At 71.4% G+C, this 99400-nt stretch carries 94 protein-coding genes; 42 read left to right on the top strand and 52 right to left on the bottom strand.

The features are described from left to right. Positions 1-184 (bottom strand): glycosyltransferase (locus tag VGK78_RS16480; RefSeq protein WP_331528808.1); only part of this gene is annotated, 184 nt, incomplete at its 3' end. Between the two features lie 37 nt (positions 185-221). Continuing rightward, complete coding sequence (locus tag VGK78_RS16475) at positions 222-1316, bottom strand: DNA polymerase domain-containing protein (protein ID WP_331528807.1); 1095 nt, start codon at positions 1314-1316, stop codon at positions 222-224. Positions 1317-1456: 140 nt separating this feature from the next. Between VGK78_RS16475 and msrB the strand changes: the two genes are divergently transcribed. Beyond that, the gene (gene msrB / locus VGK78_RS16470) at positions 1457-1873 is read left to right on the top strand and encodes a peptide-methionine (R)-S-oxide reductase MsrB (protein ID WP_331528806.1); all 417 of its coding nucleotides are present in this window, start codon (positions 1457-1459) and stop codon (positions 1871-1873) included. A gap of 88 nt (positions 1874-1961) precedes the next feature. Here msrB and hemQ read toward each other — a convergent pair whose 3' ends face one another. Next, positions 1962-2690 (bottom strand): hydrogen peroxide-dependent heme synthase, encoded by a 729-nt coding sequence (hemQ, locus tag VGK78_RS16465; protein WP_331528805.1) that lies wholly within the window; start codon positions 2688-2690, stop codon positions 1962-1964. A gap of 4 nt (positions 2691-2694) precedes the next feature. Next, on the bottom strand, positions 2695-4041 hold the full coding sequence (hemG, locus tag VGK78_RS16460) for a protoporphyrinogen oxidase (protein ID WP_331528804.1): 1347 nt from the start codon (positions 4039-4041) through the stop codon (positions 2695-2697). Between the two features lie 61 nt (positions 4042-4102). Here hemG and VGK78_RS16455 point away from each other — a divergent pair, with 61 nt between their 5' ends. After that, complete coding sequence (locus tag VGK78_RS16455; protein WP_331528803.1) at positions 4103-5107, top strand: MauE/DoxX family redox-associated membrane protein; 1005 nt, start codon at positions 4103-4105, stop codon at positions 5105-5107. Here the strand turns inward: VGK78_RS16455 and hemE are convergent. Further along, positions 5101-6123: a uroporphyrinogen decarboxylase gene (gene hemE, locus VGK78_RS16450; RefSeq protein WP_331528802.1), complete on the bottom strand. Its 1023-nt coding sequence runs from the start codon at positions 6121-6123 to the stop codon at positions 5101-5103. The genes VGK78_RS16455 and hemE overlap by 7 nt on opposite strands. A gap of 386 nt (positions 6124-6509) precedes the next feature. On the opposite strand from hemE, the gene VGK78_RS16445 reads away from it, so the two are divergent. Next, positions 6510-7148: a DUF3000 domain-containing protein gene (locus VGK78_RS16445; RefSeq protein ID WP_331528801.1), complete on the top strand. Its 639-nt coding sequence runs from the start codon at positions 6510-6512 to the stop codon at positions 7146-7148. A gap of 10 nt (positions 7149-7158) precedes the next feature. After that, positions 7159-8460, top strand: a complete 1302-nt coding sequence (locus VGK78_RS16440; RefSeq protein WP_331528800.1) for a ribonuclease D — start codon at positions 7159-7161, stop codon at positions 8458-8460. A 21-nt stretch (positions 8461-8481) separates the two neighbouring features. Here VGK78_RS16440 and VGK78_RS16435 read toward each other — a convergent pair whose 3' ends face one another. The 3 genes from VGK78_RS16435 to hrpA form a co-directional block, all read right to left on the bottom strand. After that, on the bottom strand, positions 8482-9918 hold the full coding sequence (locus VGK78_RS16435; protein ID WP_331528799.1) for an extracellular solute-binding protein: 1437 nt from the start codon (positions 9916-9918) through the stop codon (positions 8482-8484). 282 nt (positions 9919-10200) lie between these two features. Continuing rightward, a complete protein-coding gene (locus VGK78_RS16430; protein ID WP_331528798.1) occupies positions 10201-10800 on the bottom strand; it encodes a hypothetical protein in 600 nt (199 codons plus the stop codon). Positions 10801-10834: 34 nt separating this feature from the next. Continuing rightward, entirely contained in the window at positions 10835-14695 is a 3861-nt protein-coding gene (gene hrpA / locus VGK78_RS16425) for an ATP-dependent RNA helicase HrpA (protein ID WP_414690701.1), read from the bottom strand. Positions 14696-14821: 126 nt separating this feature from the next. On the opposite strand from hrpA, the gene VGK78_RS16420 reads away from it, so the two are divergent. From VGK78_RS16420 to VGK78_RS16400, 5 genes are all read left to right on the top strand, one after another. Next, entirely contained in the window at positions 14822-16201 is a 1380-nt protein-coding gene (locus VGK78_RS16420) for a glutamate decarboxylase (protein WP_331528796.1), read from the top strand. 428 nt (positions 16202-16629) lie between these two features. After that, the gene (locus VGK78_RS16415) at positions 16630-17523 is read left to right on the top strand and encodes an FAD:protein FMN transferase (RefSeq protein ID WP_331528795.1); all 894 of its coding nucleotides are present in this window, start codon (positions 16630-16632) and stop codon (positions 17521-17523) included. Continuing rightward, a complete protein-coding gene (locus tag VGK78_RS16410; RefSeq protein ID WP_331528794.1) occupies positions 17520-18095 on the top strand; it encodes a ferric reductase-like transmembrane domain-containing protein in 576 nt (191 codons plus the stop codon). The genes VGK78_RS16415 and VGK78_RS16410 overlap by 4 nt, the downstream gene beginning before the upstream one ends. After that, positions 18092-19282 (top strand): NADH-ubiquinone oxidoreductase-F iron-sulfur binding region domain-containing protein, encoded by a 1191-nt coding sequence (locus tag VGK78_RS16405; RefSeq protein ID WP_331528793.1) that lies wholly within the window; start codon positions 18092-18094, stop codon positions 19280-19282. Before VGK78_RS16410 ends, VGK78_RS16405 begins: the two co-directional genes overlap by 4 nt. After that, complete coding sequence (locus tag VGK78_RS16400; RefSeq protein ID WP_331528792.1) at positions 19279-19497, top strand: ferredoxin; 219 nt, start codon at positions 19279-19281, stop codon at positions 19495-19497. Before VGK78_RS16405 ends, VGK78_RS16400 begins: the two co-directional genes overlap by 4 nt. Before the next feature lie 39 nt (positions 19498-19536). On the opposite strand, the gene VGK78_RS16395 is transcribed toward VGK78_RS16400, so the two are convergent. Next, the gene (locus tag VGK78_RS16395; protein WP_331528791.1) at positions 19537-19929 is read right to left on the bottom strand and encodes a hypothetical protein; all 393 of its coding nucleotides are present in this window, start codon (positions 19927-19929) and stop codon (positions 19537-19539) included. Between the two features lie 117 nt (positions 19930-20046). Between VGK78_RS16395 and VGK78_RS16390 the strand changes: the two genes are divergently transcribed. The 3 genes from VGK78_RS16390 to VGK78_RS16380 all read left to right on the top strand — a co-directional run bounded on the left by VGK78_RS16390 (position 20047) and on the right by VGK78_RS16380 (position 24356). Continuing rightward, on the top strand, positions 20047-20754 hold the full coding sequence (locus VGK78_RS16390; protein WP_331528790.1) for a response regulator transcription factor: 708 nt from the start codon (positions 20047-20049) through the stop codon (positions 20752-20754). Further along, positions 20754-22220, top strand: coding sequence for a sensor histidine kinase (locus tag VGK78_RS16385; RefSeq protein WP_331528789.1), 1467 nt, complete (start codon positions 20754-20756; stop codon positions 22218-22220). Before VGK78_RS16390 ends, VGK78_RS16385 begins: the two co-directional genes overlap by 1 nt. Positions 22221-22343: 123 nt before the next feature. After that, on the top strand, positions 22344-24356 hold the full coding sequence (locus VGK78_RS16380) for a glycosyltransferase family 39 protein (protein ID WP_331528788.1): 2013 nt from the start codon (positions 22344-22346) through the stop codon (positions 24354-24356). Here the strand turns inward: VGK78_RS16380 and VGK78_RS16375 are convergent. Continuing rightward, positions 24332-24961, bottom strand: a complete 630-nt coding sequence (locus VGK78_RS16375; RefSeq protein WP_331528787.1) for a TetR/AcrR family transcriptional regulator — start codon at positions 24959-24961, stop codon at positions 24332-24334. The two genes, VGK78_RS16380 and VGK78_RS16375, sit on opposite strands and share 25 nt — an antisense overlap. Positions 24962-25010: 49 nt before the next feature. On the opposite strand from VGK78_RS16375, the gene VGK78_RS16370 reads away from it, so the two are divergent. Genes VGK78_RS16370 through VGK78_RS16360 form a run of 3 tightly spaced genes read left to right on the top strand, consistent with a single transcriptional unit; the run spans position 25011 to position 27893 of the window. Next, positions 25011-26510, top strand: a complete 1500-nt coding sequence (locus VGK78_RS16370; RefSeq protein WP_331528786.1) for a flavin-containing monooxygenase — start codon at positions 25011-25013, stop codon at positions 26508-26510. Continuing rightward, entirely contained in the window at positions 26507-27343 is an 837-nt protein-coding gene (locus tag VGK78_RS16365) for an SDR family NAD(P)-dependent oxidoreductase (RefSeq protein ID WP_331528785.1), read from the top strand. The genes VGK78_RS16370 and VGK78_RS16365 overlap by 4 nt, the downstream gene beginning before the upstream one ends. Before the next feature lie 16 nt (positions 27344-27359). Continuing rightward, complete coding sequence (locus VGK78_RS16360; RefSeq protein ID WP_331528784.1) at positions 27360-27893, top strand: DUF402 domain-containing protein; 534 nt, start codon at positions 27360-27362, stop codon at positions 27891-27893. 158 nt (positions 27894-28051) lie between these two features. Here the strand turns inward: VGK78_RS16360 and VGK78_RS16355 are convergent, their stop codons facing one another. The 3 genes from VGK78_RS16355 to VGK78_RS16345 are packed head-to-tail and all read right to left on the bottom strand — an operon-like array spanning position 28052 to position 30884. Beyond that, positions 28052-28693 (bottom strand): class I SAM-dependent methyltransferase, encoded by a 642-nt coding sequence (locus tag VGK78_RS16355; RefSeq protein WP_331528783.1) that lies wholly within the window; start codon positions 28691-28693, stop codon positions 28052-28054. After that, complete coding sequence (locus tag VGK78_RS16350; protein ID WP_331528782.1) at positions 28690-29784, bottom strand: DNA polymerase IV; 1095 nt, start codon at positions 29782-29784, stop codon at positions 28690-28692. The genes VGK78_RS16355 and VGK78_RS16350 overlap by 4 nt, the downstream gene beginning before the upstream one ends. Continuing rightward, positions 29784-30884 (bottom strand): FUSC family protein, encoded by a 1101-nt coding sequence (locus VGK78_RS16345; RefSeq protein WP_331528781.1) that lies wholly within the window; start codon positions 30882-30884, stop codon positions 29784-29786. Before VGK78_RS16345 ends, VGK78_RS16350 begins: the two co-directional genes overlap by 1 nt. A gap of 54 nt (positions 30885-30938) precedes the next feature. Between VGK78_RS16345 and VGK78_RS16340 the strand changes: the two genes are divergently transcribed. Further along, entirely contained in the window at positions 30939-32345 is a 1407-nt protein-coding gene (locus VGK78_RS16340; RefSeq protein ID WP_331528780.1) for a WS/DGAT/MGAT family O-acyltransferase, read from the top strand. Positions 32346-32368: 23 nt separating this feature from the next. Here the strand turns inward: VGK78_RS16340 and VGK78_RS16335 are convergent, their stop codons facing one another. Continuing rightward, complete coding sequence (locus VGK78_RS16335) at positions 32369-32995, bottom strand: helix-turn-helix domain-containing protein (protein WP_331528779.1); 627 nt, start codon at positions 32993-32995, stop codon at positions 32369-32371. Positions 32996-33103: 108 nt separating this feature from the next. On the opposite strand from VGK78_RS16335, the gene VGK78_RS16330 reads away from it, so the two are divergent. Then, the gene (locus tag VGK78_RS16330; RefSeq protein WP_331528778.1) at positions 33104-34549 is read left to right on the top strand and encodes an MFS transporter; all 1446 of its coding nucleotides are present in this window, start codon (positions 33104-33106) and stop codon (positions 34547-34549) included. 72 nt (positions 34550-34621) lie between these two features. Here VGK78_RS16330 and VGK78_RS16325 read toward each other — a convergent pair whose 3' ends face one another. Further along, positions 34622-35443: an oxidoreductase gene (locus VGK78_RS16325; RefSeq protein WP_331528777.1), complete on the bottom strand. Its 822-nt coding sequence runs from the start codon at positions 35441-35443 to the stop codon at positions 34622-34624. A gap of 95 nt (positions 35444-35538) precedes the next feature. Between VGK78_RS16325 and VGK78_RS16320 the strand changes: the two genes are divergently transcribed. Further along, the gene (locus tag VGK78_RS16320; protein WP_331528776.1) at positions 35539-35766 is read left to right on the top strand and encodes a hypothetical protein; all 228 of its coding nucleotides are present in this window, start codon (positions 35539-35541) and stop codon (positions 35764-35766) included. Between the two features lie 65 nt (positions 35767-35831). Here the strand turns inward: VGK78_RS16320 and katG are convergent, their stop codons facing one another. The 5 genes from katG to glgC are packed head-to-tail and all read right to left on the bottom strand — an operon-like array spanning position 35832 to position 41565. Then, positions 35832-38030, bottom strand: coding sequence for a catalase/peroxidase HPI (gene katG / locus VGK78_RS16315; protein WP_414690700.1), 2199 nt, complete (start codon positions 38028-38030; stop codon positions 35832-35834). After that, positions 38023-38508, bottom strand: coding sequence for a Fur family transcriptional regulator (locus VGK78_RS16310; protein ID WP_331528775.1), 486 nt, complete (start codon positions 38506-38508; stop codon positions 38023-38025). The genes katG and VGK78_RS16310 overlap by 8 nt, the downstream gene beginning before the upstream one ends. A 54-nt stretch (positions 38509-38562) precedes the next feature. After that, complete coding sequence (locus VGK78_RS16305; protein ID WP_331528774.1) at positions 38563-39732, bottom strand: site-specific DNA-methyltransferase; 1170 nt, start codon at positions 39730-39732, stop codon at positions 38563-38565. Between the two features lie 55 nt (positions 39733-39787). Continuing rightward, positions 39788-40258: a hypothetical protein gene (locus VGK78_RS16300; protein ID WP_331528773.1), complete on the bottom strand. Its 471-nt coding sequence runs from the start codon at positions 40256-40258 to the stop codon at positions 39788-39790. A gap of 56 nt (positions 40259-40314) precedes the next feature. After that, the gene (gene glgC / locus VGK78_RS16295) at positions 40315-41565 is read right to left on the bottom strand and encodes a glucose-1-phosphate adenylyltransferase (RefSeq protein ID WP_331528772.1); all 1251 of its coding nucleotides are present in this window, start codon (positions 41563-41565) and stop codon (positions 40315-40317) included. Between the two features lie 184 nt (positions 41566-41749). Here glgC and glgA point away from each other — a divergent pair, with 184 nt between their 5' ends. Next, positions 41750-42958: a glycogen synthase gene (gene glgA, locus VGK78_RS16290; protein WP_331528771.1), complete on the top strand. Its 1209-nt coding sequence runs from the start codon at positions 41750-41752 to the stop codon at positions 42956-42958. A 3-nt stretch (positions 42959-42961) separates the two neighbouring features. Here the strand turns inward: glgA and VGK78_RS16285 are convergent, their stop codons facing one another. Together VGK78_RS16285 and VGK78_RS16280 are read right to left on the bottom strand one after the other, a co-directional pair. Beyond that, positions 42962-43141 (bottom strand): hypothetical protein, encoded by a 180-nt coding sequence (locus VGK78_RS16285; protein WP_331528770.1) that lies wholly within the window; start codon positions 43139-43141, stop codon positions 42962-42964. 15 nt (positions 43142-43156) lie between these two features. After that, on the bottom strand, positions 43157-43327 hold the full coding sequence (locus VGK78_RS16280; RefSeq protein WP_331528769.1) for a hypothetical protein: 171 nt from the start codon (positions 43325-43327) through the stop codon (positions 43157-43159). 109 nt (positions 43328-43436) lie between these two features. Here VGK78_RS16280 and VGK78_RS16275 point away from each other — a divergent pair, with 109 nt between their 5' ends. Both VGK78_RS16275 and VGK78_RS16270 read left to right on the top strand, forming a co-directional pair. Next, positions 43437-45035 carry an AMP-binding protein gene (locus VGK78_RS16275; protein ID WP_331528768.1) on the top strand — a complete coding sequence of 533 codons (1599 nt, stop codon included), beginning with the start codon at positions 43437-43439 and terminating at the stop codon, positions 45033-45035. Further along, positions 45028-45855, top strand: a complete 828-nt coding sequence (locus VGK78_RS16270) for a PaaX family transcriptional regulator C-terminal domain-containing protein (protein ID WP_331528767.1) — start codon at positions 45028-45030, stop codon at positions 45853-45855. The genes VGK78_RS16275 and VGK78_RS16270 overlap by 8 nt, the downstream gene beginning before the upstream one ends. A 118-nt stretch (positions 45856-45973) precedes the next feature. On the opposite strand, the gene VGK78_RS16265 is transcribed toward VGK78_RS16270, so the two are convergent. The 5 genes from VGK78_RS16265 to VGK78_RS16245 form a co-directional block, all read right to left on the bottom strand. Beyond that, complete coding sequence (locus VGK78_RS16265) at positions 45974-46369, bottom strand: RidA family protein (RefSeq protein ID WP_331528766.1); 396 nt, start codon at positions 46367-46369, stop codon at positions 45974-45976. Beyond that, entirely contained in the window at positions 46369-47115 is a 747-nt protein-coding gene (locus VGK78_RS16260; protein WP_331528765.1) for an SDR family NAD(P)-dependent oxidoreductase, read from the bottom strand. Before VGK78_RS16260 ends, VGK78_RS16265 begins: the two co-directional genes overlap by 1 nt. 151 nt (positions 47116-47266) lie before the next feature. Continuing rightward, positions 47267-48445, bottom strand: coding sequence for an acyl-CoA dehydrogenase family protein (locus tag VGK78_RS16255; protein WP_331528764.1), 1179 nt, complete (start codon positions 48443-48445; stop codon positions 47267-47269). Then, positions 48442-49263: an enoyl-CoA hydratase family protein gene (locus VGK78_RS16250; RefSeq protein WP_331528763.1), complete on the bottom strand. Its 822-nt coding sequence runs from the start codon at positions 49261-49263 to the stop codon at positions 48442-48444. The genes VGK78_RS16255 and VGK78_RS16250 overlap by 4 nt, the downstream gene beginning before the upstream one ends. Further along, on the bottom strand, positions 49260-50417 hold the full coding sequence (locus tag VGK78_RS16245) for an acyl-CoA dehydrogenase family protein (RefSeq protein WP_331528762.1): 1158 nt from the start codon (positions 50415-50417) through the stop codon (positions 49260-49262). The genes VGK78_RS16250 and VGK78_RS16245 overlap by 4 nt, the downstream gene beginning before the upstream one ends. 147 nt (positions 50418-50564) lie before the next feature. Here VGK78_RS16245 and VGK78_RS16240 point away from each other — a divergent pair, with 147 nt between their 5' ends. After that, the gene (locus VGK78_RS16240) at positions 50565-52961 is read left to right on the top strand and encodes a bifunctional salicylyl-CoA 5-hydroxylase/oxidoreductase (RefSeq protein WP_331528760.1); all 2397 of its coding nucleotides are present in this window, start codon (positions 50565-50567) and stop codon (positions 52959-52961) included. On the opposite strand, the gene VGK78_RS16235 is transcribed toward VGK78_RS16240, so the two are convergent. Continuing rightward, entirely contained in the window at positions 52958-53332 is a 375-nt protein-coding gene (locus tag VGK78_RS16235) for a hypothetical protein (protein ID WP_331528758.1), read from the bottom strand. The genes VGK78_RS16240 and VGK78_RS16235 overlap by 4 nt on opposite strands. A gap of 124 nt (positions 53333-53456) precedes the next feature. On the opposite strand from VGK78_RS16235, the gene VGK78_RS16230 reads away from it, so the two are divergent. The 3 genes from VGK78_RS16230 (at position 53457) to VGK78_RS16220 (ending at position 55287) form a co-directional block, all read left to right on the top strand. Further along, positions 53457-53873 (top strand): hypothetical protein, encoded by a 417-nt coding sequence (locus VGK78_RS16230; RefSeq protein ID WP_331528757.1) that lies wholly within the window; start codon positions 53457-53459, stop codon positions 53871-53873. Between the two features lie 49 nt (positions 53874-53922). Next, entirely contained in the window at positions 53923-54483 is a 561-nt protein-coding gene (locus VGK78_RS16225; protein ID WP_331528756.1) for a hypothetical protein, read from the top strand. Between the two features lie 120 nt (positions 54484-54603). Further along, on the top strand, positions 54604-55287 hold the full coding sequence (locus tag VGK78_RS16220) for a hypothetical protein (protein ID WP_331528755.1): 684 nt from the start codon (positions 54604-54606) through the stop codon (positions 55285-55287). A gap of 16 nt (positions 55288-55303) precedes the next feature. Here VGK78_RS16220 and VGK78_RS16215 read toward each other — a convergent pair whose 3' ends face one another. The 3 genes from VGK78_RS16215 to VGK78_RS16205 all read right to left on the bottom strand — a co-directional run bounded on the left by VGK78_RS16215 (position 55304) and on the right by VGK78_RS16205 (position 56867). Beyond that, positions 55304-55444 (bottom strand): hypothetical protein, encoded by a 141-nt coding sequence (locus VGK78_RS16215; RefSeq protein ID WP_331528754.1) that lies wholly within the window; start codon positions 55442-55444, stop codon positions 55304-55306. 11 nt (positions 55445-55455) lie between these two features. Further along, complete coding sequence (locus VGK78_RS16210) at positions 55456-55698, bottom strand: DUF2695 domain-containing protein (protein ID WP_331528753.1); 243 nt, start codon at positions 55696-55698, stop codon at positions 55456-55458. Positions 55699-55793: 95 nt separating this feature from the next. Beyond that, positions 55794-56867 carry a class I SAM-dependent methyltransferase gene (locus tag VGK78_RS16205; RefSeq protein WP_331528751.1) on the bottom strand — a complete coding sequence of 358 codons (1074 nt, stop codon included), beginning with the start codon at positions 56865-56867 and terminating at the stop codon, positions 55794-55796. Between the two features lie 36 nt (positions 56868-56903). Here VGK78_RS16205 and VGK78_RS16200 point away from each other — a divergent pair, with 36 nt between their 5' ends. Further along, positions 56904-57338, top strand: coding sequence for a DUF3054 domain-containing protein (locus tag VGK78_RS16200; RefSeq protein WP_331528750.1), 435 nt, complete (start codon positions 56904-56906; stop codon positions 57336-57338). Between the two features lie 213 nt (positions 57339-57551). On the opposite strand, the gene VGK78_RS16195 is transcribed toward VGK78_RS16200, so the two are convergent. The 4 genes from VGK78_RS16195 to VGK78_RS16180 form a co-directional block, all read right to left on the bottom strand. Then, positions 57552-58067: an Hsp20/alpha crystallin family protein gene (locus VGK78_RS16195; RefSeq protein WP_331528749.1), complete on the bottom strand. Its 516-nt coding sequence runs from the start codon at positions 58065-58067 to the stop codon at positions 57552-57554. A 250-nt stretch (positions 58068-58317) separates the two neighbouring features. Beyond that, positions 58318-59274 (bottom strand): hypothetical protein, encoded by a 957-nt coding sequence (locus VGK78_RS16190; RefSeq protein WP_331528748.1) that lies wholly within the window; start codon positions 59272-59274, stop codon positions 58318-58320. Positions 59275-59510: 236 nt separating this feature from the next. Then, a complete protein-coding gene (locus VGK78_RS16185; RefSeq protein WP_331528810.1) occupies positions 59511-59966 on the bottom strand; it encodes a DUF898 family protein in 456 nt (151 codons plus the stop codon). Positions 59967-60038: 72 nt separating this feature from the next. Further along, a complete protein-coding gene (locus VGK78_RS16180; RefSeq protein ID WP_331528747.1) occupies positions 60039-60539 on the bottom strand; it encodes a GNAT family N-acetyltransferase in 501 nt (166 codons plus the stop codon). Positions 60540-60583: 44 nt separating this feature from the next. Here VGK78_RS16180 and VGK78_RS16175 point away from each other — a divergent pair, with 44 nt between their 5' ends. The 3 genes from VGK78_RS16175 (at position 60584) to VGK78_RS16165 (ending at position 64062) form a co-directional block, all read left to right on the top strand. Then, positions 60584-61147 carry a TetR/AcrR family transcriptional regulator gene (locus VGK78_RS16175; RefSeq protein WP_331528746.1) on the top strand — a complete coding sequence of 188 codons (564 nt, stop codon included), beginning with the start codon at positions 60584-60586 and terminating at the stop codon, positions 61145-61147. Between the two features lie 146 nt (positions 61148-61293). Then, positions 61294-62982 carry an APC family permease gene (locus VGK78_RS16170; protein ID WP_331528745.1) on the top strand — a complete coding sequence of 563 codons (1689 nt, stop codon included), beginning with the start codon at positions 61294-61296 and terminating at the stop codon, positions 62980-62982. Between the two features lie 87 nt (positions 62983-63069). Continuing rightward, positions 63070-64062, top strand: coding sequence for a TrmB family transcriptional regulator (locus tag VGK78_RS16165; RefSeq protein WP_331528744.1), 993 nt, complete (start codon positions 63070-63072; stop codon positions 64060-64062). Here VGK78_RS16165 and VGK78_RS16160 read toward each other — a convergent pair. Together VGK78_RS16160 and VGK78_RS16155 are read right to left on the bottom strand one after the other, a co-directional pair. Next, entirely contained in the window at positions 64018-66360 is a 2343-nt protein-coding gene (locus tag VGK78_RS16160; RefSeq protein WP_331528743.1) for a PA domain-containing protein, read from the bottom strand. The genes VGK78_RS16165 and VGK78_RS16160 overlap by 45 nt on opposite strands. Before the next feature lie 159 nt (positions 66361-66519). Next, positions 66520-69087, bottom strand: coding sequence for an ATP-binding protein (locus VGK78_RS16155; protein WP_331528742.1), 2568 nt, complete (start codon positions 69085-69087; stop codon positions 66520-66522). An 83-nt stretch (positions 69088-69170) separates the two neighbouring features. On the opposite strand from VGK78_RS16155, the gene VGK78_RS16150 reads away from it, so the two are divergent. Next, positions 69171-69572, top strand: a complete 402-nt coding sequence (locus VGK78_RS16150; RefSeq protein WP_331528741.1) for a DUF2237 family protein — start codon at positions 69171-69173, stop codon at positions 69570-69572. Positions 69573-69588: 16 nt separating this feature from the next. Here the strand turns inward: VGK78_RS16150 and VGK78_RS16145 are convergent, their stop codons facing one another. From VGK78_RS16145 to VGK78_RS16135, 3 genes are read right to left on the bottom strand one after another with little or no spacing between them, the layout of a single operon-like run. Further along, positions 69589-70239 (bottom strand): response regulator transcription factor, encoded by a 651-nt coding sequence (locus VGK78_RS16145; protein ID WP_331528740.1) that lies wholly within the window; start codon positions 70237-70239, stop codon positions 69589-69591. Positions 70240-70269: 30 nt separating this feature from the next. Then, entirely contained in the window at positions 70270-72000 is a 1731-nt protein-coding gene (locus tag VGK78_RS16140) for a histidine kinase (RefSeq protein ID WP_331528739.1), read from the bottom strand. Then, a complete protein-coding gene (locus VGK78_RS16135; protein WP_331528737.1) occupies positions 71997-72356 on the bottom strand; it encodes a response regulator in 360 nt (119 codons plus the stop codon). The genes VGK78_RS16140 and VGK78_RS16135 overlap by 4 nt, the downstream gene beginning before the upstream one ends. Positions 72357-72484: 128 nt before the next feature. Between VGK78_RS16135 and VGK78_RS16130 the strand changes: the two genes are divergently transcribed. Both VGK78_RS16130 and VGK78_RS16125 read left to right on the top strand, forming a co-directional pair. Beyond that, complete coding sequence (locus VGK78_RS16130) at positions 72485-73237, top strand: hypothetical protein (RefSeq protein WP_331528736.1); 753 nt, start codon at positions 72485-72487, stop codon at positions 73235-73237. 31 nt (positions 73238-73268) lie between these two features. After that, positions 73269-73541, top strand: a complete 273-nt coding sequence (locus VGK78_RS16125; protein WP_331528735.1) for a hypothetical protein — start codon at positions 73269-73271, stop codon at positions 73539-73541. A 96-nt stretch (positions 73542-73637) separates the two neighbouring features. On the opposite strand, the gene VGK78_RS16120 is transcribed toward VGK78_RS16125, so the two are convergent. Then, positions 73638-73823, bottom strand: a complete 186-nt coding sequence (locus VGK78_RS16120; protein WP_331528734.1) for a DUF1918 domain-containing protein — start codon at positions 73821-73823, stop codon at positions 73638-73640. A 179-nt stretch (positions 73824-74002) separates the two neighbouring features. Between VGK78_RS16120 and VGK78_RS16115 the strand changes: the two genes are divergently transcribed. Both VGK78_RS16115 and VGK78_RS16110 read left to right on the top strand, forming a co-directional pair. After that, positions 74003-75115, top strand: a complete 1113-nt coding sequence (locus tag VGK78_RS16115; protein ID WP_331528733.1) for an LLM class flavin-dependent oxidoreductase — start codon at positions 74003-74005, stop codon at positions 75113-75115. Beyond that, a complete protein-coding gene (locus VGK78_RS16110) occupies positions 75112-75753 on the top strand; it encodes an FMN reductase (protein ID WP_331528731.1) in 642 nt (213 codons plus the stop codon). Before VGK78_RS16115 ends, VGK78_RS16110 begins: the two co-directional genes overlap by 4 nt. 114 nt (positions 75754-75867) lie before the next feature. Here VGK78_RS16110 and VGK78_RS16105 read toward each other — a convergent pair whose 3' ends face one another. Together VGK78_RS16105 and VGK78_RS16100 are read right to left on the bottom strand one after the other, a co-directional pair. Next, complete coding sequence (locus VGK78_RS16105; RefSeq protein ID WP_331528730.1) at positions 75868-76794, bottom strand: hypothetical protein; 927 nt, start codon at positions 76792-76794, stop codon at positions 75868-75870. 196 nt (positions 76795-76990) lie between these two features. Beyond that, entirely contained in the window at positions 76991-77950 is a 960-nt protein-coding gene (locus tag VGK78_RS16100; RefSeq protein ID WP_331528729.1) for a 3-oxoacyl-ACP synthase III family protein, read from the bottom strand. 22 nt (positions 77951-77972) lie between these two features. Here VGK78_RS16100 and VGK78_RS16095 point away from each other — a divergent pair, with 22 nt between their 5' ends. After that, on the top strand, positions 77973-78986 hold the full coding sequence (locus VGK78_RS16095; protein WP_331528728.1) for an NADPH:quinone oxidoreductase family protein: 1014 nt from the start codon (positions 77973-77975) through the stop codon (positions 78984-78986). Positions 78987-79169: 183 nt separating this feature from the next. Here the strand turns inward: VGK78_RS16095 and VGK78_RS16090 are convergent, their stop codons facing one another. Next, positions 79170-80936, bottom strand: coding sequence for an AMP-binding protein (locus VGK78_RS16090; protein WP_331528727.1), 1767 nt, complete (start codon positions 80934-80936; stop codon positions 79170-79172). A gap of 96 nt (positions 80937-81032) precedes the next feature. Continuing rightward, complete coding sequence (locus VGK78_RS16085; protein WP_331528725.1) at positions 81033-81194, bottom strand: hypothetical protein; 162 nt, start codon at positions 81192-81194, stop codon at positions 81033-81035. Between the two features lie 96 nt (positions 81195-81290). Between VGK78_RS16085 and VGK78_RS16080 the strand changes: the two genes are divergently transcribed. Genes VGK78_RS16080 through VGK78_RS16070 form a run of 3 tightly spaced genes read left to right on the top strand, consistent with a single transcriptional unit; the run spans position 81291 to position 82385 of the window. Continuing rightward, a complete protein-coding gene (locus VGK78_RS16080) occupies positions 81291-81716 on the top strand; it encodes a DUF302 domain-containing protein (protein ID WP_331528724.1) in 426 nt (141 codons plus the stop codon). Beyond that, entirely contained in the window at positions 81716-81979 is a 264-nt protein-coding gene (locus VGK78_RS16075) for a metal-sensitive transcriptional regulator (RefSeq protein ID WP_331528723.1), read from the top strand. Before VGK78_RS16080 ends, VGK78_RS16075 begins: the two co-directional genes overlap by 1 nt. 31 nt (positions 81980-82010) lie before the next feature. Further along, complete coding sequence (locus VGK78_RS16070) at positions 82011-82385, top strand: carboxymuconolactone decarboxylase family protein (RefSeq protein ID WP_331528722.1); 375 nt, start codon at positions 82011-82013, stop codon at positions 82383-82385. Between the two features lie 69 nt (positions 82386-82454). On the opposite strand, the gene VGK78_RS16065 is transcribed toward VGK78_RS16070, so the two are convergent. The 3 genes from VGK78_RS16065 to VGK78_RS16055 form a co-directional block, all read right to left on the bottom strand. Then, the gene (locus tag VGK78_RS16065; protein ID WP_331528720.1) at positions 82455-83690 is read right to left on the bottom strand and encodes a DUF222 domain-containing protein; all 1236 of its coding nucleotides are present in this window, start codon (positions 83688-83690) and stop codon (positions 82455-82457) included. A gap of 161 nt (positions 83691-83851) precedes the next feature. Beyond that, positions 83852-84085 carry a hypothetical protein gene (locus VGK78_RS16060; protein ID WP_331528719.1) on the bottom strand — a complete coding sequence of 78 codons (234 nt, stop codon included), beginning with the start codon at positions 84083-84085 and terminating at the stop codon, positions 83852-83854. Positions 84086-84147: 62 nt separating this feature from the next. Further along, entirely contained in the window at positions 84148-87261 is a 3114-nt protein-coding gene (locus VGK78_RS16055) for an SEC-C domain-containing protein (RefSeq protein WP_331528718.1), read from the bottom strand. A gap of 90 nt (positions 87262-87351) precedes the next feature. Between VGK78_RS16055 and VGK78_RS16050 the strand changes: the two genes are divergently transcribed. Next, complete coding sequence (locus VGK78_RS16050) at positions 87352-87831, top strand: hypothetical protein (RefSeq protein WP_331528717.1); 480 nt, start codon at positions 87352-87354, stop codon at positions 87829-87831. A gap of 31 nt (positions 87832-87862) precedes the next feature. Here VGK78_RS16050 and VGK78_RS16045 read toward each other — a convergent pair whose 3' ends face one another. The 3 genes from VGK78_RS16045 to VGK78_RS16035 form a co-directional block, all read right to left on the bottom strand. After that, entirely contained in the window at positions 87863-88054 is a 192-nt protein-coding gene (locus tag VGK78_RS16045) for a DUF2510 domain-containing protein (RefSeq protein WP_331528716.1), read from the bottom strand. 175 nt (positions 88055-88229) lie between these two features. Beyond that, entirely contained in the window at positions 88230-91154 is a 2925-nt protein-coding gene (locus VGK78_RS16040) for a M36 family metallopeptidase (protein ID WP_331528715.1), read from the bottom strand. A 174-nt stretch (positions 91155-91328) separates the two neighbouring features. Beyond that, positions 91329-92291 (bottom strand): PASTA domain-containing protein, encoded by a 963-nt coding sequence (locus VGK78_RS16035; RefSeq protein WP_331528713.1) that lies wholly within the window; start codon positions 92289-92291, stop codon positions 91329-91331. A gap of 273 nt (positions 92292-92564) precedes the next feature. On the opposite strand from VGK78_RS16035, the gene VGK78_RS16030 reads away from it, so the two are divergent. The 3 genes from VGK78_RS16030 to VGK78_RS16020 all read left to right on the top strand — a co-directional run bounded on the left by VGK78_RS16030 (position 92565) and on the right by VGK78_RS16020 (position 96565). Next, positions 92565-93584 (top strand): hypothetical protein, encoded by a 1020-nt coding sequence (locus VGK78_RS16030; RefSeq protein ID WP_331528711.1) that lies wholly within the window; start codon positions 92565-92567, stop codon positions 93582-93584. Between the two features lie 138 nt (positions 93585-93722). After that, the gene (locus VGK78_RS16025; RefSeq protein ID WP_331528709.1) at positions 93723-96239 is read left to right on the top strand and encodes a zinc dependent phospholipase C family protein; all 2517 of its coding nucleotides are present in this window, start codon (positions 93723-93725) and stop codon (positions 96237-96239) included. Next, positions 96236-96565 (top strand): hypothetical protein, encoded by a 330-nt coding sequence (locus VGK78_RS16020; protein ID WP_331528708.1) that lies wholly within the window; start codon positions 96236-96238, stop codon positions 96563-96565. The genes VGK78_RS16025 and VGK78_RS16020 overlap by 4 nt, the downstream gene beginning before the upstream one ends. Positions 96566-96666: 101 nt before the next feature. Here VGK78_RS16020 and VGK78_RS16015 read toward each other — a convergent pair. After that, a partial coding sequence (locus VGK78_RS16015) for a vitamin B12-dependent ribonucleotide reductase (RefSeq protein WP_331528707.1) occupies positions 96667-99400 on the bottom strand: 2734 nt, incomplete at its 5' end.

Here is a 99400-nt window from a genome sequence, read left to right as displayed (position 1 = left end):
ACGCGTGCAGGATCTCGACGGTGTCGTCGTCCGAGTCGTCGTCCCGGACGACCAGCTCGTCGGGCAGCCGCGTCTGCGCGGCCAGGCTGGCGAGCATCTCGGGTAGGAAAGGGGCCCCGTTGTACGTCGCCATCGCCACCGAGATCAACGGTCGCCCCGTGAGCACGGACCGCAGCGACGCCATGTCTCGAGCCTAGTCACCTGGTCGGCTCGTCGAACGATCAGTCGGGGATGCGGTTGCCCTGCTCGTCCCAGTGGGCCGCGACCTTCTTGCTCGGCTGCACCCTTGGCGGCTCGCCGGGCATCTTGGGGTAGTCGGGCGGGTAGTTCAGCTCGACCGAGCCCTGCTCCTCGAACAACCGCAGCAGCGGCTCCAGCGAGTAGTGCTCGTCGTCGATGCTCTGCCACGGGTCGCCGTCGGACAGGCGGTCGGGCACCGTGAAGAGGTTGTAGTCCCGCGGGTCGGTGACGTCCTTCAGCTCGTCCCAGGTCATCGGGGTCGACACGGGGGCGCCCGGGACCGGCCGCAAGGAGTACGCCGAGGCGATCGTGCGGTCGCGGTTGTTCTGGTTGAAGTCGACGAAGATGCGCTCGCCGCGCTCCTCCTTCCACCACGCGGTGGTGACTCCGTCATCGCGCTTCTCGAGCTCGCGGCCGAAGCCGATCGCGGCGTGGCGGACGTCGACGAACTCCCACCGCGGCTCGATCCGCACGTAGACGTGGACGCCGCGGTTGCCGCTGGTCTTGGGATACCCCTTCAGGCCGAGCTCCTCGAGCAGCTCCTTCGCGACCAGCGCCACCCGCACGGCGTCCGCGAACGTCGTACCGGGCTGAGGGTCGAGGTCGATGCGGAGCTCGTCGGGGCGGTCGACGTCGGCGCGGCGTACCGGCCAGGGGTGGAAGGTGAGGGTACCCATGTGCGCGCACCAGACGGGGACCGCGATCTCGGTCGGGCAGATCTCGTCGGCGGTCCGGCCGGACGGGAACGTGACCTGGATCGACTCGAGGTAGCCGGGAGCGCCCTTGGGGACGCGCTTCTGGTAGAAGGCGTCGGCGTCCTTGTCGGTCGTGCTCGTGGCCAGCCGCATGCCGAGACGCACGCCGGCCGTCCACCGCTCCAGCGCGGTCGGCCGGTCGCGGAGCGCCCGCATCAGACCGTCGTCCACGCGTGCGAAGAACTGCGCCACCATCAGCTTGGTGACCTCGGGCGTGCGGTCGGTCTTCTCGTAGATCACCCGGTCGGGGCTGCTGACCCGCACCGCCCGCTCGCCGTCCGGCCCCGGGACGACGACCTCCGCGGCGGGTGTCTTCGGCATGCGGGCCAGGCTAGCCGCACGCTTCTGCCGGGTCGGCGTTGTCGGCCCGCCCGTTTCCGCCGGGTCGGCGCTCGCGTGGCGTCACCGTTTCGTCAGGTGAGGTCGGTGTCGGGGCTGGTGTCGGCGACTACGGTGGAGGCATGGGCTACCAGGTGGAGAAGAGCGACGAGCAGTGGCGCGAGGAGCTGTCGCCCGAGGAGTACGTCGTGCTGCGCGAGGCCGGCACGGAGCGGCCGTTCGTCGGGGAGTACACCGACACCGACACCAAGGGCGTCTACTCGTGCAAGGCCTGCGGGGCGAAGCTGTTCGAGTCCGACACGAAGTTCCACTCCGGCTGCGGCTGGCCGAGCTTCTACCAGCCGATCACCGACACCGTGGAGTACCTCGAGGACACCTCGCACGGGATGAAGCGGGTCGAGGTGCGCTGCTCCAACTGCGGCTCGCACCTCGGCCACGTCTTCCCCGACGGATACGGCACCCCCACCGGCGACCGGTACTGCATCAACTCCGTCAGCCTCACCCTCGAACCCGCCGACTCCGAGGTGTCACAGCAGTAACACGGGGAGGGGCATCTCCACACTTGTTGCGGCAGATCTCGGCCAACCAGCGCAGAATTCCCCGCTCAGGCGGGGAATTCTGCGGCCCTCACGGCAGGCGGGCCAGCAGGTCGGCGACGGAGGTCCGGGCGCCGGTGTAGAAGGGGATCTCGACGCGCACGTGGCGTCGGGTCTCGGAGCCGCGCAGGTGGCGCATCAGGTCCACGATCCGCGACAGGTCGTCGGCCTCGAAGGCCAGGATCCACTCGTAGTCGCCGAGCGCGAAGCTCGAGACCGTGTTGGCCCGCACGTCGGGGTACTCCCGCGCCATCTGCCCGTGCTCGGAAAGAAGGCGCCGGCGCTCGGCGTCCTCGAGCAGGTACCACTCGTAGGACCGCACGAACGGGTAGACGCACACGTGTCCGCGCGCCTCCTCCTCGGCGAGGAACGACGGGAGGTGGCTCTTGTTGAACTCCGCCGGACGGTGCAGGGCCATCTGCGACCAGACCGGCTCGAGCCTCCGGCCGAACGCGGTGCGCCGCAGCCGGTTGTACGCCGACTGGAGCTGCTCGCTGCTCGCGGCGTGCCACCAGACCATGACGTCCGCGTCCGCCTTGATGCCGGACACGTCGTAGGTCCCCCGCACGACGACGTCGTCGGCCGCGAGCTTCTCGAACAGCTCGGACACCTCGGCCGCCTCGGTGGCCCGGTCCGCGTCGCCGAGCGGCGATGCGAGACGGAAGACGGACCACATCGTGTAGCGGACGACCTCGTTCAGCTCGCGTGTGCGAGCGGCGTTCGTCTGCGGGTTCGATGACTCGGTGGGGCTCGCTGCCATGCCCTCATTCTGCCGCGAGCAGGAAATCGGCCGCCCGCCGGGCCGAGCCGATCACCGCCGGGATCCCGACGCCGTCGTACGCCGCCCCGCACAACGCGAGACCCGGGACATCGTCCACGGCGGCACGGATGCGGGCGACCCGGTCGAGGTGGCCGACGGCGTACTGAGGCAGCGCGCCGCCCCACCGCTGCACGTGCGCGTCCACGGGCCGGATCTCCTGGCCGGTCGCCAGGGCGAGGTCGCCGACCACCCTCGCCACCAGCTCGTCGTCCGGCGCCTGCAACGACGCCTCCTCGCGATGGCGCCCGATCGAGGCGCGCAGGATGCGCAGGTCGGAGGCTGCGCCGACCCACGCCCACTTGGAGAACGAGTACGTCGCTGCCTTGATCCGCCGGCCGTCGACAGCCGGGACCAGGAAACCCGACGAGCCGCCGACGTCCAGGTCGGGCAGGGCGAGGGTCACGATGGCCATGGACGCGTACTCCACGGCGGCGAGCTCCCGCGCCGCGCCGGGCACGACGTCCGCGAGCAGCCGGGCGGAGGGTGCGGCCGGCGCCGCCAGCACAACGCGTCCGGTCTCGACCGTCTCCGCGGTGCGGGTGGAGCCGACGGTCAGCCGGAAGCCGGACGGAGTCCGGGCCAGCTCCCGCACCGGCGTCGACGTCCGCACGTCGAGCCCGGCCGCGAGGAGTCGCGGCAGCAGACCGAGCCCGCCCACGATCCCGGCGAACACCGGCTCGTCCGACGCCGGTGGCACGGTGGCGCCCGCGGCCAGCAACGACCCGTGCTCGCGCAGCAGCGAGACGACCTGCGGGACGGCGGCGCGGGCGGAGAGGTTGGAGGCGTGGCCGGCGTACACCCCGCCGAGCAACGGCTCGGCCAGCCGGTCGACGACCTCGGGACCGAGACGCGACCCGATCAGCTCGGCGACGGAGACGTCCTCCTCGCCGAGCGGCGCGACGCTCTCGTGCGTCGCGCGATCCAGGCCCTCGGCCGAGAGCACCCCCGACGCCGCGAGCCCGGTCAGGTCGAGGGGCACACCGAGCAGCGTGCGCGGCAGCGGCCGCAGCGCGTCGCGTGTCCACAGCTGCGACGACTGCGAGGCGGGATGCACCACGTCGACCCCCAGCTCCGCCGCGAGACCGACCGCCTCGGGGCGGCGCGCGAGCATCGACTCCGCCCCGACGTCCACCTCGACGCCTCCCACCGGCGCCAGCCGGAGCTTGCCGCCGATCTCTGGTGACCCCTCGAGCACGAGCACGGACAGGCCGGCCGCGATCAGGTCGCGTGCGGCGGTCAGGCCGGCGACACCACCACCGACCACCACCACGTCGGGTCCGGGGTCAGCCACGCGGACACTCTCCCATCGCTTCCGGGGACCCCGGGCGCCGCCCGGCCCCTATCCTGTGCCGGTGCCCAGCACGCCGTTCCTCGTGCCTCCGCTGCTGCTCGTCGCGATCCTCGTGCTGAGCGCCGCGGCGAAGCTGCGCGACCACGGCGACACGGCGTCGGTCTTCACCAAGCTGCAGCTCCCGAGGTTCCTGAACACGATCAACGCCCCTCGGCTCCTGCCGTACGGCGAGCTGGTCGTGGCGGCGCTGCTCCTGCTGCTCCCCGGTGGCTGGTACGTCGTGGCGGCCTCGCTCACGCTGGTCCTGTTCGCCCTCTACCTGGTCGTCGTGGTCCGCGCCCTGCACTTCGGGTACCCGGTCCGCTGCGGCTGCTTCGGTCGGCTCGGCCTCGGCTGGATCACCCGGCAGACCGCGGTCCGGAACGCCGTGCTCGTGCTGCTGGCGCTGGTGGCCTGGCTCGACTCGTGGCGGGGCGACGGCGTGGTCGAGCGGCTCCAGGACCTGGGCGACGACGGCTGGTGGCTGGCCGCGGTGCTGGTCACCGTCGTGACCACCGGGTTCGTGGTGCGAGAGAGCAAGCTCCCGGCGCCCCACCAGCCCCAGCGGGTCGACGACGATGACGACCGTTACCTCGCGCGACCGATCCCCTACGGCCTGCTGGACGGTCCCGACGGTCCCGACTCGCTCTGGAAGCTGAGCGACGCCGCGGCGCGACTGCTGGTGTTCTGGGACCCCGCTCGGGACTCGGCGCCGGTGATCGCCGAGCGACTGCCGGTCTGGCAGGAGCAGCTGCACCCGGTGCGTGTGCACCTGGTCTCGCTGAGCGAGTGGTCTCAGGTCCGCACCCTGTGGCCGGAGCTCGCCGACGACCTCCTCGGCGACCCCGACGACGAGACCCGGGTGCGTCTGCAGGTGTTCACGCGGCCCGGCGCGGTGCTCCTCGGCACCGACCGGCTGCTGGCCGGCGGTCCCGCCGAGGGCCTCGAGGACATCGAGGAGCTGGTCGCAGCCGCCGCCGAGGAGCTCCAGGCCGCCGCCGCGACCGGCGAGGCTGCTGCTCAGTAGCCCTGCACGAACTCCGTCAGCCGCTTCAGCTGGTCGGGATCGGTCGCCGGCAGCACGCCGTGGCCGAGGTTGAACACGTGTCCCTTCGCCGCCCGGCCGGCCTCGATGATCTCCGCGGCGCGGGCGGTCATCACCTCGGTCGGCGCGAACACCAGCGTGGGGTCGAGGTTGCCCTGCACGGCGCGGTCGCCGACGACCGGGATCGCGGAGGCGAGCGGCGTACGCCAGTCGACTCCGACCACGTCCGCCCCGGCCTCGGCCATCAGCCCGAGCAGGCTGCCCGTACCGACGCCGAAGTGGATGCGCGGCACGCCCAGGTCGCCGACGGCGGCGAGCACCGCAGCCGAGTGCGGCATCACCGAGCGGCGGTAGTCGTCGGTGGTGAGCGCGCCGGCCCACGAGTCGAACAGCTGCACCGCCGAGGCGCCCGCCTCGACCTGCACCCGGAGGTACGCCGCGGCGATGCCGGCGATCTTGCGCAGCAGCGCGTCCCACACGTCCGGCGCGCCGAACATCATCGCCTTGGTCAGCGCGTGGTCCTTCGAGGGACCGCCCTCGACGAGGTAGGACGCGACCGTGAACGGCGCGCCGGCGAAGCCGATCAGCGGTGTGGGGCCGAGCTCGCCGACGAGCGACCTGATCGCGGCCGACGTGAACGGCACGTGCTCCGGCGTCAGGTCGGGGATCGCCGCGACGTCCTCGAGCGCGCGCACCGGCCGGGCGACGACCGGTCCGACCCCGGGCACGATGTCGAGGTCGACGCCGACGGCTTTGAGCGGCAGCACGATGTCGGCGTAGAAGATCGCCGCGTCCACGCCGTACCGCCGCACCGGCTGCAGCGTGATCTCGGTGACCAGGTCGGGGTTCATGCACGACTCGAGCATCCCGACGCCCTCGCGAACCTTCAGGTACTCCGGCAGCGAGCGGCCCGCCTGGCGCATGTACCAGACCGGCGTGTGGGCGACCGGCTCCCCCCGGATCGCGCGCAGGAAGGCGCTGTCGCGCAGGTCGGCCATGGGCAGATGTTCGCAAACCCGGGCCCGCCCGGACGAATCGATGGACCTAGCCGACCTCGCCCACACCCGAAGGTCACCAACGCGCGGGAAATCCGGCGGGATCGGCGGCATCACTGCTGAGGCTCGTGCGCGCACGCAGACCTCCACCTTCTGCGGCGCCGCGCGCGCACGAGACCCAGTGCCGCCGACCTCGCCCACACCCCAGTCACCAACGCGCGCGGGAAATCCGGCGGGATCGGCGGCATCTCTGCTGAGGCTCGTGCGCGCACGCAGACCTCCACCTTCTGCGGCGCCGCGCGCGCACGAGACTCAGTGCTGCCGATCCCGCCCAAATTGACACGGCGTGTTCGCACCTCGACCACCTGGCCCGGTTTTACTGTGACCACATGGTCGTGGGTAGCGAGGCACGCCCGGGTTCGGGTGCGCCGCCGGACCCTCCGGAGTTCCGGGAGGCGGTGCGCGCCATGGGTGAGGCGCGCCTGCGGCCCGAGGTGCTCGCCGAGCCGATGCCCGCGCCGCAGCGGATCGCGCCGTACGCCGCGGCGCTCAGCGCCGACGTCACCGTCGACGGCCACGACGTCAGCACCGGACGGATCATCCTGCTGCACGACCCCGCCGGGAACGACTCCTGGGACGGCACCTTCCGGTGCGTGGCCTACGCACGCGCCGAGATCGACCTCGAGATGATCACCGACCCGGCGCTCGCCGACGTCGGCTGGTCGTGGCTCACCGAGGCCCTCACCTCGCACGGCGCGTCGTACGCCTCGGCATCGGGAACGGTCACCCGGGTGGCGACCGACAGCTTCGGGGCGATGTCCGAGGACTCCGGCAGCGCGCAGATCGAGATCCGCGCATCCTGGACGCCGCAGCTCGTGGACGATCACCTCGACATCACCGGGCACGTCGAGGCGTGGGGAGAACTACTGTGTACGGCGGCAGGCCTGCCGCCGGTCCCCGAGGGCGTGACCGCCATGCCCAACCGCCGTGGGCCCAGCCGTCGTGGCCGGCGTGGAGCCGGTCACTGACGAGCGACTCATGACACCAGACTCGGACGACGCACCACCCGACCCCACCACCGACGCGACCCCGGACTCTCCGACCACCGCAGATCCGAAGGAGGCCGCGCCGGCGCCGCGCGCACCGCTGCTGGAGCTCCGCGAGGGGCTGCCACCGCTGACCGACACCCAGCCGGCGCTGGTGGAGGCGTGTCATGCCCTGGCCGCCGCCGACGGTCCGGTGGCGATCGACGCCGAGCGCGCCTCCGGCTACCGGTACTCCTCCCGCGCCTACCTCATCCAGCTCCGTCGCGAGGGCGCCGGGACATTCCTGATCGACCCGATCGGCTTCGACACACTTGCGCCGCTGCAGGAGGCGCTGGCGGGCACCGAGTGGATCCTGCATGCCGCCACCCAGGACCTGCCCTGCCTGAGCGAGGTCGGACTGGCCCCCGCGGCCCTGTTCGACACCGAGCTGGCCGGCCGGCTCCTCGGCTACCCCCGCGTCGGGCTGGCCACGTTGGTCGAGACGCTGCTGGGCGAGCGGATGAAGAAGGAGCACTCCGCGGCCGACTGGTCGACCAGGCCGCTGCCGACGCCGTGGCTGGAGTACGCCGCGCTCGACGTCGAGGTGCTGATCGAGCTGCGTGAGGTGCTCACCCGCGAGCTGCGCGAGGCCGGCAAGGACGACTGGGCCCGTCAGGAGTTCGAGGCCCTGCGCGGCTTCACACCCGTCGTCCGTAGCGAGCCGTGGCGGCGTACCTCCGGGTTGCACCGGGTGCGCGGCCGGCGGCTGCTGGCGGCGGTCCGCGAGCTCTGGGAGGTCCGGGACGAGCTGGCGCAGGCCCGCGACGTCTCTCCCGGCCGGATCATCGGTGACAACGCGATCGTGGCGGCCGCCCTCGCCGAGCCGACGACGCGCGCCGAGCTGCTGGCGACCAAGGGCTTCCATGGCCGTGGAGCACAGCGGTACGCCGACCGATGGCTCGCCGCCCTCATGCGTGCCCGCGACCTGCCCGAGGACCAGCTCCCGGTACGCGCGCCACGCACCGACGGTCCCCCGGCCCCGCGGGCCTGGGCCGAGCGCGACCCGGTGGCCGCCGGGCGGCTGGTGCTCGCCCGCGAGGGGATGGCGAAGCTCTCCGAGGAGCACCAGGTGCCCGCGGAGAACCTGCTCTCCCCGGACACCGTCCGGCGCGTGATGTGGGAGCCCGCGGGCAGCGATGAGGCGGCCGTGGCCGGTCAGCTCCGCGCCCTCGGCGCCCGGGAGTGGCAGGTCACCCTGACCGCGGCGATGCTCGCCGGCGCGATCACGGGCGCGAAGCCCGCCGCCACCGAGTGACCGACCCCTCTGGCCCCGGGTTCAGCCGGTCGGGCTGGCGCTCGGACCGAGCCTCGGGCCGAGGATGCGGTACGACGCGCGGTCGATCCGGCGCGCGAGCCGCGGGACATCCCCGGGTGAGCCGTCGAGCAGCTTCTGCAGCAGCGGGTCCACCGCCAGGTCGAGCTCGTCGGATCCGCTGACCGCGGGGGGGTAGACCATGCTCTTGACGCTGAACGTGAAGGCGGCCGAGTGCCGGGGCTGCAGCTCGGGCTGCTGGAACGCGTCGGAGAGGGCGACGGACTGGTTGGCCGGCTGCAGGTAGCCGCCGTAGGACACCAGCGCGAGCGCGCCCGGTGAGCTGGCGTAGACCAGGAAGTCGGCCGCGGTGGCGACATCGCTCGCCGTCCGGGAGAGGCACAACCCGGTCAGGTTGCCGACCGTCGCCGACGTGCTGAGGCTGGGCATCGGCATCACGTCGAAGCGGAGACCGTCGGCGGCCCGTAGATCCGGCACCATCCGCCTCGAGCCCTCGATCATCGCCACCCTGCCGCGCATGAACCACTCCAGGGCCGAGTGCTTCTGGAGCTGCTCCGGGGTCAGCCCGGCGCCCGGTGCGCGCAGGGCGCGCAACGTCTGCGTCAGCGTCTGCACGTTGGTGTCGTCGGAGAGTGCCAGCGAGGTCGGTTGGCCCGCGTTGTCGAAGAGGTTGCCGCCGCCGGAGTAGATGAACGGAGCCACTCCGGCGAGGTCCGCGTCGAGGTGAGCACCGGCCACGCCGGGATCGTGGGTCACGGCCCAGCGGACGGCCGCCGCGAACTGGTCGAGCGACCAGCCCTGACCCGGCTTCGGCGGGTCGTTCCTGATCCGGCCGAGCTTGACCAGCTGCTTGTTGTAGAAGATCACCGCCGGCTGCACGCCGTACGGCAGGCACTCGAGCCGGTTGTCGGAGCCGAACGCCGTGAGGCTGCTGCGCGGGTACTCGTCACCGAAGTCGAACCCCCGGTCGTCGAGCAGCTGGTCCACCGGCTGCACCAGCTGGTGCTGCACCAGGTAGTCCAGGTGGCGCCGGTTGGCCAGGAACACGTCCGGCACCTTCTGGCCGTGCTGGAAGGCGTCGAGCATCGCCGCGTCGTTGGGCCACGACTCGACCTTCACCGTGACAGTGCGCGAGAGGGGCGCGTAGGTCTCGGCCATGGTCCGGTACTGCTCGATCTCGCCGGCCGAGCCGATCACGCCGAAGGTGAGGGTCTCCGGTGGCAGCCGGGGCGGCGCCGAGGACGTCGGGGAGGACGGGGCCGTCGCGGTGCTCGTTGTGCTCGTCGGGCTCGACGGGCTCGTCGATGCGCCGGAGTCCGAGGAGGCCGAGGAGGCGCAGCCGGCGAGGAGTGCGGTGCTCAGCAGGGCCGTGCTCAGGAGGGCGGCGGCCAGGGCCCGGGCGGTGGTCCTCTTTCCACCCCGCCCAGATCTCAGCCGCACGGCCGAAACCCTAACGGCTGCCAGACGAGTGAAGTGCGCCGGACCGGGAGCGCCTCACGGCGCGTGGCCGCTCGAAGCGGCTGATGTTGGGACCCGGGGCTGCCGCGGCCCGGCACACTCCGCCCATTGTAACGAGACGGGGTGATCCGACATTCCGAACTCCACAGCCACACGTGGGAATCCCGGATAGTACGGATCAAACGACCGCCCGGAGCGCCTCCGCGAGCGGCAGCGTGATCCGTACTATCGAGCTCCTGGGCGGCGGGAGGTCATCGCCAAGGGCTACGGCAGGCGGCCGGCGAGCTCGAGGCGGGCGGCGCGGTCGAGCTGGTCGGCGACCGACTGGATGCGGGCGGCGGCGAGGGTGTCGCTGTCGGGGAGCTCGGCACGGCCGGTGGCGACCACGCGGGCGAACGCCGCCGCTCTCAGCAGTACGTCGGCGAAGTCGCCGGCGGCGATACCGCGCAGCACCTGGTCGACCATGTCGCGCAGCTCGTCCGGCCCCGGCGGGTCGGCCACGCCGGAGACGACGCTGTCCACGGCGGCCCGCGCGCGGCCGGCCTCGAACTCCCGCGCCACGCCCAGCGGGTCGGCGTACACCCACGAGCGCAGCAGGTAGAGCCGCCACAGGCAGCCGGCGATCGTGTCCGCGGGACGTCCGGCCCAGGCCTCCGCGATCGTCTCGATCCCCTCGGTGTCGGCGAGGTGGAGGACGCGGTCGGCGATCTCGCCGTCGTCGGAGTCGTGGGCGCCACGCACGAGGAGGTACGCCGCGCGGTCGGCCGCCTCGGCGACGCGCAGCGGGTCGGCCCGACCGGACTCGATGCCCTCGAAGAACCGGTCGCCCGGCGTGAGCGGGCGATGGTACGGGCGTTCGGTCACGGTCCCACGGTAGCGACCGGAGACGCCCCACGAGTCAGGACGCGAGCAGCTTTCGGATGCGTTGGTCGCTGACGGGACCGTCCGTGCCGAGCTGCTGGGCGAACAGTGAGACGCGGTACTCCTCGAGCATCCACCTCACCCGCCGCAGCGTCTCGCCCGGCGGCCGCCCCCGCTGGAGCGCGGCCACCTGGTGGAGGTACGCCTCGTCCAGGGGCCGCACCTGGTCCATCAGCTGCCGGTCGCGGGCGACCTGTTCATCCAGCCGCTCGCGCCGGTGGCGGATCGCCAGCAGGTACGTCGGGAACCGGCGCAGCCGGTCGGCCCCGGCCTCGCCGAGGACTCCCCGGTGCACCAGGCGGGCGAGCTGCTCGCGCATGTCCTGCAGCGCGGGCAGGGTGACCAGCTCGGCGCGGCCGCTGAGGACGCGGTCGGTGTCGCGCCAGTCGGCGAGGACGCGGAGCACGTCGAGCACCACGTGGTCGGAGCGCTCGGCCAGCGCGTCGCGGCCGGCCGCGACCAGCGTGGCGTACGCCTCGGGAGTACGGGCGGGTGGGTGCGCGTCGACGACGTCGGTCAGGATCGCGGCGCGCACGTCGTCGAGCAGGTCGCTCACGGAGGGGTACGGCGAGCCGGCCAGGCCGAGGCGCTGGGCGGTGTCGAGCCGCTCGACGGGGTCGGTCGCGAACGGCAGGGCCAGCAGCAGGAGCCGTCGTACGCCGTGCCGGTGACGCGCCGCGGCCTCCTCGGCGGAGCCGAACACCCCGAGCCCCGCCGTGGTGCCTTCGTCGAGCACGGCCGGGTAGGCCAGCACCTCGTGCCCCGCGCGCCGCTGCAGGATCTCGGCCGGCAGCTCGCCGAAGGTCCAGTCCGTCTGGCCGCTCGCGCCGTACCCGCTGTCGCCGGCGACCGCGGCCAGTGCCTCGTCGAACTGCTCCTCCAGCGGCGCCTTGAGTGCGTCCAGGTCCTTGCCGCGGGCCTGCTCGGAGCCCTCGTCGTCGAGGACCCGGTAGGTCGGCTGGAGGTGTGCCGGCACCTTGGACCAGTCCCAGGCGTCGCGCGGGATGACGACTCCGGCCGTGGACCGAGCCCAGCGCTCGAGGGCGTCGAGGAGCGGCTCCTCCCCCGGGGGTGTGGATGCGAGGAACTCGCGCGCCTTGTCGGGCGCGGGGACGAAGGAGACCCGCAGGTTCTTGGGAAGGCTCCGGATCAGGCTGGTGACCAGCTCCTGCCTGACGCCGGGGACGTTCCACGAGAAGTCGTCGGCCGCGACCCGGTTGAGCGTGGCGACCGGCACGTCGATCGTGAGCCCGTCGTCGGCCGCGCCCGGCTCGAAGTGGTAGCTGATCGGGAACGTCAGGTTCTCGCCCTGCTGCCAGGTCTCGGGGTAGTCCGTCTCGCGCACCTGGTCGGCGGTGTCGTGCGTGAGCATCTCCGGGTCGAAGGTGAGCAGGTCGGGCCGCCGTCGCCGCTCCTGCTTCCACCAGGTGTCGAAGTGCACCCCGCTGACCACGTCGGCGCCCACCCGCGTGTCGTAGAAGTCGAACAGCGTGTGCTCGTCGACCACGATGTCGCGTCGTCGCGCGCGGTGCTCGAGCTCCTCGGCCTCCTCGAGCAGCCGCTGGTTCTCCGCGAGGAAGCGGTGCCGGCTGTCCCACTCTCCGTACACGAGCGCGTGCCGGATGAACAGCTCCCGGCTGACCTCGCGGTTGACCCTGCCGAACTGCACCAGCCGGTCGGTGGCCAGCGGCACGCCGTACAAGGTGACGCGCTCGTAGGCCATCACCGCCGCACGCTTCTTCGACCAGTGCGGCTCGCTGTAGGTGCGCTTGACCAGGTGGTCGCCGATCCGCTCGGCCCACTCCGGTCTGATCGCGGCGTTCTGCCGCGCCCAGAGGCGGCCGGTCTCGACGAGCTCGCCGGCCATCAGGTACGCCGGGTTCTTCCCCCGCAGCCCGCTCCCGGGGAAGATCGCGAACCGCGTGCCGCGCGCCCCGAGGTACTCCCGCGGGCCGCGTGGACCGCGCCGTCGATCGCCGGTCGAGCTCGTCGGGACCCGCTCCTCCAGCACGCCGATGTGGGAGAGCAGCCCGGACAGCAGCGCCTGGTGGATGCCGTCGGCGTCGTACGGCGCGCCCTCACCGGACGTCATCCGGTCGGAGCCTTCTACGGCTCCCTCGGTATGACGTCCCGGGCGGCCGAGGTCGATCTCGAGCTCCTTGCAGACCTGGCGGAGCTGGGACTCGAAGTCCTGCCACTCGCGGACCCGGAGGTAGTTGAGGTACTCACGCCTGCACATGCGACGGAAGGCGCTGCTGGAGAGCTCGCGCTGCCGGCCGCGCAGGTGTCGCCACAGGTTGAGCCAGGTCAGGAAGTCGGACGTCGGGTCCTTGAACCGGGCGTGGAGCTGGTCGGCCTGCGCCTGCTCCTCCAACGGCCGCTCTCGCGGGTCCTGCAACGACAGCGCCGCGGCGATGACCAGGATCTCGCGCACGCAGCCCAGGCGCTCGGCCTCGAGGATCATCCGGCCGAGACGGGGGTCGATCGGGAGGCGGGCGAGGCGACGCCCGGTCCGGGTCAGACGGCCCTCGGCCGTGAGGGCTCCGAGCTCCTCCAGCAGCTGCACGCCCGAGGTCACCTGGCGGCGGTCGGGTGGCTCGACGAACGGGAACCGGGCGATGTCGCCGAGTCCGAGCGACGACATCTGCAGGATCACCGAGGCGAGGTTGGTGCGCAGGATCTCGGGGTCGTTGAACTCCGCACGGCTCTCGAAGTCCTCCTCGGAGTACAGCCGGATCGCGACCCCCGCCTCGACGCGGCCGCACCGACCGGAGCGCTGGTCGGCCGAGGCCTGGCTGATCGCCTCGATCGGGAGGCGCTGGACCTTGGTCTTCATCGAGTACCGCGAGATCCGAGCGACGCCGGTGTCGACGACGTACCGGATGCCCGGGACGGTCAGCGACGTCTCGGCGACGTTCGTGGCGAGGACGACGCGGCGCGTGGTCTGCGGGTGCGAGGAGAACACCCGGTGCTGCTCGGCGGCAGACAGCCGGGAGAAGAGTGGGACGACCTCGAGGCCGCGCCCGGGGTCGAACTTCGCGTCGGCCAGGGCGTCGGCGGTGTCGCGGATCTCGCGCTCGCCGGGCAGGAACACCAGGACGTCGCCGGGACCCTCGTGCGCCAGCTCGCGTACGGCGTCCACGATCGCCTCGGTCTGGTCGCGGACGACGACCTCGCCTTCCTCGTCCGTGTCGTGTCCCACCGAGCTCGTCACCACGAGGGGCCGGTACCGGATCTCGACCGGGTAGGTGCGCCCCGAGACCTCGATGATCGGCGCGGGCCGTCCTCGCGCATCGGAGAAGTGCCGGGCGAACCGCTCGGGATCGATGGTCGCCGAGGTGATGATCAGCTTCAGGTCCGGACGGCGGGGCAGCAGCTGCTTCAGGTAGCCGAGCAGGAAGTCGATGTTGAGGCTCCGCTCGTGGGCCTCGTCGAGGATGATCGTGTCGTAGCGGCGCAGCTGCCGGTCGCGCTGGAGCTCGGCGAGCAGGATGCCGTCGGTCATCACCTTGACCCGGGTCTCGCGCGAGGTGCGGTCGGTGAAGCGCACCTGGTAGCCGACCTCGGTGCCGAGCTCGGTCCCCAGCTCCGAGGCGAGCCGCTCCGCGACCGAGCGGGCCGCGATCCGGCGGGGCTGGGTGTGCCCGATCAGCCCGCCCCGGCCGCCGGCGCCTCGGCCCCGGCCGCGACGCAGCGCCAGGCAGATCTTCGGCAGCTGCGTGGTCTTCCCGGATCCGGTCTCGCCCGCGACGACCACCACCTGGTGGTCCCGGATCGCCGCCGCGATGTCGTCGCGCCGACCGCTGATCGGCAGCTCGGCCGGGAAGGAGATGTCCACAACGCCCGAGATTCTCCCCCACGCCCGGGAACCCGCCGCAAACGAGATTCGCGCGGGGGACCGGGCCGGTCGCTCGGGTGCGTCGCTTGTATACCGGGAGGAGCGACGAGGTGCCACAGTGCCCTCATGAGCACCAGGAAACGTCCGGACCTCGCGGTCAACCCGCTGTTCACCCGGCCCGGCGAGGCGACCATGCTGGACCGCTACGCCATCCCGGCCGGCGAGATGCTGCCGGAGACGGCGTACCAGATCATCCACGACGAGGTGATGCTCGACGGCAACGCGCGCCTCAACCTCGCGACCTTCGTCGGCACCTACATGGACGACGCGGCCACCCGGCTGTATGTCGAGACCGTCGACAAGAACATGATCGACAAGGACGAGTACCCGCGCACCGCCGAGATCGAGGACCGCTGCTGGAAGATGCTCGCCCGGCTGTGGAACGCCGAGCACCCGACACGCACGATCGGCACCTCGGCGATCGGCTCCTCCGAGGCCTGCATGCTCGGCGGGCTCGCGCTCAAGCGGCGCTGGCAGCACGCGCGACGTGCGGCCGGCAAGCCGACGGACTCCCCCAACCTGGTGATGAGCTCGGCGGTGCAGGTGGTGTGGGAGAAGTTCTGCACCTACTGGGACGTCGAGCCGCGCTACGTGCCGATCACCGAGGACCACCAGGTGCTCGACGGGCACGACCTCGAGCGGTACGTCGACGAGAACACCATCGGTGTGGTGGCCGTCCTCGGCGTCACCTACACGGGCATGTACGAGCCCGTGGCCGCCGTCGCCGCCGCCCTCGACGAGATCCAGAAGGCGTCCGGGCACGACGTACCGATCCACGTCGACGGCGCGTCGGGCGCCATGGTCGCGCCGTTCCTGCAGCCCGACCTGGTCTGGGACTTCCGGCTGGAGCGGGTCGCCTCGATCTCGACCAGCGGCCACAAGTACGGCCTGGTCTACCCGGGCATCGGCTGGGTGGTGTGGCGCGACCGCGACGCGCTGCCAGACGACCTGGTCTTCTCGGTCAGCTACCTGGGCGGCGACATGCCGACGCTGGCGCTGAACTTCTCGCGTCCGGGTGCGCAGGTGCTGCTGCAGTACTACAACTTCCTCCGGCTCGGGATGGACGGCTACCGACGCGTCCAGCAGGCGTGCCAGGACGTCGCGCGCCATCTCGCCGACGGGATCGCGGAGCTGGACGCGTTCGACCTGTGGAGCGACGGCTCGGACATCCCGGTCTTCGCCTGGCGGCAGCGGGCCGGGCACAGCGAGCACTGGGACCTCTACCACCTCCAGGACCGGCTGCGGACCAAGGGCTGGCTGGTGCCGGCGTACCCGATGCCGGACGACCTGTCCGACGTGACGGTGCAGCGGATCGTGGTGCGCAACGGGCTCAGCCACGACCTGGCCGAGGAGCTGCTGGACGACATCCGCGAGCAGGTCGCCTTCCTGGACGACCTCGACGGCCCGATGCCGCGAGAGCGGCGACGGTCGGCGTTCCACCACTGAGAGTGCCTGGCACGACACCGGTGGTCAGGTTCTGGTCAGGCACACGACACCGCGGACCCACCGCCCTCACAGGTTCGGCACAGGAAAGTCCCGCATCGTCGAGGGCATGACCCCCCTCCAGCGCAGCCGACGCCTGCAGGCAGGCCTGGCCGGGCTCGGCATCGTCGGCGCCCTCGGCGCCTCCATCGGCATCGGCGCCGCGACCCACACCGCGTCCGGGACGCCCGCGCCGAGCTCCGGTTCGGCGTCCTCAGGATCGCGCCATCACACGACCGACCGGTCCGGTTCCTCCGAGGACTCGCGGGGCGGATCGGACGACTCAGGGTCGTCCTCGAGTGGTACAACGCACCAGCAGGCTCGCAGCAGCACCCCGAAGGTCAGCCAACCGGCCCCCACCCCGCCGCAGGCGACGACGAGCGGGTCGTGACGTGGAGTCGACGTACCGATTCGACCTGTGGAGCACGAGCGCGTCGGTCTCGGTGACCGAGCCGCCGGCGCTCGCATCCGTCGTGGAGATCGTCCGGGACGGGCTCCACGAGGTCGAGCGCGCCTGCTCGCGCTTCCGTGATGACTCAGAGCTCGCCCGCCTGCGCCCCGGCAGCCAACGGCTCTCGCCGATGCTCGCGGACCTGGTCCGGAACGCCTTGGACGCCGCTGAGGCCAGTGGTGGGCTGGTCGACCCGACCGTCGGCGGCGTCGTGCAGGCTCTCGGCTACGACCGCAGCATCGAGCTGGTCCGGGCGGAGGGAGCGCCGGTGCGGGTCGTCCCTGACGTCCCCGGCTGGCGCCGGGTCCATCTGTACGGCGACCGGCTCGAGCTGCCACGCGCCGTACACCTGGACCTCGGCGCGACCGCCAAGGCGCGGGCCGCGGACCTGACGGCCCGGCGCGCCGCCCGGACGGTGGGGGTCGGCGTCCTCGTGGAGCTCGGCGGTGACCTGGCGACCGCCGGCCCGGCACCGGCCGGCGGCTGGCAGGTGCTGGTGCAGGACACGGAGGAGGACCCCGCGTGCCAGGTGTCGCTCGCCGGAGGTCACGCGCTGGCGACCTCGTCCACCGTCCGGCGCTCCTGGCGGCGCGGGGGCACGCGCGTGCACCACATCGTCGACCCGCGCACGGCTGCGCCGGCGGAGCCGGTGTGGCGCAGCGCCACCGTCGCCGCGGGCACCTGCGTCGAAGCCAACACCGCGTCGACGGCCGCGGTGGTCCTGGGGCGCGACGCCGCGGGCTGGCTGGCCGACCGTGGGTTCACCGCCCGACTCGTGGACGCGCGGCACCGCATCGTCCGGGTGGGCGACTGGCCGGCGGAGGCGGCCGCATGAGCTCCGCGACGATGGACTCGGCTCTCTGGGCGCTCGGGCGCGGGACCGGGGTCGTCGCCCTGGTCATGTTCACCCTGTCGCTCGTCCTCGGCGTCGTGTCCCGCTCCGGACGTCCGCTGCCAGGACTGCACCGCTTCGGTACCAGCGACCTGCATCGCACCGCGGCGCTCACCGGCACCGGGCTCGTGGCGGTCCACCTCGCGAGTCTGCTCTTCGACCCCTTCGCCCAGTTGCGCGTCGTGGACTTCGTGGTGCCCTTCCTCGCGTCGTACCGACCGCTCTGGCTCGGCCTGGGAACCCTCGCCGTCGACACTCTCGCTGTCATCACCGTGGTCTCGCTGCTACGACATCGGCTGGGTCCGCGCGTGTTCCGCGTCGTGCACTGGGCAACGTACGTCCTGTGGCCCGTCGTCCTGCTCCACGCCCTCGAGAGCGGAACCGACGCCGGGACGACCTGGTTCCGAGCGCTCGCGGCGGTATGCGCCACCGCCGTGGTCGTGGCCGTCGGATGGCGGCTCACCCCGTCGTACGCCGAGCGCGGCTGGTCCCGCCACCCGCGGAGAGCGGCATGAGCACGATGACCGACACCACGCGGCGACTGCTGGACGGAACGGGCGCCGACCACGACGCGCACGTCGCGCTCCACGGCGACCTCCCCCGGATCTCCTTGGAGACGGTGCTCGCCGAGATCCGTCGCAGCGGGCTCACCGGCCGCGGCGGGGCGGGCTTCCCGACGGCGGTGAAGGTCCGGGCGGTGGCGGCCTCCCGGCGTCGACCCGTCCTGGTCGGAAACGCGATCGAGGGTGAGCCGCTCAGCCACAAGGATGCCGTGCTCCTGGCCCGCAGCCCACACCTGGTGCTCGACGGGCTGGAGCTGCTCGGCCGGGCGATGCGCGCCCGACGAGTCGTGCTCGCGGTCACCCGTGACCAGGACGCGACGACGGTCGCGGCCGCATGTCTGACACGACGTATCGAGCTGGCCGAGCTCGAGGGCGGCTTCGTCGCCGGTCAGGAGACAGCTCTGGTCAATCAGCTCGACGGTGGCGAGGCGCTGCCACGTGACCCGTTCACGCGGGTCAGCGATTCGGGGGTGGACGGCCGCCCGACGTTGGTGCTGAACGCAGAGACCCTGGCGCAGGTCGGACTGGTGGCCCGGCACGGTGCCACCTGGTTCCGGTCGACCGGCGCCGACGACGACCCCGGGACCTCACTGTTCACGATCGGTGGTGCCGTTCTCCGGGCCGGAGTGGTCGAGGCCGCCCGGGGGTCCCGGCTGGAGGAGGTCCTCGCGCCGGCCCAGCCGAGGGACGCCACTGCGGTGCTGGTCGGTGGCTTCCACGGCGCCTGGGTGCCGGCCACCGAGCTCGGCGTCCGGCTCACCGCCCGCGATCTCGCGCCCTTCCGCGCGTCGGTCGGCGCCGGCGTCCTGCACGTCCTCGACGACCGGACCTGCCCCCTGGTGTTCGCCGCCGACGTCGCCGACTACCTCGCCGGGGAGTCGGCACGGCAGTGCGGCCCGTGCCTGAACGGCCTGCCGCGGATGGCCACAGATCTCGGGCGACTCGCAGCAGGGGCGCGTGACGCCACCCTGCCCGGCGACATCCTGCGGATGTCCCGACTGGTCAACGGGCGTGGTGCGTGCGGCCACCCCGACGGGAGTGCGCGCTTCGTCGCGTCGACGCTCGACGTCTTCCGCGGCCACGTCGCGGCCCATGTCGAGGGCTGGTGCCCGTCCGCACAGCGCAGGATTGCCTCGTGACGACGCGTCTGCACATCGACTGGACCCGATGCGACGGCCACGGCAGCTGCGCGGAGCTCCTGCCCGAACTGCTGGCGGTCGACGAGTTCGGCTTCCCGCTGGTGCGGTTCGCCGATCGGGACCCCGCCGTACCGCGTCGCGACGAGCACGCTGCCCGTCACGCCGTGCGGAACTGCCCGGTGATGGCCCTGCGGATGTTCGACGACGCAGGGTGATCGTCGCCAGTGGAGCCCCGTCGAGGATCCTGAGGTCGGTCAGCGGCCCCCCTGTCCCGGACCGGGGTGCGGGCGGTCGGGAAGCGCGTTCGGCCCGTTCTGGAACGGGCCGCCCTGGAAGTACCCGAAGCCCGGGCCGCGGACCAGTCGGTCCTGGCCGTCGCCCGAGGCCCGTCCGAGGATGAAGCCGCTCAGGCCGCCGATGATCAGGCAGGCGAGCGCCACCGCGACCACCCCGCGCATGCCCATCACCTGGTCGGCGAACCGGGGCCGCTGCTGGGCGGGGTACGCCGGGTAGCCGGGAGGCAGGGGCATCGCGTACGCCGGCTGCCCGCCCAGCTGCGGTGGCGCGGCGTACGCGGGCGGCTTCTCGGTGGCCGGAGGAGGCACCGGCGCATCCGGGTCGATCGGGCGGGTCTCGTCGTCGCTCATGCAGGGCAGTGTGTGCGCGGTTGCTGTGCCCGGGCTGTGGCGCAGGTCAGAGGTGGTGATGACTCGGGGACAGCAACCTCACAGGAAACGCACAGGCACGACTCGCAGACTGGGCGCATGGAGCTCACCCGCCCCGACGGCTCGCCCCTGCGCGTGCTGGTCGTCGACGACGAGGTCAACATCGCCGAGCTGATCGGCATGGCGCTCCGCTACGAGGGGTTCGACGTCTCGATGGCGCACACCGGGGCGAAGGCGGTGTCGTCGGCGAGGTCGTTCGGGCCGGACGCCGTCGTGCTCGACATGATGCTGCCGGACCTCGACGGGCTCGAGGTGCTGCGCCGGATGCGGGCCACCGATCCCGACGTCCCGGTCGTCTTCCTGACCGCGCGCGACGCCGTCGAGGACCGGATCGCCGGACTGACCGCCGGTGGCGACGACTACGTCACCAAGCCCTTCTCGCTCGAGGAGCTGGTCGCCCGGCTGCGGGGGCTGATGCGGCGTACCGGTGCGCGACGCGCCGAGTCGGGCTCGGTGCTCACCGTCGGCGATCTCGAGCTCGACGAGGACAGTCACGAGGTACGCCGCGCGGGCGTCGAGATCATGCTGACCGCGACCGAGTTCGAGCTGCTCCGCTTCCTGATGCGCAACCCGAAGCGGGTCCTGTCCAAGGCCCAGATCCTCGACCGCGTCTGGAACTACGACTTCGGTGGCCAGGCGAACGTCGTCGAGCTCTACGTCTCCTACCTGCGCAAGAAGATCGACGCCGGTCGCGAGCCGATGATCCACACCATGCGCGGCGCCGGGTATGTGCTGAAGCCGGCCTGATGAGAAACGTCTTCGCCTCCCTCACCTCGCGACTGGTCGTTACGGCCGTCGCGCTGGTGGCGGTGGTCGTGCTGCTCATCGGCGCCGCGGCGACGCTGGCTCTCCACTCCTATCTCTCCCACCGTCTCGACGACGACGTCGCATCCTCCCTCGGCCGGTACCGGCCCGGAGCTCGCACGCTCGGTCCTCCGGATGCGGACGACCGGCAGTTCAACGTCATCCGGGAGGGCTCGGTGACCGCGGCGGCCACCAGCAACGGCAGCCTCGGCGAGGTCATGACGGACTACCGCGACCGAGCACTGACCACGGAGCAGGTGGCGGCGCTGACCAGCGTTCCGGCCGACGGGGCGGCCCACGACGTGGCGGTGCCCGGGCTCGGTGAGTACCGGGTCGCCGCGGCCCGCGGCCAGTACTCGCTGGCGGGCGGCCCGGCCGGACCGGGAGTCGTGGCCGTCGGGCTCCCGACGTCGACGGTGGACGGCCCGATCTCGCAGCTGATCGCGTGGGAGGTCGCGTTCGGGCTGCTCGGCGTGGCGGCGGCCGCTGGCGCCGGCACGTACGTCGTACGCCGTCAGCTGCGGCCGCTGCGGGAGGTCGCGTCGACCGCGCACACCGTGGCGCGACTGCCCCTGGCCGAGGAGATCGCGATCGCGCCGCGCGTGCCCGAGCACCTGACCGACGAACGGACCGAGGTCGGGCAGGTGGGATCGGCGCTGAACAGCCTGCTGGTGCACGTCGAGCGCTCGCTGGTGGAGCGGCACCGGAGCGAGCAGCAGGTGCGGCAGTTCGTGGCGGACGCGTCGCACGAGCTGCGGACGCCGCTGACCACGATCGCGGGATACACCGAGCTGGCACGGCGGCGTCCCGACGAGAGCGGCGCCGTGACCACGGCCCTGGCGAAGGTCGAGGAGGAGTCCGCGCGGATGACCTCGATCGTCGAGGACCTGCTTCTGCTGGCCCGGCTCGACGCCGGCCGGCCGCTCGCGCGGGACACCGTCGACCTGTCGCGACTGCTGGTCGAGGCTGTGTCGGACGCGCGGGTCGTCGCGCCCGACCATGCGTGGCGGCTGGACCTGCCCGAGGAGTCGCTGGAGGTCACCGGGGACGCCGACCGGCTGCACCAGGTGGTCACCAACCTGCTCACCAACGCCCGCAAGCACACGCCGGCCGGCACGACGGTGACCGTGACCGGGACGCACACGGGCACCGACTACGCCTTCTCGGTGCACGACGACGGCCCGGGCTTCCCCGGGGACCTGGCCGGCACGGCGTTCGAGCGGTTCGTCCGCGGGGACGCCTCGCGAACGCGAACCGGCGACACCACTGTTGACGGTGCCGCTGCGCCCGAGGGCGGCGCCGGGCTCGGCCTCTCCCTCGTCGAGGCGATCGTGACCGCCCACGGCGGGTCGGTCAGCCTCGACTCCCGCCCCGGCTCCACGACGATCACGGTCTCCCTGCCCGGATAGTCCCTGACATAACGGCCCCACCCACGCGGCCCGGAGGGGCCGTCTTGTCAGGGAGTACCCCTTCACAGACACCCCACAGTCGGGCGACGGGGGCCTGCCAGTGCACCTCGGCACGGTGGGGCCATGACCTCGGAGACCTCCCCCGCCGGCCCGTCGTACGCCGCCCGCGAAGGCGCCCCACCCACAGACCGTCCCCGGCCGACACGGCCGTTCACGCGCCGGGGACACCAAGCACAGCCCGAGATGAACGAAGGGCGGATCCGTCGGCTCCACGTGCCGGCCGATCGCACGGCACTCGCCGTCCTGCTCGTGGCGACCGCACTGCTCTACCTCTGGGGCCTCGGCGCGTCGGGCTGGGCCAACTCGTTCTACGCCGCCGCCGCGCAGGCCGGCTCGGCGTCGTGGAAGGCGTTCCTCTTCGGCTCCTCGGACGCCGCGAACAGCATCACGGTCGACAAGACGCCGCTGGCGATCTGGCCGATGGCGCTGTCGGTGCGGGTCTTCGGGCTGTCGTCGTGGAGCATCCTGGTGCCGCAGGCGCTCGAGGGTGTCGGGGCCGTCTGGCTGCTGCACGCGACGGTCCGGCGAACGACGGGCTCCCCGGTCGCCGCCCTGGTCGCGGGCACGACGATGGCGCTGACCCCCGTGGCGGTGCTGATGTTCCGCTTCGACAACCCCGACGCGATGCTCGCGCTGCTGCTGATCGGGTCGGCGTACGCGACCCTGCGTTCGCTCGAGGTCTCGACACGCTCGACCACCGGGAAAGCCGTCCGCTGGCTCGTGCTCGCCGGCGTCCTCCTCGGGCTCGCGTTCCTGGCGAAGATGCTCCAGGCGTTCCTGGTGCTCCCCGCGCTGGTCGTGGTGTACGCCGTCTTCGCCGCCGTGCCGTGGCGCAGGCGGATCCTGCACCTGTTGGCCGCCGCCGGGGGCCTGGTCGTCGCCGCCGGCTGGTGGCTCGCGGTCGTGATGCTCTGGCCTGCCGCCTCGCGCCCGTACGTCGGCGGCTCGCGGCACGACTCGATCCTCGAGCTGACGCTGGGCTACAACGGCCTCGGCCGGCTCGACGGCTCGGAGACCGGGTCGGTCGGGGGCAATCCGTTCGGCGGCGGTCAGTGGGGGACCACCGGCCTGCTCCGGATGTTCGGCAGCGAGGTCGGAACCCAGGTCGCCTGGCTGCTGCCGGCCGCGCTGGTGCTCGGTGTCGCCGCTCTGGTCCTCGCCCGCGGGCGACGGCTCCTCCGCGCCGGGCTGACCCTGTGGCTGGGCTGGCTGGTGGTGACCGCGCTGACCTTCAGCCTGATGGCCGGGATCTTCCACCCGTACTACACGGTCGCCCTCACTCCGGCGATCGGCGCACTGGTCGGAACCGGCTCGGTCGTGCTCTGGCGACACCGACGGTCACTCGCGGCCTCCGCCGTGCTCGGCTTCACGATGGCGATGACCACCGCGCTCGCGTTCGAGCTCCTCGCCCGCGACGGGTCGTGGCACCCGTGGCTGAAGTACGTCGTGGCCACGGTCGGCTTCGCGGCCGCGCTGATGGTCGTCGGCGCGCGGCACCTGCCCCGGGGGGTGGCCGGCACGGTCGCGGTGGTCGCACTGCTGGCGGCGCTGGCCGGCCCGGCGGCGTACTCCCTGGCGACGGCGGCGACCCCGCACAGCGGCTCGATCCCGAGCGCCGGTCCGGCCGGCGGCACCGGGTTCGGCCCCGGTGGGCAGGCTCCTCCGGGCGGGACGGCCGGCGGAGCGAGCACGGGCGGGCTCCTCGACGGCAGCACCTCGACCTCGGCGATCACCGCGCTGCTCGTGCAGGACGCGTCGTCCTACACCTGGGTCGCCGCCACGGTCGGCTCCAACAGTGCCTCGGGGTACCAGCTCGCGACCCAGCGAGCGGTGATGGCGATCGGTGGTTTCAACGGCAGCGACCCGAGCCCCACCCTCGCGGAGTTCAAGGCCTGGGTGTCCGCCGGGCGGATCCACTGGTTCATCGCCGACGGCACGGGTGCGGGAGCGGGACGCGGCGGTCAGGTCGGACCAGGTGGGAGCACGGCCACCGAGATCACGCAGTGGGTCGAGTCCACGTTCAGCGCGAAGACCGTCGACGGGGTCACCCTCTACGACCTCTCTCCACCGCCCTGACCGAATGGTCCCGTCAGGTCGACCAGGGCGGGCAGGGAGCCGGTGAGCATCTCCAGCAGGTCCTTGCGGGTGACCCCGGCGGGGTCGGCGATCCAGGCCAGCACCAGCTCCTCGGCGTACGCCGCCCAGCCGCGGACGGCGAGTCGGGCTGCGGGCGTGTCCGACACGATCTCGCCCTGCGCGTCGGCGGTGAAGATCCGGTCGGTGAGGGCCGCCCGCGCGTCGTCGTACACCGCTCGCAGCGCGGCGTTCCCACCCGCAGCACCCCGCACCAGGGACAGATAGCCCTGGTGGTTCTCCACGACGTAGTCGAGGTACGCCGCCATCGAGGCCAGCAGCCGCTCGACCGGCTCACCCTCCGCAGGCGGCGCCGTCCGGGCCACCAGGTCGTCGGCGGCCCGCCGGCAGACGGCCTCGCGGAACTCCTGCTTGCCGCCGAAGTAGTGGTAGAGCAGCCCGCGCGAGACGCCCGCCTCCTCGGCCAGGTCGTCGATCGACAGCTCGTCGAGCGAACGCGTCGCCAGCAGCCGGACGCCGAGGACCAGCAGCTGCTCCCGTCGGCTCTCCGGGTCCAGCCGCACCCGCTCCCTCGTGCCCTGGCTCACGCCTCCACCTTATTGACACTCGTTCAACAACCGCAATACGGTCGAGCGCATGAGGCTCCCCGGGCGCGTCGACCACCTGATCGTGGGCTCCGGCTTCGCCGGGATCTGCGCTGCGATCAAGCTCACCGAGGACGGCGAGACCGACTTCGTCGTGATCGAGCGCGGCGACGACGTCGGCGGCACCTGGCGCGACAACACCTATCCCGGCGCGTGCTGCGACATCCCCAGCCAGCTCTACTCGTTCTCGTTCGCACGCAACCCGGAGTGGACCTCGTCGTACTCCCCCCAGCCGGAGATCTGGGACTACCTCCGCCGCGTCGCCCGCGAGCACGCCGTCACCGACAAGACCCTGCTCCGCACCGAGCTCGAGCACGCCGCCTGGGACGAAGGCGACCAGGTCTGGCGCTGCCGTACGACGGCCGGCGAGGTGGTCGCGAGGACGCTGATCACCGGCACCGGCGGCCTGTCCGAGCCGCGGCTGCCCGGCATCGAGGGCATCGACACGTTCCGCGGCCCGCTCTTCCACTCCGCGCGGTGGGACCACTCGGCCGACCTGGCCGGCAAGCGGGTCGCTGTGATCGGCACCGGCGCCTCCGCGATCCAGATCGTGCCCGAGCTGCAGAGGATCGCCGACCATCTCGACGTGTACCAGCGCACTGCGCCCTGGGTGATCCCGCGCAACGACCGCCGCTACCCGAAGCTCGAGCGACTTGCCCTGCGCCACCTTCCCGGCCTGTCCCGGCTCTACCGCACCGGCATCTACTGGGCGCACGAGGGCTACGTGCCGGCGTTCACCTGGCAGCCCCGGCTCGGCGCGCCCGCCATGAAGGCCGCCACGCACAACATGCGGAAGGCGATCCAGGATCCCGGCCTGCGGGCGAAGGTGACGCCGAGCTTCCAGCTGGGCTGCAAGCGGGTGCTCCGCTCGAACACCTACTACCCCGCGCTCGCCGCCGACAACGTCGACCTGGTCACCGACCCGATCGCCCGGGTGACAGCCGACGCGGTCGTCACCGGTGACGGGGTCGCGCACGCGGTCGACGTGATCGTGCTGGCGACGGGGTTCTGGACCACCGAGCAGCCGATCGCGCAGCGCGTGGTTGGACGCGCGGGCCGCACGCTCGCCGAGGAATGGTCGACCGGCGGGATGTCGGCGTACAAGGGCACCACCGTCCACGGCTTCCCCAACCTCTTCATGATCGGCGGCCCGAACACCGCGCAGGGACACACCAGCGTCGTGTTCGTGATCGAGTCGCAGGTGGCCTACATCCGTGACGCGATCCGCACCATGCGGGCACGGGGGTACGGCGCGCTCGAGCCGCGCGCGGACGTGCAGCGGCGCTACAACGCGCGGCTCCAGCGCCGGATGAGGCGCACGGTGTGGAGCCGCGGAGGCTGCATGTCGTGGTACCAGGACGCGCAGGGACGGATCACCACTCTCTGGCCGCGCTCCACGATCACGTTGCGCCGGATCCTGGCGAGGTTCGACGTCGAGGAGTACGACGTCGAGGTCGCCCGGCCGGCGCCGGACCGCGAGGCGGTTGCGTGAAGACGCTCCAGGACAAGGTCGTGGTGATCACCGGTACCGCGTCCGGGATCGGCCGCGCCCTCGCCGTCGAGGTCGCCCGCCGCGGTGCCCTGGTCGCGATCTCCGACATCGACGAGACGGGACTCGTCGGGACCGTCGACCTGGTGAAGGCCGCCGGGGCACCCGAGGTGCGCAGCGACCGGCTCGACGTCGCCGACCGCGCCGCGTTCACGGCGTACGCCGCTGCCGTCGCCGAGCACTTCGGCCGGGTCAACGTCGTCGTCAACAACGCCGGCGTTGCACTCGCCGGTGACGTCGAGGACCTCGAGTACGCCGACATGGACTGGATCCTCGGCATCGACTTCTGGGGCGTCGTCCACGGCAGCAAGGAGTTCCTGCCTCACCTGGTCGCTTCGGGCGACGGTCATCTGGTGAACATGTCCTCGCTCTTCGGCCTCGTCTCGATGCCGGGCCAGTCGATGTACAACGCCGCCAAGTACGCCGTCCGCGGCTTCAGCGAGGCGCTCCGTGAGGAGATCCTGATGGCAGGACAGCCGGTCGGCGTCACCGTCGTGCACCCGGGCGGGATCCGGACCGCGATCGCGCGCAGCGCCCGCACGTCGTACCGCGAGGACCACGACCGCACCGCGCGCTACTTCGACGAGAAGCTGGCCAGGATGGAGCCCGAGGAGGCGGCCCGGATCATCGTCGAGAAGGGGATCCTCGGCGGCAAGGCGCGGCTGCTGGTCGGCCTCGACGCGCACGCCCTCCACCACCTCGCGCGGCTCAGCGGCTCGCGCTACCAGGACCTCGTCGCCGCGGTCGCCAAGCGCACCAAGCCCGGAAAGCGGTGAGAAGTAGGGTCGCCGGGTGGGATTCGAGCTCGGAGATCCGATCCGCATCGAGATGACGAAGTGGGTCGACCTGCCGCACTGGCACATCCCCGGCCGCTGGCTGGGCAGCGACGACCACGGCGACTGGATCGGCATCCCGGCCGGCAGCCGGATGGTCCGCCCGGGCGCCGACGTGCTGTCGGCGTTCGACCAGGTCGGACTGGTTCCCGCGCCGGGCACCGACGTCGAGCGCGCGTTCCTGGCGACGTTCCACGCCGACGGCGCGCCGACCCAGGTGTACGTCGACATGGCCACGCCACCCGTCTGGAACGCCAGCACGATCCGGACCGTCGATCTCGACCTCGACGTGCTGAGGAGGCTGGACGGATCCGTGGTCGTCGACGACGAGGACGAGTTCGCCGAGCACCAGGTCGAGCTCGGCTACCCGGCCGAGATCGTCGCGCTGGCCGAGGCGAGCCGCGACCGGGTGCACGCCGCGATCCTCGCCGGGGACCCGCCGTACGACGGAAGCCACCGGCGCTGGCAGCGCGTCCTCGACGACCTGCGCTGACCCGGCTCGTCGCGACGCCGTACGACGCTCACCCGGCTCGTCGCGACGCCGTACGACGCTGACCCGGCTCGTCGCCACGCCGTACGACGCTGACCCGGCTCATCGCCACGGGCGGGGGTCGCGGCCACCGCCTCGCGCTCCCGTCGAGAAGAGCCGGGTCAGCGGACGAAGGTGAACAGGCGGTCCGGGATAGGCTCGGCCGACGGCTCCGCCAGGCGCGCGACGCCGACGCGGTACGACGCGTCGGCCGGCCTCACGAACGCGACCTCCTCGAAACCCGCGGCCAGGAACACCCGGCGTACCTGCTCCGCAGGGTCGTCGAGGTGGCCGGTCGGGTCGTCGGGCACCCGGTTGCCGCGGGTCCAGATCACCGAGCCGCCTGGAGCCAGCATCGAGCGCGCGGCCGCGACCGTGCCCTTCACGGCGGCGTCCGTGACGTTGCCGAACACGCCGCAGAGCATCAGCACGTCGACGGGGAGCACGTCGCTCCAGGTCGTCGCGACGCCCGCGTCCCCGGTGCGGACGTCGGCGGCGATCCCGGCCGAGGCGGCGCCGACGACGGCCGCCGCGGCGAGCTCCTCGTCGAGCTCCACCAACGTGACCACCACGTCACGCTCGGCACCCGCGACCACCGGGATCGTGTCGCGACCGTCGCCGCTGCAGAGACTGAGCAGTCGCACCGGGCCCGTGCCCCGCTCGAGCACCGCGGCGAGCTGGATCCGCACCTCCTCCAGCCGCCGCGACAATGACGACGCAGGGTCGGCGTACTCCTCGTGCCAGGCGTGCCAGTCCCGGGTCACCGCACGTAGCCCCCGTCGGGCTCGACCATCTCCAGGCGTACGCCGAGCAGCCGCACCGGCCGGTCCTGCTCGACCCGGTCGAGCAGGGAGACGGCGGCGTCAGCCAGCACCGTGGCGTCGTTCGACGGTCCGGGCAGGGTCAGCGACCGGCTGACGGTGATGAACGGCCGGTACCGCACCTTGATCCCGACCCGTGCCGCCGGCCGACCCTCACGGTCGATGTCCTCCACGACCCGCGCGGTCAGCGCCCGCAGCTCGGAGGGCACGACGTCCCAGGTCAGGTCGGTCTGGTAGGTCTCCTCGCGGCCGTGCGCCCGCGGCGTCCAGGGCGTCGCGTCGACCGGGCTGGTGTCGGCGCCGCGGCCGAGCCGGTGGTACCACGGCCCCATCGTCGGCCCGATCGCGTCGGCCAGCACCTGCGTGTCCGACTCGGCCAGCTCGCGGACGGTGTGGATGTCGAGCGCGGCCAGCCGCTTGCCGATCTTCGAGCCGATCCCCCACAGCGCGGTCGTCGGCCGGTCGCCCATCACGTCGTACCACTCGGCGGCGGTCAGGTAGCCGATCCCGGACCCGTCGCCCTCGCCCTTCTTCCCGAACGCCGTCGCGATCTTCGCGCGCAGCTTGTTGTCGCCGATGCCGACCCCGCAGGTGAGGTCGGTGGCCGCGTGCACGGTCTCGCGGATGTGCTGCGCGAAGGCCCGCGGGTCGCCGAGGTCGCCGTGCCCCTCGCCCGGTCCGAGGAACGCCTCGTCCCAGCCGAGCACCTCCAGGACGACGGGTACGCCGCCCCACTCGAGCGCGCGCAGCGTGTCCATGACCCGCGCCGACGCCTCGTCGTACGCCGGCTTGTCGACCGGCAGGAAGATCGCGTCGGCGGGGAGCTTGCGTGCGGCGATCCGCAACGGCATGCCCGACCCGACGCCGTGCTCGCGGGCGGCGTACGACGCGGTCGCGACCACTCCGCGCTCGGTGGGGTCGCCGCGGCCGCCGACGACCACGGGCTTCCCGGCGAGCTCGGGACGCCGCAGGATCTCGACCGCCGCGATGAACTGGTCGAGGTCCACGTGGAGCACCCAGGACTGACCGCTCATCAGTGCCTGGCCGGTGGGAGCGCATCGGTGGCCTCGAGCGGGTCCATCCCGCTGAGCAGCAGCAGGTCGGCGATCACCGACCTGATCTGGGCGAGGATCACCTCGCTGGTCAGGTCGTCGCTGCGCTCGACGTCGCCCGTGGCCGCGCCGACCGCCAGCAGCGCGGGCTGGGCCGCGACCGCCATCCGGTGGGCGTCGAGCTCGGTCGCGACCACCTCGACGGCGGCGGCGAGGTCCGCGGTGATCAGGGCGTAGGCGTGCGGGACGGGCTGACGCCGGTACGCCGCCACCGCGCAGTTGCGGACCAGCACCCGCGTGCTGCGCAGGGCCCGGTCGAGCGGCTCCACCAGCTCGGCCATCTTCCGCAGTCCGGGTGCCTGCCGGATGCGGAACGGCGACGACGCCACCACGTCGAGCCCCTCGTCGGCGGCGTCCTGGAGCTCACGGATCAGATGGTCGGTGGACCGGGCCTCGGCGAGCAGGTCGAGGGCCGGCTCGACGTCGCCGGTCGTCATCACGTCGGCCGCCGCCTGCAGCAGGTCTCGGATCTTGCGCGACACCTTGGCGGCCTGCTCGCGTGGTCGCCGCAGCGGTGCCGCCGGCACCACGGTGGCCGCGACGATCGCCACGCCACCGCCGATCAGGGCGTCCGTCCAGCGGGTGAACGCCGCACCGGGGTCGGGGATCAGCGTCGCCACCACGATCGACTGCACCGCGGCCTGGATGGTGAACACCTGGCCGCCGTACAGCAGCGCCGCGGCCGACATCGCCAGCCCCACGATCAGGGTGATCGACCAGGCGTGCGTGCCGATCAGCCGCACCAGCAGGTCGCCACCGAACACCCCGAGCGCCACCCCGACCGTCACCTCGGCGACCCGCCGCAGGCGCTGGCCGTACGACGTACCCAGCGACACGACCGCCGCCACCGGCGCGAAGAACGGCGTGGGATGGCCGACCAGGTCCTGGGCGATCCACCAGGCGAGCCCGGCCGCGATCGCGCACTGGGCGATCGCCCACCGCCGGGTGCGCCACCGGTCGACGCGGGTTGCCAGCGACATCCGTCCGCGGTGGAGCGCACCGTCGAACGGGGGGCCGTGCATGCGCTCGATCCTCTCAGGTGGACGTCGCTCCCGGCACCGGGGAGGATCACCAGCATGGTGCAACCGCTCGACCCGACGGCCGCTGCCTTCCTGCTGGCGGAGAACCGGCGGATGCCGATGCACGTCGGGGGGCTGCAGCTGTTCAGCAAGCCCGAGGGCGCGGGGCGGAACTTCGTGCACGACCTGTCCGCCTCGCTGCGCGAGTCCGACGACATCGCGCCGCTGTTCCTCAAGCACCCGGTGCGGTCGGTGCGCACCGGCGGGCAGTACGTGTGGCGCGAGGACGACGAGTTCGACATCGAGTACCACGTCAGGCACAGCGCGCTGCCCAAGCCTGGCCGGGTGCGCGAGCTGCTCGAGCTCTGCTCGCGGCTGCACTCGACGCGGCTGGCGATCGAGCGGCCGCTCTGGGAGTGGCACCTGATCGAGGGCCTGCGCGACGGGCGGGTCGCGATGTACGCCAAGCTCCACCACGCCCTGGTGGACGGCGTCGCGGCGATGCGGCTGCTGCAGAGCATCCTCACCACCGACCCCGACCGGACGGACATGCCGGCCCCGTGGGAGAACCGGCCCACGACGGCCAAGCTCCGCGAGGTGCACGAGGACGCCGAGCAGTCGCTGTCCGACGTACCGCTGCGGGCACTGCGTACGGCGCTCGGGATCAGCGCCGAGGCCGCCGGCCTGCCGGGGGCGCTGATCAAGACGCTGCGCAAGTCGCTCCGCAACGAGACGTCGGCGCTGGCCCTGTACGCGCCGCGCACGATCCTCAACCAGCCGATCACGGCGGCCCGCCGCTTCGCCGCCCAGGACTGGCCGCTCGAGCGGCTGCGGAGCATCGGCAGGGCCACCGGCACGACGTTGAACGACGTGGTGCTGGCGATGTGCAGCGGCGCGATGCGCAGCTACCTCCTGGAGCTCGACGCGCTCCCCGACACCACGCTGGTCTCGATGGTGCCGGTCGGGCTGAAGGCCAAGGAGTCGCACCTCGCGTCCGCGACCGGAGGGAACGCGCTCGGCTCGGTGATGGTCAAGCTCGGCACCGACCTGCCCGACCCCGCCGACCGGCTCAAAGCCGTCCACGAGTCGATGGTCGACGGCAAGCGCGCGCTGGCGGAGATGACGCCGGTGCAGATCCTGGCGATGAGCGCGCTCGGTCAGGCCCCGGCGATCCTCGGTCCGATGCTGCGGATGGGCGGGTTCGTGAAGCCGCCGTACAACCTGATCATCAGCAACGTGCCGGGGCCGCGGACCACGCAGTACTTCCGCGGGATGCGGCTGCTCGGCACCTATCCGCTGTCGATCCCGATCGACGGGATGGCCCTGAACATCACCTGCAACTCCTACGCCGACCAGATGGCGTTCGGCCTGACGGGGTGCCGGCGTACCGTCCCGCACCTCCAGCGGCTGCTGATCCACCTCGACAACGAGCTCAACGCACTCGAGAAGGCGACGGGCACCTGAGCCGTCACCTCGGGTCGGGGCCGCTACGCCGAGGCCTGCGCCTCGATGTGCGGTGGGGCGACGTCGAGCAGCGCCTCCAGAAGGGCGCGGTCACCCTCGATGGTGACCCGGTCGAGGCGCCGCTCCACGAACAGGGCGTAGATGTCCTCCGGACAGCCCGACACCGTGACGTCGGGGTCTTCGATCGGACCGTCCACGACCTCGCCGTCGACGAGTGACGCGGCCTCCTCCGGACCGGCGCGGAACTCGAAGCGTCCGGCCGGGGCCACGCGTGCGAGGACGATGTCCATGGCGTTCGCCAACCAGCCGTCGAACAGCTCGTCCTCGGCCGTCGGCGGGCCGAGCGAGCGAGCTCCCCACAGCGCCAACTCGCGCATGGCCGGCTTCAGCTCGCGACCGTAGTCGGTCAGCTCGTAGACCTTCGACGCCGCCGGCGGCGGCAGGATGCGCCGGACGACCACGCCGTGACGCTCGAGGTCACGCAGGCGCGCGGCGAGGATGTTGGTGCCGATGCCGTGGAGGTGCTCGACGAGGTCGGTGTAGCGCTGCGGTCCGTGCATGAGCTCGCGGACGACGAGCAGGGCCCAGCGGTCGCCGACGAGGTCCAGGGCATGGGCCATCGGACAGTACTGCTCGTAGCGCTTGACCATGCCGAAAGCATACCACCTAGTTGAGATTCAGAAGAAACTACTTGTGAAAGTGAAGTAGAGACTGTTACGGTCAACCGCATGACTTCAGAAATGCAAGCAACTCGAGAGGTGTCGGGCGACCGTCGCAAGTGGCTGGCTCTCGCGCTCCTGTGCGTGGTCCAGTTCATGGTGGTCCTCGACATCGCGATCGTGAACGTCGCGCTCCCGTCCATCCAGGTCGACCTGGGGTTCTCCCAGGAGGACCTGCAGTGGGTGATCAGCGCGTACGCGCTCGTGTTCGGCGGCTTCCTCCTGCTGGGTGGGCGCGCCGCCGACATGCTGGGGCGCCGTCGCCTCTTCCTGGGCGGCATCGTCGTCTTCACCGTGGCCTCGCTCTTCGCGGGCCTCGCCTGGTCCGAGCCGTCCCTGATCGGGGCCCGTGCCTTCCAAGGACTCGGAGCCGCGATCATCACGCCGGCCGCCCTGTCCATCCTGTCCACGACGTTCGCCGAAGGGCGCGAGCGCAACATCGCCCTGGGTGCGTGGGGTGCCGTCGGCGGCTTCGGCGCCGTGGCCGGGGTGCTCCTCGGGGGCGTCCTGACCGACGCGCTCAGCTGGGAGTGGATCTTCTTCGTCAACGTCCCGGTCGGTGTCCTCGGGTTCGCCCTGGCTCCCCTGCTCCTCGAGGAGAGCAGGGACGCCCACGTGCGGAGGTTCGACCTGCCCGGCGCCGTCCTGGTGACCGGCGGGCTGTCGTCCGCCGTCTATGCGATCACCCAGGCGGGCCAGAAGGGCTGGCTCTCGGCGGAGACGCTCGGCGTCTTCGGGGGTTCGCTGGTCCTGCTCGCCGCCTTCGTGGCCTGGGAGCTCCGGCACCCGGAGCCTCTGATGCGCTTCGGCATCCTCCAGACCCGGACCGTGAGCGGGGCGAACGTCGCCGGGTTCATCATGGGGACCGCGCTGTTCTCGATGTTCCTGATGCTGACGCTCTACATGCAGCAGGTCCTGGGCTACTCCGCGATGAAGACGGGCGTCGCCTACCTCGCCGTCGCCGGTACGGCGATCGTGTGGTCGGGTGTCGCCGGCCAGCTGGTGACCCGGCTGGGGGTGAAGCCGGTGCTGGTGATCGGGATGACGGCGCTCACCGCCGGCCTGCTGTTCTTCACCCGGGTGTCGGTCGCGGGCAGCTACGTCAGCGACCTGCTGCCGGGCTTCCTGATCCTCGGGGTCGGGATCGGGTTCTCCTTCGTGCCGATCTCCATCGCGGCGCTGGCGGGGGTGACGGCCTCCGAGGCCGGCCTCGCATCGGGCCTGATCAACACCTCGCAGCAGATCGGCGGCGCGCTCGGCATCGCCGCACTCTCCACGATCGCGACGTCGCGCACCGAGGACTCCGTCGGCGGCGGGTCTCCCCTGCCCGTGGGTCTGGTCGACGGGTTCCACTCCGCGTTCCTGGTCGGTGCGATCGTGGCCGCGATCGGCATCCTCGCGTCGCTGACCCTCATCCGTCGCGACGAGCTGGCGGTCGAGACGGCCTCCGAGCGGGAGCCCGAGCAGGCGCTCGAGGCCGCCTGAGCAGTCTCACGGCGATCCGGGGCGGATCTCACGGACCCGCCCCGGATCTGCGTGACGAGTCGTCGCGAATCGTCACGAGTAGAGCCTCGAGATCACCGCGTCGAGGGCCCGGTCCGGGAGCAGGCGACGGGCGGTCACGATCGAGCGAGCGCCTCGCCCGACCGGGTAGCGAGTTCTCGGCCGGCGCGACGTCGCCGCCCGCACGATCGTCCGGGCGACGACGTCGGGACCGCTGGAGTACATCGGCCGGTCCCCGGACTCCATCCGCGCCCGCACGCCCTCGGCCTGCCGCTCGTACGCCGTACCGAGGCTGCTCTCGACCAGGGCCTCGCGGGCGAGGGTGTTCCACTCGCTTCGGATCGGGCCGGGCTCGACGATCACGACCCGGATGCCGTACGGCGCGAGCTCGAGCCGCAGGCTGTCGCTGAACCCCTCCACGGCGAACTTCGTCGCGTGGTACCACGCGCCCAGCGGCTCGTAGTACTTCCCGCCGACGCTGCTCACGTTGAGGATCCGCCCGCTCTCCCGCTCACGCATCTGCGGGGTCACCAGCTGCACCAGCCGCGCCAGCCCGAACACGTTGACCTCGAACTGCCGCCGCGCCTCGTCGATGGCGACGTTCTCGACCGCGCCGTACGAGCCGTAGCCGGCGTTGTTGACCAGGACGTCGATCCGCCCGCGATCGCCGAGGATGCGCTCGACGCCGCCGGTCATGGAGCCGTCGTCGGTGACGTCCATGGCGAACGTCGTCACCCCGGCGTCGGCCAGCTCGCTCATCCGCTCGACCCGGCGAGCCACGGCGTACGTCGTGAAGCCGGCCGCCTGCAGGCGCCGCGCCGCCGCCTCGCCGATCCCGCTCGAGCCACCGGTCACCAACGCCACGCGATCCGTCATCACGCCATCATCGCCGTGACCGGATCGGTATGTCCCGACCGTGGCCGAGGACGGGGTGCCGGCGTTACCGTGAGCGCACGTCCAGGGAGGTCGGAATGATCTTCTACGCGGTCCTCGGGGTCGCCGCCCTGTCGCTGGTGGTGTGGCTCGCCCGGTCGCCGGTGCTGTGGGCGCTGCTGCGCGGCCGCGGCACCGACCCGTCGCAGTGGGGCACCTGGATGGACCACCTCGACGACATCGGGCTCGGTGTCTCCTGGCGCAACGACGGCTACGGCGGGCGCCGGGAGACCAAGGTGCTCTCCAAGCACACCCGCCGGCGCTAGGCCCCCCGGACGTCATACGGACGGAGCCATAGACGGCTTCGCCCGTATGACGTTGCAGGCTGGGGTCAGCGCAGGTCGAAGCGGTCCAGCTCCATCACCTTGGCCCAGGCGGCGGCGAAGTCGCGGACCAGCTTCTCCTCGCCGTCGTCGGCGCCGTAGACCTCCGCGATGGCTCGGAGCTGGGAGTTCGAGCCGAACACCAGGTCGACCGCGGTCGCGGTCCACCTGGTCTCGCCGGTGGCGCGGTCGCGTACGTCGTACACGCCCTCCTGCGACTCCGACGCCCTCCACTCGTTGTCCATGTCGAGCAGGTTGACGAAGAAGTCGTTGGTCAGCGACTCGGTGCGGTCGGTGAACACGCCGTGCGGCGACTGCCCGAGGTTGGCGCCCAGCGCCCGCATCCCGCCCACCAGCACCGTCATCTCCGGAGCGGTGAGGGTCAGCAGGTTGGCCCGGTCGAGCAGCAGCGTCTCGGGCGGCACCTTCGCACCGGAGCGGACGTAGTTCCGGAAGCCGTCCGCGCGCGGCTCGAGCACCGCGAAGGAGTCGACGTCGGTCTGCTCCTGGGAGGCGTCGGTGCGGCCGGGGTGGAACGGCACGGTGACCTCGTGGCCGGCGTTCCGCGCGGCCTGCTCGACGGCTGCACAGCCACCCAGGACGATCACGTCGGCCAGCGACACCTTCGCGCCCCCGGTCTGCGCGTCGTTGAACTCCAGCTGCACGCGCTCCAGGACCGGCAGCACCTTCGCGAGCTCGTCGGGCTGGTTGACCTCCCAGTCCTTCTGCGGGGCCAGGCGGAGCCGGGCGCCGTTCGCGCCGCCGCGCTTGTCGGTGCCGCGGAAGCTCGCCGCCGCCGCCCACGCGGTCGTGACCAGCTGCGGGATCGTCAGTCCGGAGTCGAGCAGCTTGCCCTTGAGCGCGGCGATCTCCGCGTCGCTGATGAGGTCGTGGTCGACCGCCGGGACCGGGTCCTGCCAGAGCTGGGGCTCGGCAACCCAGGGCCCGAGGTAGCGCGAGACCGGACCCATGTCGCGGTGGAGCAGCTTGTACCAGGCCTTGGCGAACGCAAGCGCGAACTCGTCGGGGTGCTCGAGGAACCGGCGGGCGATCTTCTCGTAGACCGGGTCCATCCGCAGCGACAGGTCCGTGGTGAGCATCGTCGGCGGCCGCTTCGCGCCACCCTCGTCGGGGGCGGGGACGGTGCCGGCGCCGGCGCCGTCCTTGGCCTGCCACTGCCACGCGCCCGCGGGACTCTTCACCAGCTCCCACTCGTAGCCGAACAGCGTCTCCAGGAAGCTGTTGTCCCACTTGGTGGGGGTCGGGGTCCAGGTCACCTCGAGACCGCTGGTGATCTGGTCGGCGCCCTGGCCGGAGCCGAAGGTGTTGCGCCAGCCGAGGCCCTGTGCCTCCAGCGGGGCGGCCTCCGGCTCGGGACCGACGTACTCGTCGGCCGGAGCGGCACCGTGCGTCTTGCCGAACGTGTGGCCGCCGGCGATGAGGGCGAAGGTCTCCTCGTCGTTCATCGCCATCCGGGCGAACGTCTCGCGGATGTCCCTGGCCGCGGCGATCGGGTCGGGCTTGCCGTTGGGGCCCTCGGGGTTGACGTAGATCAGACCCATCTGGACGGCGCCGAAGGGCTTGGCGAGCTCGCGGTCACCGCTGTAGCGCTCGTCGCCCAGCCAGGTGTCCTCGGGGCCCCAGAAGATCTCCTCCGGCTCCCAGATGTCCTCCCGGCCGAACCCGAAGCCGAAGGTCTGGAACCCCATCGACTCCAGGGCGACGTTGCCGGCGAAGACCACCAGGTCTGCCCAGGAGAGCTGCTTGCCGTACTTCTTCTTGATCGGCCAGAGCAGGCGTCGTGCCTTGTCGAGGCCGGCGTTGTCGGGCCAGCTGTTCAGCGGGGCGAACCGCTGGGCACCCTGGCCTCCGCCGCCGCGGCCGTCCTCGATCCGGTAGGTGCCGGCGGAGTGCCAGCTCATCCGGATGAACAGGGGGCCGTAGTTGCCGTAGTCGGCCGGCCACCAGTCCTGCTTCGTCGTCATCAGCTCGACCAGGTCGCGCTTGAGGGCGTCGAGGTCGAGCGACTTGAACTCCTCGGCGTAGTCGAAGTCCTCGCCCATCGGGTCGGCGCTCGGGGAGTGCTGGTGGAGGACCTGCAGGTTCAGCTGGTTGGGCCACCAGTCCTGGTTGGTGTGCGGTCGCGGCGTCGCGGGGGTCGGCGACGGGATGACCGGGTTCTCGCTCTCGCTGCCGTGTTCAGACACGTCGTGCTTCTCCTGTCTCAGTGGGTGTCCTGGATGGTGGCGGGCCCTCGGACCCGGCGGAACAGGTGGGGCACAGGCCCCAGTAGATGACCTCGGCCTCGTCGATGACGTAACCGTGGTCGTCGGCGGCGGTCAGGCACGGGACGCGGCCGACCGCGCAGTCGACGTCGACGATCGCGCCGCAGGAGCGGCACACGAGGTGGTGGTGGTTGTCGCCGACGCGGACCTCGTAGCGCGCGACCGAGCCGGTCGGCTGGATGCGTCGGGCGAGTCCGGCCGCGGTCAGCGTGCGCAACGAGTCGTAGACCGCTTGGTGCGAGACCTCCGGCAGGTCACGGCGTACGGCGTGGATCACCGACTCCGTGTCCGCGTGGGCCAGCTCGAGCAGCGCGTCCAGCACCGCCAACCGGGGCCGCGTCACCCGCAGCCCGGCGTCGCGCAACAGCTGCGGGAAGTCCGGGACGGCGCTGGGGGGCACCGTTCGATCCTGGCCCCCATTCTTGAACCAGTCAAGAAACAACTCTTGAACGAGTCAGGAATCGAGGGCGAGCTCCTCGAACCCGCCGCCCACGACCTCGGCCACGGCCCTCAGCCGGGCCCGGGTCACGTCGGAGACCCGCGCATAGCCGGCGAGGTCGGCGTTCGAGCCGGGCCGCACCGGCTCGGGCGCGTTGACGGAGAGGCAGGTACGCCGGCCGCCGTCCGCGGCGTTCTGGAGCGCGACCGCGTGGCCGGCCGTGCCGCTGCCGGCGAACGGGTCCAGCACCCGGGCGTCGTCCGGCATCGTCTCGAGGATCCGGCGCAGGAGCCCGGTCGGCTTGGGCGACTCGAAGAGGTGGCCGACCAGCGACTTGAGCTCCACCACGGCGGTGTCGGTCGACCCGATCTCCTCGGCCAGCCAGATCGTGCGCAGCTTCTTGCGTCTGCCCTCGTGCAGCCAGTCGCGCTGGAAGACGTCGGCCCGCCGGCGCTCGGCCGTGCCGACCCACCGGCAGACCAGGTCGTCGGGCTGGGCGTCGATCTTCGCCGCCGACCAGCGCCAGACGGCCGGACCGCCGTCGCCGAACACCGGCTTGATCTCCAGCGCACCCGGGAACGGCTCGGTGGAGACCTGTCCGGTCCCGGGGTCGCCGTAGATCGCGAAGTGCATGGTCGGGGCGGTGACCGGGTTGAACTTCTTGTTCGTGTTGCGCAGCGGCAGACGCCGGTAGCGCCGCCCGTCCTCGGTGGTCAGCGGGAAGTCGCGCGGGTCGACCAGCGAGCGGCTCGACGCGTCGAGCGCGCAGGTGGGGAGCGAGCGCGCGTAGACGAGCAGGTACTCGTGCGACGTCGCGAAGCCCCGGCCGAGCTGCCGACCCTTGGGGTTGAGGTTGACCACGACCTGCGCGACGAAGCGGCCCTCGCCGAAGACCTCGTCCATCAGCAGCCGCAGGTGGGCGACCTCGTTGTCGTCGATGCTGACGAAGACCGCGCCGCGCTCGCTCATCACCTCGCGCACGGCCTCGAGCCGCGGACGCATCAGCGCGGTCCAGGTGCGATGCCGGTCGGCTCTGCGGCCGTCGACCTTGTCGTCGTACACGAAGGGGTTGCCGGTGTTGTACGGCGGGTCGAGATAGACGACGTCGAAGGGGCCGTACGTCGGCGTCAGCCGGGGCAGCACGTCGAGGTTGTCGCCCTCGACGAACGTGTTCCACGGCTCCACGCAGGTCACGCTAGACGGCGTCGCGCCTTCACTCCGGCGCCACGCGGCGCGGCGCTCAGTCGCTCCCCGGCACCGCCGCCACGGCCACGGTGGTGACCGGTGCGAGGCACTCCTGCAGCGGGCTCGCCACCTCGTGCGGGAGGAGACGGATGGTGGTGTCCTCCCCGTAGACGACGTCCACGCCCGGCGGCCGGTCGCAGCCGACCGCCACGACGGATCCGACGATGACGTGTCCGGTCTTCGACAGCTTGTCCACGGCCTCCTGGACCTGCAGCCGCAGCCCGGGCCCGCGGAACTGCCGGCTGAACGCCGCCACCTGCGCCGACGTCTCGAGCAGGGTGGCCGCCACCGAGGGCCGGCCACCGGCGGCGGTCTGCGAGACCAGGACCGAGCGCGCGCCGGGGACCGTGGTCCCCGGCTCGGGCGCGTCTCCTGCGGTGGTGCCGGTCGCGGACCCGGCCGACCCGCAGGCAGCCGTGGCCGCGATCGTGGCGGTGGCCAGCAAGGCTCCGAGAAGACGTCGCATGCGGGTGGGACGACGTACGCCGTGGCTGGGTTCCGTCACTCGCCCGAGCAGTCCTGTCAGGCATCCGGGAAGGGCTGGCCCTTGCCGAGCACGGTGAGCCCGTCCTCGACCATGAAGCCGCGCTTGCGGTCGAGGTCGGGGTCGACACCGAGCTCGGCGCCGGGCGGCACGCGGACCGCCTTGTCGAGGATCGCGTTACGGACGACAGCGCCCTCGCCGACCAGGACGTTGTCCATCAGGACCGAGTCCTCGACGATCGCGCCCTGTTCGACGCGCACCGCCGGGGACAGCACCGAACGGCGTACCTGCCCGCCGGAGACGACGACCCCGGGCGACAGCAGGGACTCCTCCGACACCGGCGTGGACCCGTCGGCCCCCTTGGCGAGCTTGACCGGCGGCTGCGGTCCGTAGTCGGTGTAGATCGGCCACTGGCCGTTGTAGAGGTTGAACACGGGCAGTGGGGAGACGACGTCCATGTGGGCGTCGTAGTAGGAGCGCATGGTCCCGACGTCGCGCCAGTAGCCGCGGTCGCGGTCGGTCGCTCCGGGCACCTGGTTGTCCTTGAAGTCGTATACGCCGGCCTCGTGACGACGTACGAACGCCGGCACGATGTCGCCGCCCATGTCGTGCTTCGAGCCCTGCATGTCGGAGTCGCGGGTGACCGCCTCGACCAGGGCGTCGGCGTCGAAGACGTAGTTGCCCATGCTGGCCAGCACCTCGTCGGGGTTGTCGGGCAGCCCCTCCGGGTCCTTCGGCTTCTCGAGGAACTCGCGGATGGTGCGGGGGTTGGCGGGGTTGACGTCGATGACCCCGAACTGGTCCGCCAGCGAGATCGGCTGCCGGATCGCGGCGACCGTGCAGGACGCGCCGCTCTCGACGTGCTGGTCGATCATCTGCGCGAAGTCCATCCGGTAGACGTGGTCGGCGCCGACGACCACCACGATGTCGGGCTGGTCGTCGTGGATCAGGTTGAGCGACTGGTAGATCGCATCCGCGCTGCCGAGGTACCAGTGCTTGCCGAGCCGCTGCTGGGCCGGCACCGGTGCGACGTAGTTGCCGAGCAGCGTGGACATCCGCCAGGTGGTGGTGACGTGCCGGTCGAGGGAGTGGGACTTGTACTGCGTCAGCACGACCACCCGCAGGAAGCCGCTGTTGACGACGTTGGAGAGCGCGAAGTCGATCAGCCGGTAGATCCCGGCGAACGGCACCGCCGGCTTGGCCCGGTCGGCCGTCAGCGGCATCAGCCGCTTCCCCTCGCCGCCGGCCAGGACGATGGCCAGCACCCGTTTCCGGCTCGTCCCGTTCATGTCGTGCACGCTAGCGACTCATCCGCGGGTTGAGGAGGGTTCCGTTCGCTGGGCGAATTCCCCGCCTGAGCGGGGAGTTCTGCACTTCCTGTGGGAAATCTGGGCCAACCAGTGCAGACGTCCCCGCCCGAGCGGGGAATTCGCGGTGGCTGCACCGGCACTTCGAGGGCGGTAGCGTCCGAGCGTGCGCGTCGACATCCTGACCAAGGAGTACCCGCCGTCGATCTACGGCGGCGCGGGCGTGCACGTGGCGGAGCTGGTGCGGGCGCTGCGGGGGCTCGAGGGTCTCGACGTACGCGTGCAAGCGTTCGGCGAGCCGCGCGACGAGGCCGGGGTGACGGCGTACGCCGACCTGCCGGAGCTCGCCCACGCGAACGCCGCGCTGCAGACGCTCGGCGTCGACCTCGCGATCGCGGCCGGCTGCGCCGGGACGCAGCTCGTCCACTCGCACACCTGGTACGCCAACCTCGGCGGCCACCTCGCCGGCCTGCTGTACGACGTCCCGCACGTCGTCACCGCACACTCGCTCGAGCCGCTGCGGCCGTGGAAGGCGGAGCAGCTCGGAGGCGGGTACGCCGTGTCGTCCTTCGCCGAGCGCACGGCGTACCTCGGCGCCTCCGCGGTGATCGCCGTCTCGGCGGCGATGCGCGACGACGTGCTCCACGCCTACCCCGACATCGACCCGGCGAAGGTGCACGTCGTCCACAACGGCATCGACACCGACACGTGGTCGCACGTCGACGACCCCGACCGCGTGCGGTCGCACGGCGTCGACCCCGACCGCCCCTCGGTGGTGTTCGTCGGGAGGATCACCCGGCAGAAGGGTCTGCCACTGTTCCTCCGCGCCTGCCGGGAGCTGCCGCCCGACGTGCAGCTCATACTCTGCGCCGGCGCTCCGGACACGCCGGAGATCCTGGCCGAGGTCGAAGGACTGGTCGCCGAGCTGGCCTCCACCCGCGACGGCGTGGTCTGGATCCGCGAGATGCTCCCGCGCGCCGACGTCGTCGCGCTGCTGTCGGCGGCGACGGTGTTCGTCTGTCCCTCGATCTACGAGCCGCTCGGGATCGTCAACCTCGAGGCGATGGCGTGCGAGGCCGCCGTCGTGGCGACCGCGACGGGCGGCATCCCGGAGGTCGTGGTGGACCCTTCGACAGGCTCAGGACAAGCGGCGACCGGACTGCTCGTCCCCATCGAGCAGGCGACCGACGGCACCGGCACGCCTCTGGACCCGGAGCAGTACGTCGCCGACTTCGCCGCGGCCCTCAACGCTGTCCTCAGCGACCCGGAACGAGCGCGGGAGATGGGGCTCGCCGGCCGTGAACGTGCGATCTCGGCGTTCTCCTGGCACAGGATCGCCGCGCGCACCAAGGCGATCTACGACGACCTCGTGTGACCGCTACTCGCGCTCGCTCTCGCCGTAGTAGTAGTCGCCGCCGTTGCCGGGGAACTTCCCCTCCACGCGTGTGCCCGAGTCACCGGGGTCCTTGCCGTGGCGCAGGTGGGCGCGGAACAGCGGCGTGCGGACGAACCAGGTGATCGCGCCGATCGCGGCGACGAGGTAGACGGCGATCCACATGACTGCCTCCTCTGATCACATGGGCCCGTAGCGGACGTCGGCGTTGTGCACGTCCTGTCCGATGCGGGAGTAGTTCGAGTTCTCGAGCTGCTGCTGGTCGAACTGCGGAGTCCGCCGGCCCCGCAGCACGCGCCGGAGCACCAGCGAGACCAGCACCACGACTGCCAGGACGATGAACCAGAACATGGGGCGCTCCTTGCCCGAAGGTGCCGCAAGCGTACGCCGGTCGGGCGGCCGTTCCGCGGGTATTGCGTTCTCTTGCCCGTCGTCACGGACAGGGCATACGTTGTCGGACATGGAGCTGCTCCCGTCGGCCCACGTCGACACGTTCTGCCGTGACCATCTCCCGCCGGCCGACCAGTGGCCCGAGCTGAGCTTCGAGCTGCCGGAGCTCCAGTACGCCGACCGGCTCAACTGCGCCACTGCCCTGCTCGACGACGTGGCCGCTCATCACGGCGCCGACCGGCCGTGCCTGCACCAGCCCGGCGTGCCGACCTGGTCGTACGCCGAGCTGATGGCGGCCGCCAACCGGGTCGCCCGGGTGCTCGTCGAGGACCTCGGGATCGTCCCGGGCAACCGTGTCCTGCTCCGCGGGCCCAACAACCAGTGGCTGTCGGCCGCGTGGTTCGGCGTGCTCAAGGCCGGCGCCGTCCTGGTCACGACGATGCCGCTGCTGCGCACCGGCGAGCTGCAGACGATCCACGAGATCGCGCTCCTCGATGCCGCCCTGGTCGACCACCGGTTCCTCGACGCGGTCGAGCCGCTCGGCGTACCGACGATCGCATTCGGCGACGACGCCTGGGCCGAGCGGCTCGCGGCCAAGGAGCCGACGTTCGACGACGTCCAGACCTCGAGTGACGACGTCTGCATGCTGGCCTTCACCTCGGGCACCACCGGCCGTCCGAAGGCGACCATGCACTTCCACCGCGACGTGATGTCGATCTGCGAGACGTTCTCGCGGCACGTGCTCCAACCCTCGGCCGACGACGTCTTCACCGGCACCCCGCCCTACGCCTTCACGTTCGGCCTCGGCGGCGTGCTGCTCTTCCCGCTGCACGCCGGGGCCTCCACGCTGCTGGTCGAGAAGGCGACGCCGGTCGAGCTGGCGGACCTGATCGACGAGCACGGTGTGACGATCTGCTTCACCGCCCCCACGGCGTACAAGGCGATGCTGGCGGCCGGGAAGAGCGTGCCTTCGCTGAGGAAGGCGGTGTCGGCCGGCGAGCACCTGCCGAAGGCGACGTGGGAAGCGTTCCGCGAGGCCACCGGGGTCGAGATCATCGACGGGATCGGCTCGACCGAGATGCTGCACATCTTCATCTCGGCGTCGGGCGCGGACATCCGGCCGGGCTCGACGGGACGCGCCGTGCCGGGGTACGCCGCGACGATCGTCGACGACAGCGGCCGCGAGCTGCCGACCGGCGAGTCGGGGCGGCTGGCGGTGCGCGGACCGACCGGGTGTCGCTATCTCGACGACCCCCGGCAGGCGGCGTACGTCGTGAACGGCTGGAACCTCACCGGCGACACCTTCGTCCGCGACGACGACGGCTACTTCTGGTACCAGGCGCGCAGCGACGACATGATCATCAGCTCCGGCTACAACATCGCCGCGCCGGAGGTCGAGGAGGCGCTGCTCAAGCACCCGCTGGTCGCCGAATGCGCCGTCGTCGGCGTGCCCGACGAGGCCCGCGGCCACATCGTCAAGGCGTACGTCGTGAGCGCGGGGTCGGTGACGGCGGCCGAGCTGCAGGACTTCGTGAAGGCCGAGATCGCGCCGTACAAGTACCCGCGGGCGGTGGAGTTCGTGACCGAGCTGCCGAAGACCGCGACCGGGAAGCTGCAGCGGTTCCGGCTGCGGGAGACGGCGCCTGCGGTCCAAGCGGCCGATGCCTGAGCAGTCCCCGCGCCACCTGATCCTGTCGCTGTTCGGGCTGTATGCCCGCGACGAGCCGTCGACAGGCTCAGGCCAACGGCCCAACTGGCTGTCGGTCCGGTCGCTGATCGCGCTGATGGCCGACCTCGACGTCGACGCCGCGGCGACCCGGTCGTCGGTGTCGCGGCTGAAGAAGCGCGGCGTGCTCGAGCCGGCTCGGTCGGAAGGGCAGGCCGGCTACCGGTTGTCGACGTCGGCACTGGCCGTGCTCCGGGAGGGTGACGCGCGGATCTGGTCGCGGCCACGGGCGTCGGTCGCGGACGGCTGGCTGGTCGTCGTGTTCTCGGTGCCGGAGGCCGAGCGTGGCAAGCGGCACGAGCTCCGGTCGTTGCTGACCCGGCTGGGCTTCGGCACCGCCGCACCGGGCGTGTGGGTCGCGCCCGGCACGGCGTACGACGAGACGCTCGGGGCGCTGGACCGGGCCGGGCTGACGTCGTACACCGAGCTCTTCCGGGGCGACTATCTCGGCTCGGGGCCCCCCGACGTCAGGGTCGGCGAGTGGTGGGACCTGCCGGCGATCGCGGAGCTGTACGACGAGTTCGTCGCCGACCATGCGTCGCTGACCGGGCTCCGCTCCCCCGCGCCGGCCCAGGCGTTCGCGGCGTACGTCCCGATGCTGACGGCCTGGCGGCGGCTCCCCTATCTCGACCCGGGCATCCCGCTGGAGCTGTTGCCGCACGGGTGGCCCGGGGTGCAGGCGGGCGGCCTGTTCGCCGACCTGGACGTGCGGCTGCGGGAGCCCGCCGCGAAGCACGCGCACGCGTCGATCGAGGCTCCGTGAGGGATGCCGGTTCATCACGCTGAGTGGGCGAGCCGTCCCTGGGCCAGGTGAACTCCGCAGGCCAGGTGAGGGCTGACCTACCCAGCGTGATGAACCGTCCCCGGCACCCACGCACCGCCTACAGAACGGCGTACCCCTGCAGCTCGACCAGGGCTTCGGGGTCCCAGAGCCGCGCGACCCCGATCCCGGCCATGGCGGGGTAGTCGGTGCCGACCAGGCGCTTCCAGACCTCGCCGATCTCGCGGGCGTGGGCGCGGTAGTCGTCCATGTCGACGATGTAGACGGTCAGCGCCGCGATGCCGTCGCGCTGGCCACCCGCGGCACGCAGCGCGGCGAGCAGGTTCGACAGCGCCTGCTCGAACTGCGCCACCATCCCACCCCCGACGATCGCGCCCGAGCCGTCCATGCCGGTCTGACCGGCGAGGTGGATGGTCGTCCCGCGGGCGATCACGGCGTGGGAGAAGCCCGAGGGCTTCGCCAGGTTGTCCGGGTTGACGCGCTCGAGATCTGCCATCAGGACTGCACCGCTCCTCCGTCGACGTTGATGCCTTGCCCGTTGATCGCCGCATTGTCGACGCACAGCATCACCGCCGCCGCGACCTCCTCGGCCGTCACGAGGCGCCCGATGGGCTGGAGGTTCTCGAGGATCGCCCTTGCGTCGTCCTCCGACCGGCCGGTCCCGGCCGCGATGTTCGCCACGGACTCATCCGTCATCGGGGTGTCGACGTACCCGGGGCAGACGGCGTTCACGGTCACCCCGGTCTTCGCCACCTCCATGGCGGCGGTGCGGACCAGGCCCAGGACGCCGTGCTTGCTGGCGGTGTACGCCGCGATCCGGGCCGACCCGATCTTGCCCGCAACGGAGGCGACCACCACGACGCGTCCGAACCCGGCCTCGGTCATCGAGGGCAGTGCTCGGCGCAGGCAGCGGAACGGCGCGGTCAGGTTGAGGTCGAGCATCCGCTGCCAGTCCTCGTCGGTGGTGCGCACCAGCGGTGCCGACATCGACGCCCCGGCGTTCACGACCAGGATCTCGACCGCACCCCACTCCTCCTCGACCCGCGCGACCGCCGCCTCGATCGCCTCGGGGTCGAGCATGTCGGCCGGTACGACGAGAGTCTCGCCGGGCAGTGAGTCCGCGACCTTCTGCAGCACCGACTCGTCGCGCGAGACCAGCGCCACCCGGTGCCCGGCCTCCGAGAGCGCGCGGGCGCACGCCGTACCGATGCCCTTCGACGCACCCGTCACCAGCGCGATCAACGGCACTCCTCGGGTGTCTGGCACTGGTGCCGCGAATTCCCCGCCTGAGCGGGGACTTCTGCACTCCGTGGGGGAAATCTCCTCCAACAAGTGGCGAATCCCCCGCCTGAGCGGGGAATTCGCCACGCCCGCGCAAGGCCCGACGAATCCGTCATCGGAACGCCGGGGAGCCGGTGAGGTCGGCGCCGATGGAGAGCAGGTGCATCTCCTCGGTGCCCTCGTAGGTCATCACGGTCTCGAGGTTGTTCATGTGCCGCATCACGGTGTGGTCCAGCGTGATGCCGGCGCCACCGAGGGTGGTCCGCGCCTCGCGCGCGACATCGAGTGCCGCCCGGACGTTGGCGTACTTGCCGTAGGACACCTGTGCCGGCGTCACCGTGCCGGCGTCCTTGAGCGCCCCCAGCCGCCAGGCCACGAGCGAGGCGTTGTTCACCGCGACCGTCATCAGCGCCAGCTTCCGCTGGGTCAGCTGGAACGACGACAGCGGCTTGCCGAACTGCTCCCGCTCCGACGTGTACGCCAGCGACTCCTCCAGGCACGCCCGTGCCGCGCCGACGACGCCCCAGACGATCCCGTACCTCGCCTCGTTGAGGCACGACAGCGGACCCTTCAGCCCACGCACCTCCGGGAACGCCGCCGAGGCGGGCACCCGCAGGTCGTCGAGGACCAGCTCCGCGGTGACCGACGCCCGCAGCGAGAGCTTGCGCTGGATCTTGTGCGCACTGAAGCCCGGCGTGTCCGTCGGTACGACGAAGCCGCGGATCCCGCCTCCTCCCGAGCCTGCCGAAGGGTCGTCCGTCTGCGCCCAGACGATCGCGACGTCGGCGAGGGTGCCGTTGGTGATCCACATCTTCGAGCCGTTCAGCACCCAGTCGCCGCCATCCAGTCGGGCGCGCGTCTTCATCGAGCCCGGGTCGCTCCCGGCGTCCGACTCGGTCAGCCCGAAGCAGCCGAGCGCCTCGCCGGTCGCCATCCGCGGCAGCCACTCCTCCTTCTGCTCCTCGGTGCCCCAACGGTGGATCGCGTACATCGCCAGCGACCCCTGCACGCTCACGAACGACCGCAGTCCCGAGTCGACCGCCTCCAGCTCGCGGCAGGCCACGCCGTACGCCGTGGCGCTGGTGCCGGCGCAGCCGTAGCCGTCGAGGTGCATCCCGAGCAGGCCGAGCTTGCCGAACATCGGGCCGAGCCCGTCGGGCAGCGTGCCCTCGTCGTACCACTCGGCGACGTGCGGTGCGAGCTCGCTCTGCGCGTAGTCGCGGACCGTGTCACGGATCGCTCGGTCCTCGTCGGTGAGCAGGTCGTCGACCTGCAGGTAGTCGTGCGTCATCGTCCTGTCCATTCAGGCTTGCGCTTGGCGTTGAACGCGGCGTGGAACTCCGCATGGTCGTGGGTCGTCATCAGCAGCGCCTGGGTCATCGCGTCGAGCTCCATCGCCGGCCCGATCGGCATGTCGAGCTCGCGGGTGATCAGGCTCTTGGTCTGCTGCAGGCCGAGGGTCGGGCCGTCGGCAAGCCGTCGGGCGAGCGCGGCGCAGGCGCCGTCGAGGTCGTCGGTCAGCTCGGTGACCAGGCCGTACCGATCGGCGGTCTCGGCGTCGATCGTGTCGCCGAGCATCAGCAGCTCGGTGGCGCGGCCGTAGCCGACGAGCCGCGGAAGGAGGTACGCCGCTCCCATGTCGCCGCCGGACAGCCCGACCTTGGTGAACAGGAACGCGAACCTCGCCTGCGGCGTGCAGATCCGGAAGTCGGCCGCGATCGCGATCACGCTGCCGGCGCCCGCCGCGATGCCCTGGATGCCGGCGATGATCGGGATCGGGCACTCGCGCATCGCCCGGATCACGTCGCCGGTCATCTTGGTGAAGCCCATCAGGCCGTCGGCGTCCATCGCGATCAGCTCGCCGATGATCTCGTTGACGTCGCCGCCGCCGCAGAACCCCTGGCCCTCGCCCCGGATCACCAACACCCTGGTGTCCCCACGGTGAGGCAGCTCGGCGAGGAGGTCGCGAAGGTCGGCGTACGACTCGAAGGTCAGCGGGTTCAGCTTCTCCGGCCGGTTCAGGGTGACCGTCGCGACGCCGTCGGAGACCGCGAAGTCGAAGTGCTGCCAGTCGTCGGTGATCTTCGCGCTGGCCCGGTATCGCGTCACTGGCTGCCTTTCATGAGCCCGCGGGCGATGATCGTCCGCTGCACCTCGGACGCACCCTCGTAGATCCGCGGCGCCCGCACCTCACGATAGAGCCGCTCGAGCAGGTGTCCCTTCTGCAGGCCCCTCGCCCCGTGCAGCTGCACGGCCTGGTCGACCACCCACTGCGCGCTCTCGGTGGCGAACAGCTTGGCCTGCGCGGCCGTCGTCGTGATCACGTGCGCCGGCGCTCCGTCGTCGTACGCCGCGGCCGCACGGCGTACCAGCAGCCGGCCGGCCTCGATCCGCGTCGACATCTCGGCCAGCGTGTGCTGGGTCGCCTGCTGGTCGATCAGCCGGCCGCCGAACAGCTCGCGCTCCGTCGCCCAGGCCAGGCTGGCGTCGAACGCGGCCTGCGCCATGCCGACCGCAAAGGCGCCGACGCTGGGCCGGAAGAGGTCGAGCGTCCGCATGGCGACGGCGAAGCCCTGGTCGACCTCGCCGAGCAGGTCGTCGCGGGTCACGCGGACGCCGTCGAAGTGCACCGTGCCGAGGGCGTGCGGCGCGACCATGTCGAGGCGTTCGCCGGTGAGTCCGGCCGCGCCACCGGCGACCACGAATGCTGTGACCCCGCGTGCCCCCGCGCCGGGCGTGGTGCGGGCGAAGACCGAGTAGACATCGGCGTCGGGCGCGTTGGAGATCCAGGTCTTGGTGCCGTGCAGCGTCCAGCCGTCAGCGTTCTGCCTCGCCTCGAGACCGAGCGCGCCGGCGTCGGAGCCGGCGTCCGGCTCGGACAGGGCGAACGCCGGTACGACCTCTCCGCTCGCGACGCCGGGGAGCCAGCGGTCGCGGGTCACGTCGGTGCCGGACTGCAGGATCGGGTAGGAGCCGAGGCCCTGGAGCCCGAGCGCCGTCTCGGCCTCGGTGCTGACGGTCGCGAGCACCTCGCGGAGCAGGCACAGCTGCATCGCCGCCGCATCACGCGGTGCGTCATCCGAGTTTCCGCCGAAGAGCCCGCGCAGCAGCCCGGCCTCCCCCATCGCCTTGATCAGGGGACGGTTGACCGCGCCGTGGACGGGTTCGATCCCGTCGAACGAGCCCGCCACCGACCGCACCCACGCGGCGTACTCCTGCTGCTCGGCCGTCAGCCCGAAGGCGTTGCTCGAGGGTTGGCCCACGCCGACGACCATACCGAGGACCGTATTGCGTCTTGACAACGCCCGTCAAGAACGCGCAATGTTTGGGTAATCCCTGACAAGACGGCCCCTCCAGCCCCCCGGCCAGGGGCCGTTTTGTCAGGGAGTACCCCAACGGGCGGAGGCATAGTGCGGATCGCGGTGATCGGAGGGGGCCCCGGCGGCCTCTACTTCAGCGCGCTCGCACAACAGCTGGCGGCGACCACCGGGCAGACGCACGAGATCACGGTGTGGGAGCGGAATGCCGCGGACGACACGTTCGGGTTCGGTGTGGTGTTCAGCGACGAGACCCTCGGCGGCATCGAGCACGCCGATCCCTCCGTCTTCGCGCAGATGCAGCGGGAGTTCGCGATCTGGGACGACATCGACGTCCACTTCAAGGGCGAGGTGCAGACCAGCGGCGGACACGCGTTCGCGGCGATGAGCCGGCGCCGGCTGCTCGAGATCCTCCAGACGCGGTGCCGCGAGCTCGGCGTCACGATCCACTTCCAGACCGAGGCGCCCGACGTCGACGAGCTCGCCGCGTCGTACGACCTCGTCGTGGCCGCCGACGGCCTCAACTCCGCGGTCCGCAAGCGGTACGCCGACACGTTCCGGCCGTCCCTCGACGTCCGCGACTGCCGCTACATCTGGCTCGGCACCAGCCTGGTCTTCGACGCGTTCAAGTTCTACGTCCGCGAGACCCCGTACGGCGTGATGCAGATCCACGGTTACCCGTACGACGCGACCGGCTCGACGTTCATCGTCGAGATGACCAGCGAGGTCTGGAGGCGGGCCGGCTTCGAGGACTTCGCCGACCGTGCCTGGGCGCCGGGCGAGTCCGACGAGAAGTCGATCGCCCTGATCCGCGAGCTGTTCGCCGACGTGCTGGACGGACACGAGGTCATGGCCAACAACTCACGCTGGATCTCCTTCACCACCGTCCGCAACGAGCACTGGGTGCACACGGAGCCGGGGCGGGCACCCGTCGTGATCCTCGGCGACGCCGCGCACACCGCTCACTTCTCGATCGGGTCCGGCACCAAGCTGGCGATGGAGGACGCGCTCGCCCTCGCCGCCTGCCTGCACGAGGACTCCGACACCGGCGCCGCGCTCGCGACGTACGAGGAGGAGCGCAAGGCGGTCGTGCTCTCCACCCAGCGCGCGGCGCAGGCAAGCCTCGAGTGGTTCGAGAACCTCGCGCAGTACGTCCACCAGGAGCCGACCCAGTTCGCGTTCAACATCATGACGCGGTCGCGGCGCGTCACCTACGACAACCTGCGCGTGCGCGACCCGGAGTTCGTCGCCCGCTGCGAGGCCTGGTACGCCGCGGACTGCCACGGCCGTCCGGAGACCCCGCCGATGTTCCAACCCGTCACGCTCCGCGCGTCGGAAGGCCCCGGCCTCACCCTCAACAACCGGATCATCGTCTCCCCGATGGACATGTACGTCGCGCAGGACGGCGTGCCGACGGAGTTCCACCTGGTGCACCTGGGCGGCAAAGCGCTCGGTGGGGCGGGGCTCGTGATGACCGAGATGATCTGCCCCTCGTCGATCGGGCGGATCAGCCTTGGCTGCGGCGGCCTCTGGACCGACGAGCAGCGCGACGGCTGGAAGCGCGCGGTCGACTTCGTGCACGCGAACACCTCCGCCGCCATCGGCTGCCAGCTCGGGCACTCCGGCGCGAAAGGGTCGACGAGGCTGATGTGGGAGGGCATCGACGAGCCGCTGCCCGACGGCAACTGGGAGGTCGTCGCGGCCTCACCCGTCGCCTACTCCGAGATCAACCAGACCCCGCTCGAGCTCGACCGGGCCGGCCTCGACGAGATCCGTGAGGAGTTCGTCGCGTCGGCCCGGCGCGCGGCCGAGGCCGGCTTCGACCTGCTCGAGCTGCACTGCGCGCACGGGTACCTCCTCTCCGGCTTCCTCTCCCCGGTGACCAACCGGCGTACGGATGAGTACGGCGGCGACATCGCCGGCCGGTTGCGCTTCCCGCTCGAGGTCTGGCACGCGATGCGCGAGGTGTGGCCGGCCTCCAAGCCGATGACGGTGCGCATCTCGGCGACCGACTGGGTCGAGGACGGGCAGACGCTCGAGGACGCGCTCGCCGTGGCGGCCGCGTTCGCCGAGGCCGGCGCGGCCGCGATCGACGTCTCGACCGGGCAGGTGACCAAGCGCGAGCGCCCGGCGTTCGGCCGCAGCTACCAGACGCCGTACGCCGACGCGATCCGCAACCGTCTCGGCATCCCGACGATCGCGGTCGGCGTGATCTCGTCGTACGACGACGTGAACTCGATCCTGATGGCCGGCCGGGCCGACCTCTGCGCGCTCGGCCGGGTGCACCTCTACGACCCGAACTGGACCCTCCATGCTGCCGTCGAGCAGGACTACGACGGCCCCGGCGCGATCTGGCCCGACCCATGGCGCGCCGGACGGCGCAGGCCGCAGACCGGCCGCACCGACGGCCCGAAGCCGCGTCTGGAGCTGATCCGCTTCGGAGGCGGCGGGACGTCCCACCGCCGCTGGCGTCCGGCTGGTCCGCGCTAGGCGATCGGGGTCGAGATCGCGCGCGACACCGATCGACGTCGCGACGCCAGGTCGATCACGTTGTCGCGGTGGACCACGGCCCGCGCCTTGCGGAGCGTCCGTCGGGTGACCTTCCCGTTCCGCACCGAGATCGCGAGCATCACGCCCGTCTCGTCGTCGTACGCCGCGACGACGCCGTCGAGCCGGTGGTCATCGAGCTCGAGCAGCGAGCGCAACCGCTCGGCCGCCTCGTCCGGATCGGCGCCGGGCCTGGGTCTCAACCTGGCCCCGTCCCGGCTCCCGACCCACTCGGTGTTGTCGCTGATGAACGCGACATCGCTCCCGCAGTAGGGCGGGTCGACGTCCACCGCTCCGGCGTACTCCATGCCCACGCCGACTCCTCTCGTTCGGTTCGTCCCGGCTTCCTTCCCCACGAAGCCGTTCCTCTCACCCGGCACCGACGGGCCTGTGGAAGACGCGGAGCACGGTCGCCGGATTCGGAGGATCGTCGTGGGCATGAACCCGGAGCCGTTCCGTCCGCTTCTGCACACGCAGGCCGACGTCGAGGCCATGTGGAGGCGGCTGATGTCCCCCCTCGGGTTCGCGTCCTCGTCGCTCTGGATGGTCGTGATCGAGGGCGACCGCCCGGTGCCGAAGATCCTCGAGATCGTCGAGCTGGGCGAGCCGCCGACCGGCGACGAGATCGACAAGTACGCCGGAGTGCTCGCGCCGCTGGTCAACGTCTCCACCCGGTTCGCCTTCCTGCGCTCCCGCCCGGGCGGCGGGCGACCCGACGCCGACGACCGGGCCTGGGCGCGTGCGCTGTACGACGCGGGCCGCCGCGCCGGGGCCCGGCTCGAGGTGATCCACCTCGCCCACGATCACGACGTCCTGCCGCTGGCCATGGACGACCTGCTCGCCGAACCTGCGTGATCCACAGCCGGGTCCTCGAGGGTGCCCTCGGCGCCCGGAAGTGAGTACGGTGAGCAGCGCATCGACAGCCGTCTCGGGAGGCACCGCTTCGATGGTCGTACGACGTTCCCTGGCCGGCGCACTGGCCGCGCCGCTGCTGCTGCTCGCCGCCTGCGGTGGCGGCGCCGACTCCATAGCCGACCCGCCGATCTCGAGCGCCCCCACCTCGTCGCCCACCAAGCCGCCCAAGCAGGAAAGCATCGAGTCGTTCATCCGTCGATGGGTGAACGAGGACACGAGGATGCAGAACACCGGAAACACCGCCGAGTTCCGATCTATGTCGAAGGGCTGCGACGGTTGTGACGCAGTGGCGGACCGGATCGAGGCCATCTATAAGGCTGGAGGGCGGGTCCGGACTGACGGCTGGTCCTTGCTCCGTTCATATCAAAGTGCTCATCACGGCAAGACCCGCACGATCGAATTGCTTGTCGATTCGGCGCCGACGGCCTACACACCCTCCGCGGGAGCGTCGCTGAGGCATCTGCAGGGAGGGCGCGAGCATTTCCAGGTGCGATTAATCCCGACTGCTCACTCGTGGTTAGTGACACAGTTCGTTCAGGTGGACTCATAGATGCGATTCGGAGTTGTCATCGCGTTCCTCATCGGCATTATGGTCATCGCACCCGAAGCTCGTGCGGATGCTCAAAGTTGCGGCGGATCTGGTGATCTCAACAGCGAGTCGGTGAAATGCGTGAAGTCCGGCTCCGAGACCAACGACTACATCGCCGGCCACTCCGAGCACACCTACTCGATCCGTCCGGCCTGCGGGGTCGGTGGCAGCGCCCTGTGCCACGAGCCCGCGGCGTGCAACATCGACGGCCACGACGGCTCGCTCTACAACGTCTACGAGGACGCACAGACCGAACCTCTGCCCTGGCAGGCGTGTCTGACCAACGCCGAGGCGGTGAAGCTCGGTGCCCTCACACCGGACCTCGTCCTACGCGCGTTCCGGCGGCTCTCGTGGCCGGACTCCGGGCTGGTGGTGCAGCCCCCGAAGGGGAAGACGCTGGTCAACTTCGACACGAACTTCTACACCACCAACAGCGACCCCACCACGCACACGGTCACCCTGATCGGCCAGCGGGTGACGATCGAGGCGACGCCGACGCAGTACACCTGGCACTTCGGCGGGGACGATGCCGACGGGACGAGCGACCTGACCACGACCGACCCCGGTGCGGCGTACCCCGACCTCCGGGTCACCCACCGCTACATCCGCGTCGGCACGGTGACGCCCAGCGTCGACACGACCTACTCCGGCCGCTACCGCGTCAACAACGGCCCCTGGCGGGCCATCCCCGACACCCTGACGGTTCCGGGAGCGGCGGTCGACCTCGAGGTCGTCAGCGCGACCCCGCACCTGGTCGGCTACTGAGCCCTCACATCAGGCATCACCAACCCCACCGGGGCCGGCGTACCCAGATGCCGCAGCTCTTCGTCGACCCCCGCCTCACCCCGCGGCACGCCGGTAGCTCCGGCGGCGACACCCACTCGTCGGCCTCCTCCTCGTAGGTCATCAGTGATCTCGCCATCGTGACCCCGTTCAGGAACAGCTCGCAGTCGCAGTAGCCCCCATGGCCCCCATGCGCCGCTCCAGCGCGGTGGGCTTAGGAGCGCGCTGGTCGCGGTAGTTCCTCACGAAGCGCAAGGTCGTGTCGCAACCGTGCTCGTCGACCATCCGGGCGACGTCGCAGAAGAGACACTCGCGGCCCCGCACGCCCGTGAGCCTCACCACCATGGCCGCGAGGAGCAGCTCGGCGTCTTCGTCGATCGTCGTGTCGGTCATCGGTGGGGCTCACATCCTCGAGCGTTCGTCCGGACAGGAACACCACTCCAGCACCGACCACGGACAGCCCGGACCGTGTTTCCACAAGGCGCTCGTCACGGGCCAGCAGGAGCCTCGATCCAGACGCTCGGAAAGCCCCGCTCACGACCGCCGCGGGTCGGCTGCCGTGTCCGGCCGCCGACCGTGAACCCGGATCGCGTCACCTGCGCCTCCGTCGACCGGCTGGACGGAGGGTCGCCGTACTCACTGAGCACGAGCCGCCCGCCGGGAGCGACGACGTGGTCGAGCTGGTGCCGGATCAGCTCGCGATGACGAGCCGCCGGGACGACGTCGAGCAGGACGTGCACGACGTCGAACCGCTCCCCTTCCGGGTGCACCCACGTCAGCGCGTCGCCGACGAAGAAGTGCGAGGCGTACGCCGGGTGGTCCACGCGTGCGCGGTCGACCAGCTCGGGCGCGATGTCGACGCCGTACGGATCGACCTCCACCCCGCGCTCGGCCGCCCACGAGACCATCGAGACCGGCAGGTGCCCGTTCGCGCAGGCGTGGTCCAGGAACCGCACCGACGTGCGCGACGGGTCGAAGGCGTCGACCAGAGCACCGCGGGCCTCCTTCCACTCGGCCTCCGAGCCGCCGAAGCCGGAGCCGCCCTGCGGTGTGTCCGCCGAGAGGTAGGCACCCACCAGGGTCCGGTGCATGTCGGCCGCGCGGCGTTCGTAGGGCCTCGTCCGCCGCGACTCGTCGGCGGCCTCGACGAGCGCCGCCCACGCCTCGTCCCCCTGCGGGCGCAGCAGAGACGCACCGTCCGCGACAGAGCCGGTCCACCACGGCACGTCGACGGCGCTCAGCCGGGTGCCGGCGTACGTGCCGCCGAAGACCCAGAATGCGACATGCCGCCCGTCATCGCACAACGCGAACGGGTGCGTGTCCTGCCGCCGGAAACCCATCGTCTCCAGGGGGATGCGCAGGACCGAGTCGTCCCAGACGTCCTCGTCCGGCCGACGAGCGTCGGCCGGGACCGCCCAGCGGCCGTCTCTCGAGTGCATCACCAGGACGACCCCGTCGGGGGCGTCGGCGTCCTCGATCAAGCACACGACGCTGACCCGCGTGATCCGGTCCCAGGCCACGGCCTCGGGATCGGCGATGGAGGAGATGGCTTCGGGGCCCACGGCCCTCATCCTGCCCCGGATGCCAGACTCGACGGCATGCCGCTGAACCTCCGTCGCCGAGCGTGGCCGATCGCAGTCGTCGGCGACGCCCTGGCGGTGCTGGTCTTCGCGACCATCGGCCGCGCCAGCCATCACGAGACGACGAGCGCCCGCGGGATCTGGCACACCGCCTGGCCCTTCCTGCTCGGAGCCGCGCTCGGTCTGGCGATGACCGCCGTGTCGCGCGTCAGGCCGACCGCGATCCGGGCCGGGGTCCGGGTGTGGGTCTGGACCGTGGTGATCGGGATGGTGGTGCGGTCCGCGACCGGCGCCGGAACGGCGTGGGCGTTCGTGGTGGTGGCCGTGATCGTGCTCGGGGTGTTCCTGATCGGCTGGCGCGCGGTCCTCGGCCGTCGCTCGCTCTGGGGCATCGGCCGGCGCTCCGGTTGGCGGCTGGGCGGGCACTCCCGGTGGCCTCGGATTCCGCGCTGACCCCTGTACCCACCAAGGCGCATCACAATCCACCCCTGGGGATGGAACATTCGTGCCCCCCGCGGCCTACCGTGATCGCGAACGCCGAGCCTTCCACGGGCGACACGCTCGCTCCGTGGCCGGCTACCGGTCCGGCGCGCAAGGGGGATACGCGAGGGCCCGGCCACCCCGTGGTGACCGGGCCCTCGTGTTTGTCTGCGATCGGGCCCGCGATCAGTCCTGGGCCCGCTCCCCATCGATCGACTCCGCGGCGCCGGTGCTGATCTCGATCCTGTGGCCCTCGGTCTCGGCGTAGGCGCCCGCCACCCGGACGGTCAGCACGCCGGCGTCGTACGACGCGGAGACGGCCTCAGCGGTCACGCTCGGCGAGAGCCGGAACGACCGGGTGAAGCTGCCGTAGCGGAACTCGCTGAACCGGCGGCCCTCGCCCTGCTCCTCACGCTGGTCGCGGCGGCTGCCGCTGATCACCAGGTGGCGGCCCTTCACCTCGACGGTGACGTCGTCGGTCGAGACGCCGGGCAGCTCGAGCCGGATCACGGCGTCGTCGCCCTCCCGGTGCGCCTCGGCGGCCGGGCTGAACGACAGGCCCGACGCCGAGCCCGACGGCGTGCTCCGGGACAGGGTGCGGCCCGAGCCGGTCGAGGTCGACGGGCCGAACGCGGCGCGGACGAGGTTGTCGAACTCACGGAAGAACGGATCGCGCTGCCGACGCGACACGGTGTTGCTCATGGTGGTCGCTCCTGGGGTGCGGGCCCGCCCTCGCGGGCCGTTCACCCCGTACAACTTGAGTCGAGTCGACTCAATTCCGGCTTCCGCGCGCCACGGTGTTCGCCCGCAGCGAACCATCGGCGAGCGGTGAGCAGGCCACGCACTCCGGCGCGCGGCATGTGGCTCCGCCGCGGACACGGACCCGCAACGGTCCGGACAGAAGTCTCCCCCGGCCGTCCGACGGCCGGGGGAGACGTGTAGGAGAAATACGTCAGCGGAGCGCGGCGGCCAGGGTCCGCACCGACAGGTTCTGCGGGTAGTTGATCGTGGTGGCGTCACGGGCGAGCTCGGGCTGCAGCGGCGAGTGCATCCGCACCCAGCGCCGGTAGCCGATCCCGGTCATCGACTGGTAGTGGAAGCTCCGCTCGCGCAGGCCGCGCTCCACCTCGAGGCTCAGCCCGTCGGCGATCAGCATCCCGTGCACCACACCCGGCCGCGACTCGGCGCGCAGCCAGTCCACCGACAGCGCGAGCTGGTCGAGCGCGCCGATGCCCACCGCGGTCGTCTTGTTCTCCACGACCAGCCAGTCGTCGGCCGCGCCCTTCTCGCAGTCGTGCGTGAAGCGCATCAGCAGGTCGGCCCGGCGGCCGTCGACGAACATGTGCTGCTGACCGCGTACGCCGTCCATCTCCTCGCTGGCGAGCCGGACCGCGAAGCCCAGCTTGTGCAGGATGTCGAGCCGCGCGAGCAGCCAGCCCTCGAACGCGTCGCGGTTGGGCAGCGCCCACACGGCGTACGGGTTCGGCCGCCCCTCGGCGTCGGGCCCGAACGTGCCGAGCCACACGTCGAGGATCTTCAGGAACCGCTCGGCGTCGGCGTCCTCGATCATCAGCCGGTCCATGCAGCGGGCGAGCAGCCCGAACCGGCCGATCATCGGGTACCGCGAGACGGTCTCGATCGGGAGCATCAGCGTCTCCGCGAGCTCGGCCTCGGTGACGTCGACGCTCTCCGGCAGCTGCCACTGCCCGTCGCCCATCCGCAGCAACAGACGGTCGAGGACGGGGCACCCGAGCCGGCCGATCACCAGCGGTGGTGCGACCACCGAGATGTCGTCGGCGAGGCACTCGTCGACGGTTTCGTGCGCGATCGTCGTGAACGTCGAGACCTTCTCGTAGGACTCGCCCGTCGTCTGCATGACGGCGTTGATGACCTTGTCGGACTCAGCCATGTCGCCACACCCCCCAGTGTCGATGGGAAGCGTAGTGAAGGCCCGTCGGAAAACACCTGACCCACACGGGCCAGGGGCACTTCTTTACCGAAGCCAAGTAGTGCTCCGGACCCGGCCGGGCACCGCTCCCTGGCGGCACCCGCCCCGGCGAGCTCCTGAGGACTTTCTACGTCGTGAGGTCACCCGCCGTCCGGAGAATGCCGACATTTTGCCTTCCGGATCAGGCGACCGCGGTCTCACACCAGCCGGTGCGCCCCCGGCTCGCTGAAGAAGGAGAGGTGCAGCCGCACGGGGGCAACCAGCGGACGGACGTACGCCGTGTCCGGCTCGACGACGCGCCACAGGGCCCGGTAGTCGGTGTGGTCCCAGACCCACCGCTTCACCCGCGGCAGCACGGCGAACGCGTAGAACCCGAACGAGAGCAGCACGCAGGGCCACCACACGAGCCACTCCCGGAGCAGGTCCCGGGCCCGGCCGGTGAAGACCACCGCGCTCCCGCCCATGACGAGGTGCCGTGCGTCCCACCGCTTGACGAGCACGAGCGCGGGCGGGAAGGCGAAGCCGAGCGTGACCAGGACGAGGAGCAGCGCCAGCAGGCGGGTGCCGAGATAACCCGTGACGTCACCGTCGAATCCGAAGCGGCCTGAGTTGTGCGACATGGAGACCCCCCGGAATCCACGGCCCGAGTCGATCTGGTGAGGCCGGGAGGCGCGCTGACCGGCGGCCAGCGCCCGGCCTCCGGAAGAAACGCCCGAGCCGCCCGGTCATGACGCGGGAATCGCCGGGGAGAGGTCGCGGGCGTAGGTCTGGCCGACCAGGTCGACGCCGTAGCTGTGGTGCGGCTCCTCGGCGACCAGCTCGAAGCCGGCGTCGAGGTAGATGCGGCGCGCCGCTGCGAGCGGGTGGTTGGTCCAGAGCACCATCCGCCGATAGCCGGCCGCCCGCGCGAACCCGAGACATCGGTCGACGAGCGTGGCGCCCAGCCGTTGTCCGCGGGCGCGCGGGTCGACCAGGAGGATCCGCAGCCGCGCCGTCTCGTCGTCCTCGCGCATGCAGAAGACGCATCCCACCCGCCCGGCTTCGTCCTCGGCGATCCAGGCCGCCTCGCGAGCGGGGTCGTGGTCCGCGGCCCAGTCGGCGACGATCCGGGCGACCAGCGCCTCGAACGTCGTGTCCCATCCGAACTCCCGGGCGTAGAGCTCGCCGTGCGCCTGCACGACCCAGCCGAGGTCGCCCGGCTGTCCGATCTCCCTGATCTCGACCATCCGACATCCTCCTACTGACACGACTGTATCAGTAGGATGTGCGCATGCCGCAGGAGCAGCCCAGCGCCCGACAGGTCGAGCTCGTCGACGCCGTCTACGCCTATGCCCTCGAGCACGGTCTGGCCGGCGCCTCGCTGCGGCCGGTGGCCGAGGCGATCGGCTCGAGCACGGGAGTCCTCCGGTTCCTCTTCGGGTCCAAGGACGGGCTGGTGCAGGCGGTGCTCGACCGGGCCCGCGCCGACGAGCTGGCCATTCTCGCCGCCCTGCCCACCGACGGGGATCTACGGGGTGTGGCCGAGGCCGTGTGGACCTGGCTCGTCGACCCACGGCACGCACCGGTGCTCCGGCTCTGGGTCGAGTCGTACGCCACCTCGCTCAGCCAGCCGGACGGCCCGTGGGGAGACTTCGCCCGGCGTACCGTCGACGACTGGCTCGCAATGCTGTCCCGCGCCCAGCCCCCGGCCGTACGCCGCACCGCCGCGGGGGCCGCGGAACGAACGGCGGTCCTCGCCGTCGTGCGCGGAGGACTGCTCGACCTGTTGGCCACCGGCCAGCGGGCGCGGGTCACCCGCGGGGTGCACGAGGGCATCGTCTCCGTGACCGGCTGAGGCTCTTCCCCGCTGCGCACGCTCGGGTCTATCTTCGGTTCGCCGCGTGCCCCTTCTCGACGGAGGCGGGCGGGGCTCAGCCGGGGGTGAGCCAGGTCTGGTGTGCTGCGGCCCGGGGTCGCAGCCGAGTAGCTCCGGAGCGTCCCGTGACCCACGCCGCCGACCCTGCCGACATCCGCCCTGCTGACGAGTCAGCAGGGACCGACCACGACGACGCACGCCTCGCGAGCCTGGGCTACCAGCCGCAGCTGCGTCGGGTCCTCGGCTTGTTCGCGAACTTCTCGGTCGCGTTCACCTATCTCTCCCCGATGGTGGGGATCTACTCCCTGTTCGTGCTGGGCCTCGGCACCGGCGGGCCGGCGTACATCTGGCTGAACTTCATCCCGATCATCGGGATGCTGTTCGTCGCGCTGGTCTTCGGCGAGCTCGCCAGCCACTACCCGGTCGCGGGCGCGCTCTACCAGTACTCGAAGTTCTCGGTCGGTCCCGGCTACGGCTGGTTCGTCGGCTGGTTCTACGGGTTCGCGCTGCTGGTCACGGTGGCGGCGGTCGACACCGGCGTCGTCGGCTACTTCGCGGCACTGACCCACAACTGGTTCGGCTGGAACCTCGATCCCGCCGACCACTTCACGATCCTGTGGGTCACCGTGCTGCTGCTGGTGATCCAGACGGTCCTCAACGTCACCGGCGCGCGCGTGATGGGACGGGTCGCGCAGTTCGGCGTGTACGTCGAGATCGTCGGCACGTTCGGGATCGCGATCATCCTGGCCATCCACGGCTTCCACCACGGGCTCGGCTACCTGTTCTCGACCCAGGGCCAGACGCACGCGTCGACGAACGCGCTCGGCCTGGACTTCCACGGCAGCTTCCTGGCCGCCGGCCTGATCGCCGTGCTCGCGCCGGTCTACATCTACTACGGCTTCGAGTCGGCCGGCGACATCTCGGAGGAGACCCGGGACGCCGGCCGCCAGGTGCCACGGGCCATGCGCCTGGCCGTGATCTGGGGCGGCGTCGGCTCGCTGGTGCTGACGGCCGCGCTGCTGCTCGCCATCCCGGGCGACGGCTCGAAGGGGGTCGTCGACGCGTTCAACGGTGGCGTGCCGTTCATCCTCGGACAGCTGCCCTCCGGGGTGCAGGACTTCCTGCTGCTGATGATCATCTTCGCCTTCTTCTCGTGCGGCACCTCGATCCAGGGCGCCGGCAGCCGGCTGATGTTCAGCTACTCGCGCGACCAGGCGCTGCCCGGATCCTCGTGGATCTCGCGGGTCCACCAGCGGTTCGGTACGCCGGTCAACGCCCTGATCGCCGGTGCCGTGGTGTCGGCGCTGTTCGTGCTGCTGGTCTTCGTCTCCCCCGCGACCGACAAGCACTTCCTGTTCATCACCTACCCGGGTCACGTGAACGCGCTCCTCGCCCTGGTGTCGTTCGGGGTCAGCGGCATCTACCTGTCGTTCCTCCTGACCGTGCTCGGCGCTCTGGTCGCGCGGTCGCGGGGCTGGGTGCCCGAGGGCCGCTTCACCCTGGGGCGCTGGGGCACGACGGTGACCGTGATCGGGGCGGCGTACCTGGGACTGATGTTCATCAACGTCGTGCTGCCGACCGGCCTGACCTCGCCGCGCGGCGTCTTCAACTACGACTGGATCACGCTCCTCGTGATCGTGATCATCGCGGTGATCGGCGCGGCGTACTTCTTCACGGCCCGGCCCGACCGCGGCGTACGCCGGCACCTGCACGACGACCTCGAGCCCACCGGCGCCGAGCGCGAGCAGCCGCCCTCCGACGAACCACCGACCGAGGAGCCGCCCACCGCCGAGCCGCCCGGCGCTCCCGCGTAGAAGGACGGCTGCTGACCCATCCGTCGACCGGTCGCGTCCACCTAAACCACCGCGAGATCCAGGCGCGCCCGATGCCAGAATGCGGGGATGCTCGAGTCGCTCGGGATCCGGCAGGTCGACGAGGTGGTGTACCGCGAGCTGCTGTCGCGGAGCGAGGCGGAGTCCGACGAGCTGGCGGCGGCGCTGGAACGCCCGCCGGGCGACGTCACCGCGTCGCTGACCGCGTTGGAAGAGCTCGGCCTCGTGCACCGACTCCCGGGTCGTCCGATACGAGTGCGCGCCGCGAGGCCCGACGTGGCCGTCGACGTGCTCGTCAACCGGCGCAAGGAGGAGCTCGCCCGCGCGCAGCTGGCGGCCCGCGACCTGCTGGCCGAGATGCCGGCCGAGGAGCGACACCGGCCGGAGGACATCGTCGAGGTGCTGGTCGGCCGCGCCGCCATCGCGGCCCGGTTCGAGCAGCTGCTGGTCGGCACCCGCGAGGAGCTCCTCGTGCTGGACCGGCCGCCGTACGTCTCCAACCCCCAGCGCTCCGACCAGTCGGTACGCCGCCTCCTGCGCGACGAGGTCGTGGTGCGCGGGATCTACGCACCCGAGGCGCTCGACCTGCCCGGTGCGCTCGAGGAGGCACAGGACGCGTCGCGGGCCGGCGAACGGTCGCGGGTCCACGCCGACCTCCCGATGAAGCTCGCGATCTCCGACGGCCGGCTCGCGATCCTGCCGATCGGGATCGAGGAGACCATCGACGCGGCGCTCTGCATCCGGCCGTCGGCGCTGATGGATGCACTGGTGCGGCTCTTCGAGCTGCTGTGGGCGCAGGCGACGCCGATCGTGGCGCCCACGGTCGGACGCGGCGTGACCGACCGCGAGCTCGCGGCGCTGCTGGCCGCCGGCGCCAAGGACGACGTCGTGGCGCGCCACCTCGGGACCAGCACCCGGACCCTCAGCCGGCGCGTCTCCCAGCTGATGGACCACCTGCACGTCCGGACCCGTTTCCAGGCGGGCGTGCAGGCGGTCCGACTCGGCTGGCTCGATACCTCAGCGGACCAGGAAGGCGCGGACGACGGTCTGGTCGACCGCTGAGCCCGCGTCGTCCGCCGCGTGCAGCCGCAGAGACACGAAGCCTCCGCCCCGAGGCAGCACGACGTGCCAGCCGGAGTCCGTCGGCGTCACCGACGCCGGCGTCCAGGTCTTGCCGTCGTCCCACGAGGCGTCGAGCTTGACGTCGCCGACCCGCGTGTCCGACGACCCCGCCGCGTGCGGGATCGCCAGGTCGAACACCGCGCGGCGTCCCGGCTCGGGCGTCACCCGGTTGCGCAGGTCGACCGGGACGTCGTAGTCGGGCACCAGCACCGGCGCGTTCTCGACGTCCGCGGTCGTCGACGACGGGAAGCTCCACGTGGTGTCGGTGTGCGTCGACAGCTGGTTCCACGCCTGGGGGTTGTCGGTCGTGAAGTGGATCGCGACCTGCGAGTTCCCGGCCGGCAGGGCGGCGTACCCGTACGGCAGGTAGTCGGTCTCGGCGACCAGCGCCCCGTCGGCCAGCACCTCGAGATGGGTGGCCATCCCGCTCGCGTCGGAGTAGGCGAACCCGTGGTTGCCCTCGGCATCCGTGAAGCCGTCGAGGTAGATCCGCATCCGGTCCCCGCCGCGTGCGACCGGCGCCCCGGGGTTGGGTGCGGCCGTGATCGGCGCCGTCAGCGCCGGGAGGTCGCTCACCTCGCCCGGCCGGTACGCCGCCCGGTGCGGGTCGCTGACCAGCATCTCCTCGACCGGGTCGTGCGGGAACATCGCGTTGTACGACGTTCCCGGCGAGACCGCGGCGTACGTCCACGCGGTGTCGGGGTCGGCGATGCGGTACTCGGTGCGAGCCCGCGGACCGCCCCGGAACGGCATCATCGTCGAGATCGAGAACGTGTCCCCGGGCTGGAACTGGTACGCCGCCTGCGAGAACGTCGACCCGATCGTCGGCTGACCGTGCAGCGACCGCACCTGGGTCGCCAGGTCGCCGAGGGCGTACGAGTGGTGCAGGTCGGTCGGGATGCGGCCGTTCTCCTTGATCACGAGGTCGTAGAGGTACGGGCTGGCCGGTTCTCCGCGCACGTCGACGCGGGAGCCGGCGGGCAGCCGGGTCAGGGCCCGGCCCTCGGCGCGGTCGAGGCGGACGGTCGGGACCTGGAGCTTCACACCCGTGCCGTTCGGGTCACCGTTGTCCCCGGGCCCGTTGTTGTAGATCGCGACCAGACCAGCGCCGGCGGCCGCTGCGTTGTTGGACTGTTCGGCGACGGAGAGGTCGTCGGAGCGCTCCACCACCGCGATCGCGCCGTGCAGGTGCTTCCCGGCGAGGTCCTCGGGACGGGCCTGTCCGACGTCGATCGCGGCGAGCCGGTCCTGTCCGTCGTACATCGGGAACTCGGAGTCGAAGTCCGAGAACCACACGGCGTCGTAGTACGCCGGGTGCAGCCGGCCGGTCTGCCTGCTCGCGAGGCTGATGTCGGGCACCGCGAGCTGCAGGCGGGTCAGGGCCTGGAAGGTCCCGACGGTCGGCTCGAGGGTCGGCTGCAGGTAGGCGTGGTTGTCGAGCAGGAACGACGGCCGCAGCGTGCCGGTGATCGCGGACCCGTCGGCCGCCGTCTGGGTGTAGCCGAGCTGCAGGAGGCCCTCGTTGTTCGCGCGGGTCCGGTGTCCCGGTGTGGAGACGGTGAGCCGGTGTGCGTCGCGCGCGTCGAGGGTCATCTGCCGCGCGGCGGTCAGGTGGACCTGCGGGTCTCCCACGAGCGCGACGCTCTGGGCGGTGCGACCGCGGTCGGTCGGTGGCGTCTGGGCCGGCTCGGTGGTCACGAACGCCATCACCGAGTACTCACCGGGCTCCAGCAGGATGCAGTCGCTCTGGGCCCAGCCGTCGGTGGAGCAGTCGTGGCCGGTGTCGGGGCTGCCGGGGATCTCGCGGCTCCAGGACGACCCTGTGGCCAGGTCGAAGATGTTGACGTGGGCGAACGCCTCACGCCCGTCGCGGCCGATCGAGCTGAAGGTCAGCGCCACGGTGGTGCCGGGGTCGGCGTCCGGCGTGACCGCCGCGGTGCCGGAGACGAGCGTGGGTCGGCCACCACCGGCGGGCGCCAGCTGGGTGCCGGACGAGGTGGTCGTCTCGAGCACTCCGGTGGCCGCCCGGCCCTCCAGCGGCAGTACGGCGGTGCGGCCCGACGTACCGACCGGGCTCAGCTGGACGCGGTCGTGCCCGCCGAGGTCGATCACGCGTGCCTGCGCCGCCGGCGGCGCGGGATGGAAGGAGGAGGTGCTGCCGTTCGCCGCCTGACCGGTCAGGGCGAGTGCGACGGCCGCGGCCGTGGCGGCCAGCGGCGCGAAGGGGGTACGAGACATGTGGGTGGCTCCCGAGGTCGGTGGATGACCTCTTGATAGTCGAGCCGCCATTTCGGAGGACAGACCTGCGGCTGACGCCTTCAGGACATGGCGTCAGCTCGCCACGCGCCGACCGCACGGTCGACCTGCTCGGGCGTCAGCTGCACACCCCGATCCCTGTCAGGTCAGGATGCCCAGATCACCTGCCCGCGACGCCGCCTGGCCGCGCGTCCGCACGTCGAGCTTGGTCAGGACCGCGGACACGTGATGGTCGACGGTGCGCGTGGAGATCACCATCCGGGTCGCGATCTCCGCGTTCGTGAGCCCCGCCACGACGAGCTCCAGGACCTCCATCTCGCGACGGGTGAGCCCCACCGGGTTGGCCCGGGTGCTGGCCCGGGCGCCGACCGGGACGCCGCGCGCCCCGAGGTCCCGCAGGGCCTGCCGGGTACGGGCGGACGCCGCCACGGCACCCAACGCGTCGAACCGCTCGAGCGCCTCCCGCAGCCCCTCCTCCGACCCGGAGTCGAACAACGCCAGCGCCGCGTCGTACGGACATCCCACCTCGTCGAAGGCCGCCGCCGCCGCCCTCCAGTCGCCGGCGAACGAGTGCTCGTACGGCTCGGGGAAGTCCCGCGGCGGACCGAACGGCTCGAGCCCGAGCCGTCGACCCCATGCCTGGAGCTGGCCAGCGTCCCAGGGGCCGTAGGCGTCCCGCGCCGTCGCGGCACGGGCCGCGTCACTGCGCGCCCCCTCGTCGTCGCCCGCCAGCCACCGAGCCTCGGCCCGCGGCGCCAGCGCCTCGAGCCGCCACCCGGGCAGTCCCGAGCGCTCCGCGTTCGCGACCGCCTCGTCGAGGTGGAGCGCGGCCTCCTCGTGCTCGCCGAACCGCGCGAGTACGGTGCCGAGCGTCACCAGCGGCGCCATCCGGTTCTCGGGCGAGATCACCCTGGTCGCGAGAACGCGCCGGCTGACGTCCCCGGCCTCGCGCAACCGGCCCTGCACGAGGAGCGAGGCGCCGTGATGGGCACGCAGGCACGAGGCCCAGGTGGCGATGTCGTGGTCGTCGCAGTAGGGCGTGCCCTCGCGGAACCATCGCTCGGCAGCGACGAAGTCCCGGTGTCCGGTCCAGCAGGACTGCAGATAGCCGTACGCCGCGGCCGCCTGCTCGTGGGCGCCCGCCGCACGTGCCACCTCGAGCGCCTCCCGGACGTCGCCCATCGAGTCGGCGACCAGGCCGCGGGTCAACAGCGCCTCCGCGCGGACGTCGTCCATGCCCAACCCGACGGCCAGGGACTCGGCCCGGGTCGCCGCGGCCAGCGACCCGGCCCCGTCGCGGGCGTTGCGCCGGGACACGGCCAACGCGCTGGTCGCGCGGGCCAGCTCCGGACCTTCGCCGAGCTGCTCGAGCACGGCCACCGCACGCTCGGCGTACTCCTGCTCCTCGGGCCGGCACAGCCGCCACATCACCCGGGACAGGAAGGCCAGCGTCGCGCCCTCGCGGCGTACGTCGCCCACCTCGCGCCACAGCCGGAGCGCCGTCTCCGCCGAGCTCGCGGCCTCCTCCCACGCGTCCGTCAGCGACTGCTCGACGGCCAGCCGCTGATGGATGTCGGCGACCAGCCCGGCGTCGGCGCCGTCGCAGAAGCGCGTGGCACGCAGGTACTGCTGCACCGCCTCGCGATGGGCCCCGAGCTCGGCCGCCTGCTTCCCGGCCAGCGGTGCCAGCCGGAGCACCGCCGCCGCGTCGCCGGCACCCTCGGCGTGGTGCGCGAGACGGGCTGCGTCGCTCTCGCCGCGGTCCTCGAGCGCGCTCAGCAGCGTGGCGTGCACCTCGCGCCGCTTGTAGCCGGCCGCGTCCTGCTCGACGGCGATCCGGGTGAGCTCGTGCCGGAACCGGAGCTCGCCGTCCCGGCTCGTCAGGATCCCGCGCGCCAGCAGGGCGTCGAGACCGTCGGGGAGACTGAGGTCCACGGTCGCGAGCAGGTCGACGTCGACCCGAGCGCCGATCAGGGCGGCGACCCACGCGCAGGTGCGGCTGCGGTCGTCGAGCCGGCCGAGCCGCGCCAGCACCGCGTCCCGCGCCGTCGCGGAGATCTCGCCCCCGCCCGACGCCACCATCTCGGAGACGAAGAAGGGGTTGCCGCCGGTCAGCCGGTAGACGTGCTCGCCGTCCAGCCCGGCGGCGTCGGCCAGTGCCGAGACAGCCGCCGTCGTCAGCGGCGGTACGTCGACCCGGCGCGTCACGCCGTGCGTCGACAGGTCACCCAGCGCGATCCGCAGTGCGTCGTTGGCCGCCACCTCGTCGTCCCGGTAGGTCACCAGCAGGAGCGCAGGTACGGCGCGCATCCGCCGCCCGACGTACCGGAGCAGGTCGAGCGTCGCCTCGTCGGCCCAGTGCACGTCCTCCACCACGAGCGCGGTCGGCTGCTCCCGGAGGTGGTCGAGCAGGCCCTCGAAGAGGTCCTCACGGGCGGCGTTGTCTCCCAGGAGGGCAGCGAGCCGGCCGCCCGCCTGGACGGCGACGTCACGCAGCGGCCCGAGGGGGCGGGGCGTGAAGAGCCCGTCGCAGGCGCCGGCGTACCAGCGCACGGACGGGGACAGCTCGGCCTCGAGCCGGTCGACCAGCGAGGACTTGCCGACGCCGGCCTCTCCCCCGATCAGCACCAGCCGTCCGTGACCGTCGTGCGCCTCGGTGGCGTAGGTGTGCAGCGTCCCGAGCTGCGGCTGCCGCTCCAGCAGCTCCATCGACACAGTATGGGGGCAGCGAACCGGAACGGCACCGGTCGAGCGCGATGCACCACGGGGTACGCCTGCCATGATTGCTGTCCATGTCGGAGTCCTCAGCGGAGCGCAACGTCCTCGGCGAACCGCTCGAGCCGTGCGGCACCGACCCGATGACCGGGTTCTACCGCGACGGCAGCTGCGCGTGCGGCGAGGAGGACCTCGGGCTCCACGCCGTCTGCGCGGTGGTGACCGAGGAGTTCCTGCAGCATCAGCAGGCGGTGGGCAACGATCTGTCGACGCCGATGCCCGACTACGCCTTCCCCGGACTGAAGCCCGGCGACCGCTGGTGCGTGGTCGCCGCCCGGTGGCTGCAGGCCTACCACGACGGCGTCGCCGCCCCCGTCGTCCTGGCGTCCACCAACGAGCGGGCGCTCGAGGTGATCCCGCTGTCGGTGCTCAAGGAGCACGCCGTCGACGTCCCGCCCGACATCAGCGGCCTCGTCTGAGCCTCGGCTCACCGCGTCAGCGCGCCCCGAGGTGCGTCAGCACCGCCAGCACTCGGCGGTGGTCGTCGTCGGTGGGCTGCAGGTCGAGCTTGAGGAAGATGCTCCGCACGTGGGACTCGACGGTCTTGCCGGTCAGCCGGAGCAGCGACGCGATCGCGCGGTTGGAGCGACCCTGTGCCATCAGCGCCAGCACCTCACGCTCCCGTGCGGACAGGTCGGCGAGCGGGTCGCGCGCAGCCGAGCGACCGAGCAGCTCGGTGACCACGGCGGGGTCGACGACGGTCCGCCCGGCCAGGACCCGGCGTACGGCGTCGGCGAGCTCGTCGAGGTCGGTCACCCGGTCCTTGAGCAGGTAGCCCACGGCCCCCTGCCCTCCGTCGAGCAGCGACATCGCGTAGTACGGCTCGACGTACTGCGACAACACGATCACCGCGGTGCGGGGTCGGTCGCGCCGCAGGGCCTCGGCAGCCCGGAGCCCCTCCGTGGCGTGGTCGGGCGGCATCCGGATGTCTGTGACCACGAGGTCGGGCGCCAGCTCGGCGGCCATCGCCAGCAGCCCCGGCAGGTCGCCGGCCTGCCCGACCACCTCGAGCCCGGCCTCGACGAGCAGCCGCGCCAGGCCCTCGCGGAAGAGCACGGCGTCGTCGGCGACGACCACCCGGGTCACGGTGCTTCCCGGGTCACGGGGCGTCCCGGGTCACGGGGCGTCCTGGCACGGCAGGTCCACGCGTACGACGGTGCCGGCTCCGGGCTCGCTCTCGAACGAGAGGGTCCCGCCGACCGCGATCACCCGGTCCCGGAGCCCGGCCAGACCGGACCCCCGACCCGGATCGGCCCCGCCACGGCCGTCGTCGCAGACCTCCACGTGCAGGTGGTCGCCGACGCGGGCGACCGCCACGCCGGCGTGGGTCGCGTGGGAATGCTTGGTGACGTTGGCCAGCGCCTCGCTCACGACGAAGTACGCCGTTGCCTCGACCGGCGGCGGGTACCGCTCGTCACCCACCGCCACGTCGACCGGCACCGGCACCCGCCCCGCGACCATGGCGACGGCCGGGCCCAGTCCGGCGTCGGTGAGCACGGTCGGGTGGATTCCACGGGCGAGCTCGCGCAGCTCGTCGATCGCGGTCGCCAGCTCCTGTCCCGTGCGCTCGAGGGTGTCGGCGACGAGCGACTGCTCGCCGTTACCGAGCTGCCGCCGGGCCGTCCTGAGGGCGAGCGAGAGAGCGAGGAGCCGCTGTTGCGCGCCGTCGTGGAGGTCGCGCTCGACCCGCCGTCGTTCGGCGTCGCCGGCGAGCACGATCCGCTCGCGCGAGGCGCGCACCTCCTCGAGCTGGGCGCGCAGCTCGGCGTGCAGCCGCTCGTTGTCCAGCGCCATCCCGGCCGCCGCGGCGGTCGCGCGCACCAGGTCGGGATCCAGCGCGACGTCGTGGACCAGGGCGGCCAGCGGGTGCCCGTGCCGCTCGACCATCGTCGTACGACGGCCGCTGTACGGCGCGTGCGGATCGGCGGGCCGTCCGTCGGCGTCCACCCAGCGGTCCCCGCCCATCGGGTAGGCGACCTGCACCGCCGGATCGGCAAGGGTCCGGGCGAGCAGCGCGCGCAGCTGACCCGGAGCGACCGGTGACTGGAGGTCGACCACGAGCCCGCCGATGGCGCTCTGTGCGAGCCTGGTCGAGAGCAGGCCGTAGACGAAGATCCAGGGCACGGCGGTGTTCAGGACCGCGTTGAGCTCCCAGATCAGGTACGCGAAGCCGCCCGACTCGGACGACGTGAACGGCGAGAGGCTGAAGACGACCACCAGGATGCAGGCGACCGCCCAGAGGGGCGCGAGGTCGCGCCGCGCGGCCGGGGACGACCGGTGCCACCGCAGCCACAGCACCGCGAAGAACAGCGGGACCAGCACCCAGGCGGACCGGTCGTAGACGAGGAAGAACCGGTGGGCGAGTGCGGCATCCGGGAGGTCCGGCAGGGCGGCCGGGACGGCGGGACAGGCCGGGCAGCGTGACGTGTCCTGGGTGAGCAGCGACAGGGCCATCGCCCCCGTCGGCACGACGTACGCCGCGAGGACGACCGCCCGCTCGAACCTCGTCGTGAGGCGCCCGCTGGGATAGGCGACGACCAGGTGCGCGAGCAGCCCGGCCGCCGCTGCCTCACCGAGGTGCAGGAACTCCAGCGACCAGCCGTTCGGGATGTTCATCCAGTTCCCGCAGAACCACGACACCCCGTTGAGCACCATCAGCGGACCGAGCCGGTTGCCCGGCCGCCGATCGACGGCGACCGCCCCGCCGAGGAAGAAGCTGAAACCGGTGGCGAAGTCGAGCAGGTGGTTCTCGTCGACGTGGTGGGCGATGCTGACCGCCTCGCCGCCGAGCCCCCAGCCGAGGCCGAGCACGACCACGCCGAGCGCCGCCCAGCGCCGGCGGGTCACCCTCGGGCCTCCAGCACCGCCTCGAGCGATGCACCACTGAGGTCGTCCTTGCGCAGGAAGCCGTGCGGGGTCGTGGAGATCCGGCCACCGAAGTCCTCGGGCGCTCGTCCCGAGGTCAGCACGACCTCGGTGGCGTCGCCGACCTGCTCGCCGATCTGCTGCGCGACCGCGAAGCCGTCGAGGTCGGGCAGCTGGATGTCGAGCAGCACGACCTCCGGCCGGAGCTCCTCGGCGAGGCGGATCGCCGTACGCCCGTCGCCGGCCTCGCCGACGACGTCGAAGCCCTCGTCGGCGAGCAGCTCGCGGGCCCAGGACCGGAAACCCGCGTGGTCGTCGACGATGAGGAGCCTCCTCATGCGGTCATGGTGACACCGTTCGGCCCCGGCGTCTTCAGGGTCTGCACCGACCTCAGGTCCGGTGCCCGCCTGGATGCGCACGCGTCGTACGCCGGTCACGCTGGTGGCGTCCGCGAAAGGAGCCCGTCATGACCACCATGACTCTCACCCCGACCCGTCGTACGACGTGGCCGGTCGGCCTCGCTCTCGGCTCCATGGCCGGCACCGCGCTCGTCATCGCCGGCGTCTGGAACGCACTCATCCAGCAGCACGTCAGCGTCTCCGCACCACCTCACGTGAGCCAGGAGGTGCCGCCGGTCCGGACGATGGAGATCTACTACACGTGGTACGCCGGCACCGTCGCCCAGGAGCGCGCCGCCACCATCCTCGGCCTGATCGGCGTGAGCGGCCTGGTGATCCTGGTCGCCGAGCTGCGACGGAGGCTGGGTCCCCGCCTCGGGCGCGGCGCCTGCACGGCGGCGCAGGCCGGCGGCCTGGTCTGGATGGTCGGCGCCGTGGCCGCGATCGGCGGACACCGGGCCGTCGGCCTGATGGCCACCCACGGCAACCCGATCGAGACGGTGAACGCCGTCGCGTTCACCACCGACGTGACCAGCGACGCGTTCTCGGCGGCGTCGTTCGTGCTGCTCGCGGTGGCGATGCCGGCCCTCGCCGCTGCGTCGCTCGGTGGCCGGGGCCGGTCGTTCGGCGGTCAGGGCTGGGCGGCCCTGAGCGTCCTCACCGGACTGCTCTCCGCCGTCGTGGCCTACGGGTACGTCGCCGGCATCGACTCGATCACCAGCTACGACCTCGGGATCCTCGCCGCCGTCCTCATGCCGTGCTGGCTGGTGTGGACCGGCCGCCTCCTCGACCGCTCCGAGCCCTCCGAGTCCTCCATCTGAGATCGCATCACCCACCGGAAAGGAACACATCATGCACAGCCTGCACGTCACCGTCGCCCTCCAGGGCGACCTGGATCCCATCGCTCGTCAGGCCCACCTCGACCAGGTCGTCTCCGAGGTCGCGTCCAAGCCGGGTCTGGTCCACGCCTACTTCCTCGCGCCGCACGATGGCGTCGGAAGCGCCTACGCGTTCTTCGACACCGAGGAGCATGCACGTGAGGGCGCTCCCGAGATCGGCTTCGTGCACTCGGGCGTCGCCCTGATCAAGGACGTCGAGGTCCTCCCCGTGATGGCCAGCATCTGAGCCATCGGGGGCCCGAGTTCCGGGCCTGTCCGTCGGGGGACCGCGGGTCCCGGCCACCGGCCGGGACCCGTCGTACGTGTCCGGTCGTCCGGACCGTCACCCGGAGTGCGTGACGTGCGCGTCCGGGCCCGGGAACGAGACGCCCTCGTGGCCGTCGTCCCAGCGCACGACGTACGGCGGCGAGCCGTCGTCGCCGCGCACCTCGAGGATCTCGCCCTCGCGCGGGGGCGAGCCGACCTTCTTGCTGTCCACCACCAGGTGATCGCCGACCTTCGCCTGCATCGCGACACCCCTTCCGTGTCCTGTTCCGTGTCCTGTTCCGTGTCCTGTTCCGTGTCCTGGTCCGGTGCTGCTTCCCACCATCGTCTCGTCGGTCGACCTTGTCGAGAGCACGGGAATGATGGGCACCCTCACCGCGTTCACCGGAGTAGTTGAATCCGCAACGATCAGAGGTAGGGGACATGCAGTTCGGCATCTTCACCGTGGGCGACGTGACGCCCGACCCGACGACGGGTCGGACGCCGACCGAGCACCAGCGGATCAAGGCGACCGTCGAGATCGCGAAGAAGGCCGAGGAGGTCGGGCTCGACGTGGTCGCGGTCGGCGAGCACCACAACCCGCCGTTCATCGCCTCCGCGCCCACCACGACGCTGGCCTACATCGGCGCGCAGACGTCGCGGGTGATCCTGTCGACGTCGACGACGCTGATCACCACCACCGACCCGGTGCTGATCGCGGAGAACTACGCCAAGCTCCAGCACCTCACCGACGGCCGCGTCGACCTGATGATGGGTCGCGGCAACACCGGCCCGGTCTACCCGTGGTTCGGCAAGGACATCCGCGAGGGCATCAACCTCGCGCTCGAGAACTACGCCCTGCTCCACCGCCTCTGGCGCGAGGACGTCGTCGACTGGGAGGGAAAGTTCCGGACGCCGCTCCAGGGCTTCACCTCCACGCCGCGACCGCTGGACGGCGTACCCCCGTTCGTGTGGCACGGCTCGATCCGCTCCCCCGAGATCGCCGAGCAGGCGGCGTACTACGGCGACGGGTTCTTCGCCAACCACATCTTCTGGCCCGCCTCGCACACGGCTCGCATGGTCAGCCTCTACCGCCGCCGCTTCGAGCACTACGGTCACGGCACCGCCGACCAGGCGATCGTCGGCCTCGGCGGACAGGTGTTCATGCGGCACAACAGCCAGGACGCCGTGCGGGAGTTCCGTCCGTACTTCGACAACGCCCCGGTCTACGGCCACGGCCCGTCGCTGGAGGACTTCACCCGCGAGACGCCGCTCACCGTCGGATCGCCGCAGCAGGTCATCGAGCGCACGCTCGGCTTCCGTGAGTACGTCGGCGACTACCAGCGCCAGCTGTTCCTGATGGACCACGCCGGCCTGCCGCTGAAGACCGTCCTCGAGCAGCTCGACCTGCTCGGCGAGGAGGTCGTGCCGGTGCTGCGCCGGGAGTTCGCGGCCCTCAAGCCCGCGCATGTCCCAGACGCCCCCACGCATTCTTCGATGGTTGAGGAGGCGCGCCAGCGCCGTCTCGAAACCACCGAAGAAGAGGTGACGGTATGACCAAGATCGTCATCGTCTCCGCCGGCATCTCCGTGCCGTCGTCGACCCGCATCCTCGCCGACGCCCTGGGCGCGGCCACGACCCGCTCTCTTTCGGTGGTCGAGGAGGGCCCCCTGGGAGCTCGTCTCGAGACCACCCCTCCGGACATCCACGTCATCGAGCTCCGCGAGCTCGCGCACCAGCTCACCGACAACGTCCTCACCGGCTTTCCGACCGGCGCCCTCGCCGACGCCGTACGCCGGGTGGCCGAGGCCGACGCGATCGTCGCGGTGAGCCCGGTCTACACCGGCTCCTACTCGGGTCTGTTCAAGATGTTCTTCGACGTCCTCGAGGACGGCACCCTCGAGGGCAAGCCGGTCCTGATCGCCGCGACCGCGGGGACAGCTCGCCACTCGCTGGTCCTCGAGTTCGCGATGCGGCCGCTGTTCGCCTACCTGCGCGCGGACGTCGTACCGACCGCCGTCTTCGCCGCGAGCGAGGACTTCGGGGCCGGTTCGGTCAGGGGCGGCTCGCTCTCCGCCCGGATCGACCGCGCGGCACGCGAGCTCGCCGACAAGGTGCTCCGCCGCGGGACCGTGCTCCCGGACGACCCGTTCGAGAACCCGACGCCGTTCGAGGACCTGCTCCGCGACATCTGACCCGGTCGCCTGGCGGGGGGCGACGTCGTCACGCACGACGACGCCGGACACGGACGACGGGCCCGCCGGAAGACTCCCGGCGGACCCGTCGATCCGATCACTGCGCGGTCGGTGTCACCGACCCAGGTGCAGGACGATCCTCTGGTCGAGCTCGCCCGCCTTGTAGATCCGCACGACGTGCCGGCCCGAGCCCTCTGAGAAGCGGAGCTTGGTGAAGGCCCGCTCGTCGTCACCCATCTTGCTGGTGTAGACGCGGGTGTCGTCGTCGGTCACCTTGAAGGCCAGCTTGCGGCCCTGGACCTGGTTGTCGCCGAGCTGGTCGGTGACGAACTTGATGTTGAGCACCGAGGAGTGGCGGTAGTCGACCTCGGTCGCCGTCGCCGTGCCGGTCACCGGGACCGTGGTGATCTGCGGCTCGCTGCTGAACTGGTAGTCGGTGTCGCCTACCTGGATGTCGTGGATGACGCCGTTGCCCAGGATGCCCGAGCCGAGCGAGAAGCCGACGGCGTACAGCTTGGCGCTCGGCAGTGCGGTCTGCCACTCGGCGAGGGTGCCGTGGCAGTCCGAGCCGGAGCCGCCGGTGGTCTCGGGGCAGGTGAAGCCGCGCTGCGTTGCACGCGCCGACCCACCGGTGTACCAGAAGTCGTCGCCGTACGCCGGCTCCCCGACCAGGATGTTGTAGTTGTTGTCCGTGGTCGAGAGGTCACCGTCGGTGTCGAAGACGATCTGGACGCCCGGCTGGTTATCCGTGCCGTACCACGTCAGCGACGCCGAGTCGGGAAGCCCCTGCGACGGCACGTCGACGTACTCGGCAGCCTTGGCGTTGCTCGAGTTGTCGTCTGTCCAGACGTGCAGCCCCTCCTTGAGGAACTCCCAGTGTCCGGCGCTGCGCGTGTCGGAGAGCCCGTTGGTGTCGAAGCCTCCTGGCCGGACCATCACAGTCTGCCCAGACGTGGCGTTCGCCGAGGGGGCGAGCGAGATCAGGGCCGCTGCGGCGACACCGGCGAGGCCTGCGACGAGACCCGAGCTGATGACCTTCATTGTTCTCCTTGAGAGTGGGTGAGTGTTGCTCCCCAGCGGGGAGGACGCCGCGGAACGGCGTGTCGTCCCCCGGCGCGAAAGGAACGTAACCCGATATATCTGGCGAGCGTGGCGGAACCACGAAATAGATCGCAAACCGATAGATCCCCGTGATCCGGCCGACGGTGCCGTCCGTCCGGGGGCCCTCGACAACCCGTCAGGCAGCGCCCCAGCGGGCGACGAGGGCACCCCACACCATCCCCGCGCCGAACGCGGAGAGCAGCACACGGTCACCGTCGTGCAGCCGACCGGCGGCCTGCGCGTCGGCCAGCGCGATCGGGAGGGAGGCCGCGGAGGTGTTGGCGTACTCGGCCAGTACGTCGACCACGCGCTCGGTCGGCAGGCCGAGCCGATGGCCGACCGCGGCGATGATCCGGGAGTTCGCCTGGTGGTAGACGAACAGGTCGATGTCGTCCTGGGAGAGCCCGTCCTGCTCGAGGACCTCACGGGTCACCTCGGTCATGGACCGCACGGCGTACTTGTAGACCGTCGGCCCGTCCATCCGGATCGTCTGGTCGTCACGACCGAGCCGGATCAGGTGACGCCCGTCGCCGTCGGAGTGCAGCACGGTGCGGCCCACCCGCGAGGGCCCGTCCACGGCCGTGAGCACGACGGCCCCGGCACCGTCGCCGAACAGCATCGCGGTCCCGCGGTCGTCGTGGTCGAGGTACCTGTTCAGCAGGTCGGCGCCGATCGCCACCACGGTCCGCGCGCGCCCGGACTCGATCTGCGCGGCCGCCACGGAGAGACAGGTCAGGAAGCCGCAGCAGGCGTTGTTCACGTCGAACGCGCCGGCGCCGATCGCGCCGATGTCGGCGGCGATCATCGGCGCGGCGTGCGGGCTCATCTCCTCCGCGCTCGTGGTGCCCAGCACCACCAGGTCGACCTCGCTCGCGTCGATCCCTGCGTCCGCCAGGGCCGACTCGGCCGCCCCGGTAGCGAAGTGGTCGAGCCGCTCGCCGGGTGCCGCCACATGTCGTTCGCGGGTGCCGGTGCGGGAGGTCACCCACTCCTCGTCGACCCCGAGCCGCTCGGCGATCTCCTTGTTGTGCACGACGGCCTCGGGGACCGCCATGCCCACACCCACCGGAGCGGCGCCGACGGCGGGTGAGGTCACGCTTCCACCATACGATGCGGCCATGCCCACGGATGTCGCCTCGGATTCCGGCTCAGCGGAGGCGATGCCGCGGTCGTGGCAGGTGCATCGGCTGGGTTCGCCGGAGGAGGCGCTGCGGCTCGAGCGCCGGCCGGTCCGCGATCCCGGGCCCGGCGAGGTGCGGGTGCGGGTCGAGGCGGCCGGGCTCAACCATCCCGACCTGCTGCTGTGCACCGGGCGCTACCAGGAGCGCCCCGAGCTCCCCTTCTCCCCCGGCTTCGAGGCCGCCGGTGAGGTCGTGTCCGTCGGCCCCGGCTCGGTACGCCGCGTGGGCGAGCGCGTGGCCGTCGTACCGGAGCTCCCCGAGGGCGCCTTCCAGGAGTCGCTGACCGTGCCCGACGCCCAGACCTACCCGGTGCCGGACTCCATGCCGGCCACCACCGCGGCCGTGCTGCACGTCGCCTACACGACCGCGCACGCCGCGCTCCACCACCGCGCCGGGCTGCGGCCCGGCGAGCGGCTGCTGGTCACCGGCGCCGCCGGCGGCGTCGGCTCCGCCGCGATCCAGCTCGGCAGGGCGGCCGGTGCGTACGTCGTCGCGCTCGCCTCCGGGTCGGCCAAGGCCGAGGCCTGCCGCGAGCTCGGTGCCGACCTCGTGCTCGACCCCGACGACCCGGACCTCGTCGACCGGGTGCGCGAGCTCGGCGGCGCCGACGTCACGCTCGACGTGGTCGGCGGCGACGTCTTCGACCGGGTACGCCGATGCCTGGCGTTCGAGGGTCGCCTGGTCACCGTGGGCTTCGCCGGCGGCACGGTCCCGCAGGCGCCGGTCAACCACGTGCTGCTGCGCAGCTACTCCCTGATCGGCCTCCACCTCGCGACGTACCGCCGCGAGAATCCCGACCTGCTCCGCCACATCCACGCCGAGCTGGTCGACCTGGTGGCCGCCGGCGTGGTGGCACCGCGCGTGACCGCGCTGCCGTTCGACCAGGCCCCGGCCGCGCTCGGACTGCTCGCGCGCCGCGAGGTGATCGGCCGCGTCGTCCTGACCGTCTGACGCTTCCTCGGTGGTTGAGGAGCGAGCTCTGCGACCTCCCTCGGTGGTTGAGGAGCGAGCTCTGCGACCTGCCTCGGTGGTTGAGGAGCGAGCTCTGCGAGCGTCTCGAAACCACCGTGCACTGGCACCATGGTGACCATGACGACGTTGGCGACGCACCCGTACCCGGTGCGGATCGTCCCCTCAGCTCTGCTCGGCTAGCCCGAGCTGCTCGGTCGCCTGCTGCGCCAGGCGGAACTTCTGCACCTTGCCCGACGCCGTCAGCGGCAGCCGATCGGCGGTGGTGAACAGCACGTACTTGGGCACCTTGAACCGCGCCAGCTCGTCGCTGCAGTAGCCGACCAGCGCGTCGGCGTCGGGTGTGGCGCCTTCGGTCGGCACGATCCACGCGCAGCCGACCTCACCCATCCGCTCGTCGGGTACGCCGACCACGTGCGCCTGCGCGACATCCGGGAGCCGGGTCAGGCGCGCCTCGACCTCGCCGGGCATCACCAGCTCGCCGCCGCACTTGTACAGCTCCTTGCTGCGCCCGGTCAGCACCAGGTAGCCGTCCTCGCGGACGATGCCGAGATCGCCCGACCGCAGCCATCCGTCGGCCAGCGTCGCCTCGGCGGTCTCCCGAGGCTTGTCGAAGTAGCCAGGCGTGATGATCGGTCCGCGCGCCACGAGCTCGCCTTCCTCGCCGTCCGGCAGAAGGGCGCCGGTGGGGTCGACGGTCCGGTACTCCGCGAGCCGGCCGTCCAGCCCAGGGTCGCCGGCGATCCCGCCCAGCTTCGGGTTGCCCACGGTGTCGACCAGGTGCTCGATCGGGTCGCCCGGCATCGTGAACGTCGTCGCCGCGGCGGTCTCGGTCATGCCGTACGCCGTCACCAGCTGCTCGACGCCCAGCACCTCGTTCAGGTCCTGCCACAGCCGCGCCGGCGCCGACGCGGCCGCGGACATCACCGAGTGCAGCGAGCCCAGGTCGTAGCCCCCACCACGGGCGGCGTCGACGATCGCCAGGCTCATGGTCGGCACGAACAACGCCTCGTTCGCACCGTGCTTCTCCACCGCCTCGAGCGTCGCCTTCGGGTCGAACGCGGCCTGCACCACCACCGCTCCGGCCACGAACATCGACGCCAGCAGCCCCTCGACGTACGCGAACACGTGGTGCAAGGGCAGCGCGAACAGGATCCGCCGGCCGTCCTCGAAGGCGCGGGTGTACGCCGACCCGTAGGCGCTGCGCAGCTCCATGTCGTGCGTGGAGATCACGCCCTTGGCCTGGCCGGTGGTGCCGGACGTGTAGAAGATCGAGGCCGTGTCGCCCGGCTCGACCGCCGCCGTACGCCGGTCCAGCTCGGCGTCGAGCGCCGGGTCGGGATCGTGGGCCAGACCGGCCAGGTCGAGCACGCCCGGCCGCCGGCTCGCCGTACCCTGCCCACTCCTGCCTGGCCCTTTCGGCACGGTGACCACCAGCCGCAGGTCCGGCAGCGTCTCGCTCGCGCCGCCGTTCTCCCACCCCGGCGTGACCTGGTCGAGCGTCTCCAGCGCGTCGATGCCGCGGAACTCCTCCATCGTCACCAGCGCCACCGACCGTGACTGGCCGAGCACGTAGCCGAGCTCCTCGGCCTTGAGCAGGATGTTGACCGGCACCGCGACCGCCCCGGCCCGCGCGATCGCGAACTTGACCGCGATCGTCTCCGGACCGTTCGGCAGCACGACCGCGACGTGCTCCCCCGCCTTCACCCCCCGGTCCACGAGCCCGCGCCCGATCGCCCTCGACCATTCAGAGAGCTCGCGGTAGGTCCAGGTCCCGTCGTCGGTGATCACGAACGCCCGGTCGGGGTGCTCCGCCGCCACCTCGTCCAGCAGCGCGGCCAGCGATCGTCCACGCCACGGGCGGTGTCTCCGCTCGAGCGCCTCCCGGCGCTCCGCCACACCCGCCACCGAGACCTTCGCCGCGCCCGCCATCGGCGCCACCCCCTCGTAGGTGATCTGGTGGCGACATTACGCCGATCCAGGTCCGTCGAGCCTCCGGGACGAGGCCGCCCGGCGACGGTCGGCCGGTCAGCGTCCGAGCAGTCGCCAGAGGATCCCGCGGCGCTGGGAGCGGGGATGGCCGGGGCACCACTCGTCGGCGGGGATCACGGCCCTGAGCTGGGCGGCGTGCGCTCCGCACCCGCGCCAGGTGGTGAGGCCGCAGGTGTGGCAGCGGACTGGGTGGCACATGGCTTCTCTCACTGTGACGGATAGGACATAATCCCCCCTAGGGGATATCCCCCCGGGGGGTTATAATGACACATGGAGCGACCGAGGAGGAAGCCGATGACGATCGCCGACACCCACGCCTCGAGGCGGTACACGATGCGGGTGGCGACCCTGTTGCCGTTCGACGAGGCCGTGGCACGGATGCGTGACGGGCTGGCCGACCAGGGCTTCGGCGTCCTCACCGAGATCGACGTCAGGGCCACCCTGTCGAGCAAGCTCGGCGTCGACGTGCCGGCGCAGGTCATCCTCGGAGCCTGCCGGCCCCAGCTGGCGCACCGGGCGCTCGCGGCGGCGCCGTCGGTCGCGACCCTCCTGCCATGCAACGTCGTGGTCCGCGAGGTGACCGGCGGCTCGGTCGTCGAGGTGGTCGATCCCGACGTCATGTCGAGGCTGGAGGACGACCCGGCGGTCGCGGACGTGGCCACCGAAGCACGGAGCCGGCTCCTCGCCGTCCTCGACCGACTCGTCCCCCAGGAGGCGTGATGCAGCTCGAGGCCCAGGACATGCATTCCGTGATCAACCGCGCCAAGCGCGCGCACGGCCACCTCGGCAAGGTGATCAGGATGATGGAGGAGGGCGCGGAGTGCGAGGACGTGCTGACCCAGCTCTCCGCCGTTCTCAAGGCACTCGAGCGCACCGGTTTCCAGGTCGTCGCCACCGGCCTCCGGCAGTGCATGACGGCCGGCGACGGACCCGACTCCGTCGACGTCAAGAAGATGGAAAAGCTCTTCCTCGGCCTCGCCTAGGGCACCTCCAACCCCACACAGGAAAGGTCCGATGACCACCACGATCGACTCGGCCCCCACGGCCAGCCCCCACGGCGAGGCCGTCCTCGACGAGCTGCTGCCCCTGCACCGCCGGCTGCGGCGCGCCATCCCCGACGCCTACCAGGGGTTCAGCGAGCTCCACCGTGCGGCGTTCGCCGACGGCGCCCTCGACGTCGCAACCAAGGAACTGATCGCCCTGGCTATCGCCGTCGTCGAGGGATGTGACGGATGCATCGCCTCCCACGCCCAGGCCGCCGCCCGCGCCGGGGCCACACGCCAGCAGGCCGCCGAAGCGATCGGCGTCACCTTCCTCATGCACGGCGGACCCGCCACGATTTACGGCCCACGTGCCTATGATGCATTCTGCGAGTTCGCGACCGACTGAGGATCCGACAGTTCACCGTCGCCCTTCGCCTCGGTTGCGCCGTGAGGCCTCCTGCTCGAACGTCCACCCTCACGTGCATCGGTGGAACCGGTAGTTGCCGTCGGGTCGTCGTCGGGTGTCGTAGTGGTGGTCGTGGGCGCGGTGGTGGTGCCAGGAGCAGAGCAGGACGCCGTCGTCGAGGTCGGTGCGGCCGCCGGCTGTCCAGGGCTGCTTGGCGTGGTGGGCCTCGCACCAGGCGGCCGGGACGGTGCAGCCCTCGGCGCGGCAGCGCCGGTCACGCACCGCCATCGCCTTGCGCTGGGCCGGCGAGAACAGGCGGCGGCTGCGGCCCAGGTCGAGGACCTCCGAGTTCCCGCCCAGGACCGCGGGGATGATCTGGGCGGTACACGCCAGCCGCCGTGCCTGGGCGGCGCTGATCGGCTCCTCCCCGACCAGGCCGACGCCGGCCAGGGTCGAGGCCAACATCTGGTGGTCGATGGTGACGATCACCGTGGTCGCGTCCCCGCCGTGCAACGGCATCCGGTCGGGGTCGACGGCCTCCAGGAACGCCGCGAACGCCTCCCCCAACCGACGACGCGGACCCACCGGCTCCTCGTGCACGGCGGTCCGGTGGCGCGGTGAGGTGTAGGCATCCAGATACGTGCGCAGCCGGTCGGCCACCGCATCGGCCACCCGGCCGGAGATCCGGGTGGTCCCGTCCCCGCACCGGTGGAAGCCCAGGCTGGCCACCGCGGCGGCACGGCGTTCCTCCCGCTCCAGCGCCTTGCCCTCGGCCTGCTCACAGGTCTCGGGGGCGGCGACCTGAAGGATCCGGCGACCCAGCCGGCGCAGCTGAGCCGGCGCGTACTGCCCGGCGTACCCCACCAACGTCTCCTCCGCCTTCACCAGGGTCTCGGCGTCGACCTCACCGGTGGGCAGGTCGTCCAGGGCGTGGGCGATCACCCGCGCCTGCGCCAGGTTCACCGATCCCTCGCCGACCGCCGCCCCCAACCGGGTCCACCGGCGGTCCAACCCACGGGCCAACGCCAGGTCACCGGCCTGGGCCCGCGGATCGGTCCGGGTCTCCGAGGCCAGCCAGGTCGCCACACTGTGGTCGGCCGTCTCCTGAGCCAGCTCCTCCGAGGCGGCCATCAACCGCAGCCGCAACCCCGTCAACCGGCCCTCCAGCGCATGCACCCGACGCAACGCCGCGGCCTTCTCCCCCGCCCGCATGAACGTCGGGTCCACCCCGGCCACGTCCTTCAACGCCGCCTCGACCGCGCCGATGCACGCCAGGATCGGGTGGACTGTGGCTGGCGGTCCCACCGGCACCTCCCGACATCGACGACGAACTCAGGTCTCACGTGTCGATGGCAGCGTGCCCGGTGAGCAGGGCGGCCCGGAACAAGCTTCCCAAGCCCCGCCGAGACCCCAGCTATCAGTATCGTCTCGGCGTGCCTCCATTAGAACACACGTTCGAATCGGTGTCAACCGCTGTTCCACAGCGACCCCACGCAGCACGGCCGGCGCACGGGAGACGTCATCCACCCCGCGCAGCCCGGAACGCCCTCGTCCACCCGGTGGCAGTAGACCTTGCTCGTGCGTGGCCACGTCTCGCACGCCTTGAGGATCACGCCGGCCGGTCCGAGAGGGACCCGGAGGAGGTAGGGCAGCGTCGAGTCGCCGTCCGGGTTGCGGGCGATCACGAAGTCGTCCGGCACGCGGGCAACGCTACCCAAGACGTCAGCCCAGGACGTCAGCCCAGGACGTCAGCCCAGGTCGTCTAGATCCCAAGCTCCTTGCGGAGCCGGTCGAGGTCCATGTCGAACGGCGTGGGGTTCCGTCGGTGCTGCCACTCGTAGTCGTCGAGAAGCGCTATCAGGTCGTCACGCCGCGCTGACTGAGCCGCCTCACGAGGTGTCTCGCCACCCAGGGCCGGGATCGAGTCGTCGAGCCACCGCTCCTCGAACGTCCGCGCGATGACCTCGCGGTCCTCGGACGACAGGTCGGACAGGTCGGACATGTCGGACAGGTCGGACAGGTCGGACAGGTCGACCGACTCCTGCCTGAAGTCGTCGGCCTGGCGCTCCCGAGCCACGGCGTCGGGGTCCAACAGCACCGTGGACTCGTCGACGAGCCGGGCCCGCGGGTCCACCTCCGCCAGGATCTCCTGCAGCGCCCTGAGCCGCTCGACCGCGTTGGTCTCCAGCACCAGCCGTCCGCCCTGACGACGTACCGTCCCCAGCACGGTGTCGTCCGGAGAGAGCCGATGCAGGGTCTCCTCGCCCGGATCCGCCTCGAGCCGTGTGGCCAGCCGGCGCCACGTCTCATCCAGGGCCGCCACCTCGTAGCGCGCCGAGCAGAGCACCAGCTCCTCTCCCCCGGTGGTCTGCACCGCCGGCCGGGGCGGCGCGAACGCCAGCGCCGCCAGCTGCCGAGGAGAGCCGCCCTCACGGAGCAGCCCCAGCAGCCGAGGGCGCATCAGCCGCGGGATGGACGAGGGCGGCGACTGCAGACGCAGCGTCCCCGACCCGTCGTCCAGCGGCCGCCCGAGGAGTACGTCGTGAGGCTCGACCTCGCGGGACAGGCGGCGGTCCGCGACCTCGAGCTCCTCGCGGGTGAGCAGGTCGGTTGCGACGATCCCGCGCATCGGCAGCACGCGTCGTACCTCCAACAGCCTCATCGGCCGCCCGACCCACGACTCCGCGAGGGCCCGCTCGTCGGCCGGCAGCAGATCTCCCATGACATTGAGGAACTCCTCGAGCAGCCCGCCGTCACCGATCGCGAAGTCGTGGACCATGGGATTCTCGAACGCCTGCCGCGCGGCCTCGCGGCTGTCGGGCTCGGCTCCGGCGAGCACGGCGCCCCACTCGAACATGTCGGCGCGCTGCGGCGTCCGCTGGGCGAACATGCAGACCTTGACCCACAGCCAGTGCGCGCGCTGCTCCAACGGGTGTACGGCGGTCCGGCCGTGGCACACCTTGTACTTCTTGCCCGAGCCGCACGGGCACGGCCGGTTGCGGCCGGGGCCGTCCGCCGGTGGTTCCAGGAAGGCCCGCAGCGTGGTGATCTCGTCCGAGCCGGCGGGCAGCCCACCCAGACGATAGAGCCGGTCCGCCTCCCGGGCCTCGCCGGCGATGGCGTGCAGGTCGGCGAGGTCGACGAGCGCCTCGCGGTTGCCGGGGTCGGCCTCCAGGGCCGCCTCCAGCAGGGCCCGGTACGCCTTCATGTCGCCACGGGCCTCGGCGCCGCTCGCCCGCAGCAGTCGGGGTACGGCGAGCAGTCGCTCGTCGACGGCCTGCTCCATGGCTTCCAGGAACGCCTCCAGCGACGGCTCGGCGATCACGTCCGGCGACACGAAGCCCAGCAGCTCGTGGGCATCGAGGTCCCGGGCGAGGTCCTCCAGCCCGTCGGCCGGGACCTCGTGCTCCCGACGCCAGTGCGCCGTCGCCGCCTTCCACCGGCTCCACAGGTCGCGCTGATCCTCGGAGAACCACTCCGGCGGCTGCTCGCCCCACGTCGCCCCCGGCCGGCAGACGTATCCGTGCTGCAGCTCGTACCCGAGCGACGTGGCCAGCAATCCGAGCGGTGGCAGCGGCCGTCGCAGCGAGTCGGGATGAGCACTCCGCATCCGGTACACGATCTCCGCGCCGCTCGCCCCGGGCGCGGTGGGGTCGCCGTACTCCTCGTCGAGGGCGACCGCCTCCTCGATGATCCCGGCCAGGGCCGTCATCTCCTCGGTGTAGGGCTCGTCGTCGTACGCCGTGGGGTCGGCCGCCTCGAGCCGCAACGCGCCGTCGACGTAGCGCAGCCCGATGAGGTCGGTGGGCGCGAAGTCGTCGAGCCATCCCTCGGGCCCCTGCAGCGCCTCACGCGCGTCGCCGGGTACGTCGTACCCGTGGTCGCGGTAGCGCAGGGCGACGGTGCCGCCGCCCACGAGCGGGCAGCCCTCGTCGGCGAGCATCGCCCAGACGTCGAGGTCGGTGCCGGCCTCGAGCATCCCGAGGTTCTTCTCCTCGGCCGTGAGCTCGTGGGTGACGACGACGTCCTGGCTCAAGGTCGGAACGTGGCCGAGGGTGTCGTCCTCGAATGCCCAGATCTCCTCGTGGGCGATCAGGTCTGCGTGCAGGTCCTCCAGCGACACGATGGTGCTGCGCTGGGCCAGTGCCTTGCGGAGGTCCTCCAGCGATCGAGCACCCTCCGCGAGGATGTCGAGCGCTGCCCTCACGACCTCCGGCTCGAGTCGCGGCGCCCGCGGCTCGAAGGAGGTGGGATCCCACGTGTGGCCCAGCGCCGCCGGCAGTCCCCAGCGCCCCAGGGCGGTCAGCCGCCGGTCGCGGTCGAGGATGCCGAGGTACGTCCAGAGCGGGGCGAGGACCTCAACCGCCGTCTCGAGGACGTCCAGCCGGCCCTCCGGATCCTCGACCTCGCCCTCGATGTCCTCGAGACCGTCGATGTCGACCTCCGCGGTCGCCGCGTCGAGCTCGGCGCCGACCCCACGGCGTACCAGACCCAGCACCAGGCCCAGCCAGTCCACGTGCTGCAGCGCCATCACCGACGCCAGCTCCTCGGCCGGTGTGTCGGGGAGCTCGGCCGGCGAGATCGTCGAGGCCGCGGCCTCGAGCCACAGGACGGCGTCGCTCGGCAGGTCGTCGGACCAGCCGTTGGCGACCCGGAAGTACCCCGCGTCCCGATTCCCGGACTCGAGGTCGCGCCGCAGCCTCGCGCCCGCCGCGTCACGCTCCGGACCCGGCAGCGGGATGTCGAGGCGTGCGAGGTGTTCCCTCAGGTACGCCGCCGCCTCCCGGTCGACCTCCGCCCACGCCTCGAGGAGCTTCTCGTCCTCCTCGTCGTCGAAGCCCCAGGAGTCCTCCGACGGCACACCGTCGTCGCCCACCCGGCACACGCTACGACGTACCTGGCGAAGACTTCCTGCCTCCTGAGCCGTAGATTCACAACACACCGGCCAACCACGGGGAGAACACCCATGCGCGTGAACGTCGTCATCGGCTCCATGACCCTCGGCCTCACCGCCACCCTCCTCGCCGCCTGTGGCGGCGGAGGCAGCAGCTCGACCTCCTCCGGCAGCTACTGCGACGAGCTGAAGTCGGACAAGACCTACTTCGACAGCCTCAACGGCAGCAACGCCGACATGAGCAAGCTCGACACGGTGTTCGCGAAGATGCACACCCTCGCCGACAAGGCGCCCGACAACGTCTCCGCCGACTGGAAGACCCTCGACAACGCCATCACGACGCTTCAGGACGCCCTGAAGGCCGCCGGCATCACACCCAGCGACCTGGCCTCGATGCAGGCGGGACAGGTGCCGAAGGACGTCGACCCGGCCAAGCTCCAGGCGGTGCTGCCGAAGCTCCAGGCCCTGAACAGCAGCGACGTCAGCGCGGCCGCCGACAAGATCGCCGCCGACGCCAAGAAGACCTGCGGCGTCGACCTGTCCGCGGGCTGACCCAGCCGTAGCTGCCGAGGCGCCTGCCTCGTCAGTTGGCTGCGAACTCCGCCGGCGCCAGGAAGTCGGTCAGTCCCAGCAACAGGTGGTCGCGCCGCTCGATGCGCACGTACGCCGGCACCGGGCGCACCCGATCGGTCCAGGCCCAGCCGTCCCAGTACCGCTCGCGACCGCTGCCGACGGCGTACCAGCCCGCCTGCGCGGCCGTGTCTGTCGTGCTCATGCATCCCCCGGAGCTGCTTCTCGGAACGTCCGCACCCTAGGCGCGCTCACCGAGGGGGTGGAGCGGAACGGCGAACAACGGTCCGATCGGTCAGACCTCGTGGGACCAACGACCCGGATGAGGGTCCCGAACGAGCCAGGTGGGGCGGCCGCAGCCGACCGCCCCAACCGACCGCCTACGGAGCGGCGCTGCCGAAGGCCTCGATCTCCGACATGTCCATGAAGTCGCAGCCGGAGAAGTTGCCGGGGCACGACCCCACCTGGAAGACCTGCGGCGTGACCATCGTGAACCTGACGAACAGCACGTTGGTGCCGCTGCCCGCCGCCGGGGTGATCGACACCAGCGTGCCGCGCTGGTCGACCGTGAACGTGCCCTGCGACGCAACGGTCCAGGTGGTGCCGTCCGGCGACGTCTCCAGCTTGTAGTCACCCGTGGAGGCACTCCCCGCGTCACCACAGGTCGCGCTCGGGTCGACCGCGAACTGCGTCACGTTCACCGCCTGGGGCATCCGGATGGTGATGGCCTTCGGCGTGTTCGGTCCCGGCAGGCCGTTCACCAGGTCCGACGTACTGCCCCAGCCGGTGGCACGGGACTGGTCGATCGCGAAGTCGGGTCCGCAGTCGGGGGTGAAGTCCGGGCCGTCGAACGCCGTCACCTGGGCGCCGCCGGACGCCGCCAGCCAGTCCTTGCGCAGCGCGAAGTCGCGGGTCGTCGTACCGGTCCCGACCGTCACCGACACCGTGACGCCGTCGTAGCCCGGCGCGGACGCGGTCACCTTCGGGTAGGTGCCGACCGGCAGCCCACTGAGCGTGTAGCGGCCGTCGGCCCCGGTGACCGCCGTCGTCGTCGTCCCCGCGATGGGAGTCGCGATGACGACCGTGGCGCCGGCCAGCGGCTGGCCCGAGTCGATCTGGGTGACGACGCCCGTCAAAGTCCCCGTCGCCGACCCCGGTGCCGGCGGCAGCGAGAAGTCCTCACCCGGCGCGGAGTCGTTGCCGTTCAGCGCGGCGGCGAAGAAGCCCATGCCGCGGCGCGCGAACACCGACCAGATCGCGTCGTGATGCGAGCCGCCGAAGACCGCCTCGTCGGCCGAGAGGATCGCGTTGCGCTCGTCGAGGTACGACGGGTTGGCCGGCGAGAGCGACATCGCCCGGGTGACGATCGACTCGGCCGCCGAGGACCCGATCTTGCTGCGCAGGTCCCACAGCGTCTGGCTCCAGATCTCGCCGTCGGCGTGCACCTCGGGGACGCCGACGATCTTGCCGTAGTCGCCGTAGGTGTAGCCGCCCTTGCCGGCGCCCGGCGTACCCGGGCAGCGGGTGCTCGTCTTGTCCGGCTGGCAGTCCATCGGCTCGGTGCGGTCCAGGAAGACGCCCTGCCCGTCGTACGGGAAGATCACCAGGTCGCCGATGGTCTTGCTGTCGGTGGCCAGCCCGTGGGCGACCAGGTAGTCCTGGGCGTACCAGTCGCTCCAGGCCTCGCCCATCGCGCCCGCCTGCACGCCGCCGAGCGTCGAGGCGCCGGAGGCGTCGACCACGAGCCGGTTGGACAGGCCGTGTGTGTACTCGTGGTACACCGTGTCCGCCTCGTCGCCCACGTTGGTCGGCGAGAACGGGTCACCGTCGGGGTACGTCGTGCCCGGCGTGTGCTGCAGGTACATCTGCATCCGCGGCGCCTGCCCGTCCGGCGGCGTACTCATGTTGGCGTTGTCGACGTGGCTGCCGTCCGGCAGGCCGTTGTCGATCGCCGCACCATCGTCGGTCTGCGCCTGCACCGCGTCGCCGCCCTTGCCCGACCGGGTGAAGTTCTTGGCCTGGAAGTTGCCGGCCGCCTCCGTGAAGCCGATCGGCGCCGCCATCAGGTGGTCGTGCCAGTTGTTGACGTAGTCGAAGACCTGCGCGGCGTTCTGGTTGCGGTTGGTCTGCCAGGAGAACGGCACGTCCGGGTTCCACGAGCACGGCCACGGGTTGTCGCAGAACGAGACGTTCGCCAGGTGGAACGGCACCAGCGGGTAGTCCCACGAGTTGCCGGTGCGCGGCGGGATCTCCTCGGTGCGGTTGACGGTGTTGTCGTCGTTGGTGTCTGCGTAGGTGTGCGTGTTGTTCCCGTTCAGCGTGCCCGCCGTCGCCGGCAGCCAGCCCTTGGCCGTGTAGTCGACCGGGTGCTGGGTCCCGCCGTTGGACGCACCCGGGAAGTAGTCGAAGGCCAGGCCGTCGGCCGGGTCCTGGGCGGGGCCGGCGTCGCTCTCCAGGCTCTGCCGGAGCAGCACCCGCCCGCTGTCGTCGATGACGTGCAGCGCCGGGTGCGCGGCGGACATGGTGACGGTCTCCCAGCCCCTTTGGGTGCCGGACGGTGTCTGGAAGAGCACCGCGTGCGCCTTGTCGGCCGGCCCGGCACGCAGGCTCTTCTCGCCCAGGTCCGCCCGAGCCGCGCGGATCGCGGCCGACCCGGTGGCCACCCGGCCGCCGGCAGCCACGGCGTGCAGCCCGGACACCGGTGAGCCGAGCACGCTGAGCAGCCGGCCGCTGCGGGTCACGTTGGCCTGCAGCCCGTTGCCGAACAGCGCGATGCCACCCGCCCGCTGGATCCAGGACAGGTGGTGGATGCCCGCGATGTCGACGTAGTCACGACGGAGGTGGAACGTCGAGAAGTCCGACGAGCGCAGTCCGAACGCCGCCGCGTGCGCCCGGACGTAGCCCATCGCGATCCGGGCCGCCGGCGCCCCGCTGCGCCCGGTGAGGAAGCCGTTGGTGCGGAGCACCTGGCGCGGAGTCCCGGTCAGCCCGTCAATCTCGAGCACGCCCTCGGTGCCGAGCGACTTGCGCAGCGCCTCCGTCGCCGGCCGGCTCGACGCCAGCGCCGCCTTGCGGGCCAGGGCTCGCTGGACGGCGGGAGTACCGCCGGCGCGGTCGTCGTACGCCGGTTTCATCTCCGAGCGATCGGCGGCGCTCGACTTGGAGGCGACCATGTCCCCCCGATGACCGCCCGCAGCGGCCGTGGCGACCGGCCCGGCCGCGACGGCCAGCCCGGTGGCCGTGCTGATCGAGACGAGAGCAACGAGCCAGCCCCGGCTCGTCCTGGCGGCGAAACCTCCGGCCATGTCCACCCCTATGGAAAAGCCCGGCCCCCGCCGAGCGGCAACAGTCTCACCCGACGTTGGTTGCCGATACAAGAGGTGGTGGAACCTTGACACAGCCACGACGTCACTACGCGACGGCCCCGTGGCGTTACAGGTTGGTCGTCCGTTGAGGCCCCCGGCGATGGACGAGATCTGCTAGTCGCACCCGTACCCGTCGCCGTCGGCATCCAGATCGTACGGGTCACTGCCCGTGACCCGGACCGTCCCGGAGACATACTTCGGGCCGTCACCTGAGCCACCCGCACAGTCATAGTCGTACGCCGGAGGGAGGCACGGCGAGTAACCGGGAGTGCAGTTCTGCGTCGGGGTCGGCGCTGCCGTCTGGGTCGGTGTTGGTGTCACCGGCAGGACCACGTGCGCCACGACGATGGTGACGACAGCGTGGGGGCGCACCGGCAGTCCGGACAGCGGAGACTGGCTCAGCACCACACCGTTTGAGCCCGACGTCGTCGTCTTGCGGATGGTGTGGGTTCGGAAGCCGGCGCCCCTGAGCACCTGCACAGCCGCACTCGCAGATTGTCCTACGACCGCGGGGACGCGGGGGAGCGGTGCGGCGATTACGAGCGGGATGCCGGTGCCCAGCAGCACCTTCTTGCCGCCGCGGAATCCCTGGGACAGAACCGTCCCGGGGGGCAGGGCCGAGGGCCGCCGCTCGATGTAGCCGCCGAGGAGGTGGTGGGAGCGAAGCGTTTGGCGCGCCTCTCCCAGCGACATGCCGGCAAGCATCGGAACCGTCGCTTGCTTGACCTTGGCGGCGTGAACCTTCGGTGACGCGCTGTGGGTCGCCGCCGCGCTCTGGGTCGGTGCCGCAGCCTGCGGCGGAGAGGCCGGCTTCTTGTCGTCGCCCGATCCGGGGGTGAGCGAACCGATGATCATGAGGACCACCACCGCCGCGATCGTGATGACCCACCAGCGTCGCCACCACGGCCGCGTCGTGGTGGCGGAGTCACCGGCTTGGCCCAGCCGTGCGGTGCTCTGCGCGGGCGGCGCCTCGAGCGAGTGCTCCGTCCAGACCTTCCCGTCCCAGTACCTGATGCGCCCCGGGGTCGTCGGGTCCGGATACCAGCCCGCGTTCGTCGTAGGACCTGTCGTCGTCATCGTGCCACCCCGTGTGCTTCACGGCCGTTCTCCCACAGCCGCCGAGGCGCACACCGTAAGTCGGTCGAGGCGACCGTGTTCACCGAACGTAAAATTTCGGCTCCGGCCGAGAGTCGGGGCAGCGGGGGTCGTGAGAAAGTCTCGTGATACGTCAGAGTTTCGAACTGCGCCACGGGAGCAGCCATGGGTTTCTCGGTGAGGTTGGCCCCAGGAGTGCGCGTGCGAGCGTCCAGCCGGGGTGTTCGCACGAGCCTCGGCCCACGGATCGCCAGAGTGCACGTCGGTGGCGGGCGCACCGGATTCTCGACCGGTGTGGGCCCGGTCTCGTACTACACGAGCGGATACAGAGGCGGTACGTCGTCCCGGAGCCGAAGCCGAACGGGAACTGCCACCACCAACCGTCAGCTCGCTGCCGCGACACGGGCCGCGGAGAAGCAGGAGCAGGCACAGGCCCTTGCCCAGGCTCTCCTCGCGATCCTCAATGTGCATCGAGCCCAGTTTGACCTCGCGCAACGACCGATCGCGCCCGCGCCTCCCCCGATCGACGTAGCCGCCTTTCGGACCAAGCACGTCAAGGAGGCGAAAGCCTCAACCAGCATCTTCGCGCGATCGGCTCGCAAAGCAGCCCTCGAAGAAGCGGAACGCCGCGCCCAGGCGGACGCGTCCGAGCTCGCTGCTTCCTACGAGCAAGAACGCGTCCAGTGGCAGGCGTCCCTGGACGAGCAATGGGCCGCCTTGAACGCGAACGACCCGGACACCGTTCTGACGGTCCTCGCGGATGCGTTCGAGGACAACGAAGCCGCCGCCGCAGCCGTTGGCGTCGATGGCTCAGAGGTGACACTCGTGGTGGTGGTCCCTGCCGTCAGCAGCGTCCCCGAACGTAAGCCGACCACGACGTCTGCCGGCAATCTCTCGCTCAAGAAGCTCACCAAGCGGGAGACGGCGGACATGTACAAGCAGCTGGTGTGTGGCCAGGCCCTGGTCACGGTGAAGGAGGCGTTCGCCGTCGCCCCCGCCCTCACCGCTGCCCGGATCGTCGCCATGCGTGCCGCAGCCCCCGACGCCTACGGCAAGATCCGCGCCGAGGTCGTCCTCGCTGCTCGATTCGCACGGTCAAGGCTCGACGGGATCCAGTGGGACCACGCGGACGCAGCCCAGATCGTCAACGACGCGAGCACCGAGCGCATCCTCATCCAGAAGGGCGCGGTTCAAGAGCTCATGCCAGTCGACCTGTCCAGGGAGCCTCAGCTCAAAGAAGTAGTGGACGCCGTCGACTTCGAGGAACTCGTCTAACCGGCGGGCGACGACTCGGTTCCCGTCCCGAGCCGCACGACGGCGTCCGAAAGTAGGACGTCCGATTGTCCTTGCCGTACGACCCGTCGCCGAGGAGTCTCTTCGCCAGGGAGCTTCACGACCACCAGGGGGCCCGCCATGCCGGGTTGGTACGTGCACATGGACGCCGCGCGTCAGACCGCGGAGAGACTCCGCGCCGGAGATGTCCCGCCAGGACTCGGCGTCGATCCGGCCGACGCGCAGGAGCTCGGAGAGCTGTGCCACACCTGGCGCAACTACCTCGCGCTCGGTGCGATCGGGCCGGACCTCTTCTACATGCTCCCCGACTTCGCCAACACCAAGGGCTGCGTGATCCGCCAGGTCATCCAGTGGGCGATGGACGTCTGGGCGGAGATCGACGCCGAGTTCATCAGCCGGTGGGAGAAGTGGATCGAGCCGATCAGCACGAACGCATCCCAGCTCGCGTCGCAGCTGACGGGTGGGTTGTCCGCCCAGCTCGGCCAGATCCTCACCGAGCTCGCCGCCGCGATCATGGACGCGTTCAAGGGGCTGCTCGCGGTGATGGGCGACTGGTTCGGCGTCCTGACCTCCGGTCCGCCGCAGGCCTACGCCGACGAGGCCTTCTACTGGAGCGACATCTTCCACTACCGCAAGACCTACCAGTTCCCCTTCGTCCTCTACCGGCAGGCCCGCGAGGCGCTCGCAGCTGCCACCGACGACGACGCGCGGAAGGACGCGGAGGCCCGGCTGGCGTTCGCGGTGGGCTGGATGTCGCACTGCGCGACCGACGTCACCGGTCACCCCTTCACCAACGCCAAGTGCGGCGGTCCCTACCGCGACCACTGGCAGCGCCACCACCTCGTGGAGGGCCACTTCGACTCGCAGAACTACGACGCAACCCATCCCGGCCCGCTGTACGGCGAATTCGGCACCAGCGCCCTGCACTTCTGGGTCGCCCTCCGCCACCGCGACGACGCGCCGTACGGCGGACGCGACGACGCCCCGGCGTACGACTACTTCACCGGCTTCCCGGCGTACGACGACGCCGACGGCCCCACGCACGCGGCCAGCCGCGCCGACTTCTTCGACATGGACTCCGGTGAGCTGCCCACCCACCTCACCGATGCGCTGCTCGACACGATGGCCGGCGTCCACCCGCGCGGTCCCAAGATCCTGACCCAGGACCCGCAGTTCTCCGCCGACGACGCGTCGGGAGACCCCGACGGCCGGCCCAACGCCCAGGCGATGGCGCAGATGTGGGCGATCGTCTACGGCTACCTGAAGATGGCCTGCCGCGACGGCCTCTCGCCGCGCAAGCCCGCACCGCCGGACGTCTTCACCGACCACTCCTTCCCCACCCCGCCCGGTGGCGGCGGTGGCGGCGTGGACGACGACCCGTCGCGGGGCGCGGACGTCGACGATGACGACGACTTCACCCTGATCGACCTGCTGCTCGCGATCTTCGCCTGGGCGGTCTACATCGCCGAGGTCGCGGTGTGGCTGGCCACCATCCTGCCGAGCCTGATCCTCGATCCCCTCCTCTGGCCCGCGCGCGAGGTCGTCTACTGGACCGTCGTCGTCCCGGCCTGGAACCTCTACATGCTGGCCCGCCGGGCGCTGGTCATGTCCGCCTTCCTGATGCCGAAGCCGGAGGAGGTCGCGATCGGGCTCACCCGCCTCGGTGCGACGGTGGAGTACGACGTGGGCGGAGCGCTCGACGACCCGTTCGGGATCGGCGGTGGGTCACCCATCCCGCTCGACGAGCCGTCCGGCCGGCTGTCGGCCACGTCGTCCCACGGCCTGGACCCGGCGTACCCGCGCAACGTCGTCCGCGACCACCCCGGCGACGTCGTCTGGCCCGACATCGCGGCCGCGCTCACCCTGACCGGGCATCTGCGGTACGCCGGCGACGGGACGCAGGAGTTCAAGCCGAGCGAGTGGATCCTGCCGTGGAAGTACCCGTTGAAGAACCTCGCCGGTCAAGGCGTGCCACGCGAGGGCGCGGCCACCCACGCCGGCCCGTACGTCGCCGGCACGGACAGCACCGTGCTGCTGTCGGCGATGGCCGGGGACGCGACCGCGCGCGAGGAGCTCGAGAAGGCCACAACGCCCGAGGACACCTTCACCAGGCTCACCGCCCTGCTCGCCCAGGACCGGCACCTCGGCGCCCCGGTCGACTACTCGACGTACCTGGTCGCGTGCGTCCTGCGCGACCGCGACCAGGAGGACTTCGGCGTGCCGGACTTCAACCTCGACGCCGACCGCGGCTACGCCTGGAAGACCTGGGACTGGAGCCGGCACAACCTCGCCCGCGACCCCAGCGACCCCGACATGCGCGGCTCGTGGGAGTGCGTGCCGGACTTCACCGCGACCCAGCAGTCGGACTTCAGCTACGCGCAGCCCTGCACGCCGCCGCAGCAGTTCCACGCCGACACCGACAACCCGCGGCAGGAGGATTCGAACGGCGATCCGCTCGACGCGCAGTGGTACGACCCGCACCTCGACCTGCAGGCGCACTACCTCACCCGCGTGGACGCGCCGCCGCCCGAGAGGTACGGCTATGACCCCTGCAAGGAGCACCCCGGGGAGCCGCACGATCTCGAGACCGGACTGGACTGGCAGCGCCGCCTCGCGGAGAAAGGCGGAGACCGATGAGCGGCCCGAATCGCGATACCCAGCGTGGCACCGACCCCGACGTCGTCGTCGGCAAGGACGAGGAACAGCCCGAGTGGCGCGACCCCAACCCCGGCTGGCAGCCCGACCCGGGCCTGGCCGACGAGTGGCGGGGCCTGGCCGCCGAGATCGGCCGAGAGCGACGGCCCCGGCGCGAGCAGGTCTACCCGTACCTGCTGATCCGCGCCACGGTCGGCGACCGCGGCGTCCGCCCGACCTGGCCGCCGACCGCGTGCTGGGAGTCGCCGGACATCCTGCTGATCGACGCGTCGTACACCGGACCGTTCGACCCGGTCTGCGGCTTTTAGCTCCGCGTAGACCTCTTCGAGTGCGCTATCGGACACTTCTTCGACCCCTGCGTCTTGTCGTGGCCTGGCTGGACCCGACGCCAGCGGAGCCAACCGATGTATTAGCTGCAGCCGCTGGTGCTGCCGCAGCCTTCGCAGACGTAGCAGGAGCCGGCGGGGCGCATCTTGGTGCCGCAGGTCATGCAGAGGGGGGAGTCCACCGCGGTGCCGGTGATCTTCTCCAGGAGTTCTGCGGAGGTGTGGGCTTCTTGGTCTCGACTCCGCTCGACCACCGATTGGGCCGGGACTTCGCGTTGCTCGGTGCCGTGCGTGTCCTTCGTTTCGGTGTCGGCACCTTGGGTCTCGACACCGCTCGCTGCGCTCGCGGGCTCGACCACCGAGGTTGCGGCCGGCTCGACCACCGAGTTGTCGTCGTCCTCGACATCGACGATCGAAGCGTCGGGGGCGGAGAGGTCGCCGATGACTTCGCTCGCGCTGCCGACTTCTTCCTCTTCCACCGGCTCGTAGCTGCCCGTCTCGAGGTAGCGCTGGCGCTCCTCGGCGGAATAGATGCCGAGCATCTGGCGGTCCTCGAAGGACAGGTAGTCCAGGGCGAGGCGGCGGAAGACGTAGTCCATCAGGGACTTGGCCATCCGGACGTCGGGGTCGTCGGTGAGGCCGTTGGGCTCGAAGGACAGGTTGGTGAACTTCGAGACGTAGGTTTCCAGGGGGACGCCGTACTGCAGGCCGATGGAGACGGCAATGGAGAACGCGTCCATCACGCCGGCGAGGGTGGAGCCCTGCTTGCCGAGCTTGAGGAAGATCTCGCCGAGCTCGCCGTCCTCGTGGGCACCGGAGGTGAGGTAGCCCTCGGCGCCGCCGACCGTGAAGCTCGTGGTCAGCGACTGCCGCGACTTCGGGAGGCGCTTGCGGGTCGGGCGGTAGACCACGACCTCCTTGACTTCGCTGGTTTCGAGACGGGCCCCCAGGGGGCCCTCCTCAACCACCGAAGTCGCGCGGGCCTGGTCGGCCTTGGCCGAGTCGGATTTCCCGTCGGCGAGGGGCTGGCCGACCTTGCAGTTGTCGCGGTAGACCGCGGTGGCCTTGAGGCCGAGCTTCCACGACTGGAGGTAGATGTCCTCGATCTCCTCGACCGTGGCGGTCTCGGGGAGGTTGACCGTCTTGCTGATCGCGCCGGACAGGAACGGCTGGGCGGCCGCCATCATCCGGACGTGGCCCATCGGGGCCAGGGCGCGTGCGCCCATCGCGGTGTCGAAGACCTCGTAGTGCTCGGTCTTCAGACCGGGCGCGTCGATCACGTGGCCGTGCTCGCCGATGTAGGCGACGATCGCCTCGATCTTCTCCTCGTCGTACCCCAGCTTCTTCAGGGCCCGCGGGATGGTCTGGTTGACGATCTGCATCGAGCCGCCGCCGACCAGCTTCTTGAACTTCACCAGCGAGAAGTCGGGCTCGATGCCGGTGGTGTCGCAGTCCATCATGAAGCCGATGGTGCCGGTGGGGGCGAGCACAGACGCCTGGGCGTTGCGGAAGCCGTTGGCCTTGCCGAGCTCGACCACGCCGGCCCAGGCCTGGGTGGCCAGCTTGTGCACGCGGGCGTCCTCGAGGTGGAGGGTGCGCACGGCGTCGTTGGCGGCCTGGTGCTTGCGCATCACCCGGTTGTGCGCCTCGGCGTTGCGGGCGTAGCCGGCGTACGGGCCGACGATCGCGGCCAGCTCCGCACTCCTCTTGTACGACGCGCCGGTCATCAGCGACGTGATCGCCGCGGCCATCGAGCGGCCGCCGTCGGAGTCGTAGCCCAGACCCATCGCCATCAGCAGCGCGCCGAGGTTGGCGTAGCCGATGCCGAGCTGGCGGTAGTCGACCGTGGTCTTGCCGATCGCCTCGGTCGGGAAGTCGGCGAAGCAGATCGAGATGTCCATCGCGGTGATGATCAGCTCGACGGCCTGCTGGAAGAGCTTGGCGTCGAAGGTGTCGTCGTCCTTGAGGAACTTCAACAGGTTGAGGCTGGCCAGGTTGCACGAGGAGTTGTCGAGCGACATGTACTCCGAGCACGGGTTGGACGCGGTGATCCGGCCGGTCTCGGGGTTGGTGTGCCAGTCGTTGATGGTGTCGTCGTACTGCAGGCCCGGGTCGGCGCACTCCCACGCCGCCTGGCTGATCTTGGCGAACAGCTCGCGGGCGTCGACGGTCTCGATGACCTCGCCGGTCTTGCGAGCCTTGAGCCCGAACGTCGTGCCGTCCTCGACCGCGCGCATGAACTCGTCGCTGACGCGCACGGAGTTGTTGGCGTTCTGGTACTGCACGGAGGTGATGTCGCGACCGCCGAGGTCCATGTCGAAGCCGGCGTCGCGCAGCGCGCGGATCTTGTTCTCCTCGCGCGCCTTGGTCTCGACGAACTCCTCGATGTCGGGGTGGTTGACGTCGAGCACGACCATCTTCGCCGCACGCCGCGTCGCACCGCCGGACTTGATGGTGCCGGCCGAGGCGTCGGCGCCGCGCATGAAGGAGACCGGGCCGGACGCCGTACCGCCGCTGCTGAGCAGCTCCTTCGACGACCGGATGCGGGAGAGGTTCAGGCCGGCGCCCGAGCCGCCCTTGAAGATGAAGCCCTCCTCCTTGTACCAGTTCAGGATCGAGTCCATCGAGTCGTCGACGGAGAGGATGAAGCACGCGGAGACCTGCTGCGGCGACGGGGTGCCGACGTTGAACCACACCGGCGAGTTGAACGAGAAGTACTGGTGCAGCAGCAGCCACGTGAGCTCGTGCTCGAACAGCTCGGCCTCGGCCAGGCTCGCGAAGTAGCCGAAGGTCTCGCCCGCCTCGCGGTACTTCTTC

Origin of the sequence: Nocardioides sp. (assembly GCF_036503465.1) — a bacterium.
Classification (GTDB): domain Bacteria; phylum Actinomycetota; class Actinomycetes; order Propionibacteriales; family Nocardioidaceae; genus Nocardioides.
Note: the sequence above shows the minus strand (reverse complement) of the source record. Positions and strands in the feature narration are given on the sequence as shown.

Coding starts and splice junctions, on each gene's coding strand:
- VGK78_RS16475 (WP_331528807.1), bottom strand. CDS start 1,316: ATGCCGAAGACACCCGCCGCGGAGGTCGTCGTCCCGGGGCCGGACGGC.
- msrB (WP_331528806.1), top strand. CDS start 1,457: ATGGGCTACCAGGTGGAGAAGAGCGACGAGCAGTGGCGCGAGGAGCTG.
- hemQ (WP_331528805.1), bottom strand. CDS start 2,690: ATGGCAGCGAGCCCCACCGAGTCATCGAACCCGCAGACGAACGCCGCT.
- hemE (WP_331528802.1), bottom strand. CDS start 6,123: ATGGCCGACCTGCGCGACAGCGCCTTCCTGCGCGCGATCCGGGGGGAG.
- VGK78_RS16445 (WP_331528801.1), top strand. CDS start 6,510: ATGGTCGTGGGTAGCGAGGCACGCCCGGGTTCGGGTGCGCCGCCGGAC.
- VGK78_RS16440 (WP_331528800.1), top strand. CDS start 7,159: ATGACACCAGACTCGGACGACGCACCACCCGACCCCACCACCGACGCG.
- VGK78_RS16420 (WP_331528796.1), top strand. CDS start 14,822: ATGAGCACCAGGAAACGTCCGGACCTCGCGGTCAACCCGCTGTTCACC.
- VGK78_RS16410 (WP_331528794.1), top strand. CDS start 17,520: ATGAGCTCCGCGACGATGGACTCGGCTCTCTGGGCGCTCGGGCGCGGG.
- VGK78_RS16405 (WP_331528793.1), top strand. CDS start 18,092: ATGAGCACGATGACCGACACCACGCGGCGACTGCTGGACGGAACGGGC.
- VGK78_RS16395 (WP_331528791.1), bottom strand. CDS start 19,929: ATGAGCGACGACGAGACCCGCCCGATCGACCCGGATGCGCCGGTGCCT.
- VGK78_RS16390 (WP_331528790.1), top strand. CDS start 20,047: ATGGAGCTCACCCGCCCCGACGGCTCGCCCCTGCGCGTGCTGGTCGTC.
- VGK78_RS16385 (WP_331528789.1), top strand. CDS start 20,754: ATGAGAAACGTCTTCGCCTCCCTCACCTCGCGACTGGTCGTTACGGCC.
- VGK78_RS16380 (WP_331528788.1), top strand. CDS start 22,344: ATGACCTCGGAGACCTCCCCCGCCGGCCCGTCGTACGCCGCCCGCGAA.
- VGK78_RS16370 (WP_331528786.1), top strand. CDS start 25,011: ATGAGGCTCCCCGGGCGCGTCGACCACCTGATCGTGGGCTCCGGCTTC.
- VGK78_RS16350 (WP_331528782.1), bottom strand. CDS start 29,784: ATGAGCGGTCAGTCCTGGGTGCTCCACGTGGACCTCGACCAGTTCATC.
- VGK78_RS16345 (WP_331528781.1), bottom strand. CDS start 30,884: ATGCACGGCCCCCCGTTCGACGGTGCGCTCCACCGCGGACGGATGTCG.
- VGK78_RS16340 (WP_331528780.1), top strand. CDS start 30,939: ATGGTGCAACCGCTCGACCCGACGGCCGCTGCCTTCCTGCTGGCGGAG.
- VGK78_RS16335 (WP_331528779.1), bottom strand. CDS start 32,995: ATGGTCAAGCGCTACGAGCAGTACTGTCCGATGGCCCATGCCCTGGAC.
- VGK78_RS16325 (WP_331528777.1), bottom strand. CDS start 35,443: ATGACGGATCGCGTGGCGTTGGTGACCGGTGGCTCGAGCGGGATCGGC.
- VGK78_RS16320 (WP_331528776.1), top strand. CDS start 35,539: ATGATCTTCTACGCGGTCCTCGGGGTCGCCGCCCTGTCGCTGGTGGTG.
- VGK78_RS16300 (WP_331528773.1), bottom strand. CDS start 40,258: ATGCGACGTCTTCTCGGAGCCTTGCTGGCCACCGCCACGATCGCGGCC.
- glgC (WP_331528772.1), bottom strand. CDS start 41,565: ATGAACGGGACGAGCCGGAAACGGGTGCTGGCCATCGTCCTGGCCGGC.
- VGK78_RS16285 (WP_331528770.1), bottom strand. CDS start 43,141: ATGTGGATCGCCGTCTACCTCGTCGCCGCGATCGGCGCGATCACCTGG.
- VGK78_RS16280 (WP_331528769.1), bottom strand. CDS start 43,327: ATGTTCTGGTTCATCGTCCTGGCAGTCGTGGTGCTGGTCTCGCTGGTG.
- VGK78_RS16275 (WP_331528768.1), top strand. CDS start 43,437: ATGGAGCTGCTCCCGTCGGCCCACGTCGACACGTTCTGCCGTGACCAT.
- VGK78_RS16270 (WP_331528767.1), top strand. CDS start 45,028: ATGCCTGAGCAGTCCCCGCGCCACCTGATCCTGTCGCTGTTCGGGCTG.
- VGK78_RS16265 (WP_331528766.1), bottom strand. CDS start 46,369: ATGGCAGATCTCGAGCGCGTCAACCCGGACAACCTGGCGAAGCCCTCG.
- VGK78_RS16255 (WP_331528764.1), bottom strand. CDS start 48,445: ATGACGCACGACTACCTGCAGGTCGACGACCTGCTCACCGACGAGGAC.
- VGK78_RS16230 (WP_331528757.1), top strand. CDS start 53,457: ATGAACCCGGAGCCGTTCCGTCCGCTTCTGCACACGCAGGCCGACGTC.
- VGK78_RS16215 (WP_331528754.1), bottom strand. CDS start 55,444: ATGGCGAGATCACTGATGACCTACGAGGAGGAGGCCGACGAGTGGGTG.
- VGK78_RS16210 (WP_331528753.1), bottom strand. CDS start 55,698: ATGACCGACACGACGATCGACGAAGACGCCGAGCTGCTCCTCGCGGCC.
- VGK78_RS16200 (WP_331528750.1), top strand. CDS start 56,904: ATGCCGCTGAACCTCCGTCGCCGAGCGTGGCCGATCGCAGTCGTCGGC.
- VGK78_RS16195 (WP_331528749.1), bottom strand. CDS start 58,067: ATGAGCAACACCGTGTCGCGTCGGCAGCGCGATCCGTTCTTCCGTGAG.
- VGK78_RS16190 (WP_331528748.1), bottom strand. CDS start 59,274: ATGGCTGAGTCCGACAAGGTCATCAACGCCGTCATGCAGACGACGGGC.
- VGK78_RS16180 (WP_331528747.1), bottom strand. CDS start 60,539: ATGGTCGAGATCAGGGAGATCGGACAGCCGGGCGACCTCGGCTGGGTC.
- VGK78_RS16175 (WP_331528746.1), top strand. CDS start 60,584: ATGCCGCAGGAGCAGCCCAGCGCCCGACAGGTCGAGCTCGTCGACGCC.
- VGK78_RS16165 (WP_331528744.1), top strand. CDS start 63,070: ATGCTCGAGTCGCTCGGGATCCGGCAGGTCGACGAGGTGGTGTACCGC.
- VGK78_RS16160 (WP_331528743.1), bottom strand. CDS start 66,360: ATGTCTCGTACCCCCTTCGCGCCGCTGGCCGCCACGGCCGCGGCCGTC.
- VGK78_RS16155 (WP_331528742.1), bottom strand. CDS start 69,087: ATGGAGCTGCTGGAGCGGCAGCCGCAGCTCGGGACGCTGCACACCTAC.
- VGK78_RS16150 (WP_331528741.1), top strand. CDS start 69,171: ATGTCGGAGTCCTCAGCGGAGCGCAACGTCCTCGGCGAACCGCTCGAG.
- VGK78_RS16135 (WP_331528737.1), bottom strand. CDS start 72,356: ATGAGGAGGCTCCTCATCGTCGACGACCACGCGGGTTTCCGGTCCTGG.
- VGK78_RS16130 (WP_331528736.1), top strand. CDS start 72,485: ATGACCACCATGACTCTCACCCCGACCCGTCGTACGACGTGGCCGGTC.
- VGK78_RS16125 (WP_331528735.1), top strand. CDS start 73,269: ATGCACAGCCTGCACGTCACCGTCGCCCTCCAGGGCGACCTGGATCCC.
- VGK78_RS16120 (WP_331528734.1), bottom strand. CDS start 73,823: ATGCAGGCGAAGGTCGGCGATCACCTGGTGGTGGACAGCAAGAAGGTC.
- VGK78_RS16115 (WP_331528733.1), top strand. CDS start 74,003: ATGCAGTTCGGCATCTTCACCGTGGGCGACGTGACGCCCGACCCGACG.
- VGK78_RS16110 (WP_331528731.1), top strand. CDS start 75,112: ATGACCAAGATCGTCATCGTCTCCGCCGGCATCTCCGTGCCGTCGTCG.
- VGK78_RS16105 (WP_331528730.1), bottom strand. CDS start 76,794: ATGAAGGTCATCAGCTCGGGTCTCGTCGCAGGCCTCGCCGGTGTCGCC.
- VGK78_RS16095 (WP_331528728.1), top strand. CDS start 77,973: ATGCCCACGGATGTCGCCTCGGATTCCGGCTCAGCGGAGGCGATGCCG.
- VGK78_RS16090 (WP_331528727.1), bottom strand. CDS start 80,936: ATGGCGGGCGCGGCGAAGGTCTCGGTGGCGGGTGTGGCGGAGCGCCGG.
- VGK78_RS16085 (WP_331528725.1), bottom strand. CDS start 81,194: ATGTGCCACCCAGTCCGCTGCCACACCTGCGGCCTCACCACCTGGCGC.
- VGK78_RS16080 (WP_331528724.1), top strand. CDS start 81,291: ATGACGATCGCCGACACCCACGCCTCGAGGCGGTACACGATGCGGGTG.
- VGK78_RS16075 (WP_331528723.1), top strand. CDS start 81,716: ATGCAGCTCGAGGCCCAGGACATGCATTCCGTGATCAACCGCGCCAAG.
- VGK78_RS16070 (WP_331528722.1), top strand. CDS start 82,011: ATGACCACCACGATCGACTCGGCCCCCACGGCCAGCCCCCACGGCGAG.
- VGK78_RS16050 (WP_331528717.1), top strand. CDS start 87,352: ATGCGCGTGAACGTCGTCATCGGCTCCATGACCCTCGGCCTCACCGCC.
- VGK78_RS16045 (WP_331528716.1), bottom strand. CDS start 88,054: ATGAGCACGACAGACACGGCCGCGCAGGCGGGCTGGTACGCCGTCGGC.
- VGK78_RS16040 (WP_331528715.1), bottom strand. CDS start 91,154: ATGGCCGGAGGTTTCGCCGCCAGGACGAGCCGGGGCTGGCTCGTTGCT.
- VGK78_RS16035 (WP_331528713.1), bottom strand. CDS start 92,291: ATGACGACGACAGGTCCTACGACGAACGCGGGCTGGTATCCGGACCCG.
- VGK78_RS16025 (WP_331528709.1), top strand. CDS start 93,723: ATGCCGGGTTGGTACGTGCACATGGACGCCGCGCGTCAGACCGCGGAG.
- VGK78_RS16020 (WP_331528708.1), top strand. CDS start 96,236: ATGAGCGGCCCGAATCGCGATACCCAGCGTGGCACCGACCCCGACGTC.